Here is a 115343-nt window from a genome sequence, read left to right on the forward strand (position 1 = left end):
GGCCGCCGGGCCACCTTGTCGGCGGTCTCTTCGGCGGTCGTGTCAGTGGTGCGTGCGTCGACGGTCCGTCAGCGGTCGGTCAGCGGTCGGTCCAGGCCTCCGGGAAGCCCGGCAGGTCCTCGCCGCCGTACTTCGCGTAGTGCAGGGAGGGCATGTCGGCGTTCGCGTCGAGGTAGGCCTCGAGCTCGTCGGCCTCGATCGGGGCCTGCGGCAGGACCCACTCGGACGGGACCTCCTCACCCTCCCAGATCATCTGCGCGGCGAGGATCGGGGTGCGCCACTGGAAGTTGGAGTAGACCGGCGCGATCGCCGTCATCCCCGTCTCCTGCCACTTGCGCAGGAAGCTCATCTCGTCCTCCCCGACCATCACGGGGTACGGCTTGCCCATGTCCTCGAACGCCTCGACGGCGGCGACGGATCCGTCACCGGCGTCCATCCAGATGCCGTCGACCTCGCCGCGCTGCAGGTACTGCGTCACGATGTCCTTGATCTGTGCGGCGTCGCCGCCGGTGAACTCCGCACCGACCACCTCGATGTCGGACTCCGCGAAGACCTTGTCGGCCGCGGCCCAGCGGTTCTCGAGCACGTCGACGCCCGGCAGGATCCGCAGCGCGAGCACCTTCGATCCGGGGTCCAGGTTGTCGGCCAGGAACTCCGCGCCGTCGGCCCCGTAGGCGTAGCCGCCGATCGGGTGGATGAAGGTCACCATGCAGTCGGTGTTCACGCCGCGGTCGAACACGATGACGGGCACGCCGCTCTCGCAGGCCGCCTCGACCGCCGGGGTGAGCGTCGCCGTCGTCGACGGCGAGACGATGATCGCGTCGCAGTCACCGGACTCGACGAACGCCTGGATGTCGGAGATCTGCTTGTTGTCGTCGTCGGCCGCGTCGGACACCCGGAACTCGCCGATCACGCCCTCCGACGTGAGCACCTCCACCTGCTGCTGCATCGTGATCCATCCCGTCACCCGCCACGGGTTGGAGACGGACGCGTTCGAGAAGCACAGGGTCTTGTCCCCGCCCTCGGCGGCGAGGTCCGCCGTGTCGGCGTACTCCGGGTCGATCGCCTGGAGCCACGGCTCGTCCGGGTTCCCTTCGGGGTCGATGTCGCGCTGCGCGAGTTCGGTCTCGTAGTCCGCCTCGACGAACCACTCGCTGTTCGCGCCCGACTCGTCGCCGCCCTCGGTCTCCGCGGGCGCGGAGGTCTCGGCGCCCGCGGTCGCCGGGTCGTCGGCGGGCAGGTCGGTCGTACAGGCGGCTGTCAGGAGGAGTGCTGCCGTGGCAGCGCCCGCCAGTAGGACTCTGGTGTGTCGCATGTCGTTCTCTTCTCCTCGGAACATCGTCGTTCGGGCCCGCTCCCAGCGGGCGACAGGATCGATCATTCGGATGGTTGTGGCGTGAGTTGTGCTGGTCAGTGGTTCGCCGGGTCCAGTTCCTTCGGTGCGTCGGACGCGCCCGCCGTGGGCGGGGAACCCCGGCGCCGCCGGAGGCGCGGAAGGCTGGCATAGGCGACGGCGGCGATGATGATCAGGCCCTGGACCGCCGGACGGATGCTCGAGGGCAGGCTCAGCTGGTTGAACAGCGTGAACAACGCCTCCAGGGTGAGGGCGCCGGCCATCGCGGCGATCACGGTGCCGCGGCCGCCACCGAGCATCACGCCGCCGAGCACCACGGCGGTGATCGCCATGAACTCCAGCCCCTCACCCACCTGGGCGGTCACGCCGGCGTACCCGCCGATGAGGACGGCCGCGACCGTGGCACAGAAGCCCGAGAGCAGGAAGGCGCGCGTGCGCACCCACCACACGGCCGAGCCGGCGTAGCCGGCGGCGACGTCGTTGTCCCCCGTGGCCACGAGCGTGCGGCCGAACGGCCGGCGCATCAGCACCGCGGCGACGACGCCGAGCACGACGGCGATCATGACCGCGTACGGCACCTGGAACTGGCCGGGTGTGTCGGGCACCCCGCCACGGCCCCACTGCCGGAAGCCCTCGGTCAGGGCGCCCGTCGGCGCTCCCCCGGTCCACAGGCGGATGGCCCCGTACAGGACGAGCATCATGCCGAGGGTGGTGATGAACGACGGCACCTTGAGCAGGGTCGTGATCAGCCCGTTGACGAGCCCGACCGCCAGGCCGAAGGCGAGCATGAGGGTCATGACGGGCCAGGTCATCGCGGCGTCGCCGTCCATGAGCCGGGCGGCGATCACGACCTGGGCGCCGACCAGCGAGCCGACCGACAGGTCGAACTCTCCCGAGACGATGACGAAGTACTGTCCGATCGCCAGGATGACCAGGGGCGCCGCCTTCTTGGCGAAGGCCATGAGCGACGTCGGCTCGCCGAAGGACGGGTTGAGTGCGAGGATCGCGGCGAACACCAGCACGAGGACGGCGAAGACCGTCCAGCTGCCGCCCGCGGTGAACCGGTCGGCCCAGGTCCTGGCGGAGTCGCGTGCGGGCAGCGTCGTGCGCGGGGCGTCGGCGGTCATGCGGACGCACCTCCCGTCCTCGTCGAGGTTCCGCCCTGCCCGAACCGCGCGCGGCTGCTGGCAGGGTCGATCTGGCGCCGGGCGTACAGCGCCACGGCGGCGATGATGATGACGCCGCGCAGGACGTCCTTGAAGAACGGGTCGACGTCGAGCACGTTGAACACGGTGTCCAGGACCGCGAGGATCAGGACCCCGCCCACCGTCCCGATGACGGATCCGCGGCCGCCGAGCAGCAGGGTCCCGCCCAGGACGACGGCCGCGATCGAGTCGAGGTCGAGCCCGTAGGAGTACACGAGCGCGTTGCCGGTGCCGAATCGCGCCGCGATGAGCAGCCCGCCCACACCGGCGCAGAGCGAGCACAGGATGTGCGCGACGACGATCGTGCGGTCCGTGCGGATGCCGGACAGCCTGGCCACGTCGATGTTCCCGCCCACGGCGAACATGTGATGGCCCTGGCGCGTCCGGGCCAGCAGTACGACGCCCACGGCCGCGACGGCGAGCATCACGAGCGTGGAGATCGGAACGGGTCCGATGCGGGTGTACCCGAACGCCTGGAACATCGGGGGGACCTCACCCGCCGGCCCCTTGAACTGGGTGTCGAGGAAGCCCTTGACGATCAGTCCGACACCGAGTGTCGCGATGAAGGCGTTGACCCGCAGCCGTGCGATGACGAGGCCGTTCACGAGACCGACGAGTGCGGCCACGCCGAGCGCGGCGAGCACGCCGAGCCACGCCCGGGAAGGATCGCCGCCCATCGTCGTGGCGCCGATGATGGAGCACAGCGCCACGACGTACCCGACCGACAGATCCAGGGAGCGGCACAGGATCACGAAGGTCTGCCCGATCGCGACGAAGCCGAGCAGGCTGGTCTGCGTGAGCATGTAGGCCGTGTTCGACGTGCTGAAGAGGTTGCCGCCGCGGACCGCGACGAGCACTCCGGCGACGACGACGATGGCGACCAGCGCGATGTAGACGATCTCCGTCGAACCCAGCCGGCGGCGACGGCTCGCCGTCGGGGTCGCGGGCGGCGCGCCGACCCTGACCGCGGTACTCATCGTTCCTCCTGAGAGTCTGTGGGGTCGGTCCGCTTGGCGGCGCGATCGACGTGGACGTGCTCGCCGGGGTTCCCCCCGGCGTCGGTGGCCAGCGCCATCACGGTTTCCTCGTCGCTGCCGCCGGGCAGCTCGCCCGCGAGGCGGCCGTCGCGCATGACGAGGATCCGGTCGGCCATGGCGACGACCTCGGGCAGTTCCGAGGAGATGAGCAGCACGGCGACGCCCCGGGCGGTGAGCTCGCGCACGAGGTCGTACACGGCCCGCTTGGCACCGACGTCGATCCCGCGGGTCGGTTCGTCAAGGACGATGGTCCGAGGCTCGGTGACGAGCCACTTCGCCAGGACGACCTTCTGCTGGTTGCCCCCGGACAGGAACTGCGCCTCGGTCTCCAGCGACGCGGCGACCAGTTCCAGGGAGGACAGGATCCCGGGCAGCCGGCGCGCGCGGCGGTTCGACGATCCCGGTGCCACGGCGTCCAGCACCAGCCGTGCGTTGGCCATGATCGACCGGCCCAGCGCGAGCCCCTCGGTCTTGCGGTCCTCCGTGACGAGGGCGAGTCCGGCGCGGACCGCCTGCCGAGGCGAGCGGATGTCGACCGTACGCCCGCCCACCTGCACCCGGCCGCGCGTGAACGGCGCGATGCCGAAGATGCCGTGAGCGATCTCGGTACGGCCCGATCCTTGCAGGCCGGCGAGCGCGACGACCTCGCCCGCGCGAACCTGCAGCGTGACGTCGTCGACCTGTGTGTTGCCGACGCCGTCGAGTGCGAGCCGTACCTCGCCCGGCGTGATCGAGGCGTCCTTGTCGGGAAAGTACCCGGCGAAATCGCGGCCCACCATGGTGCGCACGAGCCGGTCCGCGTCGATCTGGGCCGCGGGCGTCGTCAGGACGTGACCGCCGTCCTTGAGCACCGTGATGGTGTCGCAGAGGTCGAAGATCTCCTTGAGGCGGTGCGAGACGTACAGGATCGCGACACCCCGCGCCTTGAGCCGGCGGACGAGGTCGTAGAGCAGCTCGACCTCCTGATCGGCGAGCGCGGCCGTCGGCTCGTCCATCGAGATGATGCGCGCGTCGTAGGACATCGCCTTGACGATCTCGACGATCTGCTGCTGGGCGACGGAGAGCGACCCGACCCGCATCCAGGAAGCGAGACCGGACAGGCCGAGTCCGGCCAGGAGGCGCGTCGTGTCCTCCTGCATACGCCGCCGGTCCACGACACCGCGCCGCCGCGGCTCGCGGCCGAGGTAGACGTTCTCGGCGACGGAGCGCTCGGGCAGGAGGTTGAACTCCTGGAAGACCGTGGACACGCCGGCGTGCTGTGCCGCGAGCGGCGTGGCGAAGGCCACCTGCTCGCCGTCGAGCTCCATGGTGCCGCCGTCGGGACGGTGAACACCCGCGATGATCTTCATCAGCGTCGACTTCCCGGCACCGTTCTCCCCGACGAGCGCGTGCACCTCGCCTGCCCGCACCTCCAGGTCGATGTCCCGGAGCACGGAGTTGCCGAAGAACTCCTTGCCGATGCCGCGCAACCGCAAGATCGGCACGGACCTCGGCGACCCGGCGCCCACCACGGGGGCGCGCAGGTCCTGCTTGGCGTCATCGACTCGCATACCGGACAACTTAGCGACCACTTATGTCGATCGTCAAGCAAAAGTCGCCACGAGATTGGCATAATGCTGGTCGGCGCCGCCGGAGCGAGCGGAGAAGCCGGGGTCCGGGCGGTCCGCCGAGGTCAGGGGCGCGTGGCGCGGTTGAGCAGGGCCCATGCGGCCTCGGCCGTCACGCGGCGGTCCGGGGCCGGCATCTTGGCGACGAGGGTGGCGACCATGCCGACGGCGAGCATGATCTCGTCGACGGTGATCGCCTCCCGGGCCGTTCCGGCTCGCTGCGCTCGCCGGAGCGCGGTCGCGATCGGCACCCGGACGCGTTCGGAGAGCGCCTCCAGCCGCGGGTCGGTCGGCGCCGCGGCGATGATGTCGACGTAGGCGACCGAGTCGATGATCTGTCGTGTGACGACTTCCAGCAGGTCGTCGAGGGTGCGGGCCGGATCGGCCGCAACGGCCTCCAACTCGGCGACATTGTCCTCGACCGCCGCCAGGACCAGGCTGATCCGGTCCGGGAAGTGCCGGTACAGACTTCCCTGCCCGACCCCGGCCCGTTTCGCGACCGCGCTGAGCGGCGCGTCGATGCCGCTCTCGGCGAACACCTCCAGCGCCGCCGCGATGAGCGCTCGCCGATTGGCCCGGGCGGCACGTGGTCCACGGTTGGCTTTGCGTTGGGCGTTCACGAGGCTACAGTAACCGGACACGGCTGTCCGGTTGTGCGGAGGTCGCTGCGGGCGCCAGTACCACTGGACCGCGAGCAGAAGGAGAAGCACATGCGTACAGCAGCGAAGGTCTTCGTCGTGACCGGCGGTGGCAACGGCATCGGGCGAGAAGTCGTCCTCGGACTCATCAAGCGGGGCGCGCGCGTGGCCGCGGTCGACCGCAGCGACGACGGCCTGGCCGAGACCGCGCGCCTGGCCGCCGCCGGCGAGGGGCGACTGTCCACGCACGCGGTCGACATCACCGACCGTGCGGCGATCGAGCAGTTGCCGGGCGAGGTGCAGAAGGTGCACAGCCAGGTCGACGGCGTGATCAACGTCGCGGGGATCGTCCATCGATTCGCGTCGATCCATGAACTCGGCTTCGACGAGATCGAGAAGGTCATGGGAGTCAACTTCTGGGGCACCGTCAACATGGTCAAGGCCTTTACTCCGGTGCTGCTCGAACGTCCCGAGGCGAGCCTGGTGAACGTCTCCAGCATGGGCGCGCTGGTCCCGATTCCGGGGCAGAGCGCGTACGGGGCCAGCAAGGCGGCGGTACGCCTGCTGACCGAGGGCCTGTACGCCGAACTGCGCGGCACCTCGGTGGCGGTCACGGTCGTCTTCCCCGGCGCGGTCGGGACCGACATCCTCAAGAACTCCGGATCAGGGATACCCGGCCGGAAAGCGGCCACCGACGACAACCTGCCGAAGATGACCAGCGCGGCCGACGCCGGCGAGCAGATCATCGCAGCGGTCGAGAAGGGCCGCTACCGGGTCCGCATCGGCGGCGACGCCCGCATGCTCGATCGGCTTTCGCGCCTCATGCCCCAGCGGGCGACCGGACTCATCGCGGACAAGATGAAGTCCCTGCTCGACAACTGATCCGAAAAGCCATGAGCCCCCCCAGCTGCTCCAGCTCCGCTCGGTGCCGCGCCGACGACCGGGCCCCCGTCTGTCGGCCTCCTGGCGCGGGGACGGCCCCACCGCACCGCGAACCCATGGAGGCGCCATGGAAACCGAACGCATCCACCCCGAGCTTCGCAAGGCATATCGGCGAACCCCGGTGGCACCCGTCCAGCGCCGCTGGCAGCTGAAGCTCCTGCGGGCGATCGGTCGCCTGATCCCCGCGAGCACCATCGAGGGCGCTCACGTCAGCGACCGGCACGACGACGCGGTGCGCGTGCGGATCTACCGGCCGACCGAGGCGGCGTCCGGCGCGGGACTGCTGTGGATACACGGCGGCGGCCTGGTCATCGGCTCACCGCGCCAGGACGACCGGATCTGCGCTGCCTTCGCGCGCGGACTCGGACTCGTCTGCGTCTCCGTCGATTACCGCCTGGCTCCCGAGCACCCGTTCCCGGCCGCCGCGGACGACTGTCTCGCCGCCTGGCACTGGTTCCAGCGCAATGCGAGTGACCTCGGGGTCGACCCGGCCCGCATCGCCGTGGCCGGAGCGAGCGCCGGCGGCGGCCTGGCCACAGGTCTGGCGCAGCGACTGCACGATGCCGGCGGCGAGCAGCCGGTCGCGCAACTGCTCTGCGCGCCGATGCTCGACGACCGCACCGCCGCGAGGGCCGAACTGGACGCACTGCGGCATCCGGCCTGGGACAACCGGGCGAACCGCAGCGGCTGGACGGCTTATCTGGGGGGCCCACCCGGGTCCGACGTCCCCGAGTACGCAGTTCCGGCCAGGCGGGTCGACCTCGCCGGGCTGCCTCCGGCATGGATCGGCATCGGCGGCATCGACCTGTTCCTGGACGAGAACCTCGCCTACGCCGAACGGCTGCGGGAGGCGGACGTCGACTGCGAACTCGCGCTCGTCCCCGGTGCTCCGCACGGCTTCGAGGCCATCGCCTTCGACGCCCCCGTGACGCAGTCGCACCTCGGCCGCGGTCTCACGTGGCTTCAGGGACGGCTGGAGACATGAGCGCCGTTGAGCGTACGTACCCGCAACGAGCGGAGAAACCGAGTCCGGCCTGGGCACACGTCACTCACTCCGCGGGACTCACCTCGTCCCACAGTCCGCAGCGGTGCTGCGCGTCGATGACGGCGTGGGATACCGCCTCGCCCGACGGGGCGGCGAACTGCATCTCTCGCCCGCCGGGCTCGTACCGGGGCCAGTCCGGCGCGCCGGCGACGCCGGGCGCGCCGGTGGCCGCGAACGCGTACCAGTAGGCCGACATCTGGTCGCCCAGCTGCACCTGCTCACGGCTGAACGGCAGGGCCGTCCCCAGGTAGTCCCACAGGTAGCCCAGGTCGTTCACGTGGGTGGCGCCGAACGGGTAGTCGACCCCGAGTCGCCAGATGGAGGTGAACGGCGGGCCGTCCTGCTCGGCGAACTCGTACACGTACGTCGTGTTGCCCGCGCCCATGCGGTCGCGTGTGGTCTGGTCGCGGCAGGCGCGCTCGTCGCTGGTGATGTCACCCCACGCGACGGTGGGAGACCAGTAGTCGTCCACCGGGTACACCTCGCGCACGCGATCGGCGTGTCCGGGGTACGACTCCTCGACCAGCGCGTCGACGCCGCCGGCCGTGAGGGGTGCGCCCCGGTGGTCGTACTGGCTGAACACCGCTTGCTGGCGCTCGTCGGAGGTGCCGCCCAGGAGCACGGGGACGTCGGCCAGTTCGCCGGCCTCGAGGAGCTCCAGCGGGTCCTGCGGGAGCATCCCGGTGCCCGAGACGGCGCCGCTGATCCGCACCTCCTGCTGCGCCGCCAGGATCTCGGCGGGCTCCTTGCCACGCAGGCATTCCACCTGCGTGGCCGCGGCGGCACAGCCGAGCACGGCGGCGAACTCCTCGCCCGTACTGCGGGCCTCGTCGAGGCCGCGCGCGGAGCAGCCGCCGCTCATCATGATCACCTTGTCGAAAAGCCCTTCGGAGCCGGGCGCCGACAGGTGCACGCACGAGTTGCCCGCGCCGGCGGACTGGCCGGCGATGGTCACGTTGCCCGGGTCGCCGCCGAACCCGTCGATGTTCCGCTGCACCCAGCGCAACGCCGCCTGCTGGTCGAGGATGCCGTAGTTGCCGGTGCTCCCGTCGCCGTTCTCGGTCTCCAGGGCCGGCGTCGCCAGGTAGCCGAGTGCGCCGAGCCGGTAGTTGACGGTGACGTAGACGGCGTCGTGCCGGGCCACGAACTTGGCCGGGTCGGTGTCCCGGCCCGCACCGCCGGTGTTGCCGCCGCCGTGGATCCAGACGATCACGGGCAGGCCGTCCCGGTCACGACCCGCCCGGTCGCGGTCGGCCTTCTGGGTGCCGTGACGTCCGCCGTCGCGACCGCCGGTTCCTGCCGACCGGTAGACGTTCAGGTACAGGCAGTCCTCGGTCAGTGTGGGCTCCTCGTACCCCGGGTCCCAGCCGGTGCCCTGCACGCAGGAACCGCCGAACTCCGCGGCGTCCCGTACGCCGTTCCACGCCTCCGGTGGCTGGGTCGCCCCGAACCGCAGGTCGCCCACGGGCGGAGCCGCGTACGGGATGCCGAGCCAGCGGGTGTACTCGGCGGTGGCCTCGCCGCGGACCCGGCCCTGCGCGGTCCGGACGACGGTTCCGCCGCCCGCTCCACCGCTCCGGGTGTCCCCCACCGTCGTCCCGTCCTGCACCGCGCCGGCCGGTGCCGGCGGGTGCGCCGGCGGCACCTGCGTCAGTCCGAGCACGAGCCCGGCCGTCACCACCGAGGTCGCTGCGATCTCTTTCAGTCGATTCTGCCTGAGCCTCATGGATCGGTTCCTTCCGTCGGTCGCTGTCGTCGGTTGGAGCGTCGTCGGGCCCCGGGCCGTCAGTCCGGGAGCGTCTCGAAGAAGGCGCAGTTGTGCAGCTCACGCAGCCCGGTGGTCACGTGGATCTCGGGGGCGAGCACGATCACCTCGTCCGTCCGCGTCGTGTGCCGGGGCCACCCGACCTCGCCTCGCGCGGCTGGCGCGCCGTGCCGGGCGAACGCGGCCCAGTAGTCCTGCATCGAGTGCGCGAGCCGGGTCTGCTCCCTGGTCAGGGGCCGGTCACCGAGCGTGAAGTCGAACAGGTAGGCAAGCTCGCCGCTGTGCGCGCTGGACATGTCGATGCCCTCGGGCTGGAAGCCGAAGAGGGTCGGGCTGGTCGGGTCGTCGAAGTGGTACCGGTAGACCGGCACGCCCTGGCCGAGGAACAGCCTGGCGTTGGCGTCCACGCTGCACCCCGCGCCACCGTCCGTGAGTGCCGCCGCCAGCGCGTAGAAGGGGAGCTCGTAGTCACCGGCCGGATACTCCTCGAGGACCAGGGGCGCGGCGGCCTCGCCGAACTCCTCCACGAGCAGGTCCTCGTACTCCGCCTCGGTGATCCCGGCATGCTGCTGGTTCTGCAGCTTCTCCTCCCAGCGGGTGTTGCCCACCATCACCGGGACCCTGGGCCATCGGCCGGCGGCGATCGCGTCGCCAGGAGCCTGAGGGAGGGTGGGCGTACCGACGTAGCCCGAGGTGCGGCCGATCTCTCCCTGTGCCTGGACCAGGTCTGCCGGCCAGGCGTGGCGCAGGCACTCGAGCTGGTCGGGCCCGTCCGGGCAGCCGGCGAGCCCGGCGAACTCCTGGCCCGTGGCGTGCGCCGAGGCCCGGCTCGTGCCGCCACCGGTGCACGGGGAGCTCTGCATGACGGCACGGTCGATCATGCCCTCGGTCAGGGGCGAGGCGAGCAGGTTGCACACGGCCCGCGCGCCGGCGGACTGCCCGAAGATCGTGACGTTGTCCGGATCACCCCCGAACGCCGTGATCGACTCCTCGACCCACTTGAGCGCCTGCACCTGGTCCAGCAGGGCGAAGTTGCCGCCGGCGTCGGGGTTCTCCGCGTCCAGCGCCGGTAGCGCGAGGTTGCCCGAGGCCCCGAGACGGTAGTTGGCGCTGACGAGGATGACGTCGTTCCTGCCGGCGATCGTCTGCCCGCCGTAGAGAACCCCGGAGCCCTGTGTGGCTCCTCCGCCGTGGTAGAAGACCATCACGGGAAGCTTCTCGCCGCGCGGCACGCGGGCCGGCCGGTACACGTCGAGGTAGAGACAGTCCAAGCTGGTCGCCTGGTCGTTCTTTACCCCGGTCGGCTGGAACTGCAGGCACGCGGGTTCCTGTTCGGCGGCGTCGCGCACGCCGGCCCAGGGCTCAGGGTCGACGGGCGCCTCCCACATGAGGTCGTAGACCGGCGGCTGCGCGAACGGCAGGCCCAGGAACGCCTGGGCGTCGCCGACCGCCTTGCCCCGCACGGTCCCGTCAGGGGTGCGGACCCGCAGGCTCTGCTCGCTCCCGCCACGGTCGGACGGCCGGTCGACGGGAACGGCAGTCGCCGCCGGTACGACGGCGACAGCCGCGACGAGCGCGAGTCCGGCCGCCGCCGCGCCGGCGCTCCGGGACGCCCTGCGCGGCTTCGGGTTGGAATGGGGGTCTCGGCGCCATGGCTGGTGGATCGTGAACACGTCAGCTCCTTCGTCGCAGCTGTGCATCCGGGCAATTCATCAGCACGATGAAAAGGCTCATGACCGGGAACATCTCACCCCGGCACCAGCATTCAGAATGCTACATATCCTGCCAGGTCACGGGAATACTTGTTCGCATTCGAGACTCTTATCGGCCGATAAGACCGGGATATTCGCAGGGCATTTCCGGTCCACGGAGCAACCGTTTTCAAGGCGCGACCACATGGCCGTCGTCACGGGCCGAGATGCCGTCGGGCGAACCGTGGCAGGACGGCCGCCGCGAGCAAAGCGGCGCACGCCAGGACGAGAGAAGCGGGACCGAGGCCGAGCATGCCTGAGGCCACTACCACCACGACCGGTGCGGCCGCGCCGCCCGCGTCCGTGATCAGGCGCCACGAGCTGAGGAACGTCGCGGGCGAGTTCGGGTCCGCCAGGTCGGAGCCGATCGTCGGCACGAGACCGCCGCTCACTCCGTTCGCCACCGCCATCAGAGCGACCGACCCGACATACAGGACGTCGCCGGCGGGCGACACGATCGCCAGAGGAAGGACGAGGTGAGCGATGCCGAAGAGCACGAGTGTTCCCACAGCGACAGACGTGCGCCCGACCCGATCGACGAGCGCGCCACCGAGGTAGCAGACAGCAAGGTCCACGGCGCCGGTGACACCGATGAGCAGCGCGATGGAAGCGTCCTGCCATCCGAGGCCGACGCCGATGAGCGGCACCAGCAACCGGCGGCCGGTACGCATCGAGCCGATGACGGAGACAGTGAGCCCGAGCTGCAGCAGAACGCCACGCCGGTCCCACATCGTGCCGAGCACGCCACGGCGCTCATCCGGGCCACCGGAGATCCTCGAGCTCGGGAACTTCGCGGTGATCACGATCGGCAGGAGCACGACCGCGGTTCCCGCCACCACGAGAAACGCCGATCCGGCGTGACCGGACAGGTGGAACGCGGCGGCGGCGAGGAAGGGACCGAGCAAGGTGCCCAGCCGGGTGACGCCCGCGACCGCGGAGAGCGTCCTGCCTCGCGCCGGGGCCGGAACGACGACCGTGATCCAGGCGTGCCGCGCCATGGCGAAGACGGACACGCCGGCCCCGATCAGGGTCGCGCCGGCCCCCAGGAGGACGATCGATCCTCCGAGGAAGGCCAGCAGAGCACCGGTCCCGGTGACCACGCTCGCGGCGATCATCGCGGATCGCTCGCCGACGCGATCGACGAGCCAGCCGGCCGGGAGCGTCGAGCAGAACTGGCCCACCGTGAGCAGTGCCGCCACGGCCGCGGCCACGGTGTACGAGTTCGTGACCGCCGCGGCCGCGAGCGGTGCCGCGGTCGTCGCGACTCCCTGCCCGAGGGAGTTGAGCAGGTTCGGGACCAGGACCGTGAGACCGATCCGGCGCCAGGGGACCCCCGGACCGTCGGGCGGCTCGCCGCCGGCCGCGTCGTTCATCGCATGAGGTCGCCGCGAGAGGCCATGGCCGTATCCCTGGGGCCATCGGCATCCCTGGGACAGTCGGCCGAGAACATCCTGCTCAGGTCTCGCATGGCGTCCTCTCGCTGCGTGAACGGCGACTCGCGATCACCACGGCCGAGTCCTGTCCACGGACGTTAGGGAGGCTCCCGGGCGCGGTCAACGACTTCGGAGCCAACGATTCCTGACCGGGCGATAAGCCCGGCCGGCACCTGCCGGCGATCTTCTTGCGCGGGTGCCACGGACACGCGATCACGGAGTGATAAGCGGCGTTGATCGGTCGAGCATGAAGTGTGCACTTTTGGGCGCGATCCGGGCCACCTAGCGTGGCGGACACCTGATCGCCACGGTCGTTCGCACACCGAACCCGTTCCGTGCGGCGACCCCCACGAAAGGAAGTGCTCCGAGCATGTCAGAACCCTTTGACTGGTCCATCGCCATCGCCGGTGAGTGCATGGTGACACGGCCGTTCTCGATGCATTCCGAGGATGAGTTCGTCGGGGTGCGCGATCTCTTCGCCGGCTCGGACGTCACCTACGCCCACCTCGAGATGAACTTCGGCGATCACCGCGAGCTGCACCCCGGCCGCGGTGACTGGTTCGGCAGCTACATGCTGGCCGGGCCGGATCTGCCCGCCGAGCTCCGCTGGCTGGGTGTCGACGTGATGTCGACGGCGAACAATCACAGCCTCGACTTCGGCGAGAAGGGCCTCGCCTCGACGATCGACTCGTGCCGCGCGGCAGGCCTCGCCACGGCCGGGACCGGCCAGGACCTGGACGACGCCCGCGCCCCGGCCTACGTCGAGACCCCGGCCGGCCGGCTGGCGCTGATCTCGGTCAGCTCCGGCAACCGTCCGCACGAGTGGGCAGGCCGGCCCAAGGAGACGATGGTGGGGCGCCCGGGGATCAACCCGCTGCGCACCGAGTGGACCTACCACGTGCCCGCGGAGGCCGCGACCAGGCTGCGCGACTCGGCAGGGCAGCTCGGTATCCTCCGCACCAGCGCGCAGTGCGGTCCGGGCAAGACAGGCCGGATGCTCGCCGACGACGAGTTCCAGTACGTGCTTCCCGGTGGCCAGTCCGCTGCCGGCGAGCTGGTCTTCAAGGAGTCCGACGACTACCGCATCGAGACCCGTTGCCAGGCGGCCGATCTCGAGGGGAACCTTCGCTCGATCCGGTCGGCGTCGGCCATGGCCGACGTCGTCATGGTCGCGCATCACTTCAACATCTCCGAGGGTGCACGCGGCGACAAGCCGCCTGCCTTCGTCCGCGAGTTCGCGCACCGCGCGATCGAGGAGGGCGCCGACATCTTCGTCGGACACGGCTGGCACAGGACTCTCGGCATCGAGATCTACCAGGGCAAGCCGATCTTCTACGGCCTCGGAAACTTCTTCGCCCAGTCGGAGTTCCTGGAGCACGTGCCGTCCGACAGCTACGAGACCTGGGGCCACGACGTGGACCGGCTCACTACCCTGACTCCCGACATGTGGCCCCTCCACCCCGGCCTGGACGGCCCGTCGGAGACCTGGTGGAGCTCGGCGATCATCAAGGTGCATCTTTCCGAGGGCCAGGTGTCCGAGGTGACCCTGCATCCCGTCGAGATGGGACGTGAGGTGACCAGGGAAGCCAAGGTCACCCGCTCCACGGGCGGGTCGGCCGAGCACCCCCTGACCGAAGGGCGACCGATCCTGGCCGACCAGCTCAACAGCGAGCGCGTCATCGAACGCTTCCAGGCTCTCTCGGCCAGGTACGGGACGACGGTCACGCTCGAGAACGGCGTCGGCCGCGTGCAGGTCGAGAGCTGACTTGGTTCGGCAGGAACGACAGGACGAAGATGCGACGACGCACAGTCCGGAGGGCAGGGTCGGCAGCCGGCCGGCCCTGCCGGCACCACGGGTACAGCTCGTTGCCGAGCCGGCAACGGTTCAAGGAGGAGATGCGACATGGCCGTCGTGACACCGGATCGTGACGACACCGCTGCGCCCGGCGCGCCGCCCAGAGCTTCGAGCGGCCGGAGCCAGGCCGTGACGCGACGCATCACGATCAGTGTCCTCGTCGTGGTCCTGACGGTCCTCGTGTTCCTGCCGACGGCCTTCGTCTTCATCGCGGCGCTGTCGGAGAACGCACGGGACCCCATCTCGACCTTCACGCTGGACGCCATCCGCGACAGCTACGGGTCGCTGGAGATCTGGCGAGTCCTCGGCGAGACGATGGCGATGTCGGTGCTCTGCGGGATCATCGCCACCGCGATCGGCGGTGCCCTGGCCTGGGTCATCGCGCGTACTGACGTGCCGTTCAAGCGCCTCTTCGAGATCGTCGTCATCGCTCCGCTGTTCCTGTCCCCGTTCATCGGGGCGCTGGCGTTCCTCGAGCTCGGCGCGCCCAGCACCGGCCTGCTCAACCAGCTGGCCCGCGCGGCGAACCTCCCGTCGTGGGTGGCGATCGACGTGATGACCTTCCACTGGCTGGTCATCATCCTGGCGTTGCACTACGTGCCCTACGGCTACCTACTCGTCTCGGGCAGCCTCCAGAACATGGACGCCGGCCTCGAGGAGGCCTCACTGATCAACGGGCGCGGCACCGTGCAGACGGCGCTGCGTGTCACGTTGCCGGCCGTCAAGCACGCCATGATGTCGGCGGTCATCTTCGTCACGATCAGTGCGACCGGCATGTTCTCCGTTCCCGCTCTCCTCGGCGCCAAGATGGATTTCCGGCCGCTGGCTGTCACGGTCTACCGGGCGACCAGCGGTTACCCGGCGAACTACGCCCTCGCGGCGGCCCTGGGCACGATGCTCGTCCTGCTCAGCATCGTCGGCCTCTGGCTGTACCAGCGCGGGATACGGCAGTCGTCGAAGTTCGTCACCGTCACCGGCAGGTCCCGCAACCACAAGCGCATCGGTCTGGGACCGATGAAGTACGTGATCGTGCTGCTCCTGGTCCTGTACGCACTGATCACGACGATCCTGCCCTACGCGGCGCTGTGCCTGCGGGCGCTCAGCACCTCGACCAACCTCGAGGACATCCACCTCACCACAGCGGTGGTGCGGGACGTGTTCGCCAAGCCGGAGCTCGAGGCCGCGCTCGCCAACACGATCATCGTCTCGGCCGCGACCGCGATCCTGGCGGTCACCGTGGGGGCGTTCACCTCCTACTTCACGGAGCGCGTGCGGTTCCGCGGATCAGGCATGCTGAACTCGGTGGCGATGTCCCCGCTCGCGGTTCCCGGCATCGTCTTCGCCACCGGCGTCTTCGCGATGTATCTCGGGACCCCGCTCTACGGCACCCTGGCGATCATGATCATCGCCTACGTCGCGTCGTACCTGCCGCACGCCACCAGGGTGACCGGCAACGGTTTCGCGCAGATCGACGCCTCGCTCGAGGAGGCGTCCCGCATGTGCGGCGCGACCCGGATGCAGACGATGCGCAGGATCCTGCTGCCCCTGATGAAGCCGTCCATCTCGGCCGCGCTGATCATGGTGTTCCTCTTCACGGTCCGCGAGATCAACACCGCGATCCTGCTCTACACGCCGGACACGATGCTGCTGTCGATCCTCTCCTTCAACTACGCCTCCCAGGCATCGCTGCCTGCCGCGGCCGTCGTCGGGCTCATCGAGACGGCCCTGATGATCGTGTGGATCGGACTGGCGATGCTCGTCCTGCGGCCGGGAAACCTGTACAAGCGAGTCTGAGTTCCCGAAATCCGAGTTCCTATGACAACGAGGTCACACCGATGAAGATGACGAACAGAAGCGTGAACGGGCAACCGGCCACGGCGACCGATGCCGCCCTCCAGATCAAAGGGCTCGTCGCGGCCTACGGCGCGTCGGTGGCCGTGCCCGATCTCGACCTCGAGATCGGGGGCTCGGAGTTCGTGACGCTGCTCGGGCCCAGCGGCTGCGGCAAGACGACGACCCTGCGGTGCGTGGCGGGACTGCACACGCCGGCCGGCGGCGAGATCCTTCTCGCCGGGCAGCGGGTCTACGGCGGCGCGGTCAACGTGCCGCCCAACAAGCGGGACATCAACATGGTCTTCCAGTCGTACGCCGTCTGGCCGCACATGACGACCCTCGAGAACGTGGTCTACGGGCTGAAGGCGCAAGGGATGAACGGCGCCACCGCGCGCAAGAAGGCGCGCGGAATGCTCGAGCTCGTCGGGCTCGGCGAGTACGAGGGCCGGTACGCCACCGACCTGAGCGGCGGACAGCAGCAGCGGGTGGCGCTGGCCCGTGCGCTCGCCACCGGGCCCGCCCTCGTCCTGATGGACGAGCCGCTGAGCAACCTGGACGCCCTGCTCCGCGCACGGATGCGAGACGAGATCCGGCAGTTGCAGCGGAGTACGGAGACGAGCGTGCTCTACGTGACCCACGATCAGTCGGAGGCGCTGTCGATGTCCGACCGCGTCGTCGTCATGCACGAGGGAAGGATCCAGCAGGTCGGCGATCCGTGGACGCTCTACCACCGTCCCGCCAACGCCTTCGTCGCCACGTTCGTCGGGGACGCGAACATCGTGCGCGGAACCGTGACGGAGGTCGGATCCCACGCGTTCACCGTCGCGCTGCCGTCGCTGGGCGAGGGCACCGTCTTCGACGTCGCACTCGACCCTTCGGGCACGGGTCCGACGGTCGGCCGCGACGTCTCGGTGGTGTTCCGGCCCGAGTGGGTGACCGTCGCCGATGCCGGCGAACACGAGCCGGAGCCGGTCGGCCGCAACGCCCTGAGGGCCACCGTCCTCTCGAGCGAGTTCCTCGGGTCCCACTTCGAACGGAGCTACCAGGCCGGCACCCACACCCTCCGGGTCCAGGCGGCGACCGGTCTGACGTCGCGGCCCGTTTCCGTCGGGGCCCGGCAGATGCTCGGGATCACCCCGGAGAACCTCGCGTGGTTCGATCCGGAGCAGGGCTCCCGCGGCCACGAGCAGGCCGAGACCCAGGCCTCCGCCGAGGACGTGCTGGTCACCACCCCCACCACCCGGGATGGGTGAGCGACGGGCCGGTGCGCCATCCAGGTGGCGTCAGAGCGCAGGCACCCGGGCGAACCGAGGAAGGAGCTTTGGATGACTGAGATGATAGAAACCACGGGGACGGCGGAGCCTTCGGCGGGTGTCAGCCTCAAGGGCCGTGTCGCACTTGTCTCGGGAGCGGGACGCAACACCGGACGGGCGATCGCACTGGCCTTCGCGAACGCCGGCGCGGACGTCGTCGTGAACGTCGCCTCCAACACCGCGGAGATGCAGGCGGTGGTCGAGGAGGTCGAGGGGTACGGCGTACGAGCGATCGGCGTCCAGGCCGACGTCTCCCAGGAGGACGACGTCGAGCACATGTTCGCCGAGGCCCTGGACCGCCTCGGACCCGTCACCGTCCTGGTCAACAACGTGGCTCTCCGCCCGCGTACGGGCATCAGGGACATGACGGCCGACGAATGGGACCGGGTCCATGCCGTCGGCCTGCGGGGCCCGTTTCTCGCCTGCCGGGCGGCCGTGCGCCACATGGACACCGTCGGGTGGGGCCGCATCATCAACACCTCGGGGCAGGACGCCTTCACGGGACGAGCCAATCGTGCGCATGGTGTCGCGGCGAAGGCCGGCATCCACGGCCTGACGAAGGCGCTCGCCGTGGAGCTCGCGCCGAGCGGTATCACGGTCAACACGATCGTCCCCGGGACCTTCCGCACGTCGAGGCCGGCGAAGTGGTATCCGAACCTCGACTACGACAAGACCGCCGAACGGGTGCCCGTCCAGCGCATCGGCGAACCGTACGAGCTCGCACGCGCGTGCCTGTTCCTGGCCACCGACCCGGGATACATCACCGGCAGTGCGCTGCACGTGAACGGCGGGAGCACGATCGTCTGACCACCAGGACCGCCCGCCTACGGGCCGTCCGTCAGGTCGGCACGGTCGGGCTTCGCCCGGGCAACCGGGCTGAGGGTGGCGTCGACCTTGGCCGGCAGCACGTCGACGAACACCTTCGCGTGGTGCGGGATGTCCCGGTCGGACCGGGTGAGGATCACCGCGCCCCGTACGAGCGGCAGCCCGGTGACGGGCACCGTCGCGAGACGCCCGTCCCGCTCGTCCTGGACGGCGCAGAAGTCCGGGAGGACGGCCAGCGCCAGGCCACGGGTGACGTACGTCCGCATCGCCTCGAGGCCACGGGACTCGAGCACGATGCGCAGGGAGACGCCGACCTTCTTGGCCCACCGCTCGATCAGCTCCCGGCTGCGCATCCCGGTCGCGAACGTCGCGAAGCCCACGCCCGCGAGGTGCTCGAGCCGGTCGTCCTCGTCGAGCGCCAGGATCGGGTCGTTGGGCCGTGCGTAGAGGTACATCCGCTCCTCGATCGTGCCGGCGACGCCGAAGCCGTCCGGCGCGGGCGCACGGCAGATGCCGAGATCGGCGTCCCCGGTCTCCAGCTCTCGCATGCAGCTCTCCCTGGACGGCGCGTGCCGGATCACCACGTTGACGCCGGGAGCGATGCGCTTCATCGTCACGACCGCCTCGACGAGCAGGTGCTTGATGTGGTCGGTGTCGCTGACGACGACGAGCGTCGAGCTCTCGCTCAGGTCCTTCATCCGTTCGAGGCGCTCGTGGAAGAAGTCCGTGCGGACGAGCATCTCGTCGGCGAACTCCATGAGCGCCCGGCCGGCTGCGGTGAGCTCGGACCGGGCGCCCTGGCGGCGGTCGAGCAGGGCGCACCCGAGCAGCCGTTCGAGGTGCCGGATGCGCTGGGAGACGGCGGGCTGGGTCAACGCCAGCTCCGCCGCCGCGGCACGGAACGACCCTGCCCGCCCGAGCGTCTGGAACGTGAAGAGCTGGTCGAGGCTGAGCCCGGCGATGAGGTTCTGCCGGCTCGTGGGCTTCGAGACGCGCCTGGTGGTGCTCACCGCTGGAGCGTAGCCGGGGACTCGCCGAGACGCTGCTCCCCGTTCGTGCCAAGGGCTCTGGTGCCTTCGACCTCGGGATCGATGCGGACGTCGATGAGGTGGAGCCCGTCGCCGCGGAACTTGAGCGCGGACAGTTCGTCGAGGGTCTCGACTACCGTCCCGACCCCGTCGAACGCCTCGCCCAGGCGCACGAGGTCCGGCGGCACCTGCTGGGCGATCGTGTCCGGTAGCCCGTACTGACGCAGGTGCTTGACCTCGGCGCCGTACTGCAGGTCGTTCATCACCACGATCGTGAGCCGCAGGCCGGCGAGCCGGACCGCGTCGAGCTCCTGGGCCGACATCATCAGGCCGCCGTCCCCGCAGACGAGGACGACGTAGGCGTCAGGCCTGCCCGCGGCCGCGCCGATCGCGGTGCCCAGCCCGAGGCCTATCGAGCCGTACCCGCGGCCGACGAGGAAGTCTCTGGCGGTCCGCGTCCCGACGAGCGTAGGGAGCGTGGGCAGCGTCCGGCCGGAGTCGGTGACGACCAGCCGTTCGGGGGGTAGCACCTCGTCGAGTACCTGGTAGACCTCGCGCGGGTCGAGGCCGTGGCTGCGGTCGAGCGGCACGGCATGGACGGACTCGCGGATCGCCGCTTTCGGCAACGGCGCCGGCGGTGGACGCCTGTCCAGGCCGCGCACGCTCCAGGCCGCGAGCAGCGACTCGGCGGTGGCGCGGGCGTCGCCGACCAGCGCCAGGTCGACCGGGACGACCTGGCCGACGGCGTCCGGGTTCACGTCGCACTGGATCACCACCGGTGCGTCGTAGAGCTTTCCGTGCCCGTGGGTGAACTGGTTGAAGGAGGCGCCGAAGACCAGCACGAGGTCCGACTCGCGCAGGGCGCGACGGGCGGCGACCGGCGCCCAGCCTCCGCTGATCCCGAGGTCCTGTGGGTGCCCGGCGAAGAACTGGGTCGCCAGGATGCTCGTCGCCAGCCGGGCGCCGGTCGCCTCGGCGAGGGCGACGAGCTCGGGGCGGCTGTCGGCGTGCACCGCCCCCTGACCGGCGAGGATCAGGGGACGGTCGGACCGGGCGAGCAGGTCGACCGCCTTCTCGACCGACGACGCGTCCGGCGCGCCGCGCTCCCTGCCGGGGCCCGGCTGGGGCACCGTCGCCAGCCGCTCCCGCAGCATCCCGTCCGCCATGCTGAGAACTTGCGGCTGCCCGTCCCATCGGGCGGCGCCGACAGCTGCATCGAGTGCTTCGGCGAACTCCCCGAGCGTTCTCGCGTGATGGAATCCGGCGCCGATCAGCTCGGTGAAGGCACGCTGTTCGACGTTCTGCGCGGTCATGGAGTCCGGTGACGGCGATTCGGCGACCACCATCACGAGCGGACTGTGGTTGCGGACCGCCGCGATCAGCGCGTTGACGGCGTTCGCGAACCCGGGGCCCCGGGAGACACTGCACAGCCCGACCCTGCCCGTCGACCGTGCGTAACCGACGGCGGCGGAGACGCAGGTCGCCTCGTGCCGGGTGGGGACCAGGCGGAGCCGGCCGTTCTCCACCCCGGCTCCGATCCATGGCACGTTCGTCCCGCCCAGCATGCTGAACACGGTGTCGAAACCTCGCGAGGCGAGCATCTCGGCAACGGCCTCGTGGCCCGGGATGAGGCCGCGTGCATCTTCGACCACGCTCACGTCAGCCTTCCAGAGTGTCGTTGACCCGAGTGACGAACTCGCCGAGGCCGTCTCCCTGGAGCTCGGGCTGCTCCGCGAACCCGTACCAGGGGTTCGGCGCCTCGTACCAGGGCTCCTCGGCAACCTTCCGGTGGTCGACCCACCCGTTGCGCGTGCCAGTTCCGGTACCGAGTTCCGCCATCAGGTCGTGCCCTTCGGGAGAGGACGCCCACTCCATGAAGAGGCGCGCGGCATAGGGGTGCGGTGTGTTGCTGGGCAGCCCGAACATCCACAACGCCGACGCGGCGGGGTCAGGGTAGGCGTACTGGACCGGTGCGCCCTCGTCGATGTACTTGTTGTACAGCGTGTCGGTGGCGAAGGTCACGGCGTACTCGCCCTTGACCACCTGCTCGGCGATCGGGATCTGGCTCTCGAAGAGCGCAGGATCGTTCGCCGCGACGCTCTCGAGCCATTCCCACCCGTACGTGTCGGTCATGTTGTAGATCTCGTTCGCGTAGTTCCCCGCGGTCGTCGCACCGCCGGTGTCGCCGAGCGCGATCTGCCCCTCGAACGACGGGTCGGCCAGCGCCGCGACCGGGTCACTCTCCAGCATCTCCTGCTGTTCGGGCGTCACCACGTCGGTGTTCCATGCCACCGCACCGATGCTCTGGTGCAGCGGATACACCTTGCCGACGAGGTCCGACGAGCCCGGGAACACCGTGTCGAAGTCGAACTCGCCGATGTTCTCGGTCTCGTAGTCCGTGATCCAGCCCTGGTCCGCCGCGTCCCCCCAGAGCTGGAAGACGTTCTGGATGACGATGTCCGCGTTGTTCACACCGCCCTGCGTCTCCTGGGCCCACTTCTGGAACAGCGTGGTGCTGCCGTCGCGGTACAGCTTGACCTCGATGCCGTATTCGGCCGTGAACTCCTTGGCCCAGGCGGTCGTCGACGCCTCCGTCGTTCCGGCGTACAGGCTGAGCTCGCCCTCGGCCTGCGCCTTCTTCACCAGCTCGTCCATCCCACCGGCGGCTGCCACGTCCTGGGGAAGGTCGTCCGCGGCGGCGCCGTCGGGGGAACCGCATCCGGCCAGGGTGAGCGTGGCCGCCGTCGCGGCCGCGATGATCCACGTTGTTCGCTTCATTGCGTTCACTCTCCAGTGTTGGCAGCTGAGTGGTTGCCGAGATGGATACTGCCTGCTCCGTCGTCGATCGTCAGGTGTGTACCGAGGCCCCGCGACAGGCGCTGGAGCCGTTCCAGCACCCGGGTCGCGTTGTCGCCGACGGCCGGCCGTGGCCGGCCCTCGGCCAGGGGGTGGTCCTCGGACCGCCCGGTCCTCCGGGTGAGGGGCGCCTCCGGTGAGACGTCCCGCCCGAGTTCGACCGGGCGCAGCGTGATGGACCGGACCTGGCCGTCCTCGATCCGCACGAACAGCAGGGCCGAGCTCCACCAGGTCTGCCGGTGCGGGTCGAGCCCCGGGTGCAGCGGCCACATGTCGGGCGTGTACGCCGGGAGACCGTCGGGGTCATGACCCCAGGTCTCGTAGGCGTCCGCCGGCACGTGCTCGAGGAAGGCCGACTGCGCGAACAGGTTGCCCAGTCCGTAGCAGATCGGCTTGCCGCGGTAGATCTCGATCCCGAGGGTCTTGTGCCACCCGTGCCCCAGAAAGACGTCCGCGCCATCGTCGATGGCGCGACGGGCGAACTCCCTGACGAAGGCGGGCGGCTGATCACCGCGCGGCCCTTCGGACAGGTTGAAGTGGTGGGCGACCAGCACGACGTCGGCCATCGCCCGCGCGGAGCGGATGGACCGGAGGTTCGCCTCGAGGTCACCCGGATGGCAACGGGTCTCGATCCGGTGGCCGGACGTCTCCCGGAACACGAACTCGCCCGCCGCCGACTGCCCGCCTGGAAGGGTGAGCTGGAACTGGTCGTCGTCGAGCACCTGCCCCGTCCTGCCCGGTCCGGTGTGGGCGGCGGTCCGGAGGATGCCCAGCGAGCCCGCGACCTGACGCAGCAGGTCGGCGGCCGACCCGTCGACCTCATGGCACATGCTGACCCGCAGCGGATTGACACCAGGGCGGCCCGCCATGGACTCCTTGGGCCGTCCTGCCCATTCCTGCGCCTTGTTGCCGGACGCCGTCGACACGAGAGCGACCCGGCCCGCCGGCGTGTCACGGTAGGCGGGCATGCGGGCTTCGTCGAGGTCGCGACCGGTCCCGGCGCACGCGATCCCCGCCGCGCGAGCGGCGTCCAGCGTGGAGAGCAGGCCGCGCTCACCGAAGTCGAGGCTGTGGTTGTTCGCCATGGACAGCACGTCCACGCCGAGCCATCTCAGGTCGGAGGCCACCACGGGATCGGCGAGCATGTAGCTCCCGTAGGTGTCGCCACGGCCGGCGTGCACCGCGTGCGCCCTCCCGAAGTTCATCTCGAGGTGTGCGTACGTCACGTCGGCGGCGTGCAGCAGATCACGGATGCCGAGCAGGCCGGGGTCCGTCACCTGGGAGAAGGGGCGCGTGGCGAGGTACTCGCCCGCGATTCCGACGGTCATCGGTCTGCTCATCACCCGTCCTGTCCTCTGCGCTGAGGCTGCTCCGGCATCTCGGTAGCGATGCCGGGTCACTGCCTCATGAACATAGGTGGGACGGCGCGGCTCCGAAACCACAGAGTCATGAGTGGGCTGATAAGCCCGGCCTTATCGGTTGCCCTGCGTCGCGCTGGTCAGCGGGCGGGAGGTGCGACCGTCGCCCGGACGCCGCTGCGCCCCAGCGCGGCGGCGCCGATGACGATTCCTTATCCCTCGATCAAGAATCCTTGCTCGACAGCCGGGCTCCGGCGCGCAGACAGTTACATGCCCGCCAAGGGCGGCGGGCATGTCGTCGTCGGCAGGTCGACCGACCCACGCCGATCCCTGACCTCACCATCGGAGGACCGCATGTTCTCGCTCCTCGAACCATCCCGGAAATCCCTGTCCGCCCGCCGGCGCCTGGCGCTCGCCGCCGCGGTGTCCCTGCTGGTCTGCACCGGAATCGCGGCGGCTCCCGCTGCGGAGTCCGCACCGCCGCCGACCGGATCTCACGGCAAGCCGGACACCGGCACGGTCCTCCGGGTCAAGGTCCACTCGAAGGCCCTGACCGGGAACCTGGAGGGGGACTCGCCGAACCGCGACGTGTCGATCTACCTCCCCCCGGGCTACCGCCCGAACGGCGCGACCCGCTACCCGGTGCTCTACATGCTGCACGGTTTCACCCAGACCGACCTCAGCTACTTCGCGCCGGACGCGAGCACGAACATCCCGGCCTCCGCGGACCGCACCCTGGCCGACGGGACGTCCGAGAAGATGATCATCGTGACGCCCAACGCGATGACCGTCCACGGCGGCAGCAACTACTCCAGCGGCGTCACGACGGGCGACTGGGAGACCTTCATCTCCGACGAGCTCGTGGCGTACGTCGACTCGCACTACCGCACCATTCGTGACCGCAAGGCACGGGGCATCGCCGGACACTCCATGGGCGGGTACGGAGCGCTGCGCATCGGCATGAGGCATCCCGACGTCTTCTCCTCGCTCTACGTCCTCAGCTCATGCTGCATCGACCAGAACAGCAACATCCCGGACACGCCCGAGGAGATCGCGGCGATCCAGGACTACACGGCCCATCCCGAGAACTACCCGGACGGCCCGCCGTCGAACATCCGCACCGCCGTCGCCGCCGCCGCGGCATGGGCCCCGAACCCTGCCAAGCCGCCTCTGTACTTCGACTCACCGTTCGTCGACGACGAGCTCGATCCCCAGGTCTTCGCGCGGATGACGGCCAACCGTCCGCTGGCGATGGTCGACCAGTACATCGGCACGCTCCGGAAGCAGAACATCGCCTTCGACGTCGGGAACGCCGACCGGAACATCGCCGCCAACCTCACCCGCCTGGACGCCACCCTGACCGCCTACGGCGTCGAGCACACCTTCGAGGTCTACGAGGGGAACCACGGCAACCGGATACCGGAGCGGTTCGAGACGGAGGTCCTGCCCTACTTCTCGGACGTGCTGCAGCGGGCCGACCGCCACCGCCGCGGCTGAAAGCAGGAGCGCGGTGGACGGGTGTCCACCGCGCTCCTGCCGACCCGCTGGTGTCAGCCGGCGCTCTGCTCGAAGAGCCAGTCGCGCAGCGCGGTGATCTCGTAGGCGGGCTGGAACGAAGCCATGTGCTCCCCGCCCATGCCGCCGTCGTCCGTCCCGGAGGCCTCGAGCACGGTGCCCTCGGCGAAGGTGAGGAAGTTGGCGCTGTCACCGGCGGCGAACAGTTCCGCCGCGGCGTCCGCCGACTCCTGTGCCGACCAGGTGGCGTCGAAGGTCGCGGTGCTGTAGGCGACACCGTCGGCGTCGAACAACTCCTCGACCTCGACCTGACCGGCCGAGGCCTTCTCGTCCCCGGCCGCGGCCGTGTACACGAAGGTCTCGTCCTCCAGCCCGGAGAGCGTGGTCACGTCCCACTGCCCGGACACGATCATCTCCGCCGCGTACAGGTCGGGGTCCTGCGCCGCGAGGTACATGGTCGTCATCGCGCCCATCGACTGCCCGGTGCCGTACACCCGGTCGGCGTCCACGGCGTACTCGGTCTTGAGGGACTCGACCAGCCGGGCCGTCATGTCCACGTAGTCCGTCATCGTGAACCCGTCGTGGTCGTCCAGGATCACCTCCGGGTAGGCCGGGACGACGACGATGCTCTCGTGCTTGGCCTGCTCACTCGCGCTGGCCCAGATGAGCGCGCCGTACTGCGACAGCGCCGCGGTGGTGTCGTCGCCGACCAGGCTGGAGTCGGGGATGTACACCACCATCGGGTACGACTGCTCCTCGTCGTAGTTCTCCGGCAGGTAGATGTTGTACGTGAGGGTCTCGCCGGTCTCGGAATCGGTCCACTCGACCTGGTCGAACTCGCCGGCCACCTCTTCCACGAGCGACTCGAGCGTAGGGCTCTCCTCGCTCCCGCTCGCCGAGCTGGTACTCGTCGAGCTGTCGGCACTCGCTGTGGAGGTCGTCTCGGACGATGTGTCCGACCCGTCCGCCGCGGAGTCGGCCGCCGCACCGCACGCCGCGGTGCCCAGCAGGGCCAGACCTGCCACACCGGCAACCAGGGAACGTCGGACGTAGAACTTGCTGTTCAGGATTCTCATGATCACAGATCATATTCGCGGATCTGGTACTTGCCACCAGAGAAGCTGTGTCCTACCTGAGAGTTCCTGCGACGCAGGTGCCGGTACGAAGAAGGGCCCGCGCATCGCGGGCCCTCGGGCGCCCTCAACAGGTCCGACGAGGCGTGGGGGCCGCGACCCTGATGCCACGGTGAGATGTCATGACAGGTCGCGACTCCCCCATACCTCGAACGTCGTGCGGGCGGGTCGACAGGGCGATGTCAGCGCGGAGAGCCCTGTCGACGGTGCCGGCCCTGCCCGCCCTAGCCGCGGCGCCCGTCCTCGGCGTCGTCCGCCTCGGCGACGGCGCCGGTGATCCATCGCATCGCCTCGGGCACGTCGTAGTTGCCGCCGTGGCCGGTGTCCCAGGCCAGTCGGTAGCTCACGTCCTCGACGTCGCGGTCCGCGTCGAGCGCCCGGGCGAGGTTGATCGAGACCGTGAACGCGGTGTCGCGGTCCTTGGCACCGTTGCGGACGTACCAGTAGGGGGCCGTGTCCGCACGGGTGCCGATGTACTGGAGCGGATCGATCAGCTCGAGTTGCTCGTCGACCACGGTGCCGCGCCGGCGCACGAACTTCCTCCAGGTCAGCCCGGTGTCGTCCAGCCCGATACCGTCCCCGCCGATCGCGTTGTTGTCCCAGCTGTACGCCGTGAAGTTCGAGTACTCCTGCACGTCGGTGCCGAACAGGTTCGACTCACCGGCCCCCGGGCCGCCACCGGCTCCGGGCGCATCCGTCCCGGTCTGGTCGAAGGACGGGGCGGGCTTGAGCTGGCGCTCCTCGGCCACGTACCGGAGATAGCCCTCCACGTCGACGGAGTCGACCGTGCCGCCGGCGGCGTCGACCTCGATCCAGTCGAGGCCCTCGATGACGTTCGCCTGGTCGGACGCCAGGTAGAACTCGGCGGCCGCGGCGACCTCCCGGGCGATCTCGTCGAGCATCTCCCGGGCCGTCAGCCGCGAGCCGTCGGACGAGCGCAGGCGCAGGCCGCGCTGATACGCCGGGAACCTCGCCGCCAGCTCGGCGGTCACGTCCGGGAAGGGGTCCTCCCCCACCACCTCGCGGGTGCCGTACACCGAGTAGAGCCACTCGTAGGCGATGTCGGCGTTCCCGAGGTCGGTGATCGGGCAGTACGCGTTGACGGCGAAGATGTCGTCGCGGATCGTGCTGCGCCCCCTGGCGTCGATTCCGGCCGCGCCGACCTCCGCGAGGTAGGGCAGGTAGTCCCTGCTGTTGCCGGAGGCGCCGAGAGCGACGACGGCGGCCCCGCCGCCGCTGGTGCCGTTGGCGACGATCCGCTCGGCGCTGCCGGGCATGACGTCGTCGTTCAGCCGCAGGTAGCGCACCGCCGCCTTCTGGTCGACGACGACGGCGGGAGCCTTGCCGGCGTAGGTTCCGTCGGCGGCGACCAGCTCGCGGCTCCGGGTGCCGATGTCGGTGATGATCATGCCGGCCTTGACCGCGGCCGCCACGTTGTCCTCGGAGCTGTCCAGCGCGTCGCCGTCGTCGAACGGGGTCGAGACGTGGCTCGCGAACCATCCGCCGTTGTGCACGCTCAGGTAGATCGCCGCGTCGTCGCTCGAGGCCACCGCCTCGGGGACGTAGACGTTCATGCTCTGGTACCCGCACTCCGGGTTGCTGATCGGGCGCCCGCGCTGCTCCGGCGCCACGAGCACCGGGTCGGCCACGTAGCAGACCTCCTCGTACCAGCGCACGGCGACAGGTTCACCGTCGACCGTGACGGTCAGGCTGGTGTAGTCCTGCTCGTCGAAGACCAGCGCGGCGTCCTCGGCGTCGGACGCCGGCCCCGTGCGCCCGGTCTCGAGGGCGAAGCCGGCCGTGGGCAGTCCTCCGACCAGCAGTGCCGCAACCGTGCCGAGTGCCGCTGCGCGACGGCGCGTGCGCCGCCCGGAGCCGATGTCGTGAGCTCTGCGCGCATCCTTGCGTGGCATCACAGTGGTTCCCTCCGTCAGGTCCGCTCGCCGTCGAGCGGGCTCGTCGGGCCCAGTAGAGCAGATTGTCAACAATCTTGCCAGCATTCTGCGTAACGAAAATGGCAACATCACTCCTCCGGCGATATTGTCGACAAGATTGTTGTTTCCGACGACGGCAGGTCAGGGAGTTCCAGTGGTCACTGATGTCAGGGTGCAGGACGAGCTGCGAGCGGCGATCCTGCGAGGCGAGTTCGCACCGCGCCAGCGACTGGTGGAGGTCGAGCTGTGCGAACAGTTCGACGCCAGCCGGTTCGCCGTGCGGGCCGCGCTCCTCGCCCTGGAGTCCGAGGGGCTCGTCGAGCGCCAGCCCAACCGCGGCGCGCGGATCCGGGAGATCGGTCTGGCCGAGGCGATAGAGATCAGCGAGATCCGGCAGGTCGTGGAGGGCCTGGTCGCCGCGCGCGCCGCCGAGCTCGTCGACGAGCGCCAGGCGGATCAGCTCAGGTCCATCGGGCAGCAGATGCACGAGGCGCTCGCGGCCGGCGAGCCCGCGCTCTACAGCGATCTCAACGCCGAGCTCCACCAGACGCTGCGCGACATCGCCCGGCACGAGACGGCGAACCGGATCATCGCGCAGCTGCACGGCCAGATGGTCCGGCACCAGTTCGCCCTGGCCCGGGTTCCGGGTCGCACCGCGGTCTCGATCAAGCAGCATCAGCGCATCATCGACACCGTGTGCTCGCGGAACCCGGAGGCCGCGGAGGCGGCGATGCGCGAGCACATCTCCTCGGTCATCGAGGCGTTGCGCACGCTGGCCTGAGGCGACCGGCGAGCGCCTCCTCCCCCGATGTCCCGCAACTTCGTCTACACGATTGTTGACAATCCTGCTAACGTCTCCCCCTGAGCGTCCCCAGCGACGAGGACGCCGCGCTCGAGGAGGAGACCCATGCACCGATCAGCACCCAGCCGCCGGGCGGCGTTCCGGCGCCGCATCGCCGGCGCCGCCGGCACCCTGGGCATACTCGCCGCCCTGACGGCCTGCGGTGAGCCCGCCGGGGACGCGGACGCCACGGAAGAGACCGGCGGGACGACCTCGGTCACCGTCGGCGTCATCCCCATCGTCGACGTGGCCCCGATCTACCTCGGCATCGAGCAGGGCTTCTTCGACGACGAGGGACTCGATGTCACCCTCGAGACCGCACAGGGCGGCGCGGCCATCGTCCCCGCCGTGGTCTCCGGGCAGTACCAGTTCGGCTTCAGCAACTCGACCTCGCTCGTCCTGGCGACGGCCAACGGTCTCGCGCTGCAGGCGGTCACCGCCGGCGTCGCGACCACGGGAGCGGACGGCGCCGACTTCGGTGGCGTCGTCGTCCCTGCCGACAGCGACATCCGGTCCGCCGCGGATCTCGAAGGCGCGACCATCGCGGTCAACACCCTGAACAACATCAACACCGCCACGATCGGCAAGGTGGTGCGCGACGCCGGCGCCGACCCGTCGACCATCACCTTCACCGAGCTCGGGTTCCCGGACATCGTGCCCGCGATCGAGCAGGGCGACGTCGACGCCGGCCAGGTCGTCGAGCCCTTCCTCGCCACGGCCGAGAGCCGCGGGATGCGCCAGGTGGTCTCGAACTACGCGGCGGCGGACCCCGACCTGACGATCGCCATGTACTTCACCTCCGACGAGTTCGCCGCGGAGAGCGCCGGGACCGTCGAACGGTTCACGGCCGCGATGAACGAGTCCCTCGCATACGCCGACTCCCACCCGGAGGAGGTCCGCGACGTCCTGGGCACCTACACGGACATGGACGCCGAGACGCTGGCGGCCCTCACCCTGCCGAAGTGGCCCACCGAGATCGACGCCGACTCGGTGAGCCTCCTGGCCGATCTCGCCGTCACGGACGGTGCCATCGACGCCGCGCCCGATCTGGGCGCCCTGCTGCCGTAGCACACCGCCCGGGACCGCGGCGGGAGCCGCGGTCCCGGGCCCTCCTTCGCACCGGTGCGAGGGACGGACCTCCTCAGCTCACACCGGTCCCGCACCGGACGACATCTCTCGGGGGAACCCACATGACCAGCACAGTTCCGGCACCGGGGGCGACGGCGCCCTCCCCGGTGCCGCGCAGCGCCGGCGGGCGCCGGAACGCCACCCCCCGCCGGCTCCGCGACGGCGCACTCGGCATCGCCGGGGTCGTCGCCGTCGTGGCCGTCGAGGAGGCCCTGACTCGTACCGGCATCATCGACCCCACCTACCTGCCGCCCGTCACGGTCATGTTCGGCGCGCTGGCCGAGCAGCTGGGCCAGGCCCCGTTCTGGAGTGCGCTCGCCGGAACCCTGAGCGGCTGGGCGATCGGCCTGGCGCTCGCGATGGTGCTCGGCACCGTGTGCGGCATCGTCATCGGCAGCCTGGCCGTCGTGCGGGAGCTCACCGCGTCCACCATCGAGTTCCTGCGGCCCATCCCGTCCGTGGCGCTCATCCCGCTCGTGGTGCTGCTGTTCGGCACGCAGCCCGAGTCGTCGATCTCGCTGGTGGTGTACGCCGCGTTCTGGCAGGTACTCGTCCAGGTGCTGTACGGCGTCACCGACGTCGACCCCGTGGCGCGCGACACGGCCCGGTCCTACCGGTTCTCCCGGATGCGCGTCGCCCGGTCCGTCATCTGGCCCACCGCCCTGCCGTACGTGGTCACGGGCTTCCGCCTGGCGGCGTCGGTGGCACTGATCCTCGAGATCACCGCCGAGCTCGTCATCGGCGTCCCCGGCCTCGGCCGCGAGATCGGCGTGGCCCAGAGCTCGGGCGCCGTCCCCAAGACCTATGCCCTCGTCATCGTCGTCGGCCTGATCGGAGTCGCCGTGAACCTGTTCGCCCGCGCCGTCGAGGCGCGTGTCCTCGCGTGGCACCCGTCCGTGAGGACGGCCGCATGAGACCGGACCGGCTTCCGCGCCGTATCCTCGCAGCCGTGGCGCTGCCCGCCGCGCTGCTCACCGTCTGGTGGGTCGCGAGCGCCGGGAGCTCCAGCGTGTACTGGCCGTCCTTGCGGACCATCCTGGAGGCGTTCGGCCCGACCTGGACCCCCGACCGGATCGCCGGCGACGTGCTGCCGAGCCTCGGGCGGCTCGCCGCCGGGTACCTGATCGCCGTCGCCGCGGGGATCGTCGCGGGGGTCGCCATCGGGCTGAACCGTCCGCTGCGCGCCGCCGCCGAACCCACGCTGGAGTTCTTCCGCGCGATCCCGCCGCCCGTCCTGGTCCCCGTGATCGCACTGTTCGCCGGGTACACCGGCTCCGCCTCGAAGATCGTCACCATCGCGCTGGGCTGCCTGTGGCCGATCCTGCTCAACACCGTCGAGGGTGTGCGCGGTCTTGAACCGGTGCTGCTGGACACCGCACGCAGCTACCGGCTCGGCGCACGACGCCGCCTGCGGCACGTCATCCTGCCCGGCGCGGCGCCGCGGATCGTCACCGGCGCCCGCCAGGCTCTCTCGATCGGCGTGATCCTCATGGTCATCAGCGAGCTGTTCGGCGCCAGCCGCGGGCTCGGCGCCACGATCGTGCAGTTCCAGCGGAGTTTCGCCGTCCCCCAGATGTGGACGGGGATCATCCTGCTCGGCCTCATCGGTGTGCTGCTGTCCCTGACCTTCCGCGTCGTCGAGAACCGTCTGCTGGCCTGGTACCTGGGCCAGCGCACCGTAGAGCGAGGAGCATGACCATGCCGACCCGAACCGCGCGCGCCGCCGTCGAGAGCGGCCCTCCCGTCACGTCCGGCACCGTCGCCGCCCTGGACGTCCGCGGTGCGCAGAAGACCTACGACGGCAACGGGCGGACGGTCGAGGCCATCCGGGACCTCACCTTCTCCGTGGGTCCCGGCGAGCTCGTCTGCGTCGTCGGACCGTCCGGGGCGGGGAAGACGACCCTGTTGCGGTGCGTCGCGGGCCTGCTGGACCTCTCGGGCGGCGAGGTGCTGCTCGGCGGGAGCCCCGTCTCCGGACCGCCGGCGGACATGGCGGTGGTCTTCCAGGAGTACGGGCGCAGTCTCTTCCCGTGGATGACGGTCGCGCAGAACGTCGAGCTCCCGCTGAAGGAGAAGCGCCTGTCCCGGCAGGACCGCCGGGCGAAGACGCTGGCGGCGCTCGCCGCGGTCGGGCTCGCCGACAGTGCGGACGCGCACCCCTGGCAGCTCTCGGGCGGGATGCAGCAGCGGGTCGCCATCGCCCGCGCGATCGCCTACGAGCCGACCGTCCTGCTCATGGACGAGCCGTTCGCCGCCGTCGACGCCCAGACCCGGGCCGACCTGGAGGATCTCGTGCGCTCGCTGTGGGACCGCCTCGGCGTCACGATCGTGTTCGTCACGCACGACATCGACGAGGCGGTGTATCTCGGCGGGCGCGTGCTCGTGCTGTCCAACCGGCCGACCGTGCTCATGGAGGATGTCCGCGTCGACCTGCCCCGCGAGCGTGACCAGCTCGCGACGAGGTCGGATCACCGGTTCGCCGAGTTGCGCGGGCGTGTCTACTCGCTGATCCAGCAGGCCAAGCACGGCGTGCGGCCCGGTGGCGCGAGCGACATCGCGGCGACGGGTGGTCCGGCATGAGCGCCGCCTCCGTCCGCGCCCTCGAGCGCGGCGTCGTGCTGACGGCCCCGCCCCGGGCGGACCGCGCGTACGTCGACGAGCTGGGTGGCCACGGTGTCGCCACCGTCCACGAGGCGATGGGCCGCACCGGCAGCCTCGGTCCCGGCCTGCGGCCGATACAGCAGGACGTCCGGGTGGCCGGGACCGCGGTGACCGTGCTGTGCTGGCCGGGCGACAACCTCATGATCCACGCCGCGGTCGAGCAGTGCCGGCGCGGTGACCTGCTGGTGGTGGCCGCGGCGGCGCCGTCGACCCACGGCATGTTCGGGGATCTGCTCGCCACGTCCCTGCGGCAGCGGGGAGTCGTCGGTCTCGTGATCGACGCCGGCGTGCGGGACACCGCCGAGCTGCGGACGATGGGCTTCCCGGTCTGGTCCCGCCACGTCTCGGCCGAGGGCACCGTGAAGTCCACCGCCGGGGCGGTCAACGTGCCGGTCGTGATCGCCGGTCAGGTGATCGACGCCGGCGACGTGGTGGTCGCGGACGACGACGGCGTGGTCGTCGTGGCGCGTGAGGACGCGGCGCGGGCCGTCGAGGCGGCGCGGGCGCGGATCGCCAAGGAGGAGGCGGCCCGTACGGCGTTCGAGGCGGGCGAGCTGGGCCTGGACCGGTACGGCCTGCGCCCGCTGCTCGCCGACCTGGGAGTCGTCTACCGGCCCTGGTCCGCGCAGGAGGGGGACCGCTCGTGACCGGGGTACGACTCGCCCTGATGCGCGGCGGCACCTCCAAAGGGGCCGTGCTGCTGGCGGACGACGTGCCCGCAGATCCCGGCGAGCGGGACGACCTGCTCCGCCGGCTGATGGGTAGTCCCGATCCCCGGCAGATCGACGGGATCGGCGGCGCGCACCCGCTGACGAGCAAGGTGGCGATCGTCTCGCCGTCACCGGACGACGGCGCCGACGTCGACTACCTGTTCTGCCAGGTGGCCGTGGACGAGCCGGTGGTCTCCACGTCGCAGACCTGCGGCAACATGCTCGCCGCCGTGGGTCCGTTCGCGGTGCTGCGAGGGCTGGTCCGGGCCGGTGAGGGAACGACGACGCTGCGCGTGCGGCTGGTCAACACAGGTGCCGTGGCGGCGCTGACCGTCCGGACCCCTGGCCGGCGCGTGACGTTCGACGGCGACACCTCGATCTCCGGGGTACCGGGCACCGCGGCACCCGTCGAGGTCTCGCTCGCGCCGTCGTCGGCCCCCCTGCTGCCGACCGGACATCCCCTCGATGTCGTTGCCGGGACAGCGGCGACCCTGGTGGACGCGGGAATGCCCTCCGTGCTGGTCCGCGCCGCCGATCTCGGTCCGACCGGCGGCGAGGAACCTGCAGCGCTGGAGTCCGACGCCCGGCTGACCCGGAGGGTCGCGGAGATCCGGGCGGCCGCCTTCGACCGGATGCGCCTGGCCGGCACCCCGGAATCCACCACGACGCCGAAGATCGTGCTCGTGTCGCCTCCGGCGCGGGGAGGTTCCCTGCGCACCCGCAGCTTCATCCCGCACCGCGTGCACGAGGCGATCGGCGTTCTCGGGGCCGCGAGCGTGGCCGCCGCCACCCGCATCCCGGGCAGCGTGGCGGCCGAGGCCGCCCGCGTGCCCGATGCCGCCGCGCCCGTCCGGGTCGAGCACCCCACGGGCTACCTCGACCTGTACGTCTCCGCCGACGACGCCGATCCGCCGGGCATCGCCTCGATCCGCGTCGTCCGCACCGCACGGCTGCTGGCCGAGACGACCGCGTTCCCCCGCCCCGGGGGTCCCTCATCGACACCAAGGACGACACCGTGACAACGACGCCGGCAACGAGACCGACGACAGCGCCGGGACAGGTGGCCCACCTCGGGTACGCCGAGCTCCTGACGCCCGATCTGGACGCCACGGTCTGGTTCTGTCAGGAGATTCTCGGCATGACCGAAACGGCCCGCGATGGCGGCTCCGCCATGCTCCGCACCTGGGACGACTACGAGCAGACCAGCATCGTCGTACGCTCCGCGGCGACGGCCGGCGTCGGGCGTGTCGGCCTGCGGACGGCAAGCGCCGGAGCCCTCGATTCCCTCGTGGCCGGCCTCCGCGCGGCCGGGCACGAGGGCCATTGGGAGGGCGGGGCCGCCGGGACGGGGCGCACCTTCGTCACCCGCGACCCGGACGGCCACGAGATCGGGCTCTACTTCGAGACCACCTGGTACGAGGCCCCCGCACACCTGCGTCCCGGGCTGAAGAACCAGCCGCAGGCGAAACCGGGCCGCGGCGTGGCCGTGCGGCGGTTCGACCATGTCAACTACCTCGCGGCGGACGTCCTGGCGAACGCCGAGTTCCACGCGGACCTCCTGGGCGCGCGCGCCACGGAGCAGATCCGCATGGACGACGGGCACGTCGCGGCCCGGTGGCTGACGTTCACCAACAAGTCCTACGACGTCGTCTACACCGAGGACTGGACCGGCGCGTCCGGCCGGCTGCACCACCTGGCCTTCGCCACGGACACGCGTGAGGACATCCTCCGTGCCGCGGATCTGTGCCTCGACCTGGGCGTCCCGATCGAGACGGGCCCGCACAAGCATGCGATCCAGCAGACGTTCTTCCTGTACGTGTTCGAGCCGGGGGGCAACAGGATCGAGCTGTGCAACCCGGTCACCCGGCTCGTGCTGGCCCCGGACTGGCCGCTGGTCACCTGGACGGAGGCGGAACGGGCGAAGGGCCAGGCCTGGGGACTGAGGACCATCGACTCGTTCCACACCCACGGCACACCGGCGGCCGAAGGCACGGACGACCGGCGCTACCGGCCGGTGGCACTGGAACACACGGAGGACGCATGATCATCGACTGCCACGGCCACTACACGACGGCTCCCGCGGCCCACACCGCCTGGCGCGGCCGGCAGCTCGACGCCTGGCACGCGGGCGGCGGCGCGCCGTCGTACCCCTCGATCTCGGACGACGAGATCCGCTCGACCATCGAGGCGAACCAGCTCCGGCTGGTCCGGGAGCGCGGCACGGACGTGACGCTCTTCTCGCCCCGCGCCTCGGCGATGGGTCATCATCTCGGCGACCTGGGCACCAGCATCGCCTGGGCACGGGCGTGCAACGATCTCGTCGGGAGGGTGGCCGCCCTGTTTCCGGGGGTGTTCGTCCCGGTGTGCCAGCTCCCGCAGAGCGCCGGCGCCGGGCTGGACGCCGCCGTGGCCGAGCTGGAACGGTGCGTGGCGGCGGGGTTCGTCGGCTGCAACCTCAACCCCGACCCGAGTGGCGGGCACTGGACGTCGCCGCCTCTGACCGACCGCTACTGGTACCCGCTGTACGAGAAGCTGGCCGAGCTCGACGTGCCCGCGATGATCCACGTCTCGGCCAGCGACAACGCCGCGTTCCACGCCACCGGGGCGCACTACCTCGCGGCGGACACGACGGCGTTCATGCAGTTCGTCCAAGGCGACCTGTTCGCCGACTTCCCCACGCTGCGGCTGGTGATCCCGCACGGCGGTGGTGCCGTGCCCTATCACTGGGGCCGCTACCGCGGACTGGCGGACATGCTCGGTCGACCAGACCTGTCGTCGCACGTCATGAGCAATGTCTTCTTCGACACCTGCGTCTACCACCAGGAGGGCATCGACCTCCTGCTCTCGGTGATCGACCACCGTAGCCTGCTCTTCGGGTCCGAGATGATCGGCGCCGTGCGCGGAGACGATCCGACGACGGGCCACCCATTCGACGACACCCGGCGCTACGTCGAAGCCGCCACCCTGACGGCGGACCAGGTCACGGCCGTCCTCGGCGACAACGCGTTGCGGGTGTATCCGCGGCTGGAGCAGGCCGTGCGACGGCACCCCGAGCCGGACGGCGCGCCGGCCGGGTCGTGAGCGGGACCACCACGGCACGGGGCGCGACGGCGGTGTTCTGCCGACGCGCCCCGTGATCCGTGCTCCGCGTTCCGCCTATCCGGCGGGTACCACGCCTACGGAGTCCACGACGAGGGTGCCGCTGAGGACCTTGACCTGCACCGTGTGACTGTTGTCGCTCAGGCCCCGCAGGGTGAAGGCCTGGTAGAGCCGATCGGAGTCAAGAGTCGCTGCGGAGGCATCGACGACCTGCCCGTCCACGGTGACCTCGAGGACAGCGGAGCCGTCGTTTGGCCCCAGGATGTCGAGGCCCGTCCCGTCGAAGGTGTAGGTCAGCGTCGAACCGCTGCCCTCGCTCGTGGAGAGGCTTCGCTGGTAGTCGTACATGCTCTTGCCGTTCGCGTGATCCCACGCTCCGCCGTAGACGAGCTTCGTGGCGGGCGTGGGGGCGAGGTCCTGCATCTCCAGACCGTCCAGGAGCTCGGTGTAGTACGGCGCGAACCCGTCGACCGTCTCGACCCGAAGGTTGTCGAACTGTGTGTGGTAGTAGCCACTGACCAGTTCGACGCGGCCCGACAGCTTCGGCGTGGGGTCCGTGTAGGTGGTGAGGGCAACGTCGTCGACGTACGCCGTGACGGTGTCGCCGGCGGCCTTGACCGCGATGTTGTGCCACGCGTCGAAGGAGTCGTCGAATCCTGGAATGGTGACGCCCCCGGCACCGGTGACGACGTTCCCGTTCGCCACCGAGCTGCCGTTGACGTGCATCGACCAGCCGCCGTCGTACCAGAACTTCAGCTTGTAGGGCGAGCTGGTGTCGCCGTGCTGCTGGCGAACACCGATCGCGGCGTAGTTGCTACCGCCCTGGGTGCTGTCGCTCTCGAACGTCACGTCGACGCCGGCCGTGTAGTTCAGCCACCGGTTGTCCCCGATCCGGGTCACCGGATCACCACCGTTCCAGGCGCCGCCGAGTCCCATGATGTCCTGGTCGAGCTGCTGACGCAGGACGTAGTTCGTGGATCCGGTGGGGAGGAATGCCTCGAAGGCGCCGTTGCGGTCGCCGGTGTAGCGCGGAATCACGCTCTGGGAGCCGCCGCGGGACTCGATGTAGTCCTCGCTTCCGACGATCTCGCCGTCGGCCCCGATCACCGGGACGGTCTTGCCGGAGTAGTCGAAATCGTCGGCATAGAGGACGCTGTCACCGGTGTCGTGGCCGGCGCCGGTGGAGTCGGTGTCGAGCACGGTGCGCTGCCCCTCGACCGGCAACGGCACACCGAACTCCGGGTTCAGGTGGTTCTCCAGCGTCGTGACGGTGACCACCGAGTACGGCTGAACGGTGACCGTGTACACGCCGGCCGAGTCGGCCGAGACGTCTCCGAGGTACTTCATGTAGTTGGCGTTGAACGCCTGCCCCGTGTCGGCCGCACGCGTTTCCCAGACCTCCAGGTCCGGAGTACCCGAGTACGCCATGTTGACGGCGCTGATCGTGTAGGTCTGCTCGTACTCGCTGTCGTTCGTCAAGACCGTCGAGAAGTCGGTCTTGTCGGGAGCCGCGAGCGTCATGTAGCTGGGAGTGCCGTTGCGCCCGTTCACCGGGTTCGTGCCGGTGGCGCCGGTGAAGCTGGCCTGAGGGACGGCCCGCCAGATCCCGGCCGTGTTGTCCGCGTTCTCCCACCCCGTCTTCGCGAACCAGCTGAAGTGCCGCAGGATGTCGACACCCACGTCGTAGTGCAGCCAGCCCGACCAGGGGTCGCGCGCACCGACGACCTCCTTGAAGGAGTACTGCCCGCCCGCGTAGAAGGAACCCACGAGCGGCTGGTAGATGAAGTGGGTACGGCGGGACTTGACGAAGCCCTTGATGATCGTGTTGCCCATCTCCAGGGCGCTCCCGGTTCCGCCGATGCCGGTCCCGGCGACGGTCGGGTCCTGCGTGTTGTTGTGGGGCCGGAACGCGGAGTTGCTGAACGTGGCCTGCGCCTCGCTGTTCCAGATCTCCTTGTCGAACTGCTCGGCGAGGGCCGTGAAGTTTCCGGCACTGTCGTCGTCGGTGTAGTAGTGATACCCAGCCACCTCGACGGCATCGCGCAGCGTGGCGTCGGCGACCATCTCGTCGCCGAACGTCCCGAGGGAAGCCTCGTCGGAGATGACGACGCCGATGTCGTTGTAGAGGGCCCGCTCCGTCGAGTTCGCGAATCCGGTGCTGTCGTTCTTCACGAGATCGGCGTACTGCTTGGTCCAGGTGAAGTCAGCGGTGTGCTCGTTGAACCCAGGGTTGACGTAGTCGACCATGTAGCCGTACGTGCGGTACGCCTCCAGGATCGTGCTCTTGTACCACGAGTAGACCTTGGTGTTGGTGTCGGCCCACGCGGGCGCGTTCCACCGCAGGACGCTCACCCTCAGGTCAGGGTTGATCTTCCAGGCGTCGGCCGCGAGCTGGAAACCAGGCACACGTTCGACGTTCGGCGCCTCGGCCTCCCATCGCATGGAGGCCGGGTCCGGCCCGGTGGACTGGTTCCGGTCGTTGCCCATCTCGATCTTGAAGTGGTTGACGACAGGGTTGTCGCCGCCGAACAGGATCCTCATCAGTTCGGCGTACTTCTCGGGGTTCTCGGACTTGTAGTCCAGGAGCAGCGCACTCGTGCTGTTGGCACTCAGCATCCCGAAACCCTTGAACGTGAGCCCGTTGACGTTGTCGGCCCTGACGTCGTTGCCGTCGAGCGCGATCCGGCGCTGATCGACGATCGACCACTGCTGGTTGTGGCTGCTGCTGGCGCCGTACATCTTCAGGTCGGCCCCGTTCTCCTCCCACCCGGCGCCGTCGAGGTACAGGCCCGTGGCGCGGTTCCGGAACTTCACGAAGGCGCCACTGGACTCCTGCGTCCACTGCTGGTTGTTGCTCCCGGAGTCGCTCCACTGGCCGCAGATCGACCCACCCGTCGAACGGCCCATGCCGTCCAGGTAGAGCCCGGTCGCCCGATTCTTGATCCGGACGTACTCCCCCACCGTCTCGATGCTCCACTGCTGGTTGGAGCTGGCGCTGCCGGACCACTGCCCGGCGTTGGCACCGTCCCCCGACCGGCCCATGCCGTCGATGAACATCCCCGTCCCGCGGTTCTCCAGCTGGACGTACGAGACGGCGGCCTCCGCGGCCTGCGCAACGGGCGCGGTGCCGACCTTGCCGAGAACGGGGGCGGCCAGGAGTGACAGCAGCATCACGGTGACGGTCGCGAGAGCGGTACGCGCGCGCGCCACCGCTCGGCGGGCGCCAGGCGGCCTTGAGGTGAGTACGGGGTGGTCGGTATCCATGAGTGCTCCTGTCATCGTTGACACTGCGTACTTCCGTCATGAGTCGCGCGGGGCCCGAACTCGGAACAGGCTCGGTCCGAAGAGGTGCGCCGCACGAGCGGGAAGGCCCGCGAACAACCGCGCCCCTTGCAGGGCCGTGGTTTACCCGACTCCGATCTCGCACCGAGAGTCAATGATCACTATCGATCATCGGCGATCTCTTGCGTGCACATCGATCCCGGCCCGGCCGCGCAGATGTCAGTGTCTGCGCAAACACCCGCCGATGTCAAGCACATTCCCGATCATACTCAATCATAAACATTCAGGGTCGGGCGCGTATCTCCCAGCACGTGCGACCTCGGGATCATTGACACCCTCGCGCCCGACGAGGGCCTCGCCGTCGACCGTCAGCACCGACCCGGCCGGTACGCACCGAGGGCCGACCGCGCAGGAGGAACCGCCGGGACCGCGGGCCGACGACCCCGACGCCCCGGCGGAAGCGGGCCCTAGGAGAGGGACGCCACGGCGTCCCAGGGGACGGACTCGACAATCAGCCCGCGACGCAGGCGGGTCCGCTTGGGCATGTTCCACCCGAGCACACCGCACACCCGGCCGTCTCGCCCGTAGAGTGCGACGAACCGCCCGTCCTTCGGATCGCCGTCCACCACAACCGTCTCGGCGTCGGCACCCACCGAGCCGAACACCTGGATCTTGACGTCGAACTGGTCGGTCCACAGGTACGGCACCGGCGTGTAGGGCTCGCCCTCTCCGAGAATGCCGGCCGCCACGGCGATCGCCTGTTCCGTGGCATTGGTCCGGTTCTCCAGCCGCATCAGCGTGCCGTCTCGATGGTGGAGCCAGCGGGCCACATCGCCGACCGCGTAGATGCCCTCCGCCGCCCGGCAGTACGCGTCGCACACCACCCCGTTGTCCAGCCTGAGCCCGCTGCCCTCGAGCCACTCCGTCACCGGCGCCGCTCCGACGGCCACGACCACCGTGTCGGCCTGGACCAGAGAGCCGTCCGACAGTCGCACACCAGTGACCCTTCCCTGGTCACCGACCAGCGCATCGACGCCCGTGCCGAGGTGCAGTCGCACGCCCCGCCCGGTGTGCAGATCGGCCAGGAGGCCCGCGACGAGAGGCCCGAACTGGGCGGCCAGCGGCGCGGGCTGCGGACCGATCATGGTCACGTCCACGCCCAGGCCGCATGCGGTCGCGGCGATCTCCGCCCCGAGCACCCCGTCGCCGACCACGGCCACCCGCGTCGCGGAGAGCAGATCCTCGCGCAGGGCGAGCGAGTCGTCGAGACCACGCAGCACGTGCACGCCCGACAGTCCTTCCTGGCCGGGCAGGGTACGCGGCCGCAACCCGGTGGCCACGACGACGGCGTCCGGGGCCAGCACTCGCCCCGAGGCGGTCGTGACCTTGCGCGTCGCCGCGTCCAGTCCGGTCGCCGGGTCGCCGAGGACGAACTCGGCGTCCAGCGCGTTCAGGGCCTCGTCGGACCGGAGCCGGGCACGATCCGGGGCCCACTCTCCCGACAGGACCTGCTTCGAGAGCGGAGGCCGGTCATAGGGCCGGTGCCGTTCGGCGTCCAGCAGGGTGAGCCCTCCGTGGTACCCCTTGCGGCGCAGGGCCTCCGCTGTGGCCAGTCCCGCGGCGGAGGCCCCGACGACCAGCACGTTCCCGGGCGTGCTCACGCGTCCTCCTCGAGGACGATCGCGGCCGCCGGGCACACGGCCGCGGACTCGCGGACGGCGTCGCGCAGCGCCTCGGCCGGGGACTCGTCGAGGAGGATCACGATCCCGTCGTCCTCCCGCTGATCGAACACCTCGGGCGCGACCAGCACGCACTGCCCGGCCCCGCAGCACCTGTCTTCCTCTACCAGGATCTTCATATCTGCTCGCTCTCTCTTCGTGCTCTTCGTGAAGGGGGTTGCGCCGGTCGATCCGGGCTCCCTACCAGGTGACCGGGAACTCGTTGATGCCGTAGACGAGCGTGTCCTTCTTGAAGGGCAGGTCCTCGACGGGCACGGCGGGCCGGATGTCCGGGACGCGACGCAGCAACGTGTCGATGACGATCTGCAGCTCCAGGCGGGCCAGGTTCTGGCCCAGGCACTGGTGCGGGCCGTAGCCGAACGTCAGATGGTTGCGGGCACCGCGACCGGCGTCGAAGGTGTCGGCGTCGTCGAACACTCGCGGGTCGCGGTTGCCCGCGTGCGAGAGGGGCATGACCCCGTCACCGGCCTTGATGATCCGCCCTCCGATCTCGACGTCCTCGGTCGCCACCCGCGCCAGCGCCTGCTCGGCGATGGTGAAGTAGCGCAGCATCTCCTCGATGGCGGGCAGGGTCTTGCTGGGGTCCCGCCGGATCGCCTCGCGCACCTCCGCGTCCCGGGTCAGCTGGAGCGTGGTCAGCGAGATCATGTTCGCCGTGGTCTCGTGACCTGCGGTGAGCAGGAGGAAGGACAGGCCGATCAGGTCCACCCGGTCGACGGAACCGTTCGCGTCACGCCGCTGGACGATCTGACGGCCCAGCAGGTCGTCGGTGGGGTTCTCCTCCTTCTCCCGCAGCAGTCCGTCCAGATAGGCCCCGAGCTCCATCAGGGCCGTCTGGGTCTCCTCGGGGCCGGCATCCTGCTTCGCGATGACCGCGGACCGGGTCTGGAAGAACTTGTGGTCGGCGTAGGGCACCCCGAGCAGTTCGGAGATCACCAAGGAGGGCACCGGCAGGGACAGTGCCTCGACCAGGTCGACCGGGCGCGGCCCGGCCAGCATCGCGTCGATGTGCTCGTCCACGATCTCCTGGATGCGCGGCCCGAGCTGGGCGATCCGCTTGACCGTGAACTCGCCGAGCACCGCGCGGCGGGCGGGCCCGTGGTCCGGCGGATCCATGCTGATCAGCATCGGAGGGATCGGACTCTGGCCCTCGCCGGCCCGGTCACCCATCAGGGGGAACCCGGGACGTGTGCGGTCGGAGCTGAACCGGGTGTCCGCGAGCAGCGCGCGGATCTCCTCGTGGCGGGTGAGCACCCAGGCGTTCTCGCCTGTCTGCAGCGTGACCTTGGCGACGGGCTCGCGCTCCCGGAGCTGGACGTGCTCCTCGCGCGGGGCGTAGGGGCAGGTGCGGATCGTGGAGATGGCGGGCAGCGGTTCTGCGGTCATGGTGCGGCTCCCTGAGGTCGGCCCATCCGGAGGCTTTCCCTCCGCTTAGCGGTTGACAGTAGCAAAGCGGATGATGTTCGTCCACTTACGGCGAGGGCTGTCGCCACGATGGGATAGTGGCCTCGGCGGCCGCGCTCATGATCGCCACCACGTCGCGGGCGGCGTCGACCAGCCGCGCGACGTCCAGGTCCCGACGAGAGGGTGAGTGACACATGGCAGAGCCGCTGACGCTTCGGGCTGACGCACGGCGTAACCGGGAGCAGATCATCGCCGCGGCGAAAGCGGTGTTCGCGGAGCGTGGCCCGGACGTCCCGATGGAGGAGATCGCCCGTCGCGCGGGAGTCGGCGTGGGCACCCTCTACCGGCGGTTCGCCGACCGAGACACGCTGATCCGGGAGGTAGCCCGGGACAGCTTCGCCGTCCTACGGGCCCACGCACAACATGCGCGGGCCGACGGGGGGCAGGGATGGGAGTCCTTCCTCAAGATCCTGCAGAACCTGCCCGACCTGTGGTTCACGCTGCGACTGACGGTCCTGTCCGCGGACTACGTGTCCGTCATCCGGAACGACCAGGAGGGACTGGCCACCGCGGAGGAGTTCATGTCCGCGTTCCACGACCTCGTGCGCATCGCGCAGGACGAGGGCACGATCCGGCCCGACGTCGGCACCGGTGATGTGATGATGCTGATCACGTTGGTGATCACCGGCTTGCGGACGTCCTCCAGCACGCTGCCGGACGACGTGTACCAGCGGATGCTGGCGTTGAGCCTGGACAGCCTGCGGCCGGGGGCGCGTGCCCCGCTGCCCGGCCACCCCCTCGGACCCGAGCACCTCGAACCGCGCGCCTGATCGGTTCGCCGCGGCATCGCTCCAGCCCGGCATCGCTCCAGCCCGGCAACGGGCCGGCTCTCGGACCGAGTACGTTCCGAGAGCGCGTGGGCCTCCCTATCGGCCTGGCGGCCGACCCGTGCTCGCCCGGATGACGAGCTCCACCGGGACGAGGGGCGGGAAGTGGCGCTCGCCCCGCTCGATCTCGTCGACCAGCACGGACACGCAGGTTGCCCCGATCCGATCGAACGACTGGTGCACGGTGGTCAGCGGAGGCTGATAGTTCGCGGATTCCGGCACGTCGTCGAACCCCACGACGCTGACGTCCTCGGGCACACGGCGCCCTGAATCCCGCAACGCACGGAGCACGCCCAGAGCCATCTGGTCGTTGGCGACGAAGATCGCGGTGACATCAGGGTCGGCGGCGAGGTCGAGGCCGGCGGTATAGCCCGCCTCAGGACTCCAGTCTCCGCGGACGGCCTCGGCGATGGTCGCGCCGGCCGCTTCGAGCGTCTCGCGCCACGCGGCCTCGCGAATTGCCGCGGCACGTGAGTCCAACGGCCCGGCGAGATGCCGGACGGTCCGATGGCCCAGATCGAGCAGGTGCCGCGTCGCGAGCCTCGCGCCCATCGCCTGGTCGTTGTCGATGACCGGATACGGCGAGTCGACCCCGGAGTCCAGCACGACGGCGGGAAGGCCCGGGGGCAGGTTGACCCCGGCTCGCTCCAGACCGTCCTCCTCCACGAGGAGGACGGCGCCGTCGACAGCATGTTCGGCAAGGACGTCGAACGCACGGGCCACGGCGGCCGGCTCGGCCGACTCCAGCGCGACGAGCGTCACCGAGTACCCGGCGCGCGCGGCCTCGAGGGTGACGGAGCTGATCCACTGCGCCGTGCCGTAGGACGAGCTGAAGTAGGCCATGACCGCGATGTTGCGGAAGCGGCCGGACTTCAACGCCCGAGCGGCGCGGTTGGGCCGGTAGCCGAGTTCGCGCATTGCCGCCCGCACACGTTCCCGCGTGTCCGGCAGCACGTTGGTGCGCCCCCTCGAGACGCGGGAAACGGTCTGCTCCGAGACACCGGCAAGCCGGGCAACGTCCAGCATGGAGGGACCGCGGCTGCCCCCGGAAGCAGCCGGCGCGTTCGCCACGTCACGATCAGTCATGCGACAAACTCTACATGTTTGCGTTGACATGGCGATCGATCGGTGCCATGTTAGCGCCAACACGCAAAGACCGACCAACGAAAGCCTGGGCCGATGGCGACCAGAACAGCCCCCGTGGCGGGCACCAGACCTCTCCCCCCGACCGCGGGAGCACGAACCGACGCACCGACCCACCGACGCAGCGCCCGCGACTGGCGCGGGTGGATCTTCGTCGGCCCGTTCATGGCGGTGTTCGCGCTGACCTTTCTCGCGCCGGTGCTGTACTCGCTCATCCTGAGCCTCTTTCGCACACGGCTTGTCGGGGGCACCGAGTTTGTCGGTCTCGGCAACTACGTCCTGGCCTTCACGGACCCGAAGTTCCTGGAGGGCGCAGCGCGCGTCACGCTGTTCCTGGCGGTGCAGGTCCCCGTGATGCTCGGCCTCGCCCTGGTCGCCGCGCTGGCGATCGACTCCCGGCGCCTCGCCGGCGCGTCCTTCTTCCGTATCGGGATGTTCCTGCCCTACGCGGTGCCCGGCGTCGTCGCCGTGCTCATGTGGGGCTTCATGTACTCGCCACGGATGGGTCTGACCGGGAACGTCAACGACCTGCTGGGCGCCGACGTGCTCATGCCCTTCTCCCCGTCCGCGATCCTCTTCGCGATCGGCAACATCGTCACGTGGGAGTTCGTCGGCTACAACATGCTGATCTTCTACGCCGCGCTCCGGACCATCCCCGAGGAGCTCTACGAGGCGGCAGCGCTCGACGGTGCGGGACAGTTCCGCATCGTGAGGAGCATCAAGCTCCCGGCACTGCGCGGCGCCATCACGATCGCCACGATCTTCTCGATCATCGGCAGCTTCCAGCTCTTCAACGAACCCAACATCCTGCGTTCGCTGGCCCCGAGCCTCATCTCCACCTACTACACACCGAACATGTACGCGTACAACCTCAGCTTCCTGGGGCAACAGGTGAACTACGCGGCGACGGTCGCGATCGTCATGGGCATCGCGACCGCCGTGATCGCCTACGTCGTACAGCTGCGCGGCATGCGACAGGAGCAGCGATGACCACTCCCGCCCTCGACCGCCGGTCCGAACGTTCCAGCGGCTGGCTCACGCCACGCAACTCGAAACTCCTCACGGTGGCCATGTCGCTGTTCGTGATCTACTCGCTGCTCCCGCTGGTCTGGCTCCTGATCAGCTCGACCAAGACACTCGACTCCCTGCTCGGCTCATTCGGGCTCTGGTTCGACGGCCCGTTCGCCCTCTTCCAGAACATCCACGACACGCTCGTCTACCAGGACGGCATCTTCCTGCGCTGGTTCGGCAACACGCTGCTGTACGTCGTCCTCGGCGCCGGCGGGGCGACCGCCCTCGCCACCCTCGCGGGATACGGCCTGGCGAAGTTCACCTTCCCCGGCAAGCGTGCCGTCTTCGCCGTCGTCCTCGGGGCGATCGCGGTCCCGGGCACGGCACTCGCGGTGCCGACCTTCCTGATGTTCAGCCAGATGGGCCTCACCAACACCGTCTGGTCGATCGTCATCCCCTCGCTGATCTCCCCGTTCGGCCTGTACCTGATCTGGGTCTACGCCGTCGACTCCGTGCCCACAGAATTGCTGGAGGCCGCACGCGTCGACGGCGCCGGCGAGGTGCGGACCTTCTTCACGATCTCCCTGCGACTGCTCGCCCCGGGCATCGTCACGGTCGCCCTGTTCTCGATCGTCGCGACGTGGAACAACTACTTCCTGCCGCTGATCATGCTCAGCGACCCGGACCTGTTCCCGCTGACCATCGGCCTGAACCAGTGGAACCAGCAGGCCTCCGGGATCGGGTCGGAACCCGTGTTCAACCTGGTGATCACCGGTTCGCTGCTGACCATCGTGCCGATCGTCATCGTCTTCCTCTACCTCCAGCGCTACTGGCAGTCCGGCCTGGCCGCCGGGAGCGTCAAGCAGTAGCTCGCGGGTCGAGCCCGCTCCGGCTCGCCCACCCAGAACCGCAGTTGATTCATCTCCAACGATGTGGAAGGACCAAGGATCATGACTACACGCGCCCTCACCCGGGTGGCCGCCGCGGCGGCCGCGGCCGGACTTCTCAGCGCAAGCCTCGCGGCCTGCTCCGGCGGCAGCACCGCGGGAGACAGCACCGACGGCGCCGGCGGAGGAGCCGCAGCCATCGACGCGGCCCTCGAGGAAGGCGGCTCGATCACCTACTGGACCTGGACGCCCTCCGCCGAGGCCCAGGTCGCCGCGTTCGAGGAGGCGTACCCGAACGTGGACGTCAACCTCGTCGACACCGGCGGCGCGAACGACAACAACCTCAAGCTCCAGAACGCCATCTCGGCGGGCTCCGGCGCACCCGACGTGGTCCAGCTCGAGTACCAGGCGCTCCCCCAGTTCGTCATCGCCGACAGCCTCGTCGACCTCACGGCCTACGACTTCGCCGACCACGAGTCGCTGTACACCGCCTCGACCTGGGCGTCCGTCTCACAGGGCGGGATCTGGGGACTGCCCCAGGACTCCGGCCCGATGGCACTCTTCTACAACAAGAAGGTGTTCGACGAGTTCGGGCTCGAGGTCCCGACCACCTGGGACGAGTACGTCGAGGCAGGCCGCGAGCTGCACGCCGCGGACCCGGAGTACTACATCACCAACGACTCGGGCACCGACGCCGGATTCGGAACCGCCATGATCTGGCAGGCCGGCGGGCGGCCGTTCGAGGTCGACGGCGAGACCGTCACCGTCGACCTCCAGGACGAGGGCAGCCAACGGTGGGCCGACACCTGGACCACGCTCGTGCAGGAGGACCTGGTCAGCCAGATCGCCGGATGGAGCGACGAATGGTTCGCCGGCCTGTCCAGCGGAAAGATCGCGACACTGCCGATCGGGGCCTGGGCCCCCGGCGTCTTCGAGACCGGGGCGCAGGACGGCGCCGGCGACTGGCAGGTCGCGCCGATGCCGACCTACGACGGCGGAGACCCCGTGACGGCGGAGAACGGCGGCTCCACCCAGGTCGTCACGAAGCAGTCGGAGAACCCGGCGCTCGCGGCGGGCTTCCTCCAGTGGCTGAACGCCTCCGACGAGTCGATCCAGGTGTTCCTCGAGAAGGGCGGGTTCCCCGCCACCGTGAAGGAGCTCAACTCCGAGGAGTTCCTCGGCTACCAGTCCGAGTACTTCGGCGGCCAGGAGATCAACCGGGTCCTGGTCGACGCCGCGAACTCGGTGGGAACCGGCTGGCAGTACCTGCCGTGGCAGGCCTACTCCAACAGCATCTACGGCGACGCCGTCGGACCGGTGTACCTGGGCAAGGGCGACATCAACGACGGCCTGACCGTCTGGCAGGAGCAGAACGTGAGCTACGGCACGCAGCAGGGCTTCACCGTTGCCGAATGACACCACGAGACCGGTGAAGAGGAGAAGAATGGATATCGGGCGTATCGACGTCGACCCCGGCGAGGCCGGAGCAACGATCTCACGGCGGCTGTTCGGCACTTTCGTCGAGCACATGGGGCGGAGCATCTACGACGGCATCTACGAGCCGGGGCATCCGGCTGCCGGCCCGGACGGGTTCCGGGAGGACGTGCTCGAACTCGTCCGTGACCTCGGAGGGACGCTGTGCCGGTATCCCGGCGGGAACTTCGTGTCGGGCTACCGCTGGGAGGACGGCGTCGGCCCGGTCGACGAGAGGCCGGTCCGGCGGGAGCCCGCGTGGCACAGCATCGAGACGAATCGCGTCGGCCTGCACGAGTTCGCGAGCTGGGCGGAGCGTGCCGGCCTGGAGATCGTCGAGGCCGTCAACCTGGGTACTCGTGGCATCGAGGAGGCGGCCGACCTGCTCGAGTACGCCAACCACCCCGGCGGGACCGAGCTGTCCGAGCGCCGCCGCCGCAACGGCCGCGACGAACCGTTCGGGATCCGCGTGTGGTGTCTCGGCAACGAGATGGACGGACCGTGGCAGATCGGCCACAAGACCGCCGACGAGTACGGCCGCCTCGCCGCCGAGACCGGACGGCTCATGAAACTGTGCGACCCCCGGCTCGAGCTCGTCGTCGCCGGGAGCTCCAACCGCGCGATGCCGACCTACGGGGAGTGGGAACGAACCGTCCTGCGGCACACTGCCGGCATCGCCGACCACATCTCCCTGCACCTGTACGTCGAGGAGATCGGAGACGACACGACCGGGTTCCTGGCCTCCGGCATCGAACTGGACGCGTTCGTCGAGGACATCGGTGCGATCGTCGACGAGGTCGCGGACGAGACCGGCACGACGCCGCCCGGGCTGAGCATCGACGAGTGGAACGTCTGGTACAACAGCCGGTGGAACGCCCAGGCCGACGAGGTCGCCGCCGGTGAGTGGCTGCACGCGCCGCGGCTCATCGAGGACGAGTACTCGGTCACCGACGGAATCGTCGTCGGAGCCCTGCTCGTCGCCATGGTCCGCAACGCGGACCGCATCTCGATGGCGAACCTCGCGCAGCTCGTCAACGTCATCGCACCGATCCGCACCGAACCCGGCGGCCCGGCGTGGCGGCAGACCACCTACTTCCCGTTCCAGCTCACCTCACGGTTCGCGCGCGGGCGCGTCGTACCGCCCACGGTCACGGCCCCTGGCGTCGCGACCGCGAGGTACGGCGACGTGCCGGCCCTGGACTCCGTCGCCTCGGTCGACGACGACGGCACGGTGTCGGTGTTCGTCGTGCACCGGGGCATCGAGGAGGCACTGCCCGTCGAGCTGACCGTCGCGGGCGACCTGGACGTGGCGTCCGCCCTCGTCCTGGCCGCCCCCGACGAGGGCGACAGGCATGCGACGAACACCGCCGAGGCGCAGCCCGTCGAGACCGTCGAGCTCCCGACGACGAGCGCGACGGCGGGCGGGTCGACGTCGGTTGCCTTCAGCCTGCCGGCCCCCGCCTGGGCCGTGCTCACCCTCCGGCCGCGAGGCTGACCCGCGGCCGAACAACGGCCGCCCGAACCGCACTGACATCCGAGAGAGGAGGCCGATTCGGCACGACCGGCGCGCGGACACCGCTCCGCGGGCGCGCGCCAAGCAGGGCCGTCGAGGCCGACGGCCCCGCCCGACAAGAAGGAGAAGGACATGACAAAGAGGTTAGGTCTCCGGTGGTCGGCGATCGTGGCGGTCGGGGCGTTGCTCGCCCCGGCTGCCGTGGTGGCCGCCACTGCGGTTCCGGCGTCCGCCGAGGCGGACGCACCCGTGCACGCGTACCGGGCGACGCCCGGGGACGTGGCGTCCGAGCGGTTCGCGCTCGAGGCGAACGACACCGACGTGTTCGTGACGAAGTACGCCAACCGGAGCAACAACCGCATGGCGGTTGCCCGGTTCGCGTCCGACGACGAGACACCCACGCTCACCGTGACGAACAGCGAACCCATCACGAGCTGGACGATCTATCCCGAGCGCTACTACCCCGACGGCGCCGTGACCGTCGACGGGAACACGCTCACCTTCGAGATGAGCGACGCCCTGCGGTACGCCGTCCTCGAGGTCAACGGTGCGCAGCCGGGGCTCGCGATCGTCAACGACCCGACGGAGGACCCGGCCGGCGTGCCGGACCCGGACGCGGCGAACGTCGTCGACGCCTCGGACTTCGTCACCGATCTCACGGGGGCGACGGATCAGTCGGAGAACGTCGCGGCCGCGATCGACGCGCTGTACTCCGACGACACCAAGGACACGCTGTACTTCCCGGACGGCTGGTACACGTACGCGGGCCTGGAGCTGCGCGAACGGACCAAGCCCGTGCGCATCTACGTCGACGAGGGTGCCCTGCTGAAGAACCGCATCCAGCCGACCATGGAGTCCCTCGAACCGGGGATCGGCATCTGGGACTCGGCCAACATCACCATCGAGGGACGCGGCGTCTTCGACGGCAACGGCTTCGCCAACTACGACACGGCCAACGGAGGCTGGCGCCACGACGCGGCGACGTCCTACCACCAGGGCGGCGTGATGCTCGTCCGGTCGGAGAACATCGTGTTCAACGACACGCTGATGCGTGACGCGAAGCAGTGGAACTGGGAGACGCACACCGCGAAGAACGTCACCTTCAACAACATCAAGGGCCTCACCCCGTACGCCCAGCCGTGGATCGACGGGATCGACCTGGCCAGCGGCCAGCACATCACCGTCAACGGGGCGCTGACGCTCGGCAACGACGACACGTTCGCCACGGGGCACTACAACCCGAGCGACCAGTTCGAGGAGGATCCCGACCGCCTGACCTGGGACACCGAGGACACGTTCGACATTGCCGTCAACGATCACCTGGGCTGGAGCGCCGGGGCCGGCAACGGTATGCGCATCGGGCACCGGTTCGGGTACCAGCTGCGTGACTACACCTTCACCAACGTCAACTACGTCGGTTTCGGCGCCGGCGGGCACGGCATCACGATCGCGAACGTCGATCCGGCGATGTACCCGCGGTACGAGAACATCGTCGTGCGCGACAGCTCGTTCGACACGTCGAAGGTCGGTACGAACTTCGCGATCTCCGGCAAGGCGAGCTCGGACCCGGCCGACAGGATCGGCCAGGTCACCCTGGACAACGTGTGGTTCTCGGAGAACAAGCCGTCGAACATCCGGAACGTCACCGACCTGACGATCAGGAACCTGACGCTCGACGGGACGCCGGTGACCCGCCTGAGCCAGACGGACCTGACCCTCGACAACGTCGTCAACAAGGATCTCGACTTCCCCGAGGACGTCGCCCCGGTCATCGACGAGATCGCGGACCAGGAGGCCGTCGTGGGCGAGGAGCTCCGGTTCGAGGTCACGGCGAGCGACGGCGACGGCGACGAGATCACGCTGTCGGTCGCCGACGGCGACCTGCCCGGCGGCGCGAGCTTCGACGCGACGAGCGGCGTCTTCACCTGGACACCCACGCGGGATCAGGCCGGTGACCACCAGGTGCGGTTCGTCGCGACGGACACCCGCGACGCGTCGTCCACGCGCTCCGTGGCGATCACCGTCACCGACCCGTCGGCGACGACGTTCAGGATCCCGGTGCTGGCCGACACGAACGTGCAGACCTGGAATGCCGAGGAGAACCTGAACTACGGCGACAACGAGCACCTGCGAGTCATGGGCTGGGGCAACGACTCCTACGGCCCGCTCGGCTCGACGTATCCGGGCGGCGAGTCCAACCGGGACGCCAAGCTCACCTACCTCGCGTTCGACCTGTCGGAGGTCGACGACATGCTCACCGGTGCCGACCTGCTGCGGGCCGACCTCGTCATGACCTACATGGGACCGACGAAGACAGGGCTCAGCGGAACGGACACCCTGCGCGTGGCACAGGTGCCCGGGACCTGGCTCGAGGGTGACGGCAAGACGACGCCCCCCTCGCGCACGAACACTGTCAACGATGCCATGACCTGGGTGAACAAGCCCTCGGTCGACAGCGGTGAGGTCCTGGAGTCCGAGCCGTTCGACGTCACGGCTCCCGCGAAGGTCGGCAACGACGTGACGTACCGCGACGACCAGGTCCCCGTCGGCTCGGTCGCCCGCACCGACGTGACCGCGTGGGTGTCCTCCCTGGACACCGGCGACGACGTGCTCCGCCTCGCCGTCAACGAGACCGGGAGGAAGGACATCATCTTCGTCAGCCGGGAGGGCGCGGAGCGCAACCCCAACGCGGCGGGCATGGCACCGGCACTGGAACTCACGGTCCTCGAGCGCGTGGACACCGCCTCGCTGGAGCAGGCGATCACGGACGCCGAGTCGCTCGACGACTCGCGGTACGGCGCCGACTCCTGGTCCGCGCTGGACGAGGCGCTCGGGGCCGCGAGGTCGGTGCGCGACGCCGCCACGCCGACGCAGCAGCAGGTCGACGAGGCCGCGAATGCCCTCACATCGGCGGTGGACGCCCTCGTGCCGGCCGTCACGGCGATCGACGTGGCGGCCGTGCGGAACGTCTACCCGACGGACGTGACACCCGAGACGGTCGACCTCGTCGTGACGGCCACCCGTTCCGACGAGTCGACGGCGGAACTCCCCGCCGAGGGCTACGACGTCGAGCCCTTCGACTCAGCGGCCTCGACGTCGACACCGGTGTCCGTCGCCGTCGACGACGGGCTGACGGCTCCCGGGGCGGCCTCCGTGACCGCGACCGTCGAGATCATGATCGCCGACCCCTGGGACGCGGCCACGGTCTACCAGCCGGAGGACCTCGTCGAGCACGACGGCTCGGCGTGGCTCGCCACATGGCGGACGAGGAACCGGACGCCCGGCGCGAGTCCCTGGGGGCCGTGGCAGGAGATCGCGACGAACGCCGACGGCATGGCCGTGTGGACGCCGTCGCGGATCTTCACGGACGGTGACGTCGTCGTCCACGACGGCGTCGTCTACGAGGCCCAGCGGCGGACCCGCAACCAGGAGCCCGGCGGGGCCTGGGGCCCGTGGGCCGCTTCCGCCTGACGCCAGGGACGGGTGCGGGCCGGCGCTTTCTCGAGGTGCGTCGGCCCGCGCCGCCTCCGGCGGGACCACATCATGCGGCCGACGGCGGCACGGTGTGCCCGGTCGACTCGCGCCAGGCGATCCGGTGGAGCGCGGATCCGCGTGGGGGTACCGGTTCCCCCCGCATCGTCGCGATCAGGAGCTGCATGGCGTGGCGTCCGGCCGTCTGGAAGTCCACGTCCACGGTGGTGAGCGACGGCATGGTGTGCGCGCCGAACGCCGCGTTGTCCCATCCGGTGACGACGACGTCACCCGGCACGGACCATCCCCGCTCCGCGGCACCCCGCAGGACGCCCACCGCCAGCAGATCGTTGGCGGCGACGACGGCGACCGGTGGCGCGTCCACGGGCAACGCGAGCACGGCTTGCCTGCCCGACTCCGCGAGCCAGTCCCCACCGAGCACGCCGAGGGACTCCACGCCATGGCGCTCCACACAGGCGAGGTAGGTGTCGCGGCGCGCTCGAGCCGACGCGAACTCCGGCGATCCGGCGACGTGCACGAACCGGCGGTGCCCGGCCGCGACGAGCGTCTCGACGAAGGTCTCCAGCAGACTGGCATCGGCCAGCTCGCCCGCGCTGTGCATCTGATCGTCGAATGCCGTCGCGGCCAGGACCGGGGCCGAGTTCTCGCCGTCCGGTCGTCCTTGCGGAAGCACGGGCACCAAAGTCAGGATGCCCTCGTACTGCGCGCTGCCCGCCAGCTCGAGCACCCTCTCGGTCCGCTCCTCCACGGGACCGTCCACGATGCTGGTCTCCATCACGTAGCCCGCGTCGTGCGCCGCCTGGCTCGCGCCGGTGAGCATGCACATCTGGTTGTCGACGGCGACACCGGTGATCACGGCGAGGCGGCCCGAGCGACGCGTGCGCATCGATCTGGCGGCGAGGTTCGGCCGGTACCCGACCGACTCCGCGACGTTCAGGACGTGCGCGCGTGTGGCGGGGGAAATTGCGCCCTTACCAGTCAGGGCGTAGGACACCGTCGTCTGTGAGACCCCGGCGGCACGCGCGACGTCACGGATCGTCGGTGGGCTCGACGCATTCACGGCTTTCTCCATCCTCTTGACAGCGGGCTGAGCGACCACAACCATAGTGACACGTGTCACCGGTGACACGTTTCACCATCTGCCCGGGTTCCGGGTCGCGACCCTCGAGGAGGAGGTGTCCATGCCTGTCGTCGAGCTCCGACGGCCGGCCGACGGCGGACGGCGCCGGGCGGGCCGAGGCGGCCTCATGACGACGTCCAGCGGCGCGTCCTACGCGCCCGAGCCGATCCCGGCGCCCGTGGCAGAGCCCGCCGAGCTCAGCATGCCGGCCCGGCAGGGAGCCCGACTCCTCACACCGTGACGGCTTGTGGTGGGCGCGATCGTTGCGACCACGTGCCGGCGTCGGTCGCAACGATCGCGACCACCACAAGCCGTCCGCACCAGAGGCCGGGCCGGGGGCCGGCCGGGACCACTCGAAACACCTTCACGGAAGGAACCACGCATGTTGAGACAACGGACGTCTCTCGCCATCGCGGCAACTGCTGCCCTGCTCGTGTCCGGATCCGCCGGTGCGCTCAGCGCGTCGGCGGCGGACCCCATCGGCATCACGATCGACTACGCCACCGACATCGGCCCGGCCACGCACGTCGCCAGCGGGTTCCTGCACGGCATCGACGCCCAGGACCCCTCGCAGTACCTGATCGACGGCGTGGACGTGCACGCGATCCGCGGCGCCGACTACCACTCCAACCTGCCCAGCCTGTACGACCAGGACACCTACGACCGGGTCGCCGCCACCGGCGCGGCGCTCCAGATGGGCCTGTACTACTACGTCGCCGACCCGGACGACCCGCGCCAGGGATACCGTCCCGGCGACGGCGGCGACTACGACACCTGGCGTGAGATCGTCACCGAGGTCTACCAGGAAGCTCAGGACCGCGACCTGGAGTTCGAGTCCTGGATCACCTGGAACGAGCCCGACCTCCAGTGGCGGAACAACTTCGAGGGCTACCTGGCGGCCCACGACGTCGCCTACGACCGCATGCGAGCGCTCGACCCGGACGCCAAGGTGCAGGCCCCGGAGATCGCCCGGTACGACTTCAGCTTCCTGACCCAGTTCCTCACCCACTGCCGGGACAACGACTGCCTCCCCGACGTCCTGTCCTGGCACGAACTGACCGACCCGCCCGCCGACGTCCCCGGTCATGCCGCCCAGATCCGGCAGTGGATGCTCGACAACGACATCGAGCCGATGCCGATGGCCGTCACCGAGTACCAGGGCACCGGATACGCCAACGCGAATGCCTGGCACACCGGCAAGAACGTGCGCTGGCTGGCCCAGTTCGAGCGGGCGATCCCGTTCGGCATGGACTCTGCGCTGTACTCGGCCTGGGAGTGGGTCGGTGACGACGACCGCTTCCGTGCCAGCCTCGGCAATGCGGCCGACCGCGCCACCGTGTCGCTGCCGCGCGGCGTGTGGTGGAACTACCACGCCTACAAGGACATGACCGGCCGCATGGTCGGGACGACCTCGACCGCACCGACCACGGTCGACGCGTTCGCGGCGGTCGACACCGGACTGCACCGCTCGGTCGCCCTCGCCGGCAACCAGACGTCCGAGGCCCAGACCGTGACGCTGCAGCTCCAGAACCTCCCGTCCGCACTCGTGCGCGACGGACAGGTGCACGTGCGGGCCGAGTCCATGGCGAACGCGGAGACCCTGACGAACCCGCTCACCGAGTTCGAGCAGAACGTGACGGTCTCCGGCGGCAGCGCGACCGTCGAGCTTCCCGTGCCGGCGGGCGCGGCACTCCGCGTCGACGTGCTCCCCGCGCTCACCGCGGCGGCGACCACCCGATGGGAGGCCGAGGACCTGCCGGCGACGGCCACCAGCGGCGTCACGCACCGCACGTTCGCGGAGGAGGAGCTCAGCGGCGGTGAGGCGACCGTCCTGGAGGCCACCGCGAACGGGCAGGCGGTGACGTACACCGTCGACGTGCCCGAAAGCGGGGTCTATCACGTGCGCGCGGGCCTGAAGAACCTGGCCTCCCGCGGCATGGCGCAGATCTCCGTCGACGGGCAGCCGGTCGGCGGGCCGCTCGACGAGTACGGCAGCCTCCAGTACTACGACCAGCACGCCGGGGTCGTCGAGCTCGCGGCCGGGTCCCACGAGATCGAGTTCCGCGTCGTCGGGGCGCACCCTTCGGCCACCTCCAGGTGGTATGCGATCGACTACGTCGAACTCGTCGGGCTGGGCACGGCAGGCAGCCAGGCGGCGTCCATCACCAGCCGGAACTCCGGCAAGTGCCTGGACGTCAGCAGCGCGTCGGTCTCCGACGGGGCCGGGATCATCCAGTGGACCTGCCACGGCAACGCCAACCAGCGGTGGAGCCTGGAAGACGTCGGCGCCGGCTATGTCCAGATCGTCGCCGAGCACTCCGGCAAGTGTCTCGCCATCGACGGCGCTTCGACCGCCAACGGGGCCGCCGCCGTCCAGTCGACCTGCGACGGCGGCACGGACCAGCAATGGGACGTGCGCAACGCCGGCGACGGCTTCGTCGAGCTCGTCGCGCGGCACTCGGGCAAGTGCCTCGACGTCGCCGGCCTCTCCACGGAAGACGGCGCCACGGTGCAGCAGTACGACTGCTGGAGCGGCACCAACCAGCAGTGGAGCCTCTGAGAATCCCGACGACGGCCTCGGTCCCGGCGCTGCCGCCGGGACCGAGGCCGTTCGCTTCCCGCTCGGGTCTCAGCAGGCTCATAGGCAGGCCCAAGCATCGCTCCAAGCTCGGCTCCTTGACTGTCCCCATCACCACAACCGGGAGACAGCCATGAATACCTCGTTCCGACGCCGCATCCTCATCGCCCTCACACCGCTCGCCGTCGCCGGCATCCTCGCCAGCTGCAGTACGGCCACCGGCGCCGAGAGCGCGTCCCAGGGCACCGTCGCCACCGATTCGGCCGCCTCGGCCGGCAGCGCGTCCGGCACCTCCGAGACGGACGAGACCACCTCCGGCCAGAGCACCACGGACGCCACGAGCACCTACGCCGACGGCACGTACACCGCCGAGGGCAGCTACGTGTCCCCCGGCGGCACCGAGGCGATCGAGGTCGAGCTGACGATCGCCGACGGCGTGGTGACCACCGTGACCGTCACCCCCGAGGCCGACAACCCGACCTCCGCGCAGTACCAGGAGCAGTTCGCGTCGGGGATCTCCGCCGAGGTGGTGGGCGTCGCGCTCGACGAGCTGGATGTGGACAAGGTCGCCGGCTCCTCGCTCACCTCGGACGGCTTCGCCGACGCCGTCGCGCAGATCGCGGAGCAGGCCGATGCGTGACACGACCACCACCACGACGGGACGCCTCACCTTCGAGGCGATCGGCACCCGGTGGATCATCGACACACCCGCTCCCTTGTCCGCAGCCGCGGAGGACGCGGTGCGCGGCGAGATCGCCGCGTTCGACGCGACCTGGTCACGCTTCCGCACGGATTCGTTCGTGCGCGACCTCGCCCGGCGGCCACGCCGGCATCTCGTCGACGCCGACGGCGCCGCGATGCTGGAGGTCTACGACGTGCTCGCGGCGGCAACCGACGACGCGGTGAACCCGCTGGTCGGTCACGCCCTGGAGGATTTGGGGTACGACGCGAGCTACACGCTGCGCCAGTCCCTTCATCGCCGACGTCCCGTCCCCGCGTGGCGGACGCTGGGCTGGGACGTCACGACCGCGACGGTCGATCCGGCGGACGCCGCGCTGCTCGACGTCGGCGCGATCGGGAAGGGACGCCTGGTCGACCTTGTCGCCGACGCGCTCGTGGCGGCCGGCGTCGAGCCGTTCACGGTCGACGCGGGCGGTGACATCCGCCAGGTGGGCGGCCGGGGCCTGAGGGTCGCGCTCGAGCATCCTCGCGATCCGCGCCGGGCGGTCGGCCTCGTGCGGCTGGGCGCGGGAGGCGGCGCCGTGTGCGCGTCGGCGACCAACAGGCGCGCGTGGGGAGACGGGCTGCACCACGTGATCGACGCCCGTACCGGCCTGCCCACGACGGACGTCGTCGCGACGTGGGCGGTGGCGCCGACGGCCATGCTGGCTGACGCGGCGGCGACCGCCGCGTTCTTCCTCGAACCGGGTGCCGTCCGCGAGCTGCTGCCCGTGACGGGTGTCGTCCGGATGCCTCGGCGCGGCCCGCTCGAGGCCGTCGGCATCGACGGGGAGGTGTTCTCATGACCACGGCAGTCGTCGCCCCGCCTGACCGGGCCGCGATGCCCCGCCCGGGTCTCGTGCGGTGGTTCGACGCGGCTCTCGGGCGCGTGTCGATGTACGTGCTGGTGCTCGTCGTCCTCGGTGTCGTGGCCACGACGGCCGTCGTGCTGGCGGCCGCGGGCATCCTGTCCGTGGACCCGTTCGCGATGGTCGCCAGCGCCGCCGTCGCCCTGACCGCGACCTGGGCGGGAACCGCCGCGGGCGCCCGCCTGACCGGCGCCCGCCCGCATCCTGGCTCATGGGCGATCACGGGCCTGATCCTGTTCTTGCTGCTGTGGCCCGACCTGACCGCGACAGGCCTGGGGACGGTCGCGGTCGCCGGGCTCGCCGCGGGCCTGAGCAAGTTCGTCCTGGCCTGGCGGGGGCGTCATGTGCTCAACCCGGCCGCCGCCGGCGTCGTCGTCGCCGGGCTGGCGGGCCTCGTCCTGCCCGGCCTCGGGACGGCCCTGTGGTGGGTCGGCAGCGCGGCGCTCCTGCCGGTGGTCGCGCTCGGCGCCGTCCTGGTGCTCTGGCGTACCCGGCGGCTGGGCTACGCGATCGTCTACGCGGTGCCCGCTTGGGCGCTGACGACGGCGGGCTACCTGATGCAGGGCGTTCCGGTGGCCGATGCCGCCTGGTGGGCTCTCAGCGCGAGCCCGATCGTGTTCCTGGCCGGGTTCATGCTCTCCGAGCCGCTCACGACCCCGGCCCGCCGTGGCCAGCGGGCCGCCGTCGCGGCGCTCGTCGCCGTCGGCTCCACGCTGCCGCTCTTCGTGCCGGTGTCCCTGACGCCGGAGCTCGCCCTGCTGGCAGGCAACGCCGTGGCGTTCCTGCTCGGGCAACGGGGAGCCGTCGTCCTGCGCCTGCGGTCCGCCGAGCGCCGCGGCACCCTGCTCGACCTCCGGTTCGAGGCCGCGCGACCGCTTCGAGCCCGCGCCGGCCAGTACCTCGAGGTGGACGTCCCGTCCGCCGCGCGGGACGCGAAGGGCCGGCGCCGCGCGCTGTCGATCGCGTCCGACCCGGTGTCCGGCACGGTGCGGCTGATCACGCGCGTCGGCGAGCGTCCGTCCGCGTTCAAGTCGGCGCTCGCCGGGCTGGCGCCGGGCGACGAGATCCGTGCGACGGGCGTCGGCGGGGACTTCTTCCTGCCGGGCGACACGGCACCAGATGGCACGACACGAGATGGCACGGCTCGCGGGCGCGCGGCAGGCGGCGACACGGCGCCACGACGGGGACGCGATCTCGCGCTGGTGGCGTCCGGCGTCGGCGTCACGCCGTTCCTCGCGCATCTCGCCGCACCGATCGACGGACGTGACGCGGTGCTCGTGCACGCGGTGCGCGACGCCGCCGAGTTGCCGCTGCCCGCGGAGATCCCCGGGGCGTCCTCCGTGATCGCCGTCGTGCCGTCGGGCTCTCCGGGCTGCGGCCCGGACGGCCCCGTGCTCCGCGACGGCAGTCGCCCGCCCGCCGGCTGGGTGTGGTGCGACGGGACGCTGGAGACGGACGACCTGCTCTCCGGAGTGATCCTCGGGCTGGCGGACCGCGAGATCATGGTGTCCGGTTCGCCGGGAGCCGTCGCGACCGTGCGGCACCACGCCCGCGCGGCGGGCGTGCCGCGCGTGCGCACCGACACGTTCCTGGGCTACTGAGACGGTCGCGCCGGAGGACTCACGTGGACGACAGCGCCGCCCGGTCATTGCGAGCCACCTCGCCGGGCCGTAGGAGGCGGCCGGCGATCAGCGCCATGACCGCCCAGGCCCAGAGGGCCACGGCGATCCACGGTGACGCGGCGCCGAGCGTGTCGGCGGCCACCCCGAGGGGGTTCGGCACGCCGACACGGTCGAGCAGCCAGCCGGTCGCGGCGACGGCCGTGAGGGTGGCCGCGACGACCCGGAGCGTGGTGTAGGCGCGGGCGCGTGCGAGGACCACCAGCGGCGGCAGCACGACCAGCACGACCAGCAGCTGCATCACCTCGATGCCGAGGTTGAACCCGAGCAGGCTCAGGGCCAGCTCGGTACCGGAGAGCTCCAGCGCGGACAACGTCATGGAGAACGCCATGCCGTGCACCAGTCCGAACCCGCCCGCGACGAGGACCTCCCGGCCGGGAAAGAGCGGACGGACGGCATGGACGGCGGCGATCAGGATGCTGACGGCGATCAAGGCCTCGACAGGTTGTCGCGGCACGGGGAGCCCGAGCGTGCCGAGCGCGAGCGTGACGGAGTGCCCGATCGTGAACGCGACGGTGATACCGGTGATACGCCAGGCAGCCCTTCCCGTCGGAGCGACCGCTCCCCAACGGCGTCCCGCCGCGAGCAGGGGTGCCGGAAGCAGGAGCGTCAGCAGGAACAACTGGTGATCGGTCCCCTCGGCGATGTGTGACATGCCGTGGCGGAGCATTCCGACGAATCCGTGGGCGCCGCCATCGCCGGCGTCGAGGTCGACGTCCAGCGGGGCGACCGTGCCGGTGCGCGTGTCGAGCGTGATCGTGCCGAGGTTGCGGGCCGACGCCGCCCCCGCGGGCTGACCGGCCTCCGCGGCGGTCGTCGTCGAACCGGCGCCGGACGCCTCCGCCGTCGCCCAGCCCGATGCCGAGCCGTCGTCCAGGACGTCGCCGTGCAGGATCACGAAGATGTCGGCGGTGACGACCTGATGGATGATCGCGTCGTAGGCGAGGGAGAACGCGCGGGGACTCACGCCCGGCGGCGGTGTGAGCGTGGCCGTGGTGGTGACGGCCGGGAACTCGCCGGTGCCCCATTGCTCGGTCCACGCCGTGGCGGCGTCGTGGACCTCGACCTGCCACGCCTCGCCCGCGGTGGTCACGGCGAAGTGGTCCTCGACGTACGTCTCGATCGCCGTGGCCGTCGCACCCTCCAGGGCTCCCTCGGGAACGGCGATCCCGCTCGCCGTGGCGAGATCGGTGGCAGGCAGCGTGAGCTGCGCGGTGACGTTGTCGTCGTGGACGTCCAGTTCGATCGTCGTGGACGGCACGACGTGCGCCGACGCGGGGGCCGGGGCCAGGAGGACGGCCGCGCCCGCCGCGAGGACGGCGAGCGCGGCGCGGGTGATCTTCTGCGACATGGTCAGGACGTGAGCCCGCCGTAGTCGTTGTTCTTGTCCCGCCACACGGCGTGCGGGTGGGCGCCGTCCAGGACGATGCCGCCCTGCATCGAGAACTCGATCCAGACCGACGGACCGTCGATGCGGACGTAGGCACCGGTCGACTCCATGGTGACGTCGCCGGCGTAGGCCACGTACGTGTCGTCGAGCTCGTCCTCGTACCGGGCAAGGATCCGCTCCGCGTTGCCGGCGTCGATGTCGCCGACGTACCTGTCGATCGCGGCGAGCAGCAGGTCCTTCTGCTCGCCGGAGAGCTCGGAGGCCGCGATACCTGCCTGCTCCTGAGGGAACGCCCAGTCGGTGCCCGGCCCGAGCAGGATGTCGCCGTACGACTCCGAGAGCTCGGCGGCGGCCAGCTGGTCGTCGTCGAACGAGCCGAGCAGGTCGGCGAACGCCGCCCGCTCCTGCTGCTCCGGCATCACCGTGTCCCCGTCGACCTCGACCGTGTCCATCGGCTCGATGCCCCGGAACGACGGCGTCGCGCCGACGAGCTCCCCGTCGGTGTAGGTGTTCGCCAGCGCCAGGTGGTGACCGCCGAACTGCAGCTCCCACGTGCCGTCGTCGGCGGGCTCGCCGAGGAACGCGATGTAGAAGTTGCCGCGGCCGTAACCGTCGCCGCCGCCGTTGTCCGCCAGGTAGTCGTCGGCCTCGAGGTGCTGCACGATCTCGTCGAAGCCCTCGTTCTCCTCCGCGCCCGTCACGCCGGCGAGCAGATCCTCCAGCGCCGTCCACTGCTCGTCCGACAGGGTGCCGGTCTCCAGGCCGACCCGGGGCGTCCCGCCGCCCGGGCCGCCGCCCAGCAGCAGCGCCTGCGGAAAGTTCGACCAGGCGGCGGCGTTGTCGAACGTGTAGTCCTGGTTCAGCTCGGCGATCTGGTCGTCGTCGAGCGTCGCGGCGAAAGCCTCGGCCAGCGCGACGACGTCGCTCGAATCGCCGGACGAGGCCGAGTCACCGGACGAGGCCGTACTCGTGGCCGGCGAGCTGGTATCCGTCTCGGAGGAACCCGCGTCCTCGGTGCCGGAACACCCCGTCAGTACGAGCGCGAGGGCCGCCGTCCCGGCAAGGAGCGGAAGCATTGCGCTCCGGCCACTGCCATCTACCACGGTGCGTTTGTTCATATACGAGAACATACAACTCTATTCTGTGAATCGCGACATGAATTGCTTTCCTGATGACGTCGCAAGAATGTCCTGTCAAACCCCTTTGCCACCGCTATGAGTGCGCCAGGAATACCCGCCGATTCCCGCGACCGCGCCGATTCCCGCGACCGCGGAGCGTCAGCTCACCGCCGTCACCGTGAGGGTGGCGCGATAGTCACCCGCCGGGACGTCCGAGGGGATCCACAGCTCGAGCGCCGCTCCGAGCTCCGCGCTCGCGGGCGCCGTGGACGCGCCGAGGAGCCGGGGAGCCGCGAGTCCTTCGGCCGCGTCTCCCGCGACGACCTCCGGGCTGTCGGACACCACCGACGGCGTCCACGCGAGACCGTTCGCGGAGAAGGACGCCGCCTCGGAGACGAAGTCGCCGACGCTCGCCGACACCGCCCACCCCGGCCCCGACGTGCGGGTGTCGGTGACGACGACGGTGCTGAGCGCGCCGGACGCGGCGAAGCCATCCGCGACCTGCGTCGCCGTGCCGAGCTGTGCGCCCCGGCCCGGGCCCCACGCCCAGGAGAAGCGGCCGGGCGGGGTGTCTCCCGACGGGAGCGTCACGCGGATCTCCATCGCTCCCGCCGCGGACTCGACCGTCAGCACGGCCGGGTCCGAGTACACCTCCCCCGCGACGTTCGCGAGCCGCGCCCGGAAGGCCGTACCGTCCGCCCCTCCCGTCACGGCGAGCGTCCCGCCGTCGACCGCGTAGACGTCCGAGGGGACGACGTCGGACCAGGTGTCCCCCACGCGCGCCTGCCACGTGACGGTCGGCGCGGGCACGCCGAGTCCTTCGACCCGGAAGACCGCCGTTCCGCCGGGCGCCGTGGCCCGCGCCTCGGGCTGCCGCGTCACCCGCGGCACGCCGACGACCTCGATCGCGAGACTCGCCTCGTCGGACACGACGTCACCCGCGGCGCTCCGCGCGACGAGGCGGTACACCGCTCCCGCGGAAGCCTCCGACGCCCGCACCGTGAGCGTGTCGGTGGTGGCACCCTGGTGGCTGTCGTCGTCGGAGACGTCCTGCCATCCGGACGCCGAGGAGGTCTGCCATCGCAGCGAGTCCGCACGCTCGACCCGCGCGGTGAAGGTGACGTCGGCCGGGGCCGCGCCCGCCGGCGAACCGTCCTCGAGGTAGTCGGTCGCCGTGAGGGTCGCCGTCCGTGACACCGGCTGCGTGGTGAACGACGGCGCCCGCCGCCAGTCGAAGACGTACGCGGTGCGATAGGTCTTCTGGGCGAGGTACTCGTCGACAGTCATGAGGTTGCCGTTCGTGATGGCCGCCGGATAGGACGGTCCGGCGGGCGACGGCACGGTCACGAACACGCGGTCCCCGACCGCGGTCACCGAGGTGGGCACCCCGACGCCGGCGCCGACCGTCAGCTCGGCGAGGAGCGGCAGCACACCCCCGTCCGTCGCGCGCCCGTCGTACGCCTGCACGAGCTTCGAGGCGGAGTTCACGGTGTAGAGGCGGCCGGCCGCGTCGATCGACAGGGCGGTGACGTACGAGGGCAGCGGCGTCCGGGCGACGACCTCGCCGGCCACGACCGTCGCGATCCAGCTGCCACCTGGTGTGAGCGTCTCGTTGACGATCGCATGGATCCGGCCGTCTCCACCGTCGCGGACGACGGCGCCCGCCCGGTCGCCACCAGCGGCCGTCGTCGTCAGCGCGACGGCCTGGTCGCGCCGCACGACGGGTCCACCGGCCCGGAACCCCGTGACGGGAAAGAGGCTGCGGGCGCTCGCGACGGAACCGGCGTCGTAGATCCACGCGTCACCGGTCGCCTGGTCGACGGTGAGGTAGCGGGCGCCGATGCCCGTGAGCTCGGCGACCAGGTGCTCCTGGGTCCAGGCGCCATCGACTCTTGTGTAGGTGAACAGGCCCCTCGCCCCGTCGAGGAAGAACAGCCGCTCGCCGTCCTGGTCGAGGTCGACCGAGAAGTACATCGTCGCCGGCGACATACCTGTCAGCAGCTGGACGTCACCGCCTCCCGCGGGCGGGACGACGACCAGCCCGTAGTTGCTGACGTACGCGAACACCTCACCCGTGCGCTCGTCGAGCGCGGCCGTGTAGAGCATGTACGCCGGGTTCGGCCCGACGGACGTGGTGCGGCCTGCCGTGAGATCGAACCGGTCGAGGACCTCGCCCGTCGCCGCCTCCACGATGGTGGCCGTGACCTCGCCCTGATCGGGATGCGGGATGCGGGTGTTCGCGGCGACGCACTCCGCGTAGGCACCCACGTTGTGCTCGCGGCACTGTGTGTAGACGGACGGGCTGTAGCCGGTCGCGATGATGGTGACCGTACCGCGGGCCTCGTCGGCGACGACGTGGACCGGCTTGACGCCGCCCTCGACCTCGCCCGCCGCCGAGAGCGATGCCGCACCCGGTTCGCTCCAGTTCTCGTCGGAGCCGCCGGCCTCCCAGTCGCCCGCCAGGCTCATACCGACGGGGTCGAGCACGGTGCCGGCACCGTAGAACCCGCCGAAGGCTTCGGCGCCGGTCGCCGTGAGCGTGGCGGGGATGCCGGTCCAGTCGAGCGTGCCGGCCCCGACCGTACGGTCCCCGCGCGTCGCGTCGAGCGTCGCGAGGTCGACGCGACCGTAGTCCACGGTCTCACCGGTGGTCCGATTGCTGGTGACGGCGGCGATCAGCGTCGCCGTGCCGTCGGCGGTGACTCGCGCCTCAAGGTCTGCGATGCGCAGGTCGAGCACACCGTCATGCCCGGTGAAGTGCACGGCACCGGTTGTGGTGACCACGGTCTCACCGGTCGCGGCGTCGAACGAGGAGGCCGATGACGGCCACCGGTAGGTCCCGTCGGTGTTCTGCGTGACGCCGCCCTCGAGGGAGACGGAGCCGTGGGCCGTGCCGGTGATGTAGGCGCGGAAACTCGCCTTCACCCCCCAGTCGACGAAGGCGGTGTTCTGCGCGGAGGCGAGAGTCGAGGCGCCGACGACGGCGCCGAGCAGAAGCAAGGGAACGAGCAGCGCCGTGATCAGGCGGCGCGACCGGAGACGGACGGGCATGGGATGGGTGCTCTCAGGATCGGGGAAACGGGGGCGAGGTGCGGCGGGAGGGCGCGCAAGACGCGCCCTCCCGCCGGGTCGGTCAGCCGAAGTAGACCGGGATCTTGTTGTCGTTACCGCGGTCCCACGAGCCGTGGGCGCTCAGCGTGTAGACGAAGCAGTCCACGCTTCCCGCCGTCGTGTCCTGCGGACCCGTCGTGCAGGTGAAGGAGTTGCCGTCGCCGTCCGTGAACGTCGACCGGACGACGAGCGACAGGCCGTCGAAGTCGCCCGCCGTCGAGAGCTCCCACTCGTTGCCGGCCGTCGCGTCCGCGCCGTTGTGCACCCAGAACTGGCCGCCCGTGTGCGAGGCGAAGGCCTCGGCGCTCAGGTACACGTCCTCGATCTCGACGTCCGGCCCGAACGCGACGTACATCCCGGCGTCCGAGAACCAGCTCCCCACCCAGGCCGGGTCGTAGATGAAGTCCTCTCCCGAGACGTCGACCGTGTGCGTGCCCGTACCGCCCGTGTAGACGGCGGCGGGCGACGAGCCGGTGCCGTTCACGATGTGGAGCGGCACCGTCGCGGCCGAGGCGCTGAGCGGCGCCGCGGCGAGCAGCCCGACGGTGGCGCCGGCCGCTGCGACGCCCTGGAGTGCGCGCTTCGCGCGCGTGGTGATGACGGTCATGTCCTGATCCCTTTCGGTATCGTCAGGAGAACGCCGGACGGCGCTCTCTTCCTGCGCGGCGCCGCACTGCGGCGCCGTCTCGAGGCCGCCGGCGCGCCGGGGCGAGTCCCTTTCCACTGAGCTCGCCCCGGCACCCCTCCCGGGGCGCGGCCGACGTCGTCGAGCGACGGAGGGCCCCGCACGAGGCGGAGCCGGAAAGTCCTACATCTGCGACTCCCCCCGGCGTGCCCGGGCACGCCGCAGGAGCACGAAGGTCACCGCGACTCCCGCGGCGATCGTCGGCAGCGCGATGAGCGGCCACGAGAAGGCGGGCGCCGTGAACTCGACCGTGACGGCGTCGAGCGGTTGCGCGCCGAGGCCGACGGCCTCCGGTGCCAGCGTGACGGTTCCCGTCAGCCATCCCAGTACCGGCACGTCCTCGAGCACGCGCTCGACGACGATCCCCGACCCCGGAACGACCTCCGGGGTCGTCCGGGCACCAAGGCCCACGGCGCCCGCACCCAGCGGACCGGTGAGCGCGACGGTATCGGTCGCGATCACGCGCGTGTTGCCCGTGTTCTCGAGCCGATAGGTCACCGTCGCCGTGCCGCCCGCGAACGGGTTCCACGAGGGCGTCAACGCGGCACGGGCGTCGAGGACCGACGCCGAGGGCTCGAACTCACCCGAGACCCGCAGGTTGATCCGGATCCCGAGCCGGCGGTCGACGGCGAGCGAGGCGTCGCCGGTATCCGTGACGAGCGAGGTCACAACACCTGCGGGATGGTCGCCGGGGGTCGCGTCGGCCGGCACCGTGATCTCGAACGGCACCTCGACGGCGGCACCCGGCTCGACGGCGATCCCGGCGGTTCCGACAGAGACCCAGGAGCCGCCGTCCCTGGGCGCCTCGGCCTCGAGGCGCAGGTCCAGCACGCCCTCCGTGGTCGTGTAGGCGTCGGCGGCATAGACATCGAGCGTGAGCGGCTCGGTGCCCGTGTTACGCACGATCATCGAGTCGGCGACGACGGCCCCCGGGTCGACCTGGTAGTCGAAGTTGGCGCGCGCCTCGTCCCCGCCCGGCTCGACCCCCCAGGCGACACCGCCCGCGACGGCGGAACGAGCGCTGGACGACGGCACGGCTCCGGACCCCGCGACGGCGGGGGGCACCGGAAGCGCCGAGGCGAACAGGGTGGCGGCGACGACGGCGAGCGCCGCGGTCGCGAAGCGGGTTCGAGTCATGACTCCAGATCGAAAGGGAGGTCGGTCCCTCCCCGCTCGGCGCGTGCCGGTCAGGTCAGGCGAAAGTCAGGCAAACCTAACTTAGGCTCGGCTCACCTTACAAGCCCATCTCACGACTTCGTTGCCCTGGGTCCCGTTGCGGGCATGTTTCGGCCCTGGAGCCGGCGTGCGCTCCAGGACGCCCGACAAGGCGCTCGTCCTGCACCTGCACGGCAAAGCCGGACAACGGGCGGACGTCGTCAGGATCACGGACAAGCCGTAGCCCCGGACGAGGCCGAGGTTCCGGCGCCGCTCCGTGGTGCCGGAACCCCTGCCTCGGCCTTCCCATCGGTAGCCTGAGGAGGTGGATGTGCCCGACACGCTGGTCATCGACGCACCCGACGCGGTTCGGTCGATGACCAACCCGGTGCGTCTCCTGGCCGTCACCGAGCTGTATACGACGCAGAAGCCGCGAACCGCTACCGATCTGGCGACGCTGTGTGGAGTCTCGCCGAGCGCGATGAGCTATCACCTGCGCGAGCTCGAGGGGTTCGGCATCGTCCAGCGGGCGCCGCGCCAGAGCGACGGGCGCCAGCGGCCGTGGGCGGCCGCAGCGCGCGCCTACGTCCTGGACGCGGGCGTCGCGCTCGGCCCCGACGATCGGACCAAGCTTCTCGACAGCTATCTCGAGCCGATCCGCGCACGCATGAGAGGTGTCCTGACCCGCAGGTCGCGCGTGCCCGAGACCGAACGCGACACCCTCTTCAACGTCCTGACCACCGGCGAGCTGATCCTCACCGAGGACGAGACCCGCACGCTCAAGCGCGAGCTCGAGGAACTCTTCCTCCGCTACGAGCAGCTGAGCTGGCGTGAGGGAGCAGAAGCGGGTGCCACACCGCCGGGCGGCGAGGACGACGGCTACGTACGATCCCGCTACCTGTGGTCCGTCGTCCCGGACAACCCCGCGCTGTACAACCTGACACGTGAGGAGCGCGACGAGCGGGACACGGCATGAGGCGGCACGGTGCGAGCCAGGGTGTTCGAGCGCCCACGTTCACTGGAAGGCGATCAGCCTGACGCCGTGAGCGGGGATATCGAGCTCGAGGTCTCCGTCGACGGTCTTGACCTTTTCACCCGTCCAGACGTCACGGGCGGTCGAGACGTCGCTCAGCCCGAGCTCTGCCGTGAACAGCCGGAGCGGCTGGACCGGCTCGTCCCCCAGCCAGAAGATCGCGCGATACTCCGTCCCCGTGTCCGCTCGGCGGGCTTCCCAGACCACGATGTCGTTGTCGCGGATGAGCTCGCGGTTGCCCGACGACAGCTGCAGGACGTCGATGAGCTCTCGGTTCTGGAACAGCCTCACCGAGTCCGGAGGCGACTCGGGGAGGTGGCCGCCGATCATGAGCGGTGAGCGCGCGACGCACCAGAGGGTCATCATGGTGCGCTGCTCGTCGAGGGTGAGCCGCGAGTCACGAGCCGTCCCGACGTGGGCCCTGATACCGATCCGGCCGATCGGCAGCATGTCGGCGTCTCCCCAGGCTCCCGCGCGCTGGTGCGGCGCCCAGCGCGCCACGCGCTGGAACATCTCGCGCAGAGCGGACCAGTCGTCCCACAGGTCGTCGGAGATCCGCCACATCTCGGCATTCTCGGCGAAGAAGCCGGCGTAGGCGAGTGACAGCCGGCGCCCGGGCGAGAGACTGAGCACGATATCGCGGCCGGCTTTCTCGATCGCGGCGTGATACCCGGCGATCTCCGCCGTCTGCACCGGCCACAGCACGTCGTCGAGTTTGATGAAGTCGACGCCCCACTCGGCGAGCTGTGCGACCTGGGAGTCATAGTACTCCTGGGCGCCGGGCCTGCTCATGTCCAGCCCGTAGTTGTCGTTGTTCCACTCGCAGAGATTGCCCTTGTCCGCGATCCGGGCCGCGGTGGTGCCGGCGCCCAGGATCGGCAGGTCGAGGTCGGCGGCCTTGCGCGGAATGCCACGCATGACGTGGACGCCGAACTTCAGCCCCAGGGCGTGGATCCGATCGGCCAGCGGTGCGAACCCCTTGCCGTCGGCCGCGGAGGGAAACCGGGTGGCGACGGGCATCTGGCGGCCCCAGGTGTCCAGCACCGGATCCGACGTCTCCGGGTAGTCGCTGATCCTCGCGTTCCTCTCGTACCACTGGTGGTCGACGACGACGGTGTCCCAGCCGTACTCGAGGAGGTGCTCCGCCATGAACCGTGCATTGGCGATCACCTCGTCCTCGGTGACGGAGACGCCGAAGCAGTCCCAGCTGTTCCAGCCCATGGGCGGGGTGCCGGCGAGTGTCGATCCGGTCATGCGTTGTCTCCTTGAGCAGAGGCGGACGGACGGAATTCGGCGGGTGAGCGAGCCGCCTCGAGGAACTCGTTCGGAACGGTGCGCATGTAGCCGACGATCCCGGCGCGGGCGTGCACGCCCGCCAGCGTACCGCGCACCCGAGCACCACCCGCGGCGCCGCGGCGCCCACCTGCCGACGACTCATGCGCCGCGTCCTGCCACGGCGGACGGCAGGCCCGGCGTCGAACGAGCCCTGCGCCGGCTGACCATCACCGGCCCGAGCACGGCACCTCCCGTCACGACCACGACGAGCCCCAGCAGCGCCCACGGCACGGCCCACCCGGCCACCGCCCCCTGGGCCGACGCGGCACCGCCGCCGATACCCGCGACCGCACCGTTCACCTCGACCGTCGCCTCCGCCCGGACCGCGGGCCGCACGCCGTGCACCTCGACGGTGCGTTCGGTCGAGGATCCCGGCAGGATCTCATCGAGGTCGCCGGACCAGGTCACCGGGAACACCCCCGCCGGCCCCGTCACGCTCACCGTCTCGGACGGGACGAGCCGGGCGTTTCCGGTGTTGGTCAGCGTGTACGTCACCGTCGAGGTCACCATGCCCACCGGGTTGAGGGAGGACGCGGTGGAGACCCGCACGTCGGAAACCTCCAGGCCGGGCGCCAGCTCACCGGCGACCCGCGCGTGCACGCGCAGCGCCAGCCGCCGGTCGACGGTCAGGGACGTGTCGCCCACGGCCTGGGTCAGGGATGTCACCACGCCTCCGGAGTGATCGCCGGGCCCCGCGTCGCCGGGCACCCGGAGCATGAACGGGATCTCCGCCGACTCCCCCGGGCCCAGGGTCGCGGACGAGTCGCCGAAACTCAGCCACGTCCCGAGCCCGATTGCCGGTTCGCCCGCCGGGAGCAGGTCCAGGTGTCCGTCCGGCGTCGTGAACGCGTCGGTGCCGTACACGGCCAGCTCCAGCGGCACGGCCGACCGGTTGGTCACCACGACGGCGTCCCGGATCACGTCTCCGGGCTCGACCTCGTAGGCGTAGTTGGCACGATCCGTGCCCTGGCGGTTGTCGGCGGGTGCGAGTGACCAGGTCAGGTCATCGTCGGCGGCCAGGACCGCGGCAACCGCCGTGGTCGGGGCGGTCCCTGCGAGGAGCGCCAGGACCGGCAGTACGGCCGCGGCCAGGAGGAGCACCGCTGCGGCGCGCCCGAAGGTATGCCGCAGCGGTGTGGTTCGCACGCTCACGTCAGCCGATGGCGGTGAGCGTCAGCACGCCGGTGTAGTCACCGGCAGGCGTGTCCAGCGGGATGCGCAGGTCGAGCGCGGCGTCGGCGGTCACGGAGCCGAGCTCGTGGCCCGTCGGGGCCGACGCGAGGGTGGCCCCTGCCGTCAGACCCGTGGCGGTGCCGGCGGGTACGGCGGCTCCGGCCACGGCTCCGCCGGTGTTCGCGCTGACCGAAGGGGTCCAGCCGAGCGCCGACCCGTCGAACGTGTCGGTCCCGGCGACGAAGTCCGTCACCGTGCCGACGACGCTCCAGGCGGGAGCCCCGTCCCGCGTGTCGGTCACGGTGACCTGCTTGAGGTTGCCCGACGCCGTGAACGCGTCGGCGCCGGCCTCCGCCGTGCCCAGGCTGACCGCGCCGGGGCCGCCCGCGATCGACCAGGTGAACTCGCCGGGCTCGCCGCCGTGCTCGGGGACGGTGACCTCGATCGGCACGTCGCCGTCGCCGGGCTCGCCCTCGCCCGGATCGCCGCTCCCGCTCGCCGTGACGGCGGCGGTGACGGTGAAGTCGTCGAGCGCGGCGCCCGGTTCGAGGAAGTCCTGCAGGGCCGTCGCGCCGGCCTCGGTCAGGGTGACCCCGGTGCCGCTGACGGTGACGGTGTCCGCGGTCTCGGTCACGGTGGTGGTGGCCACGTCGCCGAGGACGACGTCGTCGCCGCCGTAGGTGCCCGCCTCGTAGCCGAGGTTGTTCTCCGGGATCTCCACCGTCAGGTCGCCCACCACAGATCCTGTGCCGCCTGCGACGACGACGTCGACGTTCTCCACGGTGACCGTGAAGGCGTGCGACGGGAAGTGGTAGACGGCGCCGCCGGCGGTGTCGATACGCAGGTCGTCGGCGCTGGTGAAGCTGCCTCCGGCGACCGCGAACAGGTACGGGAGGGTCTCGTTCGGCGGGTCGGTGTCCAGGTCCGCGGCCGGTGTGCCGGACTCGTCGAACTCGGCCGGGTCGATCAGGGTGATGCGCTCGCCCACCGGGACGGCCCCGACCGGCGGGAGAGCCGCGATCTGCCGTCCCACGTAGTTGCGGAAGCTCTGGCGGAAGCCCCAGGACAGGTCGCCGCTGTCAGCGGCGACCTCCCCGGGCTCCGCGGCCTGCGCCGGGAGCGCGGTCAGAACGGTCCCGAGGCCGAGTACGACGACGCCGAGCCCGGCGCCGAGCCGCGCCCTCCGGGCGCGAGGGGATACTGACATGAGAGGTGCCTTTCGTCTGGGGTGAGCGGGTGCTCGTCGGACGTGCTGGGGCTGGGGTTCAGGGGCCGGCCGAAGCCGGCGAGGTCAGGGTTCCGGTCGCTCTCGTCGACGGAACGGCAGCTTCAGCCATCCCTGGCGGAAGCCCACGACCGCCACCGAGGCGGTCAGCAGCAGGATCGTCGTGAGGATCGCGAGGCGCTGCCCCTCGTCGCCGCGAGGCACCAGGGCTTCGGGGAGCAGGGCGTCGCGCAGGCCGCCGAGTGTCGCCGCCGCGAGGGGCACCACCCCACGGTCCGCGCCGTCGGCGGGATCCGCCGCGGGGCTGGCCGCCGGGTCCGCGGCGCCACCGCTCGGGCCCGACAGGGGCGTCGTGCCCGGCGGCGCGAACATGCCACCCGGGACGGGACCGCCCGTCGCGGCCCCGTCACCGGCGACGCCGGGTGCGGGACCCGCGCTCTCCACCGGCCGAGTGGCGTCGAAGCTCACGGTCACGTTCGCGGGTGGCTTGATCTCGTCACGCGTCCCGGTGGAGTACCAGAAGGCGGCATCGCCCACCTGCCGGTGGAAGCTCAGGAATCCGGCGGGGAACGCGCCCCAGCAGCTTCCCGGCGGGTCTTCCCGGAGCTGGTCCGGGGAGCCTGCCACGACGCCGCAGTAGTCGGGCACGAGGGAGCCGCCGCGCGAGGAGGGGTCGAGCTCCCTCCCCGTGAACGTGACGAGCTGCGTGCGGGTCTCCTCCAGACGAACCCACTGCGTGGCGTCCTCCCGGTCCGTGCCGTAACCGCCGAGCGTGGCGACCAGCGACCCGCTGCCGTCCGCGTCGAGCCGCAGTTCGGGGTCGGTGACCCACCAGTGCACCAGGCCCCCGTAGAAAACCACGGTGAACGTGCCCTCCCAGCGGATCCGCACCGCGCCGTCGGCCTCCCGGCGGCCAGTCCCGCCGGACAGCACCACCTCCGCCTGGGACGTGCGCCCTGACGCGTAGGAGACGCTTTGCCCGTCCGGTGCGGTGCACCGCGTGTCGAACGTGGCCCGGACCTCCTCCCGGGACGCACCCGTCCCGACGGGGCGCATCACCCGCACGTCGCCGACCACCGACCGGTACAGCCCGCGGTCGGCGTCGGTCCACACCCGGCTCCCGCCCGTGTCACCGTCGCCGCCGGGCCTGCCCGCGACGAGGAAGGCGCACTGGCCGGGCAGGTGGCTCTCCGACCCGGCCTGCGTGCTCACCCCCCACCGCAGCTGCGCGTTCGTGAGCTCGCCCGGGTCGGTCTGGCCGTCGCCGCCGGGCGTGCCGGCGTCCGGCACGGTCACGGTCAGCTGCAAGGGGTCCTGGTCGTCGGCCACCGCCGGTGCGGGCGTCGGCGCCAGTGTGACGAGCAGCGCCAGGGCCAGTGCGGTGCGCAGGCGGTTCATGCTCCCGCCTCCCGTTCCGGCGTCGGCTCGGCGTGGCCGGACGACACGGCGTCGGCGGGCCGCGCCCCGTCGGCGGTCGGCGAGGTGCCGGGCTCCGGGTCGGCGTCCGGTTCCCCCGGGCCGTCTCCCGGGACGGAGTCCCGGGACCGCGCGGCGCGGCGCCGGGCGACGCGCTGCGCGATCGAGCTCGCCGCCGAGGCGACAACCACCACCAGCAGGAGCAGCGCGGCCACCCCCACCGCGATCTCGGCGGGCGTCCAGGACCCCTCCTCGGCCCCGGCCGCCTCGGCGGCGTCCTCCCCGGCCGTGGCCTCGGCCGGGTCACGCGTGATGGTTACCTCGGTCTCGATCTCCGTGTCCGACGACGGCGCGACCAGCCGCAGCACGTGCGTTCCCGTGCGCAGGCCGGCGGGCAGCTCCATGAGCCCCGCGACCTCGCCCGCGTTCCCGGCGGCCAGCGGCCCGACGGCGACCACGCCGTCGTCGAGGCTGACGGTCACCTGCTCACCCGGTTCGAGCCCTTGCGCACCGAAGCTCAGGACGCGTCCGACCACGGCCGTGGCCTGGTCCACGCCGAGGGTGACCACTGCATCCCCACCGCGATCGACCTGCGCCCCGCTCTCGCCGGACTCCCCCGCCGGATCGCCCTCCGCCGGATCGTCCGCTGCCGTTCCGCCGTTCGGCGCGACAGCGCCCTCCGCGTCATCCGTGTCACCGTCCTCGCTCCCGGACGCGGATCCGCCGAAGCTGACCGGGGTGAAGGTCTCGTTGTTCGCGTTCCGCACGCCGTGCGCGCCGATCGTGATGACGCCGCACTGCACGCGCGTGCAGTCCACGTCGGAGCCGTCCGCCGCCGTGAACCGGGCACCCGGGATCACGAGGCTCGTCGACCACGACCCGTCGGCCGCGAGGGTGCCCCCGTTGGCCTCCGCCTCGGTGCTCGATCCCGGGAAGGCGACGAATTTCTGGTAGCCGGCGTTCTCGGCTTCCTGCGCGTCGGGCACGTAGCGGTAGCCCGAGCCGGACACGCCGCCCTGGCTCGGGCGCCAGGATCCGCCGCCAGGGTCCGATATCCAGCCGAAGAACACGTAGATGCCGCCGAAACCCTTCGGCACCGACTGAAAGCCCGAGCCCGTGAGCCCGACCGTCGTCGCACCGTCGGCGTTCGCCCGTGCGCCGCCCCCGACACCGGCGACGGTCACCCGGGCCGCCGCGTGCGCCGACGGCGCCGGCCCGAGGGCGGCCGCGAGCGGGACGGCGGCCAACGTGGCTGCCAGGGCCAGCGCGATCACGCGAAGGCGCTTCGCCGTCACGGGTCGAACCGTCATGAGAGTTCCTTGGTCAGAAGGGCGCGTTCCCCCGGCGCGGCGGGCGGGCAGGTGTCGGTCCGTCATCGGCGTTCCTCGGTCAGTTCCAGGTCGGTCTCCGTCAGCCCCGGTTCCGCCGGCTCGGGTTCTCCCGGGTCGCGGCGGGCGGCGTAGCGCGGCAACACCAGCAGGCCGCCGGTGACCGGATGGGGCAGCACGTCGACCGGGTGCTGGTACACCCGGGACAGCAGGCTGCTCGTGAGGACGGCGGCGGGCGGTCCGACCCCGGCGACGCGCCCGCCGTCGAGCACGACCACCCGGTCGGCCCAGGCCGCGGCGAGCGCCAGGTCGTGCAGGACGACGACCACCGCGCCGCCCGCGTCCGCGACCCGTCGCGCCTGGCGGAGCACCTGCTCGGCGTGGCGCACGTCGAGGGCGGCGGTGGGCTCGTCGAGCAGGAGCAGTGCGGTGTCCTGGGCGAGGACTCGCGCGAAGGAGGTGCGGGACTTCTCGCCTCCGGACAGGGTCGGATAGCGTCGCTCGGCCAGGTGCCCGACCTCGGCCGCGGCGAGTGCCCGTGCGACGACGTCGTCGTCGGCCGACGGCGGGCCGGACGTCCAGGGCGCGCGCCCCATGCGAACCACGTCGACGACGCGGAACGGGAAGCTGACGTGGTTCTCCTGGAGCAGGACGGCACGCAGCCGCGCGAGCTCTGCGGTCCGGACCGCGCCCAGCGGTGTCCCGCCCCAGCGGATCTCGCCGGTGTCGGGCTCACGGTCACCGGCGAGGACGGAGACGAGTGTGGACTTGCCCGCGCCGTTGGGCCCGACGAGGACCAGCACCTCGCCGGCGCGGACGGTCAGGTCGACGGCGTCGAGCAGGAGGGTGTTGCCGGCGTGGACGCTCACGCCGGTCAGGGTCGTCAGGGCGGCAGCGCTCATGCCCAGCCTCCGGCGGTGCGGCGGGTGCGGCGGATCAGCCAGAAGAAGAACGGCCCGCCCACCAGAGAGGTGAGCATGCCGATCGGCAGGTCGGCGTACGGGACGGCGGTCCGCGCCGCGAGGTCCGCGCCGAGCAGGAGGACCGCGCCGCCCAGGGCGCTCAACGGCACGAGCGTGCGGTGGGCCGGGCCGACGGCCATGCGGATCAGGTGGGGCACCACGAGGCCGACGAACGCGATGATGCCGCAGAAGGCCACCCCGGCGGCCGTCAGGAGGGCGACCAACACGATGCCGTGCACGCGCAGCCGTTCGACGTCGACGCCGAGATGCCGGGCGGACCGTTCCCCCAGGGACAGCAGATCGAGGCGGCGGGCGACGAGCAGCGCGCCCGCGAGGCCGAGCAGGACGAGCGGAGCCGCGACGACAACCTCCGACCAGCGGGTCGCGTTGAACGAGCCGAGCTGCCAGAAGACGATCTGCTCCCGCTCGGCGGTTCCGCCGAGGAACATGGCCAGGGCGAGCCCTGCCCCGCACACGGCATTCACGGCGACGCCGGTGAGCACCAGGGTGACCACCTCGGTCCGGCCGCCGGAGCGAGCCATCATGTAGACGAGGAAGGTCGCGCCGAGGCCGCCGGCGAACGCGGCGGCCGCCGTCGTCCACGGCCCGAGGGCGGGCAGGCCGAGCACGATGGTGACCGACGCCGCCACGGCCGCGCCGGCCGAGACGCCGACCACACCGGGTTCCGCCAGGGGGTTGCCGAAGATGCCCTGCATCAGCGCGCCCGCCGTGGCAAGCGCCGCGCCCACCACAGCGGCCATCACGACCCGCGGGAACCGGATGCTCCAGAGCGCAGCGTCACCGTTCGGGTGGGACGGGAGCGGTCCCAGGTCCAGGCCGGCCCGGTGCAGCACCGAGCCCAGCACCTCGGCGGGCGGGACGTGGAGCTGCCCGGCCCCCGCGGCCACGACGACCAGGACACCGAGCGCCACGGCCAGTCCCGTCGCCAGCGCGGCCGCGCGGGCGGGCCGGGCCGGAGGGAGCGTGCGCAGGCCGTTCACGACAGGCTCTCCGGAGCGTAGAAAGCGCGGGCGAGCGCGTCGACGACGTCGGCCGACCGGGGGCCGAACGACAGGATCTCGGTGTCGTCCATCGCGACGATGCGCCGGTTCTCCCCGGCCGGGGTCTGCGCGAGAGCGGGGACCTGCTCCAGCAGGCCGTCGACGCCGTTCACCGACTCCAGACCGCCGGTCATCATGAGAACGAGGTCGGGCTGCATCGAGATGAGTCCTTCGTCGGTGAGCGGGCGCATGCCCTTCCAGCCGACCTCACTCGCGACGTCGACGGCGCCCAGCCCCTCGATCAGGGAGTCTGCCCCGGACTCGTCGCCGAACAGGTAGTACACCCCCGACTGACCACGGACGTAGAGAAAGACGGTGCGCAGGCGCGCCTCCGGGTCCTGGGGCAGGAGAGTCGCCACTTCGGCGAGGGTCGAGTCCAGGGCGGCCCGGGTACGCTCGGCCAGTTCCTCACCCTCGTCGGGCACGCCGAGCGCCTCGCCCACGGAGACTGCGAGGTCGTCGGCGGTCTCCAGGCTGCGGCGGCTGTCCAGGACGACGACGGGGACACCGGCGTCGCGCACCTGCAGCACCACATCCCAGGGGCCGAGAGTGGTGTCGGTCAGGATCACCGTCGGCGCGAGGTCGAGGATCGCCTCGGCCGTGAGCTCGTGGCCGTTCGACGTGACGATCGGGCGGTCGGCGATCTCCGGGAAGCCGGAGGAGATGTCGCGGCCCACGACGCTGTCGCCCAGCCCGAGGTCGAACACGATGCGCGACAGCGACCCGTAGATGTCCAGGGCGAGGATCCGGCTCGTGTCGGTGACCTGGACGTCGGTGCCCTGCGCATCGGTCACGGTGACGGGCAGGTCCGGCACCGGAGCCTCGGCAACCGGGTCCACCGGCCGGTCCGCGGTGCCGACTGTCAGCTCACCGGTCCAGTCGCGCGGGTCGGCCAGCGGCTCGAGTTCACTCAATGGGGTGGTGCCGACCACGGCCCCCTGCTCGGTCTCGTGCGCAGCGGGCAGGGCGGGTCCGCAGCCCGTGAGGACGACCGCCGTGGCCGCCGCGATGAGTGCGGCCAGCGGCGACCTGCCGGGAGTGTGGGGCATCAGGGGCATTCCTCACGATGTCAGACAAGAATGAAGGTGTGCCTAACTTAGGTTAGCCACACCTTGTCATGTCAAGCCCGTGCCTCCATCACGAGGCGCTTCACCCTGTGACGAACAGGACACTCGAAGCCGGACCGCCTACGGACCGTGCGCGAGCGCGAGCGCCGCGAACAGGCCGTCGCGGCGCTCCATGAACCAACGTCGCGCCGGGGCGAGCACGCAGAGCGCTCAGGTCCGCGTGGCCCAGAACGCCACCGCCGACGCCGCCGCGACGTTGAGCGAGTCCACCCCGCCCATCATCGGAATCGTCACCCGCGCATCCAGCAACCGATCCGTCTCCGGCCGCATGCCATGCCCCTCGGTCCCGAACACCAACGCCAGCTTCCGATGGTCCTGCGCCACCAGCTCGTCCAGCGTGATCGCGCCCGCACCGAGCGTCATCCCCGCCACATGGAACCCAGCACCCCTCAGCACCTCGATATCGCCAGGCCACGACTCCAGCCGCGTCCACGGCACCTGGAACACCGTCCCCATCGACACCCGCACCGAACGCCGATACAAAGGATCCGCACACCGCGGCGTCACCAGCACGGCATCGACGCCAAGAGCTGCAACTGATCTATAGATGGCACCCACGTTCGTGTGGTCCACCAGATCCTCCAGCACGGCCACGCGCCGCGCCCCTTCTCCCCCACGCGCGGCGGCCAGCACCTCGGCCGCCGGGGCGAGCGGAGGGCGGTGCATCGACGCGAGCGCGCCGCGATGCAGGTGGAAGCCCGTGATCTCCCGGAGCACGGGCTCCTCGGCCACGTAGACCGGGACGCCCGGACAGACGGCCAGCGCGTCCGCCATGGTCCCGAGCCATTTCGGTGCCATGAGGAAGGACCGCGGCCGGTGGCCGGCCTCCAGCGCCCGGTGGATGACCTGGGTGCTCTCGGCGATGTAGAGACCCTTGGCCGGTTCGTGCTTGCTGCGCAGGGCCACGTCGGTGAGGCGGGTGTAGTCCGCGAGCCGTTCGTCGGCCGGGTCGTCGAGGTGGACAACGTCGGGGGTGATCACGGTCCATGATTCTGCCGCACGGGCTGTTATCCCCCCGTTATCACTGACAGCGAAATCCTGGTACTTCCCATGAACCCCAATGGTTCGCTAATGTCCCCACCAAGGCAACTTCGTACACGACGAAGGAGATCAGTGATGAGAACCGCCAGAGCTTCCCGACCCCGCCGCTCCCGGAGTTCCGGCGCGCATCCCGCGCTCCCGCTCTCCTACCAGGAGATCATCGAGCGCACACCGTCGCTCGACCCTGCAGAAGAAGCGGTGCTCCTCGAACGGGCCGCCCTCGGAACGGCCGCCGCGCGCACCCTCGCGAAGACCGCGGTCTCGCCGTCGCTGCGCGTCGACCTCGAAGCCAGGGTCAAGGCCGGGCAATACGCGAAGGAGAGGCTCGTTCTGGCCTATCTGCGCATCGTGCCCGACGTCGTCGGTGCCTACGCCGGCCGCCTGCCGTTCATGGACCTCGTGCAGGAGGGCAACGTCGGCCTCGTGCGCGCCGCCGAGAACTACGACCCGGCCCACGGGACGTTCGCCGCGTTCGCCACCCGCTGGGTGCGCCGCTCCGTGGTCCGCGCGATCGCCGCCGGGAGGCGGGCCGAGACCCCGGACGGCGGTTCCTTCGACGGCGGAACCCCCTCCGCCGAGCAGTCGATCCTGCGCCGCCGCGTGCGCCAGGCCCTCGCCCACCTGGACGCGGTCGAGACCAGGGTGCTCGAGCTGCGTTTCGGGCTCGTGGACGGCACCACCCGGACGCTCGAGGAGATCAGCCGCCGTCTCGGGGTGACCCGGGAGCGCGTGCAGCAGATCCTCAACGAGGCGCTGCTCCGCCTCCGCGACGTCGTGGCCCCCCTGCCGGCCGTCGCCTGAGCGGCCGCCCGGCGGCTCCGCTGGACCCAGAGACTCCCCCGAGGGCGCACACCTCGTGTGCGCAGGCCTCGCGGGCCGGTGATGCGACAACGGCGTCACCTCACCGGCCCGCGAGGATCACGTGCGGTCCAGTCGCGACACGACCTCGTCGAGCGCCTCCTGGTAGGCGGTCGTACGCGGATATCCCCCGTGCAGGCCGATCTCGAACAGGTACGCCGCCCGGTCGACCTCCTCGGCCCCGCGGTCGATCTCGTTCGACTCGTACCCGATCACGGGGAACCCCATGAAGTCCGTGCGCCGCCACAGGTTGATCCACGCCGGCGCGCCGTCGTACTCCCCCGTTCCCGTCGCGCCTGTCGCGGGCGTGAGCAGGCCGCGCAGGCTCCGCTCGCACGCGGGTTCCTCCGGCAGGCCGGCGTCGTCCGCCTTCCACGGGTCGCCCGACCACGCGGGCGGGCCGACCGGCGGGACGCCCAGCGCGCCCGGTCCGAGCAGCTCGGGGAAGAACCGCCCGAAGTAGGGCCGCAGCTGCACGCCGTGGGTGAGCAGGCCGATCCGGCCGTCGGCCTGGGCCTGCCGGTACACCGGGTTCCCCGACCTGATGAGCACCACCGCCGCGGCGATGACGCCGCCGATGGAGTGCGCCGACAGCACGACCCGGCGACGGCGGGCGACGGCCTCGCGGTAGGCGTCGTCGTCGACGTCGACGGCCGTGAGCCACGAGTCCACGCGGCCGCGCACCTCGGGGACGGCCCGCTCGGCGTAGCTCGGCGGACCGAACGGGTGGGCGCTGCGGGGCAGGAAGCACAGGACGTCCCACAGCAGGCCCCACGGCCGGGTGGCGTTGTCCACGGCCCCGGCCAGGGCGCTGGCGACCAGTGCGGCCGCGAGCGTGCCGAGCATCGGCACCGCCAGGGCGCTGAGCCAGGCCGGCACGGCGAACAGGCCGGACGGGTCGCCGAGGAAGCCCGGGAGCGCCAGTGTGGCGGGACCGCCGAGGTCGCCGGGCGCCACCGCGAGCGGGATGGTGGCGACCAGCGCGATCCAGGACGCGACGGCCAGCGCGGACACCGCGAGCTCGGAGCGGTGGGTCATCGCGGCGAGCTGGCGGGCGCGCAGCGCGCGCTGGGCGGCCGGGGTGAGCATGCCGGGTTCGATCAGGTCCCCGGCGCGCGCTCCGGGGAGTCCGCGGCCGGCGGCCCGCGCGGCGCGCGCCCCGGGGCCGCGCTTCGGCCCCGACGTGTCGACCGCCGGCGGGATCCACAGGGTGCCGTGCCGCACGGCGTCGACGACCGCCGGCGCCACGAGCGCCATCAGGAGGATCAGGGACACCGCCACGATGACGGCGACGCTGGCACCGAACTCCGTGTAGACGGGCGGGACGGGCACGATCTCGCGGGGGTCGGCGTCGACCATCACGTCGACGAACAGCCCGCCGCCGGAGCCGGAGACGACGGCGCTGGTCGGGGCGGAGCGCAGGTACCACTGGACGCCCACGACGACGAGGCTCGAGAAGACCGCCGCGGCGGCCGTCGACAGCAGCAGGAAGACCCCCGGCCCGGCACTGCCCCAGCCCTCGGCGCGCGAGCCGTTGGCGCGGCGTCGCGCGACCGCCCACGTCGCGGGGATCGCGAGCACGGCCACCGCCACCGCCAGCAGCACGGCCCGGACGGAGACCGGGAGCGGCTGCCCGCCGGGCGCGGCGAGCGTGGCCACGGCGGTGCAGGCCGTCGCGACGAGCGGCGGGAGGAGCCAGACCAGGATGAGTGCCGGCCGGGCGCGGCGGGCACGGCGCCACACGAGCGCCGCCGACGCGATCCCCGTGAGCGCGACGACGAGCAGGCCCGGCGCGGCCTCGATGCCGATCAGCCGGGGCGCCTCCACCGGCGAACCGGCGTCGGCCAGCGTGACCCACGCCCCGATCCAGACGGCCAGCCCGCCGACAAGCAGGGCGAACGCGGCCCGGGGCTTCCAGCGCGGCGCCGCGACCTGGACGCCGTCGTCGTCGGTGCGCAGGGCGACGATCCAGGTCGCGACCAGGGCGACGGCGAAGCCCGGCGCGGCCGCCCAGGCCGTGCGCTCCGAGGTCCACAGCATGAGCGCCGAGAGCAGGCCGAGCGACGCCGCCAGGTGGCTGTACAGCGCTCCGGTGCCGGTGCGGCGCGTCCAGAAGCCGGGGCGCCGCAGGGCGGGGCCCTCGGTGGACGCCGCCGTCTCGCCGGCCATCAGCGCGGAGACGCGGGACTCGAACTTCACGCTGCCGCTGTGCGCGATGAGCACCAGGACGGCCACGGCGACCACGGGCACGAGCGACAGCCAGCCGAGCCGTTCGCCGTGGTCCAGGCGGGCCAGCCAGTACAGCCCGTCCGGGATGCGGGCGCACACCGGGACGGTCTCGCCCGTCACGAGGCCCATGCACCGCGTGCCGATCGTGGACAGGGCGACGGTGGCCGTCGTCGTCGTGAACAGGAGCGTGAGGAACAGGGCGAAGATCCTGGTCAGGGCGGCCGAAGGGTCGGGCAGGATGCGTCCGGCCGTCGGTTCGGGGAGCGCCTCCGGGACGCGCCGGGCCCAGTAGCCGGCGTTCGCCAGCCCGAACGGCACGATCGCGACCCACATCACCCGCGTGGCCACCGTGCCGACGACGCCGAGCACGCCGCCGAAGGGCAGGCGGGCCAGGCGTGACATCGCGCCCCAGGAGTAGGCCTCCCGGCGGACGTCGTTCCGGATCTCGTGGGGGTCCCCGGCGGGGACCGTGCGGTCCCGCATGTCGCCCGGCGCGGGCTCGCGGTCGCGGGCGTCGGCCTCCGGGGTCGGCACCCAGAAGCTGCCCAGGCCGTCGCCGTCGGTCTGGACGACCTCGTCGGCGGGCAGGTCGAGGATGTGGTGCGGCGGCGTGTTCGCCATCCCGTGGATGCGCAGTTCGAGGATGTCCTGGCCCGGGGCGACCGGCACGTGCCGGTTCGCGGGCTCCTCGCGGCGGGCCGCCTGCGGCTCGGCACGCGTGGCGGGGCCGGCCGGTTCGGCCGGCCCCGGTTCCTCACGTTCGACGGCGTGCTGCGGGGAGTCTGGCTCGACCACGTGGCTCATCGGTGCCTTCCGTGACGGGGTCAGGACAACAGAACGTCCCCAAACTAGGACGCACACCGCATCTGCGCCAGGGCTCAGGCGGGAGCGGGAGCCTCCGCGCCCTCCGGCGCCGGCTCCTCGTCGACCACCGGGGCCGCGAACTGGCTCGCGTAGAGGCGCGCGTACGCGCCGCCCGCCGCGATCAGTTCGTCGTGGGAGCCCTGCTCCACGATGTCGCCGTGCTCCATCACGAGGATCAGGTCGGCGTCGCGGATGGTGGACAGCCGGTGGGCGATGACGAACGCCGTGCGGCCCTGGCGCAGCCGGTGCATCGCCTCCTGGACCAGCACCTCGGTGCGGGTGTCGACGGAGCTCGTCGCCTCGTCCAGCACGAGGATCTCCGGGTCGGCGAGGAACGCACGGGCGATGGTCAGGAGCTGCTTCTCCCCCGCCGAGAGGCTCGTTCCCTCGTCATCGATCTGCGTCTCGTAGCCGCCCGGGAGCGTCCGGACGAAGGGGTCCACGTGCGTGGCCCGGGTCGCCTCCAGGAACTCGGCGTCGGTGATCTCGTCGCGCACGCCGTAGCGCAGGTTCTCCTCGATGGAGCCCTTGAACAGCCACGTGTCCTGGAGCACCATCCCAATGCTGCCGCGCAGCGTGTCGCGCGTCATCTCGCGGGTGTCGACGCCGTCGAGCGTGATGCGGCCGCCGTTCACCTCGTAGAACCGCATCAGGAGGTTGACCAGCGTCGTCTTGCCCGCACCCGTCGGCCCGACGATCGCGACCGTCTGTCCCGGCTCCGCCGTCAGGTCCAGCCCCGTGATCAGCGGCTCGTCCGGGTCGTACGAGAACTCGACGTCCTCGAACACCACCCGGCCCCGCACCGGACCGCCGTCGCCCGGCACCACCGGACGGGCCGGGTCCGGCTCCTGCTCCGGGGCGTCGAGCAGGTCGAAGACCCGCTCGATCGACGCCACGCCCGACTGCAGCAGGTTCATCATCGACGCCACCTGCGTCAGCGGCTGCGTGAACTGGCGCGAGTACTGGATGAATGCCTGCACGTCACCGATGCTGAGCTGCCCCGACGCCACCCGCAGGCCGCCCACCACGGCGATCACCACGTAGTTGAGGTTCCCGATGAAACCCATCGACGGCTGCATCGTGCCGGAGATGAACTGCGCGTTGCGGGTCGCGGCGTGCAGGCGCTCGTTCTCCTCCGCGAACGTCTCCGCCGCCGCCCGCTGCTGCCCGTACACGCGCACGATCGCGTGCCCGGTGAACATCTCCTCGATGTGCGCGTTGAGCTTGCCGGTGCTGGACCACTGCCTGATGAACTGCGGCTGGCTGCGCTTCGCGATCTGCATCGTGATCACCACCGACAGCGGTACGGTCACGAGCGCCACCAGCGCCAGGATCCACGAGATCCAGAACATCATGGCCAGCACGCCCACCACCGTCAGCAGGGACGTGACCAGCTGCGCGAGGGTCTGGGTGGCCGTCTGGGCAGCGTTGTCGATGTCGTTGGTGACGCGCGACAGGATCTCCCCGCGCCGCTGCTTGTCCACGTAGGACAGCGGGATGCGATGCAGCTTGGCCTCGACGTCCTCCCGCAGCCGGCGCATCGTGTTCTGCACGGCGACCGCCGTGATGCGCGCCTGCAGCCAGCCGAACAGGAACGCCGCCACGTAGACGCCGACCGCCCAGGCCAGGACGGTGACGAGCTGCCCGGTGTCGACCCCCTGCCCGACCACCACGCCGTCCATGCCCGCGAGCATGTCCGCCATCTGGTCCTCGCCCCGGGCCCGCAGGCCCTCGGTGACCTCCTCGACCGGAGTGCCTGCCGGGACCTGTCCGGCGAGCATCGTGCCGACCACGCCGCGGAAGATGACGTCCGTCGCCTCACCCAGGATCTTCGGGCCCGCGACGGTGAGCGCGACCGAGATCACGCCGAACAGCGTCAGGAGCACCACCCGCGCCCGCTCCGGTCGCATGACCGCGGCGAATCGCCGCAGCGAGCCCCTGAAGTCGAGCGGCTTCTCGGCCGGCATGCCCATGCCGCCCATCGGCCCGGCACCCGGGCCGCGCCGGGCGCCGCTGCGCGACGCCTCACGCGCCGTCTCCGCGTCGCTCGCCTCGGTGGAGGCGCTGCCCGACCGCGTTCCGTTGTGCGTGCTCATCAGGCCGCCTCCTCCAGCGTCATCTGGCTCGTCACGATCTCCTCGTAGGTCTCGCTGTAGTCCGGGTGGTCCCGGTCGAGCAGCTCGTGGTGGCGTCCGCGGCCGACGATCTGGCCGTGCTCCAGCACGAGGATCTGGTCGGCGTCCCGGATGGTCGCGACGCGCTGGGCCACGACGATCACCGTGGCGTCCCGCGTACGCGGCGCGAGGGCGGCCCGCAGCCGGGCGTCGGTGGCGTAGTCCAGCGCGGAGAACGAGTCGTCGAAAAGGTAGACCTTCGGCTCGCGCACCACCGCGCGCGCCATCGCCAGGCGCTGGCGCTGGCCGCCGGAGAAGGTGCTGCCGCCCTGGCCGACCGGCGCGTCGAGCCCCTCGGGCAGCGCCTCCACGAAGTCCCGCGCCTGGGTGATCTCGAGCGCCTGCCACATCTCGTCCTCGCTCGCGTCCGGCTTGCCGTACCGGAGGTTGCTCGCGATCGTGCCGCTGAACAGGAACGCCTTCTGCGGCACCATGCCCAGCAGCGAGCCGAGGTCGTCGGTGCTCAGGCTCCGCACGTCGACGCCGTCGACCAGGACGCGGCCGCCCGTCACGTCGAACAGCCGCGGCACCAGGTTCAGCAGCGTGGTCTTGCCGGCGCCCGTGGAGCCGATGATCGCCGTGGTCTCGCCCGGGCGGGCCGTGAAGCTCAGCCCGTGCAGCACCGGCGCCTCGGCTCCCGGGTACCCGAACGTGACGTCCTCGAACGTGACCAGGCCGCGCGGGCCGGCGCCGTCGGACAGGCCGCTCAGCGGGGACGGGTCGGCCGGTTCGACGACCGACGTCCTCGTGGCGAGCACCTCCGAGATGCGGCCCGCCGCGACGGCGGCGCGCGGCACCATCATGACCATCATCGTGGACATCATCACGGCCATGAGGATGAACATCAGGTACGCGATGAACGCCGTCAGCGCCCCGATCTGCATCTCGCCCGAGTCGATCCGCCCGGCGCCGAACCAGAGCACGGCCACGCTGGACAGGTTCATGACGAGCATCACCAGCGGGAAGGCCATCGCCATGAGCTTGCCCGCCCCCAGCGACGTGTCGTAGAGCGCCTCGTTGGCGACGTCGAACCGCTCGACCTCGCGCCGCTCCCGGACGAAGGCGCGCACCACGCGCAGGCCGGTGATCTGCTCGCGCAGCACGCTGTTGATCGTGTCGATCCTGGCCTGCATGGCCCTGAAGTACGGCACCATGCGCCACATCAGCAGCCCTACGCACACCAGCAGCACGGGGACGACGACGAGCAGCAGCATGGACAGCTCCACGTCCTCCTGCAGCGCCATGAACACGCCGCCCACCAGCATGATCGGCGCCATCACCATGATCGTGAACATCATGATCAGCACCTGCTGCACCTGCTGGACGTCGTTGGTGGTGCGGGTGATGAGGGTCGGCGCCCCGAACTGCCCCACCTCGCGGGCGCTGAACGTCTGCACCGTCGAGAACAGGTCACGCCGGACGTCCCGGCCGAACGCGGTGGCGGCCTTCGCACCGAGGTACACGGCACCGACCGCCGTCGCGGCCTGCAGCAGGCTCACGCCGAGCATCCACCCACCGGTGCGCCAGATGTAGGCGATGTCGCCCTGCACGACGCCGTTGTCGATGATGTCGGCGTTCAGCGAGGGCAGGTAGAGGTTGGCCAGCGTCTGCAGGAGCTGGAGCACCAGCAGCAGCACGACGGCGGCACCGTACGGGCGCAGGTACCTGCGCGAGAGCTGGACGAGCATTCAGTGTTCCTCGCTGTGATGGGAGGCCGCCTCGTTGCCGGCGGACGCGGCGGGGGGCGAGTAATGGCTATCAGGAACCTTCAGGTCCGGCGAACGCTTTTCGCCGACGATCCCGTGGACCAGGGCGTCGGCCAGGACATCGGCCGGGAGGGGCGGACCCATCCGCTCGAGCCCGGGACGGTGGTGGGCGGTGGCGGCCTCGATCAGCGAGACGGCGACCTCGATCGGCACCCGCAGCCGGTCGAGCTCCTGCGCGAGCAGCCGTCCCAGGGTCTCCTCGACGACCGTGCGGCGGATCTCCTGCTGGTCCATGAGCCGCGCCCGCATCTCCCGGGCGCGCTCCTGGTGGGCGCGGTCCCGCTCGTCCACGCCCTCCCGTGTGTGCAGGAAGCGCAGCACCATGACCCACGCGACGGCCTCCTCCGAGCGCCGCTGGCCACGCTCGATGACCTGCCGTACCCGGTCGACGAGCGGCAGCCGCGGATCGATCGACTCGAGATCGGCGCGGGTCACCGCCGGGTCCGACGCGCGCAGCAGGCCGGTCAGCGCTACCTCGCCGATCAGGCACGTCTTGTCGCCGAAGGCGCGGAACAGGGTGCCCTCGGCGACGCCCGCGGCCTCGGCCAGCTCGCGCGAGGTCGTCTCCACACCGCGCTCCGCGACGAGCGGCATCACCGCCTCGACGATCGCCGCGCGGCGCTCCTCCGGGGCCATCGGCGCCGCGCGGCGGCGGCCGTCGCCGTTGGCCGCGGCGGAGGTCTCTCGGGTCGGGGACACGACGCCACCATAACTGAGTGAGCACTCACTCCGCAACCGAAGGCGGCACCATGTGGTCGGCCCCATGTCGAGTGGTCGGCCCGAAGTCGAGAAGTCGGCCCCCCGGGCGACCGACCGCACGGACAACGGACCGACCACATCACGCGCCCGCGCAAAAGCCGCCCCGCCCACGAAAGTCGCGGGCGGGGCGGCCGAGGCTACGCCGGAACTACTGCTGCGGCGGGGGCGGCGGCGGGACCTCGCCCTCGTCGCCGTTCACCGGGCGCGGGCGCGGCGTCGACGGCGTCTGGCGTGCCTGCGTCGAGCCGCCGGGGCGCTGACCGCGCTCGGCCGACGGGTCGAACGGCGCGCCCGAGCGGGTACCGGACTCGGTGGCGTCCGCCGTGGCGGCCTCCGCCTGGCGCTGGGCCTCGGCCAGGGCGTCGCCGGCGCTCGGCAGGATGCCGCCCCCGGTGAGGAAGTCGGTGGTCGGCGTGACCGGCGGCGGCGTCGGGCCGGTGTCGCCCGCGGCGGCGCCACCGCCGAAGCCCTTGGCGATGCTCGACATCGCGGCGGTGAACTCGGTGGGGATCACCCAGTTGGTGTTCGACGTGCCGTTCGCGAGCTGCGGCAGCATCTGGATGTACTGGTAGCTCAGCAGCTTCGGGTCCGCGTTGCCGCGGTGGATGGCCTCGAAGACCTGGAGGATCGCGCGCGCCTCACCCTCGGCCTCGAGGATCTGGGACTGCGCCGAACCCTCGGCCCGCAGGATCGCCGACTGCTTCTCACCCTCGGCGGTGAGGATCGCGGACTGCTTGACACCCTCGGCGGTGAGGATCGCGGCGCGGCGGTCGCGCTCGGCGCGCATCTGCTGCTCCATCGCGCCCTGCACCGACTGCGGCGGGTCGATCGACTTCAGCTCGACGCGGTTGACGCGGATGCCCCAGCGGCCGGTCGCCTCGTCCAGCACGCCGCGGAGCTGGCCGTTGATCTGGTCGCGGCTCGTGAGCGTCTGCTCCAGGTCCATCGAACCGATGACGTTACGCAGCGTGGTGACCGTCAGCTGCTCGATCGCCGTGATGTAGTTCGCGATCTCGTAGACGGCCGACCGGGCGTCGGTCACCTGGAAGTAGATGACCGTGTCGATCTCCACCACCAGGTTGTCGCTCGTGATCACGGGCTGCGGCGGGAACGACACGACCTGCTCGCGCATGTCGACGCCGGCGCGCACCTTGTCGATGAACGGCACCAGCAGGTGGAAACCCGGCGTCAGCGTCGTGTGGAACTTACCGAGGCGCTCGATGACCAGCGCCACGGCCTGTGGCACGATCCGCACCGCCCGCGACAGCGCCACCACCACGACGATGACGAGTATAAGGAGGACTATCCACAGCATGATGTTTTCCACAAGCGTCTCCTACCACGCGGGCGCACCCGCTCGAACGATATGTGTACGTAGAAACCGGGTGCCGGCGGTCAGGCCGACTGGTCTGCCGACTTCGGTGCGACCACCGCGGTCGCGCCGTCGATGCGCACCACCTGCACCGTAGACCCCTCCGCCAGCGGAGGCGAGCCTTCCGCCGCGCGTGCCGTCCAGACCTCGCCCATGAGCTTGACCATGCCGCCCACGTCCGTGACCTCCTCGACCACGGACGCCGTCCGGCCCACGTGCGCCTCGGCGTTCGTGAGGGTCTCGGGGCCACCCCTGGACAGGTACCGCTTCAGCGGCGGACGCAGGGTCACCAGCAGTACCGTCGAGACGACGGTGAACACGATGACCTGGACCCACAGCGGCTGGCCCGCCCCGGCGGCCCCGGCGGCCGCGAGCGCACCGCCCGCGAACATGATGAATACGAAGTCGAGAGTCGTGATCTCGATCAGACCGAGCAGTAGGGCCGCACCGACCCACCACAACCACTCCATCGGAATCCCCTCCCCGAAGCTGGGCGCTCACCTGGCGCCTTTGCCCGAAGATTACCAATCCCTCACACGTCGGGCCAGTAAAATCGGGCGTAGTTCCGACGGCGGTTCGGTAACGCCCTCGTCAGCGTGCGGCTCGCGCCAGCCAGCGTCCCCCGCCGTGCGCGACGACGAGCGGCAGGCCGAAGGCGGCCGAGAGGTTGTCCGCGGTGAGCACCTCGTCGATCGGGCCGGCGGCGTGGATGCGGCTGCGCCCCATGAGCAGCACGTGCGTGAAGCCCTCGGGGATCTCCTCCACGTGGTGGGTGACCAGTACCAGCACCGGCGACGCCGGTTCGGCGGCGAGTTCGGTCAGCGCTCCCAGGAGTTCCTCGCGCCCGCCGAGGTCGAGCCCGGCGGCGGGTTCGTCGAGCAGCAGCAGTTCCGGGTCGGTCATGAGGGCCCGCGCGATCTGCACGCGCTTGCGCTCGCCCTCGGAGAGGGTGCCGTAGTGCCGGTCTGCGAGCTTCGCGACGTCGAACGCCGCCAGCAGGTCGGTGGCCCGCTGCTCGTCGACGTCGTCGTACGTCTCCTGCCAGCGGCCCGTGACGCCGTACGCGGCGGTCAGGACGACGTCGCGTACCGTCTCGCCGCCGGGGATCCGGTCGGCGAGGGATGCCGACGACAGCCCGACGCGCGGGCGCAGCTCGAACACGTCGGTGCGGCCGAGCGTGGCGCCCAGCACCTCGGCCCGGCCGGCCGTGGGGTGCATGCGTGTCGCGATGATCTGCAGGAGTGTCGTCTTGCCGGCGCCGTTGGGCCCCAGGACGATCCACCGTTCTCCCTCGTTCACCCGCCAGTCCACAGAGTCGAGGATGGTCGTGGTGCCGCGTCGGACTGTGACGCCCGAAAGGTCGAGAACCGTGCTCATGGTCCACAACAGTAACCGACATGTCTCATACTGTGAGGGCGATGAACACAGCGCCGGACCTGCCCCGCAGCGTCGTCCTCGCCCTCTGGCTGCAGGGCGTCGGCGACACCTCGGACGCCGCGGGCGCCATCCAGGGCGACGACGAGCCGCATCGGGTCCACGGCCTGCCCGGGGTGTGGGACGGCACGGATCTCGGCACGCTGCTCACCACGTGGACGCACGGGCCGCGGACCGTGGCCGCGCTGCTGCCGGTGGCCGGCGATCCCGCCGGTGTCCCGGCCGTGGTGACCGACGACGCCACGGAGTCCGGCGAGTGCGTGGTGATCACGACGACGGACGGCAGCTGGGCCGCCGTTCCGGAGATCACGCCGTTCGGCAGTCACCTCGAGCCGGGTCATCTGGTCGAGTGGCGGGTCCGGCCGGTGCCGGACTGGAGCACAGGGCTGTTCGGCACGATCGGGTCCGTGTCCGACGCCGAGCGCGAGCTGCGCACCAGCCTGATGACCGCCACCGACGCCCTGGACTCGCTCGACGTCGCCCGCTGGCGGGACGACGCGGCCGACGCCATCGAGCGCCTCCGGGCCGCGAGCACCGCCGACTGGCCGGTGCCGCACCTGGACGGCCGCCGCGCGCGGGTCCTGCAGCTCGCCGCGCGCCTGCGCGCGATCGTCGCGCTGGGGGCGGTGGACGACGGCGGCGCGGTGAACCTCTGGCAGGTGGACCAGCGCAGCACGGCGCTGCGGGAGGTCGACCGGACGGCCCGCCACGCGATGAGCGCGGCGACGTACGGCGAGCTCCGCTAGCGTCCCGCGCCCGGGTGGGAGTTTGTCACCCGCTACTTTCCTGGCGCCCGGCATCCAGGTCGGTAAGAATGCAGGTCAGACCGTGACTGCTCGGCAACGCCCCACCCTCAGGGAGGACCATGCTCCAGACACGAACGACGCACCGATCACCATCGAACGAGGCCCGGTTCCCGTGGTCTCACTTCCGGTTCCGATCGGGGTCGTGATGGAGGACGCGATGTCACGGGCGCAGGCCCTGGAGCGGCTTGTCAGCGGTCTTCCGCGTGCGGATCAGCGTCGATGGGCGCGGATCTATGTCGATCGGCTGGCCCGGCTGGAGGGTGAGCTGGGGAGCCGGACGCTGGTGAGCTGGATCGCCCAGAACGGAGGGGGCGCCGACCACTCCCTGCAGCGGTTCCTCAACCGCAGCCACTGGGACCCCGACCACATCCGCCGGGCGATCGCGGACGTCACGGTCGAGCAGTTCGGCGTCGAGGCGTGGGTGGTCAGGGACGTCGTCTTCGCCAAGCACGGGACGCAGTCGCCGGGGGTCGAGCGGCAGTACGTCTACGAGCACAAGAAGGTGGTCAACTGCCAGAAGTCTCTCGCGTTGTGCCTCGTGACGGACCGGTCGGCCGTCCCGGTGAACTGGCATCTGCGCATCCCGCAGTCGTGGCACGCCTCGTCCCGGCGCGACAAGGCGGGGATACCGGGCGACGAGATCCCCGCGAGCAGGGACGCCCTCGTCGTCCGGCTGCTGGACGAGACGTCCGCGTGGGAGACCGTGCCGTCGCGTCCGGTCGTGTGCCGGGGCGAGAACCCGGCCGAGTGCACCGCGCTCACCGCCCGGCTCGCGGCGCACGCCTACCAGTTCGTGGTCGCGGTCGAGGCGGACACGCCGAGCCTTCCCGACTCGGCCGACGTGCTGCAGCGCGATGCGGCCGCGCAGCAGCGTCCTGCCCGCGGACTGGCCGACATCGTCCGGCAGGCCGCCCCGGCCAAGGTCACGGTCACCTGGCAGTTGCGCCACGGGGCCGTCGCTCGTGGCCAGTTCGCGCTGGTTCCGGTCCGCCTGCCGGTCAAGAACGCGCCGGCGCTGCGGCTACGGGCGCTGGTGGAGTGGCCGCCCGGCAAGGCCGTGCCGGTGGCGCTCTGGCTGACCAACATCGAGGACGCGCCGATCCAGCGGCTGGTCGCCATCGCGCGGCTGGCCCGGGTGGGAGACCAGATGGTGGAACAGCTCCAGTCGCGGTTCGCCCTGGAGGCGTTCGAGGGCCGCACCTTCCACGGGTGGCATCATCACGTGGCGCTCGTCTCGGCGGCGTACACGCTGTGGCTCGGATGGTGCGTCGGCACCGGCGAGAGCACGGCGGACGGCGTCGTCCGCGATCCGGGCACGGCCAGCCACTGGAGCACCGTGGCGAGCATCGCGTCCGGATTCGGTATCGGGGGGAGGACGGCCCGATGAGCACGGAGTCGTTCGCCGACGCGCTCGCGCGGAGCGCGCTGTTCGCGGAGGTGTCCCGGGCGGACATCGAGTGGACCGCTGAGCTGGCCCGGGATGTCGACGCTCCCGCCGGGCTGGTCCTGTTCCGCGAGGGCGACGACCCTGACCGGTTCGTCGTCCTCCTGCACGGGGAGCTGCTGATCAGTACCAGGGTGGACGATCGCGACGAGGAGCTGACCCGGCACAGCACGGAGGACTCCGGCCAGACGGACAAGCCCGGCGAGGCGCACGGCTTCACGGGCGAGATGCCGCTCCTCGCGAACGTGTCATACGTCGCGACGGCGACCGTGTCCCGCGACTCACGGGTCGCGATCTTCGACCGGGCCGCGTTCAACGCCCTGCTGGAGCGGGTCCCGCAGGTGTGCCGGGTCCTGCTGCCGGTGCTTGCGTGGCGCCTCCATTCCTCGTCGATCCAGGCGGGACAGCGCGCCACGATCATGGCGCTGGGGACGCTCGCCGCCGGCCTGGCGCACGAGCTCAACAACCCCGCCGCCGCCGTCGGCCGGAGCGCGCGGGCACTCCAGCGGCAGATCCCGGCGCTGGTGGATGCGGCGACCGCCTGGGGTGCGACGGCGACCGCCGCCGAGGCGCGGCACGTGGCCGACGTGATCGCCGCGGTACCGGCGGCCCCGGAGCCCCTGTCGGGGATCGCCCGGTCCGCACGGGAGGACGAACTGGTCGCGTGGCTGGAGGATCACACCCGGATCGGGAACGACGACGTCGACGACCTGGCCGAGGCCCTCGTCGAGTCCGGGATGGGCACCGACCAGCTCGATCAGGTGGCGGCAGGCGTCCGTGCCGAGGTGCTCGACGCCGCGCTGGGCCATGTCGCCGCACGGCAGGCCGGCGTCGTCGAGGCGACCGCCATCTCCGAGGCCGCGACCCGGATCTCGTCGATCGTCGCCGCGACCAAGGAGTACACGAACCTCGACCGGGCGCCCGAGCAGGAGTTCGACGTCGCCGCGGGCATCGACTCGACGCTGCGCATGATGACGCGCAGGCTGAACGGCATCGACATCAGGCGCCGCTATCCGGACGAGCCGCTGGTGGCCTCCGGGTACCCGACCGAGCTCAACCAGGTGTGGACCAACCTGATCGAGAACGCGGCCGACGCCATGTCCGGCACCGGTTCGCTCGACATCGAGGTACGACCGGAAGGCACGTGCGTCACGGTCGCGATCACCGACACCGGCCCGGGCATTCCCGAGGACGTCCGGGCGCGCCTGTTCGAGCCGTTCTTCACCACCAAGGACATCGGCAAGGGCACGGGCCTGGGGTTGCACCTCTCCCACCGGATCATCACCCAGCGGCATCGCGGCTCCGTCTCGGTGACGTCCAAGCCGGGCCGTACCACGTTCACGGTACGCATCCCGAGAAGAGCAGGTTAAAGCTGTGCCGTCGACACGAGAGCACGTTGGAGGATGAACGGTGACTGACGAAGACTTCCTCAGGCGGCATCTGTCCCTGATCGAGCGAGCCGACTGGGAGACCCTTGCCACCCGGTACCACGAGGACGCCGTGCTGATCCGTCCGGACCGGACGTTCACGGGCCGCCGCGCCATCCAGCGGATGTTCGCGGAGTCGTACTCCGACTCGCCCCGTCTGCTCGACCTGTACGTCCACATCGAGGACGCCGACGTCGTGCTGTACCACGCCGAGCAGGCGATCGGGCCCCGGCAGTTCACCGCGGTGGGAACGATGGTGCTGCGCGACGGGCTGGTGTGGCGTCAGACGGCCGTCGTCCTGCCCACCGCCGGCAGCGGCGAGAAGGAGCTGTGATGCCGAGGAACACCCTGCTCACCCGGATCAGCCGGGTGCACCCGACCGACGACCAGCACCGCGTCACGACCCTCGAGCTGTTCTTCGATCTCGTGTTCGTGTTCGCGGTCACCCAGGTGGGGAACTACGTCGTCCACCACTTCGGCCCGCCGAGCATCGCCCGGGGCCTCCTCGTGCTGGCCCTCCTCTGGTTCACGTGGAGCAGCTTCACCTGGCTGGGCAATCAGGGCCGCGCCGACCGTGGCGCCATCCGGGTGGCGGTCATGGGCGCGATGGTGCTCATGCTGCTGGTCGGAGTCGCCATCCCCGCGGTGTGGGACTCGCACGGCGACCTTCCCGGGGGCGTCGCGCCCGCGCTCGTCTTCGCGGTCTGCCTGGGTGCGGTGCGCATCCTGCATCTCGCGGTGTACGGCCTGGCCGCGGGCCAGGACCGGGCGCTGCGCCGCCAGGTGCTGCGGGCGTCCGTGCCGGTCGGGGTGGCCGTCACCCTGCTGATCGCCGGCTCGCTCCTGCCCGGGACCGGTCAGGCCGTGCTCTGGACGATCGCGCTGATCGTCGACTACGGAGGGGTGTACCTCTCGGGTGCCGACTGGCGGCTGACCGCCCCGGGGCACTTCGCCGAACGGCACGGCCTCGTCGTGATCATCGCCATCGGGGAGACGGTCGTGGCCGTCGGAACGGTGGCCGTCGGCGGCGTGTTCGACGCCGAACTGATCCTGGGCCTCCTGCTGTCCGGCGTCGTCTGCGTCTGCATGTGGTGGACCTACTTCGACGCCGTGGCACCCCAGGCCGAGCACGCGCTCCTGCGGCGGGAGGGCACGGAGCGCGTCAAGGTGGCCCGGGACGGGTTCAGCTACATGCACTTCCCCCTTGTCGCCGGCATCATCTTCACCGCCCTGGGGATCAAGCAGCTCATCGCCTCCGTCGTCGACCCGCACGGCCACGACTTCTCCACCGCGGCCCGGCTGACGCTGTTCCTCAGCGTCGCCTGCTACCTGCTGTCCGACCTCGTCTTCCGCCTGCGGAGCCGATCACCTCTGAACAAGCCACGCCTCGTGAGCGCGGCCGTCCTCGTCGTGTGCGCGTTCGTGACGGGCGGCCTCGGTGCGGTGGCCTGCCTCGCGGTCCTCGTCGCGGTACTGCTGATCACCCTCGTTCTGGAGGACGTCTTTCCTGCCGACGACCTCTCCACCGCAACAACCTGACGGGAGAAACCCATGTCGTGCCAACACTTCGCCGAGATAGCAGACGTGACGCCGAGCGCGGCCGGCTGCGAGGACTGCCTGCGCACCGGCGGCCAATGGGTACATCTGCGGATGTGCCGAGCCTGCGGTCATGTCGGATGCTGCGACTCCTCACCCAACCGGCACGCCACCAAGCACTACGTCGGGCAGCGCCATCCCGTCGTGCAGTCGGTCGAACCGGGTGAGAGCTGGCTGTGGTGCTACGTCGACGAGGAAGTCCAGGAGCCCGCGTGAACGACGATGCCCGGCCCCGGCCCGTTCCGCAGGCCGGGGTACGTCCGGACCGCCCGGTGATCGTCGTGGTCGACGACGACCCCCAGGTGCTCCGCGCGGTCCGGCGGGATCTGAGAGGGCGGTACGGTCGCACGTATCGCATCGTCGCGGCGTCGTCGGGAGCGGAGGCGTGCGCCGTCGTCGCCGAGTACACCGACTCCGACGAGGACATCGCGATGCTGCTGTCCGACCAGAGGATGCCCGACATGCCTGGTGTCGAGTTCCTCCAGCGCACCCGGCGGCAGGCACCCGACGCCAAACGCGTCCTCCTGACCGCGTACGCCGACACCGACGCCGCGATCAAGGCGATCAACGACGTCCGGCTCGACTACTACATCGTCAAGCCGTGGGACCCCCCGGAAGAGAAGCTGTTCCCGGTCCTGGACGACCTGCTCGACGACTGGGCGACCCGGAACCGCGCCTCGGTCGACGGCATCGAGGTGATCGGTACCGCGGTCTCGCCGGCGACCCACCGCATCAAGGACTTCCTGATGCGCAACGAGCGTCCGTTCCACTTCTTCGACGTCGAACGCGACGCGCACGCCCGGCGGGTGCTCGCCGCGCACGCGGGCGCGGAACTGCCCCTGGTCGTGCTGGCCAGCGGCGCGATCCTGCAGTCACCGGGGAACGCCGAGCTCGCCGAGGGCACCGGCCTGACGACGACGGCGACCCGCCCCCACTACGACACGGTGATCATCGGCGCCGGCCCGGCCGGCCTGGGCGCGGCGGTCTACGCCGCCTCCGAGGGCCTGTCGGCGCTGCTGATCGACCGGGACAGCCCCGGCGGCCAGGCCGGCACGTCGAGCCGGATCGAGAACTACCTCGGGTTCCCGTCCGGCGTGTCGGGCGCGGATCTCACCCGGCGGGCCCTGGCCCAGGCGCGCCGCTTCGGCGCCGAGGTGCTGAACCCCGTGGCCGCGACCGGGCTGCGGACGACCGGGACGACGCGGATCGTGACGCTGGACAACGGCGCGGAGATCAGCGCCGAGTCCGTCCTGCTGACCACGGGTGTCCAGTACAACCGCCTCGACGTCCCCGGCTCGGAGAGGTTCGAAGGAGCGGGCCTCTTCTACGGTGCGGCGACCACCGAGAGCATGAACTGCCGGGACACCGACGTCTTCGTCGTCGGGGGCGCCAACTCCGCGGGCCAGGCCGCCATGCACTTCGCGCACTTCGCGAGGCGGGTGACCATCCTGATCCGGTCCGACGACATCGAGAAGGGCATGTCCCAGTACCTGGTGGACGAGATCGCCGCCACCCCGTCGATCGAGGTGCGCACCGGCACCGTGATCACCGCGATGCACGGCGACGACCTGCTGGAGGCCATCACCGTCCGTGATCGCGACGGGACGGAGACGACGCTTCCGACCCAGTTCGTGTTCACGTTCATCGGGGCGCGGCCCCGCACCGACTGGCTCGACGGCGTCGTGCAGCGGGACGCCCGCGGATTCGTCCTCACGGGAGCCGACGTCGCCTGGTCGTCGCACCGCCAGCCGATGCCGCTGGAGACCAGCGTCCCGGGGGTCTTCGCCGCCGGCGACATCCGCGCCCAGTCGGTCAAGCGGGTCGCCTCCGGCGTCGGGGAGGGAGCGCTCGCCGTCGCCATGGTGCACCGCTATCGAGCGCTCAACTGACCGACCACGGGCACGGAGGATCCCGGTCACGCCACGGCGTGACCGGGATCTTCCATGTCTGCGGACAAAGGATTCCCTCCGATCCGGACGATCGACCAAGTCCGGGTCATGACATCGCCGTCCCGGGCCTCGAAGTCCGGTAGGAACGTCACGGAAGTCGGAGCACATTGGCGCCGGGGTCCGCGCATATCGGCGCAGAAGAATCACCTCGGGAAACGTCCCCGAAACGAACGGGCCACGCATCCGCCGGCGCCTGCTCCCCCGCAATTCCGTGAGTCGCAGAAGTCTGCGCGCCGATCGTCACGAGATCCGTCTCCCGGGCGCCGGAGAACGACCTCGGCGCCGGACCCGACGCCGACCGCCCCGCCCCGCGGTCGGGAGCGAAAGTCCTGGTCGCGGCCATCGACGGCGTGAATAGTGAGCCCCGTGCCGCACACACGGCGCCGCCGGACTCCGGCGAACACGACGGGGAGCGACCATGACGAAGCGGATTCTGATCGTGATCTCGGAATGGGGTTACTGGGGTGAAGAACTCCTCGGCCCACTGGATCATTTCGACACCGCCGGATACACCACGGTATTCGCGACGCCCACGGGAAAGCGCCCGCAGGCGCTGCCTCCGAGCATGGACGCCGGATACGTCGACCCGCCGCTCGGCCGTCCGGTGACCACCGCCGACGTCGCCCGGAGGGTGCGGGACCTCGACACGTCGGACCGGCTCGAGGCCCCGCGTCCCCTCACGGGCTGGGTCCCGGAGCGCCCGTACACCTCCGACGCCGACTACCTGCGCAAGCTGGAGGAGTACCACCGGGAGCGCGAGCGCCTGGACGCCGAGATCGCCGAGCAGTTCGACGCCCTGCTGATCGTCGGCGGCAGCGGCCCCATCGTCGACCTGGCGAACAACGAGCGGGTCCACGCACTGGTCCTGGGCTTCCTCCGCACGGGCCGGCTGATCGGCGCCGAGTGCTACGGGGTCACCGCGCTGGCATTCGCCCGCGAGTGGGACGACCGAAAGAGCATCCTGTGGGGAAAGCACGTCACGGGACACTGCAAGGAATACGACTACAAGGCCGGCACCGGCTTTCTCGGCACCGATTTCGTGATCGGCCCGCCGCCCTATCCTCTGGAATACATTCTCCGTGACGCCACCGGGCCCGACGGCGCCTATCACGGCAACTTCGGCCGGGAGGGCTCGGTCGTCGTCGACTGGCCGTTCGTCACCGGTCGTTCCAACAACGACTCCTTCCTCACCGGCGAGAAGATGGTCGCCGCGCTGGAGGACGGGCTGACGAGGTACGGCTGGTGAGCGCGCAGCCCGCCGCGCCGGCCCGGAGCGGTCGTGACGCGGTCCTGGACCAGTTCGCCGCCGATGGCATCCGGTACATGTTCGGCAATCCGGGGACCGTCGAGCAGGGGCTGCTCGACACCCTCGAGGACCACCCCGACCTGGAGTACGTCCTCACCCTGCAGGAGGCCGTCGCCGTGGGCGCGGCGGACGCGTACGCCAGGGCCACCCGCCGGCCGGGACTCGTGCAGCTGCACAGCGGCGTCGGGCTCGGCAACGGGATCGGGATGCTCTACCAGGCCAAACGTGGTCACGCTCCGCTGGTGGTGATCGCCGGCGAGGCCGGCGTCGAGTACGGCGGCATGGACGCGCAGATGGCGTGCGACCTGGTGGAGATGGCCAAGCCGGTGACCAAGCTGGCCCTGAGGGCCGACCATCCGGCGAACCTGCTGCGCACGATCCGCCGTGCGATCAAGGTCGCCCTCACGCCGCCGATGGGACCGGTGTTCGTCGCGCTGCCGATGGACGTTCTCGACGCGGAGAACACCGAGCCCGTCCATCCGACGTCGGTCCCGGACACCCGGGTGCTTCCGCCCGAGTCCAAGATCAGCGAGGCCGCGCAGCTGCTCACCTCGGGCGACCGGCCCGTCGTCCTGTGCGGTGACGGCGTCGCGTTCTCCGGCGCCCAGGCCGAGCTCGTGCGCACCGCGGAGGCGCTCGGCGCGCCGGTGTGGCAGGTGGACTCGTCGGAACCGAACATGCCGGCCGGCCATCCGCTGTCCGCCGGATCGCTCGGTCACATGTTCGGGGCCGCGAGCACGGCGGCCCTGCGGGGGTACGACCGGGTCCTGGTGGTCGGCACCTACCTCTTCCCCGAGGTCTTCCCGTCGCTGACCAGCCCCTTCGACGACGACTGCCGGATCGTCCACATCGACCTCGACGCCTACGAGATCGGGAAGAACCACCGTGTCGATCTCGGGCTGGTGGCCGACCCGAAGCTGACGCTCGACGCGCTGGCCAAGGAGATCGGCGACCGTGTGACGGCGGTGCGCACCGAGCCGGTCGCGGGCGTCGTACCACGATCCGCGCCCGGGCCGGCACGGCCGGCGACCGTCATGGACGAGTTCCTCACCGAGCTCGCCGGGGCCGCGGGGGACGAGGAACTGATCGTCTTCGACGAGGCACTGACCGCGTCACCGCTGGTGCAGCGCCACCTGCCGGCCCGCGAGCCCGGGACGCGGTTCCTGACGCGCGGCGGCTCGCTCGGGGTGGGCATCCCGGGCGCGATCGGGCTCAAGCTCGCCCATCCGGACCGCAAGGTCGTCGCGTTCACCGGCGACGGTGGCTCGATGTACACCTTCCAGGCGATCTGGACCGCGCGCCGGCTCGGCCTCGACCTGGTGATCGTGATCTGCAACAACCACCGCTACGAGCTCCTGAACCAGAACATCGACCAGTACTGGCACGAGCGCGGGGACGTGACCGGCCGCGAGCACCCGTCGAGCTTCGACCTGGGTTCACCGGCGATCGACTTCGCCCGCCTGGCCGAGGCGCTCGGCGGCTTCGGCATCCGGGTCGGCTCGCACGACGAGGCCCGCGCCGCGGCCGCGGCCGCGTTCGCCGGATCGGGCCCGCTCGTCATCGACCTCGCCACCGACGACCTGCTCCGATGAGCCGCGGTCCGGGCTCCTCCGGCACGCATCCATCCACCGACCCACCTCCGAGGAGAGGAACATGACCGAAGAGACCATGGCCCCCGGTTCCGCCGATGTCTGGGACGACGAGGCACTCACACAGTTCGCCCGCGACTGGTACACGGCGCTCGACCGCCACGACCCCATCGATCAGGTGCTGCCGTACCTGATCGACGACGGCCTGGAGATGGTCTTCCCGGAGACCACCAAGTACGGGTACGCCGGCTTCCGGGAGTGGTACGACGCCGTCACCCATCGCTTCTTCGACGAGGAGCACACCGTCACGTCCGTCGTACGCCAGGGCGACGACCCGCGGCAGGTCACGCTCAAGGTCGTCGTCAACTGGCAGGCCCGCATCTGGGACGCGCCCGAGCCGGTCAGCAAGTGGCTCGGGTTCGACGCCTACCAGACCTGGCGGGTCGTGCGGGACGAGAGCGGCCGCCTCCAGGTGGCGACCTACATCGTCGACGAGCTCCGCGCCATGCCCGGCTCGGCGCCCCTGTGATCCACCCGCTCCCGCGGGTCAGCACACCCATCCCATCAGGAAGGAAACGCACATGTCCAACACCGATGTGATCCTCAAGATGTACGAGTACTTCAACGACGGCGACCTGGACCGGGTCCGCAAGGAGCTCTTCGCGGACGACATCGCCTGGCGGATGCCCGGCCACCACCCGCTGTCGGGCGAGCACAGCGGCTCCGACCAGGTGATCGCGTTCTTCGGGAACCTCTCCCAGGCCGGCATCACGGTGGACAACGTCCACTTCGGCGAGCTCGAGAACGGCACCGTGATCGAGAAGCACCTCGGCCACGCCAGCATCGGCGACGACGAGTTCCTGTTCCCGACCGCGACCTCGTACGAGATCGAGGACGGCAAGATCAAGCGGGTGCAGGTCCACACCGCGGACCAGCACAACGTCGACCGGTACATGTGGTCCCGCTTCGCGCTGAAGCCCGTGAGCGAACGGATCGCCGGCTGATGGCGGTCACGGCCCAGGAGGTCGAGCAGGCCTACCAGGCGCTCGAGTCGGGCGACCCCGAGCAGATCAACCGCTGGTGGGCCGAGGACATGCGCTGGCTCGTCCCCGGCAACCACCAGCTCGCCGGCTGGTGGGAGGGCCGCGCGGGCTTCCTCGACTTCATGACCCAGGTCGGGAAGCTGTCGGGCGGCTCGTTCAGCATGGTCCGCCAGGCGATCCTCGTCGGCGGCGACCAGTCCGCCGACATCTCCCACAACGAGGGCGGCCTGACCGGCGCGGCGGACGGCAGCCGCGACGTGTACGAGTACCTCAACATCGACGTCGTCCACGTGCTGACCTGGAGAGACGGCCAGGTGGTCGAGGGGAAGGGCGCCATCTTCGGGGACGGGACCACCCGGTTCAACCAGTTCTGGTCGCAGGTGCGCGTCGACGGCACGCGTTCCTAGACCCGGCATCCGAAGTCCACCGCAGGAATCGAAGAGCACGTAGGAAGGAGGCGTAGCGATGTCGGCACGCGAGGTGATCGATCGCTACTACGCGCTGGCCAACGCCGGCGACTGGGATCGATGGTGTGACCTGTTCACCGAGGACGTCCGTATCGACGAACAGCTGGCAGGCCGGGTCGACGGCCGGGCGACCCTCCGGGAGATGATGGCCGGTTTCCCGGCGATGTACGCCACGTTCACGAACACCCCCCGCGAGGTGGTGATCGAGGGGCTCCGGGCCTGCGTCGTCTCCCGGCTCGAGGCGACCACGCCCGGTGGTGACAAGATCGCGGCCGACGTCGCGAACCTCTTCCTGCTCGACGGGACCGACCGGATCGCCTACATGGCCAACTTCCACGACACGGCGCCCTTCGCGCCGGTGACCGGGGGGTGAGCGCCGTGGAGGAGTACGACTACATCGTCGTCGGATCGGGCACGGCGGGCAGCGTGCTCGCCGACCGGCTGAGCGAGGGCTCGGACGCGTCGGTGCTCGTCCTGGAAGCCGGCCACAGCAGGGTGCCGTCCGCGGTCGACCGTGCGAACCAGTGGTTCACGCTGCTCGGTTCGCCGGTCGACTGGGGATACACGAGCGTTCCCCAGCCCGGGCTGGGGGGACGCTCGACGTACGAGCCCCGCGGCTTCATGCCCGGTGGCAGCAGCAACCTCTACATCATGATGCACGTGCGCGGGCACGCCGCCGACTTCGACGGCTGGGCCGCGCAGGGGGCCAAGGGCTGGTCCTCCGCGGATCTGCTCCCGTACCTCGCCCGCCTCGAGGCCGTCGAGGACGGCACCGGCAGCACCGTGGCAGGCCGTACCGGCCCGCAGCGGGTGACCGACGCGGGCCGTCACGAGCCGAACCCGCTCTCCGAGGTGTTCCTGGACGCGTGCTCCGAGCTGGGCTACCCGCGTCTGGGCGACATCAACAGCGGCGACATGAACGGTGCGGCATGGCACCAGCTCGATGTCGTCGACGGGCGCCGCACCGGGGCGCTGGTGTCGTACCTGGAGCCGGCGAGCCGGCGTCCTGGCGTCACCGTCCGCACCGGCGCCCGGGCGCGCCGGCTGCTGTTCGACGGGTCCACGTGCACGGGGGTGGAGTACCTGCAGTCCGCTCCCCCGGCCGAGCTCCCCGACGGCCGGGACGTCGGGGGCCCGGGTCCGGCCCAGGGCGTGGTGTCCGTCCGTGCCAGGCAGGAGGTGATCGTCGCCGCCGGCGCGATCGAGTCGCCGAAGCTGCTGATGCTCAGCGGCATCGGGCCCCAGGACCATCTCGGTCGGGTGGGCGTCCCGGTACGGCACCACCTGCCCGGCGTCGGCGAGAACTTCCACAACCACGTGCTGGTCGGGCTCATCGCGGAAACCACCCGGCCGGTCGAGCCGGGCCGGCAGAACCTGTCGGAATCGGTGTTGTTCACCACGTCCGCGGCCGGCATGGAGGCGCCGGATCTCCAGATCGCCTTCGTGCACGTCCCGTTCGACATCATCGTCGGCCAGGAACACCCGAACGCGGTCAGCATCCTGCCCGGCGTGGTGCGCCCCGAGTCGCGGGGATGGATCCGCCTCGCCGACGCGGACCCCGGCACCCCGCCGCTGGTCAACCCCAACTACCTCGCCGAGCGGACCGACGTCGACCGGCTGGTCCAAGCCGTCGAGCTCGGGCGGGACCTGTTCGCCACCGAGGCGTTCCGCCCGCACCTGGCGGCGGAGCTCATGCCCGGGCCCGACGTCCGGTCGGCCGAGGACCTGACCGAGTTCGTGCGCAACCGTGCCGACAGCTATCACCACCAGGCGGGATCCTGCCGGATGGGTGAGGACGAGCTGGCCGTCGTCGACCCCGAGCTGCGCGTGCGGGGGATCGAGCGGCTCCGGGTGGTGGACGCGAGCGTGATGCCGTCGGTCCCGTCGGGGAACTGCCATGCCGCGATCGTCGCGATCGCGGAGAAGGCCTCCGATCTGATCAGGGCACGATCATGACCGGCTACCAGGTGAACCGGAACGGGCCGCTGGCGGGCACCCGCGTGGCCGTCCTGATCGAGAGCGACTACTACGAGCCCGAGATCTACCACTACCTCATGCGGTTCGCCGCGGAGGGCATCGAGGTCGACCTGCTGACCCGGCTCTGGGGCCAGACGGAGATCACCTTCACCGGCCACGAGTGGCGTGCGCCGCTCACGGTGCAGGGCGACCTCGAGGAGGTCGACGGCGCCGCGCTCACACGGTACGACGCCGTGATCGTGCCCTCGGGCATGGTTTCCGACCGGCTCCGGTACTCGGAGACGCCGGGCGATCCGTCGCCGGCCGCGCAGTTCATGCGGCGGGCCTTCGCGGACGACCGCGTGCTCAAGGGCGTGATCTGCCACGGCATGTGGCTGATGGCGTCGATCCGGGAGGTCGTCGAGGGCAGGCCGGTCACGTGTCACAACAACCTCGTCGCCGACGTGCGGAACATGGGCGCGCACTACGTCGACCAGGACGTGGTCGTCGACGGGGATCTCGTGACCGGCCGGTCCGGCGCGCACGCGCATCTCTTCGCCGACGTGTTGATCGAGCAGATCGCGGCGCGGAGGGCCGCGGCCGCCGACACCCCGAGGTGGTCGCACGCCGCGTTGAACTGCGCGGACCTCGACCGCACCGAGGACTTCTACACCAGCCTGTTCGGCTTCCGCCGAGCCAGGCTCGTGGAGGCCGGCGGGTCGCGGATCGTGTTCCTCCGCCGTGGCGACACCTACCTCGAGCTGTTCGAGACAGGCGGCGAGGCCGCGGACGCCACGGGCGACGGGCCGGCCGCCCCGGGAACGATCCGGCACATCGCGTTCCAGGTCGACCGACTGGACGACTTCGTCGGCAAGGTCCGGGCCGGTGACATTCCCGTCACGCTCGGGCCGCTCGGCTTCGACGAGTTCATCGACGGCTGGCGCACGGTCTGGATCAGCGATCCGGACGGCGTCGTCGTCGAAGTCAGCCAGGGCTACCAGGACGAATCCGACTCACCGAGCACAGCATCGAACCAGGAGGCGACATGACCACCACCGAGGAATCCGTGTCGGCCGGCACGCGGCAATCGTCCGCGCCGGCCGGCGGGCAGATCTCGCCATGGTCGGACACCATCGCGGGGTACGTCGAGGAGTACGACCGTTCCACCCGCCACCTGCGGCTCACGTCGCTGGCGGGGACGCCCGTCGAGATGGACGTCGACCCCGGGGCCGGCGCCGAGCTGATCCGCAACCTCGGCCACCCGTACCAGGACTCCGGTGAGCTGGAGGACCTGCTCGAGCCCGGCCGTCTGCTCCTCGCCTACGGCATCTCCTACCCGGGGGACCCCGGGCCGACGTTCGTCGCGATGCACCTGTACTTCCTCGGCCGGCGGGCGGACGGCTACGCCTTCGAGGACCAGCGGTGGTGGATCGACCAGGTGGGCCAGCTCGCCGGCTTCTACCAGCGCGCCGAGTTCGGCGCCGAGCCGGCCGACTTCCGCGACTACCGGACGATCCTCCGCCTCGGCGGGGACAAGACCGAGAACCACACCCAGGAGACGGACACCATCTCCCGGCTGGTCTACGGGATGGCCTCGGCCTACATGCTGACCGGCAACGAGACCTACCTCGACACGGCGGAGCGGGGCACCGAGTACCTGCGGCGGCACATGCGATTCGTCGACAACGACGAAGAGGTGACGTACTGGTACCACGGCGTGCGGTTCGAGGACGGCTACGAGAAGAAGCTGTTCACCTCGGAGTTCGGCGACGACTACGACGCGATCCCCATGTACGAGCAGATCTACGCGCTCGCCGGTCCGATCCAGACGTTCCGGGTCACCGGGGATCCCCGGATCCACGCCGACGCCGAGGGCACCCTGAGGCTGTTCGAGAAGTTCTTCCGCGACCGGGAGCAGGGCGGGTACTTCTCGCACATCGACCCGATCCAGCTGTCGCCGTTCACCGATTCCCTCGGGCCGAACCGTGCGCGCAAGAACTGGAACTCCGTCGGGGACCACGCCCCCGCGTACCTCATCAATCTCTTCCTGGCGACCGGCGACCGCCGGCACATCACCATGCTCGAGCGGACCTTCGACACGATCGCCGAGCACTTCCCGGACTACGAGTACTCACCGTTCGTCAACGAGCGATTCCACCAGGACTGGTCCCACGACCTGAGCTACTCCTGGCAGCAGGACCGCGCCGTCGTCGGCCACAACCTCAAGATCGCCTGGAACCTGATGCGGATGCACTCGCTGCAGCCCAAGGAGCGCTACGAGGAGCTCGCGCGGCACATCGGAGACCTGATGCCGCAGGTGGGCTGCGATCTCCAGCGCGGCGGCTGGTACGACGTCGTGCACCGGGTCCCGGACGAGGCGGGCTGGCACCGGATGGCGTGGCACGACCGCAAGGCCTGGTGGCAGCAGGAACAGGCGATCCTGGCCTACCTGATCCTGGCCGGCCTCACCGGGGAGGACCGGTACCGGAAGCTCGCGCGCGAGAGCGAGGCCTTCTACAACACCTTCTTCCTCGACCACGACGAGGGCGCGGTCTACTTCAACGTGCTGGCGTCCGGGCTCCCCTACCTGCAGGGCACCGAGCGGTTCAAGGGCAGCCACTCGATGAGCATGTACCACTCGGCCGAACTGTGCTTCCTCGCCGCCGTCTACAACAACCTGTTGCTGCGGGGGCGTCCGCTCGACCTGTGGTTCAAGCCGTACGCCGAGGCCGACCGGACGCTGCGGGTCACCCCCGACGCCTTGCCGCCGGGCTCGGTCAGGATCTCGGCGGTGACCATCGACGGCGTCCAATACGACGGGTTCGACGCCGCCGCGCTCACCGTCACCCTCCCCGAGTCCCCGGACCGGCTGACGGTGAAGGTGACGCTCGTTCCCACGGGAGGCGACGATGACTGACCTGAGGATCCGGCGCCGCACCACCGAGTCCGCCGTCGTCGTGGCCGTCACCGGTGAGCTCGACAGCAGCACCGCACCCGAGGCCCAGGAGCGGATCGCGACCGCCATGATGACGGATCACGCGCTCGTGCTCGACCTGTCGGGAGTCCCGTACATGTCGAGCGCCGGGCTCCGGATGATGCTGCTCGTCTACCGCCAGGCACAGACCCTGAGCATCCCGGTCGCGCTCGTCGGGGTGCAGGACAGCCTGCTGGCCGTCATGGAGGCCACCGGGTTCCTGGAGTTCTTCACCCTCGCCGACAGCGTCACGGACGCGCTCCGCGACCTCGGCAGCATCAGCGGGGCGGTGACCTCATGACGGCGACGACGGTGGCCGCGGCGACGCCGCGGCGGCGGGTGGACTCCTTCCCGACCGATCAGATCAGCGGATTCGGGGTGCGCTGCGGCCGGTCGCTGCCGTTCGGCGCGACCCTCGTGCCCGGAGGCGTGAACTTCTCCATCTTCTCGATCACCGCCACGAGCATGGTCCTGGTGCTCTTCCGCAAGGGCGACAACGAGCCCTTCGCCGAGATCCCGTTCCCCGAGGAGTACCGGATCGGCGGCTGCTGGTCCATGACGGTGTACGACCTGCCGGTCGAGGACCTGGAGTACGGCTACCGGGCGGACGGACCCGACGCGCCGGGCAACCGGTTCACGCCGTCGACCGTCCTGTGCGACCCCTACGCCCGCGCCTACTCCGGCCGGGAGACCTGGGGCGCCACCCGGTACGACGGCTCCCGCCCGCCCTATCGCAGCCGGCTCGTCTTCGACGACTTCGACTGGGACGGGGACACCCCGCTGCGGACGCCGATGCGCGACCTGGTGATCTACGAGGCGCACGTGCGCGGGCTCACCGCGCACCCGTCGTCCGGGGTGCGCCATCCGGGAACGTTCGCCGGCCTCATCGAGAAGATCCCCCACCTCGAGGCCCTGGGCGTCAACTGCATCGAGCTTCTCCCGGTGTTCGAGTTCGACGAGTTCGAGAACTCCCGCGAGAACTCCGACGGTCAGCGTCTGCTCAACTACTGGGGATACTCCACCGTGGGGTTCTTCGCGCCCAAGGCGGGCTTCGCGGCGACCGGATCGCACGGCATGCAGGTGGACGAGTTCAAGAACCTGGTCCGATCGCTCCACCGGCGCGGCATCGAGGTGATCCTCGACGTCGTCTTCAACCACACCGCCGAGGGGAACGAGAACGGCCCGTCCATGTCCTTCCGCGGCCTGGACAACGCCGAGTACTACATCCTCGGGGAGGGCGGGGAGTACTACAACTACAGCGGCACCGGGAACACGTTCAACTGCAACAACCCGGTCGTCCGCGAGTTCATCCTCGACAGCCTGCGGTACTGGGCGAGCGAGTGCCATGTCGACGGCTTCCGGTTCGACCTGGCATCGATCCTCGGGCGGGGCCCCGACGGCGCGCCGCTGGACAACCCGCCCCTGCTCGAGACGCTCGCCGGCGACCCGATCCTGCGTGACTGCAAGCTCATCGCCGAGGCGTGGGACGCCGGTGGCCTCTACCAGGTCGGTTCGTTCCCCGCCTACGGGAGGTGGGCGGAGTGGAACGGACGGTTCCGGGACACCGTCCGCCGCTTCGTCAAGGGCGACGCCGGCCAGGCCGGCAACCTCGCGAGCGCGCTGATCGGCTCTCCCGAGATGTACCGGCAACGCGGGACCGAGGCCTCGATCAACTTCGTCACGTGCCACGACGGGTTCACCCTGGCCGACATGGTCTCGTACAACGACAAGCACAACGAGGCCAACGGCGAGGACAACCGCGACGGGGCCGATGACAACAACAGCTGGAACTGCGGCGCCGAGGGCATCACCTCCGACTCGGAGGTCCTCGACCTGCGGTCCCGGCAGGTGCGCAACGCGCTGACGCTCCTGCTGACCAGCCTCGGGGTGCCCATGCTCCTGGCGGGCGACGAGTTCGGCCGGACCCAGGGCGGGAACAACAACGCGTACTGCCACGACGACCCGGTCTCCTGGGTCGACTGGGACCTCGGGGAGGACCACCGCACGCTGCAGCGGTTCACCGCGGGCCTGGTCGCGCTGCGGCGGGCACACCCCTGCCTGACCGCCGAGCACCCCACGGGCACCGACACCGCGGGGTTCGGCTACCCGGACATCAGCTGGCACGGCGCCGGCGCGTGGCAGCCGGACTGGACCGAGGAGAGCCGGCTCGTCGCCCTGATGCACAGCTCGCGCACCCAGGACGGCAGGCCCGACTTCGTGTACATCGCCGCCAACTCCTACTGGGAGGACATCGACCTCGAGCTGCCCCGGCTGCCGGACGGCCTGATGTGGCGGCGCGCGGTCGACACGTCGCGGCCCTCACCCGAGGACGTCTGCCTCGACAGCCCGGGAATCCGCCTGACGACCCCCGACACGTACCACCTGCCGGCCCGAACCACCCTCGTCCTCGTCAGCGACGAGCAGACACCTGCCTTGTGAGGAGAGATCACGATGCCGTTCACCGCCACCCTGACCCAGACCGAACCCGACGCCGTCATCACGCTCGTCGGCGAGCTCGACTCGTCGACCGCCGCGACGTTCCGCTCCACGATCGAGGACGCCGTCGCGACGGAGCCGCAACGGCTCCTGCTCGAGATGAGCGGTCTCACCTACCTGTCCTCGGCAGGACTGCGCTGCCTGGTGTTCGCCCGGCAGAAGATGGGCAGCGACGTCGACATCGTGCTCATCGCCACCAGACCGGCCGTCCGGGAGACCATCGACATGACGGGCTTCCAGTACAGCGTCCAGTTCACGGACCAGGCAGAGGTCTGACATCGATGGCTATGGCGGTCCTGCCCGCGAAGCCGGACGCCATCGGTGAGATCACCGCGGTCGTGCTGGAGACCTGCTCCAAGGCGGGGCTGTCGCCCGCCGCCACGTCCCGGCTGCGGCTCGCCGTCGAGGAACTCGCGGTCAACATCATCACTCACGGCGTGGGGGAGGCGACCGAGCCGGTCGCCGACCCGCGGTTCGTGATCCAGACCTGGATCTCCGACGACACGGTGTGGGTGCAGCTGACCGATTCCGCGCGGCCGTTCGACCCGACCGGCGCGCCCGAACCCGATGTGACGGCCGACCTCGCCCGGCGCGAGGTCGGCGGCCTCGGCATCCACCTCGTCCGCTCCCTGGTGGACGACTTCACCTACCGCCGCCTCGGCGGCCGCAACGTGGTGCGGGTGGGACTGCGTCTACAGGAGGGATTCCCATGAGAACGACCCTGGTCGGACACACGAGCGCGGCTGCCGATCAACTGCGCGACGGCCTGGTGAGAGCCGGCCTGGCCGCGGACATCGTCACTCTCGACGCCGCGCGCTTCCAGTTCTGCGCCAGCGGCGCGGAGGTGCCCGAGGTTCTCCTCATCAGTTCCGCCCTCGACGCCGACGACGTCCGGGCACTGCGCGACAGACTGCTCGCCTCGGGCGCCACGATGCCCGCCTTCATCGCCTATCCCGATTGCGAGAACCTGGCCGATCACGGCTCCTGGGTCGGCGGCCTCGCCGCACACCTGTCCGAGGGAGTCGACTACATCGTCCCGCCGTTCGAACCGGAACTGCTCCGGCGCCGGTTCCTCGCCCCCACGCCGCCCCCTGCCCCGGGCGAGGACGACTTCCACCTGCTCGCCCATCTCGCGCGGTACGAACGCGAGCTCCAGATCGCCCAGGAGATCCAGTCCGGCTTCCTGCCGGAGGTCCTTCCCGTCTGCGACGGCTGGACGCTGCAGGTGCGGTTCCGGCCCGCCCGGGACGTCGCCGGTGACTTCTACGACGCCTACGACCTGGTCAACGGACGCCGGCTGGCGTTCGTCGTCGCCGACGTCTGCGACAAGGGCGTGGGGGCGGCGCTCTTCATGGCACTGGTACGCAGCCTGCTGCGGCACACCGCCACCCACCTGGGCACCCAGAGCCTGATGGGCCTGGACGCGCGGTGGGAGGACCCCGTCGGCGACGAGGACCTGGACCACGTGCTGCTCACCTCGGCCGGAGTCGGCCCGCTGGTCAACGCCGTCGTCGGCACGAACGAGTACATGGTGCGCAACCACCTGAGCCAGGGATACTTCGCCACCTTGTTCTTCGGTGTGCTCGATCCGGTGGACGGCACGGTCGTGTTCATCAACTGCGGGCACAACCCGCCCGTGGTGCGCCGCCGGGACGGCAGGCTCGAGACGCTCGGCCTCACGGGGCCCGCGCTGGGGATGATGCCGAACTCGGTCTTCCGGCTGGGCCGCGCCCGGCTGGACCCGGGCGACCTGCTCTTCCTCTACACGGACGGGGTCACCGAGGCGCGCGACGCCTCGGGAGCCTTCTACACCGAGGACCGGCTCCACGCCCTGATCGCGGAACGCGACTACGCCGAGGCGCAGGAACTCGTCGACGCCGTCACGGCCGATCTGTCCGACCACGTCGGAGAGGCCGACCAGTTCGACGACATCACGATGATGGCGCTGCGCCGATCCGAGGATCCCTCCGACCCTCATGCCCCCAGGTCGTGCCACCCCGACCTGCCCGGCGACCACGAACACACCGGCCCGGAACCACTGGACGAGACGCCGGCTCGCCCGGAGAGCTCACCATGACGAAGATCATCACGATCCACTCCTACCGCGGCGGGACCGGCAAGTCCCGTCTCACCGCCGGCCTCGCCGCGGCCCTGGCCGCCAAGGGACGACGCGTCCTGGTCGTCGACACGAACATCCAGGCGCCGGCTCTGCACATCTTCCTCGGGTTCCCGACCAGCGGCATCGAGCTCGGGCTGACCGACTACCTGATCGGTTCCTGCGAGATCGAGCAGATCGTCCAGGACGTCCCCCGCGACCGGCTCCCCGCGGGCATCACGGGCTCGGTCCAGCTCGCGCCCAGCCGGTTGTCGGCGAAGTCGATCGTCACGGCGGTCGGCCGCGGCTACGACCCGGGGGTCCTCGACGAAGGGATCCGGCGCCTGGCCCGCCGGATCGACGTCGACGTCATGCTGCTGGACACCAGCGCGGGCATGACGAACGAGACCATGGTGTCGCTCGCGCTCGCGGATGCCCTGGTCCTGGTGTCCCGGCCCGAGAAGCAGGACCTGGAGGGCGCCGGGGTGACGATGTCGGTCGTGCGGCGTTTGAGCTGTCCGCAGATCCTGCTTGTGGGTAACCTGATCACCGGGCGTCGGGGCACCTCCGCGATCAGCGCCATCGAGAAGGCGTACGGCATGCCCGTCAGCGCGATGTTCGACGTCGTGGACGGCACGGACGAGCTTTCCGACGCCGATCTCGACGAGCCGGCCACGATGCCCGACTGGTACCGCCGGCGACTCGACGAGCTCGCCGAGACCCTGATGAGCACGCCCGGGCCCCGGCTGACGGGCGGCCCGCCGACCACGATGGGAACCACCGTATGAGGTATACGCTGCTCGGCCAGTCAGGACTTCGCGTGTCGGAGGTCGGGCTCGGCACCATGACGTTCGGCACCGACTGGGGATTCGGCGGCGACGCGAAAGAGGCGCGGAGGATGGTGGACACCTTCGCCGCGGCCGGCGGGAACTTCATCGACACGGCCAACAACTACACCAACGGCACGTCGGAGTCCCTGGTCGGGGAGGCCGTCTCCGACGACCGCGACCGCTGGGTGGTCGGCACCAAGTACACCCTCGCGTCCCGCGACGACGACCTGAACGCCGCTGGCAACTCGCTGAAGAATCTCCGCCGCACCGTCGAGACGTCCCTCCGCCGGCTGCGTACCGACTACATCGACGTCCTGTGGCTGCACGCCTGGGACGACCTGACCCCGGTCGAGGAGGTCATGCGGGGCCTCGACACCCTGACCCGCGCCGGGAAGGTGCTCTACGTGGGCATCAGCGACTCGCCCGTCTGGGCGGCCTCCTACGGCCAGGCGCTGGCCCACCTGCGAGGCTGGTCGCCGTTCGTCGGACTGCAGGTGCCCTGGTCGCTCGCGGACCGTGACGTCGAGCGCGAGTTCGTCCCGATGGCCCAGGCCCTGGGCATGGGTGTCTGCGCCTGGGGGCCGTTGTCCGGCGGCCTGCTCTCCGGGAAGTACGCCGAGGGACAGCCCGCCGCGGGAACGACCCGGCGGCCCCGGCAGAACGCGGACCGGCTGAAGATCGCCGCGCGCGTCCACGAGCTCGCGCGTGAGCGCGGTATCGGCAGCGCCGAGATGGCTCTCGCCTGGCTGCGGTCGCGCGGCGCGATCCCGTTGATCGGTGCGCGTACCGCCGATCAGCTCGAGTCCAACCTGGCGTGCGTCGACATCGACCTGGAGCCCGGCGAGGTCGAGTCCCTCGAGGCCGCGTCGCCCGTGGACCTGGGCTTCTCGCGGGGATTCCTCGACTCGATGACGAACGTCATCCACGGCCCCGGGCTGCGCTCCAGGATCGACGTCCCCCCGTCGTACCGGCGGTGACGCCCGCGTCACCCCAGCAGTTCCAGGACGTCGTCGAGCCTGCCGTTCACCACGTGGGCAGCCTGCTCACGGACCGCCGGCTTGGCGCGGAAGGCGACGCCCACGCCCGCCGCGCGGATCATGTCGAGGTCGTTGGCGCCGTCACCGACCGCGACCGTGGCGGTCATCGGGACGCCCTCGGCGGCGGCCCACTCCCGGAGGGTCGCCTCCTTCGCGGCACGGTCGATCACCGGCCCGAGCGTGCGGCCGGTCAGGACGCCGTCCGCGACCTCCAGGCGGTTCGCGCGGATCAGCCGGACCCCCAGCCCTTCCGCGATCGGCCGGACGATCTCCTCGAAGCCGCCCGAGACCAGGCCGAACGCCCAGCCCCGCGCCTGGCACCCCGCCACGAGCTCGGCCGCGCCGGGCATGAGCTCCACCGCGTCCCGGACCTTGTCCAGCGCCGCGACGGGCACGCCCCGCAACGTCGTCACCCGGTCACGCAGCGATCCCGCGAAGTCCAGCTCGCCGCGCATCGCGCGCTCGGTCACGGCGGCGACCTCGTCGCGGGTCCCGGCATGGTCCGCGATGAGCTCGATGACCTCCTGCTGGAAGAAGGTGGAGTCGACGTCGGTCACGATCAGGCGCTTCACGCGCAACAGTGTGCCTGACGGCCGCCGCCGGACGCGCGGGCGTCCGCCGGCGTCACTCGACGACGGTCCCCTTCGGCACCACCGTCAGTCCCGACTCCGTCACCGTGAACCCGCGCCAGATGTCCTCCTCGTGGTCGACGCCGATCCGCGCGCGCTCCGACACGATCACGTTCTTGTCCAGGATCGCCCGGTGCACCTGCGCGTAACGGTGCACCTGCACGCCGTCCATGATGACCGAGTTGCCCACCGACGACCACGAGTGCAGGTGCGTGCCCGGTGACAGCACCGAGCCGACGGCCTGCGCCCCGGAGATCAGGACGCCCGGCGACACGATCGACTCCACGGCGTGCCCCATGCGGCCCGCGCCGGCGTGCACGAACTTCGCCGGAGGGAGACCCGTGTACCCCGTGTACAGCGGCCACTCGTCGTTGTACAGGTTGAACACCGGCTGCACCGCGATGAGGTCCATGTTCGCCT

At 70.8% G+C, this 115343-nt stretch carries 94 protein-coding genes and 1 pseudogene (1 of these 95 only partly in view); 52 read left to right on the forward strand and 43 right to left on the reverse strand.

The features are described 5' to 3' along the window. Nucleotides 1-79 precede the first annotated feature (79 nt). From ACYVK5_RS06645 to ACYVK5_RS06665, 5 genes are all read right to left on the reverse strand, one after another. Nucleotides 80-1315 (reverse strand): substrate-binding domain-containing protein, encoded by a 1236-nt coding sequence (locus ACYVK5_RS06645; RefSeq protein WP_460703085.1) that lies wholly within the window; start codon nucleotides 1313-1315, stop codon nucleotides 80-82. Nucleotides 1316-1410: 95 nt separating this feature from the next. Continuing rightward, nucleotides 1411-2481 (reverse strand): ABC transporter permease, encoded by a 1071-nt coding sequence (locus ACYVK5_RS06650; RefSeq protein ID WP_460703087.1) that lies wholly within the window; start codon nucleotides 2479-2481, stop codon nucleotides 1411-1413. Next, nucleotides 2478-3536 (reverse strand): ABC transporter permease, encoded by a 1059-nt coding sequence (locus tag ACYVK5_RS06655; RefSeq protein WP_460703089.1) that lies wholly within the window; start codon nucleotides 3534-3536, stop codon nucleotides 2478-2480. The genes ACYVK5_RS06650 and ACYVK5_RS06655 overlap by 4 nt, the downstream gene beginning before the upstream one ends. Then, nucleotides 3533-5146, reverse strand: a complete 1614-nt coding sequence (locus tag ACYVK5_RS06660; protein WP_460703091.1) for a sugar ABC transporter ATP-binding protein — start codon at nucleotides 5144-5146, stop codon at nucleotides 3533-3535. The genes ACYVK5_RS06655 and ACYVK5_RS06660 overlap by 4 nt, the downstream gene beginning before the upstream one ends. Before the next feature lie 122 nt (nucleotides 5147-5268). Further along, the gene (locus ACYVK5_RS06665; RefSeq protein WP_460703093.1) at nucleotides 5269-5823 is read right to left on the reverse strand and encodes a TetR/AcrR family transcriptional regulator; all 555 of its coding nucleotides are present in this window, start codon (nucleotides 5821-5823) and stop codon (nucleotides 5269-5271) included. Nucleotides 5824-5913: 90 nt separating this feature from the next. Here ACYVK5_RS06665 and ACYVK5_RS06670 point away from each other — a divergent pair, with 90 nt between their 5' ends. Together ACYVK5_RS06670 and ACYVK5_RS06675 are read left to right on the forward strand one after the other, a co-directional pair. Then, entirely contained in the window at nucleotides 5914-6723 is an 810-nt protein-coding gene (locus ACYVK5_RS06670; protein ID WP_460703095.1) for an SDR family NAD(P)-dependent oxidoreductase, read from the forward strand. A gap of 127 nt (nucleotides 6724-6850) precedes the next feature. Beyond that, nucleotides 6851-7768: an alpha/beta hydrolase gene (locus tag ACYVK5_RS06675; RefSeq protein ID WP_460703097.1), complete on the forward strand. Its 918-nt coding sequence runs from the start codon at nucleotides 6851-6853 to the stop codon at nucleotides 7766-7768. A 64-nt stretch (nucleotides 7769-7832) separates the two neighbouring features. On the opposite strand, the gene ACYVK5_RS06680 is transcribed toward ACYVK5_RS06675, so the two are convergent. The 3 genes from ACYVK5_RS06680 to ACYVK5_RS06690 all read right to left on the reverse strand — a co-directional run bounded on the left by ACYVK5_RS06680 (nucleotide 7833) and on the right by ACYVK5_RS06690 (nucleotide 12717). Continuing rightward, nucleotides 7833-9554: a carboxylesterase/lipase family protein gene (locus ACYVK5_RS06680; RefSeq protein ID WP_460703099.1), complete on the reverse strand. Its 1722-nt coding sequence runs from the start codon at nucleotides 9552-9554 to the stop codon at nucleotides 7833-7835. Nucleotides 9555-9613: 59 nt separating this feature from the next. Next, nucleotides 9614-11266, reverse strand: coding sequence for a carboxylesterase/lipase family protein (locus ACYVK5_RS06685; protein ID WP_460703101.1), 1653 nt, complete (start codon nucleotides 11264-11266; stop codon nucleotides 9614-9616). A gap of 233 nt (nucleotides 11267-11499) precedes the next feature. Next, nucleotides 11500-12717 (reverse strand): MFS transporter, encoded by a 1218-nt coding sequence (locus ACYVK5_RS06690; protein WP_460703103.1) that lies wholly within the window; start codon nucleotides 12715-12717, stop codon nucleotides 11500-11502. 430 nt (nucleotides 12718-13147) lie between these two features. Between ACYVK5_RS06690 and ACYVK5_RS06695 the strand changes: the two genes are divergently transcribed. From ACYVK5_RS06695 to ACYVK5_RS06710, 4 genes are all read left to right on the forward strand, one after another. Continuing rightward, complete coding sequence (locus ACYVK5_RS06695; protein WP_460703105.1) at nucleotides 13148-14542, forward strand: CapA family protein; 1395 nt, start codon at nucleotides 13148-13150, stop codon at nucleotides 14540-14542. Nucleotides 14543-14680: 138 nt separating this feature from the next. After that, a complete protein-coding gene (locus tag ACYVK5_RS06700) occupies nucleotides 14681-16426 on the forward strand; it encodes an ABC transporter permease (RefSeq protein WP_460703106.1) in 1746 nt (581 codons plus the stop codon). 47 nt (nucleotides 16427-16473) lie between these two features. After that, nucleotides 16474-17718: an ABC transporter ATP-binding protein gene (locus tag ACYVK5_RS06705; RefSeq protein ID WP_460703108.1), complete on the forward strand. Its 1245-nt coding sequence runs from the start codon at nucleotides 16474-16476 to the stop codon at nucleotides 17716-17718. 72 nt (nucleotides 17719-17790) lie between these two features. Further along, a complete protein-coding gene (locus ACYVK5_RS06710) occupies nucleotides 17791-18585 on the forward strand; it encodes an SDR family NAD(P)-dependent oxidoreductase (RefSeq protein ID WP_460703110.1) in 795 nt (264 codons plus the stop codon). 17 nt (nucleotides 18586-18602) lie between these two features. Here ACYVK5_RS06710 and ACYVK5_RS06715 read toward each other — a convergent pair whose 3' ends face one another. From ACYVK5_RS06715 to ACYVK5_RS06730, 4 genes are read right to left on the reverse strand one after another with little or no spacing between them, the layout of a single operon-like run. Then, nucleotides 18603-19613 (reverse strand): LysR family transcriptional regulator, encoded by a 1011-nt coding sequence (locus ACYVK5_RS06715; RefSeq protein WP_460703112.1) that lies wholly within the window; start codon nucleotides 19611-19613, stop codon nucleotides 18603-18605. Next, nucleotides 19610-21289, reverse strand: a complete 1680-nt coding sequence (locus tag ACYVK5_RS06720; RefSeq protein ID WP_460703114.1) for a thiamine pyrophosphate-binding protein — start codon at nucleotides 21287-21289, stop codon at nucleotides 19610-19612. Before ACYVK5_RS06720 ends, ACYVK5_RS06715 begins: the two co-directional genes overlap by 4 nt. A gap of 1 nt (nucleotide 21290) precedes the next feature. Then, nucleotides 21291-22409 (reverse strand): ABC transporter substrate-binding protein, encoded by a 1119-nt coding sequence (locus ACYVK5_RS06725; RefSeq protein WP_460703117.1) that lies wholly within the window; start codon nucleotides 22407-22409, stop codon nucleotides 21291-21293. A gap of 5 nt (nucleotides 22410-22414) precedes the next feature. After that, nucleotides 22415-23815 carry a CapA family protein gene (locus ACYVK5_RS06730; protein WP_460703118.1) on the reverse strand — a complete coding sequence of 467 codons (1401 nt, stop codon included), beginning with the start codon at nucleotides 23813-23815 and terminating at the stop codon, nucleotides 22415-22417. Nucleotides 23816-24199: 384 nt separating this feature from the next. On the opposite strand from ACYVK5_RS06730, the gene ACYVK5_RS06735 reads away from it, so the two are divergent. Continuing rightward, nucleotides 24200-25342, forward strand: coding sequence for an alpha/beta hydrolase (locus ACYVK5_RS06735; protein WP_460703120.1), 1143 nt, complete (start codon nucleotides 24200-24202; stop codon nucleotides 25340-25342). A 53-nt stretch (nucleotides 25343-25395) separates the two neighbouring features. Here the strand turns inward: ACYVK5_RS06735 and ACYVK5_RS06740 are convergent, their stop codons facing one another. Beyond that, on the reverse strand, nucleotides 25396-26436 hold the full coding sequence (locus ACYVK5_RS06740; RefSeq protein ID WP_460703122.1) for a carboxylesterase family protein: 1041 nt from the start codon (nucleotides 26434-26436) through the stop codon (nucleotides 25396-25398). A gap of 281 nt (nucleotides 26437-26717) precedes the next feature. After that, nucleotides 26718-28406: a subtype B tannase gene (locus ACYVK5_RS06745; protein ID WP_460703124.1), complete on the reverse strand. Its 1689-nt coding sequence runs from the start codon at nucleotides 28404-28406 to the stop codon at nucleotides 26718-26720. Between the two features lie 175 nt (nucleotides 28407-28581). Here ACYVK5_RS06745 and ACYVK5_RS06750 point away from each other — a divergent pair, with 175 nt between their 5' ends. From ACYVK5_RS06750 to ACYVK5_RS06790, 9 genes are all read left to right on the forward strand, one after another. Next, a complete protein-coding gene (locus ACYVK5_RS06750) occupies nucleotides 28582-29208 on the forward strand; it encodes a GntR family transcriptional regulator (protein WP_460703126.1) in 627 nt (208 codons plus the stop codon). Between the two features lie 126 nt (nucleotides 29209-29334). After that, nucleotides 29335-30336: an ABC transporter substrate-binding protein gene (locus ACYVK5_RS06755; protein ID WP_460703128.1), complete on the forward strand. Its 1002-nt coding sequence runs from the start codon at nucleotides 29335-29337 to the stop codon at nucleotides 30334-30336. 122 nt (nucleotides 30337-30458) lie between these two features. Further along, nucleotides 30459-31310, forward strand: a complete 852-nt coding sequence (locus tag ACYVK5_RS06760) for an ABC transporter permease (RefSeq protein WP_460703130.1) — start codon at nucleotides 30459-30461, stop codon at nucleotides 31308-31310. Beyond that, entirely contained in the window at nucleotides 31307-32092 is a 786-nt protein-coding gene (locus ACYVK5_RS06765; protein WP_460703132.1) for an ABC transporter permease, read from the forward strand. Before ACYVK5_RS06760 ends, ACYVK5_RS06765 begins: the two co-directional genes overlap by 4 nt. A 2-nt stretch (nucleotides 32093-32094) precedes the next feature. Then, nucleotides 32095-32976 (forward strand): ABC transporter ATP-binding protein, encoded by an 882-nt coding sequence (locus ACYVK5_RS06770; protein ID WP_460703135.1) that lies wholly within the window; start codon nucleotides 32095-32097, stop codon nucleotides 32974-32976. Then, a complete protein-coding gene (locus tag ACYVK5_RS06775; protein ID WP_460703137.1) occupies nucleotides 32973-33704 on the forward strand; it encodes a 4-carboxy-4-hydroxy-2-oxoadipate aldolase/oxaloacetate decarboxylase in 732 nt (243 codons plus the stop codon). Before ACYVK5_RS06770 ends, ACYVK5_RS06775 begins: the two co-directional genes overlap by 4 nt. Further along, a complete protein-coding gene (locus ACYVK5_RS06780; RefSeq protein ID WP_460703139.1) occupies nucleotides 33701-34786 on the forward strand; it encodes a PrpF domain-containing protein in 1086 nt (361 codons plus the stop codon). The genes ACYVK5_RS06775 and ACYVK5_RS06780 overlap by 4 nt, the downstream gene beginning before the upstream one ends. Further along, a complete protein-coding gene (locus ACYVK5_RS06785) occupies nucleotides 34783-35811 on the forward strand; it encodes a VOC family protein (protein ID WP_460703141.1) in 1029 nt (342 codons plus the stop codon). The genes ACYVK5_RS06780 and ACYVK5_RS06785 overlap by 4 nt, the downstream gene beginning before the upstream one ends. Then, a complete protein-coding gene (locus ACYVK5_RS06790; protein WP_460703143.1) occupies nucleotides 35808-36848 on the forward strand; it encodes an amidohydrolase family protein in 1041 nt (346 codons plus the stop codon). Before ACYVK5_RS06785 ends, ACYVK5_RS06790 begins: the two co-directional genes overlap by 4 nt. Nucleotides 36849-36923: 75 nt before the next feature. Here ACYVK5_RS06790 and ACYVK5_RS06795 read toward each other — a convergent pair whose 3' ends face one another. From ACYVK5_RS06795 to ACYVK5_RS06810, 4 genes are all read right to left on the reverse strand, one after another. Next, complete coding sequence (locus ACYVK5_RS06795; protein WP_460703145.1) at nucleotides 36924-40130, reverse strand: RICIN domain-containing protein; 3207 nt, start codon at nucleotides 40128-40130, stop codon at nucleotides 36924-36926. Between the two features lie 485 nt (nucleotides 40131-40615). Then, nucleotides 40616-41809, reverse strand: coding sequence for an NAD(P)/FAD-dependent oxidoreductase (locus tag ACYVK5_RS06800; RefSeq protein WP_460703147.1), 1194 nt, complete (start codon nucleotides 41807-41809; stop codon nucleotides 40616-40618). Next, nucleotides 41806-42006, reverse strand: a complete 201-nt coding sequence (locus tag ACYVK5_RS06805; RefSeq protein ID WP_460703149.1) for a ferredoxin — start codon at nucleotides 42004-42006, stop codon at nucleotides 41806-41808. The genes ACYVK5_RS06800 and ACYVK5_RS06805 overlap by 4 nt, the downstream gene beginning before the upstream one ends. A gap of 61 nt (nucleotides 42007-42067) precedes the next feature. Beyond that, nucleotides 42068-43273: a cytochrome P450 gene (locus tag ACYVK5_RS06810; protein WP_460703151.1), complete on the reverse strand. Its 1206-nt coding sequence runs from the start codon at nucleotides 43271-43273 to the stop codon at nucleotides 42068-42070. A gap of 212 nt (nucleotides 43274-43485) precedes the next feature. Between ACYVK5_RS06810 and ACYVK5_RS06815 the strand changes: the two genes are divergently transcribed. After that, nucleotides 43486-44121 (forward strand): TetR/AcrR family transcriptional regulator, encoded by a 636-nt coding sequence (locus tag ACYVK5_RS06815; RefSeq protein WP_460703153.1) that lies wholly within the window; start codon nucleotides 43486-43488, stop codon nucleotides 44119-44121. Nucleotides 44122-44217: 96 nt separating this feature from the next. Here the strand turns inward: ACYVK5_RS06815 and ACYVK5_RS06820 are convergent, their stop codons facing one another. Then, nucleotides 44218-45264 (reverse strand): LacI family DNA-binding transcriptional regulator, encoded by a 1047-nt coding sequence (locus ACYVK5_RS06820; protein ID WP_460703155.1) that lies wholly within the window; start codon nucleotides 45262-45264, stop codon nucleotides 44218-44220. Between the two features lie 93 nt (nucleotides 45265-45357). On the opposite strand from ACYVK5_RS06820, the gene ACYVK5_RS06825 reads away from it, so the two are divergent. The 5 genes from ACYVK5_RS06825 to ACYVK5_RS06845 all read left to right on the forward strand — a co-directional run bounded on the left by ACYVK5_RS06825 (nucleotide 45358) and on the right by ACYVK5_RS06845 (nucleotide 53676). Beyond that, nucleotides 45358-46311: a carbohydrate ABC transporter permease gene (locus tag ACYVK5_RS06825; protein WP_460703157.1), complete on the forward strand. Its 954-nt coding sequence runs from the start codon at nucleotides 45358-45360 to the stop codon at nucleotides 46309-46311. Then, a complete protein-coding gene (locus tag ACYVK5_RS06830; RefSeq protein WP_460703159.1) occupies nucleotides 46308-47201 on the forward strand; it encodes a carbohydrate ABC transporter permease in 894 nt (297 codons plus the stop codon). The genes ACYVK5_RS06825 and ACYVK5_RS06830 overlap by 4 nt, the downstream gene beginning before the upstream one ends. A gap of 81 nt (nucleotides 47202-47282) precedes the next feature. Then, a complete protein-coding gene (locus ACYVK5_RS06835; RefSeq protein ID WP_460703161.1) occupies nucleotides 47283-48635 on the forward strand; it encodes an ABC transporter substrate-binding protein in 1353 nt (450 codons plus the stop codon). Nucleotides 48636-48663: 28 nt separating this feature from the next. Then, a complete protein-coding gene (locus tag ACYVK5_RS06840) occupies nucleotides 48664-50187 on the forward strand; it encodes an alpha-N-arabinofuranosidase (protein WP_460703163.1) in 1524 nt (507 codons plus the stop codon). Nucleotides 50188-50337: 150 nt separating this feature from the next. After that, a complete protein-coding gene (locus ACYVK5_RS06845; RefSeq protein ID WP_460703165.1) occupies nucleotides 50338-53676 on the forward strand; it encodes a putative Ig domain-containing protein in 3339 nt (1112 codons plus the stop codon). Between the two features lie 70 nt (nucleotides 53677-53746). Here the strand turns inward: ACYVK5_RS06845 and ACYVK5_RS06850 are convergent, their stop codons facing one another. Further along, nucleotides 53747-54757 carry a LacI family DNA-binding transcriptional regulator gene (locus tag ACYVK5_RS06850; RefSeq protein WP_460703167.1) on the reverse strand — a complete coding sequence of 337 codons (1011 nt, stop codon included), beginning with the start codon at nucleotides 54755-54757 and terminating at the stop codon, nucleotides 53747-53749. A gap of 121 nt (nucleotides 54758-54878) precedes the next feature. Here ACYVK5_RS06850 and ACYVK5_RS06855 point away from each other — a divergent pair, with 121 nt between their 5' ends. The 5 genes from ACYVK5_RS06855 (at nucleotide 54879) to ACYVK5_RS06875 (ending at nucleotide 60585) form a co-directional block, all read left to right on the forward strand. Beyond that, on the forward strand, nucleotides 54879-55058 hold the full coding sequence (locus tag ACYVK5_RS06855; RefSeq protein WP_460703169.1) for a hypothetical protein: 180 nt from the start codon (nucleotides 54879-54881) through the stop codon (nucleotides 55056-55058). Between the two features lie 141 nt (nucleotides 55059-55199). Continuing rightward, a complete protein-coding gene (locus tag ACYVK5_RS06860) occupies nucleotides 55200-57377 on the forward strand; it encodes an RICIN domain-containing protein (RefSeq protein WP_460703171.1) in 2178 nt (725 codons plus the stop codon). 151 nt (nucleotides 57378-57528) lie between these two features. Beyond that, nucleotides 57529-58035, forward strand: coding sequence for an FMN-binding protein (locus ACYVK5_RS06865; RefSeq protein ID WP_460703173.1), 507 nt, complete (start codon nucleotides 57529-57531; stop codon nucleotides 58033-58035). Next, complete coding sequence (locus ACYVK5_RS06870) at nucleotides 58028-58921, forward strand: FAD:protein FMN transferase (protein WP_460703175.1); 894 nt, start codon at nucleotides 58028-58030, stop codon at nucleotides 58919-58921. Before ACYVK5_RS06865 ends, ACYVK5_RS06870 begins: the two co-directional genes overlap by 8 nt. Further along, nucleotides 58918-60585, forward strand: a complete 1668-nt coding sequence (locus tag ACYVK5_RS06875; RefSeq protein WP_460703177.1) for an oxidoreductase — start codon at nucleotides 58918-58920, stop codon at nucleotides 60583-60585. Before ACYVK5_RS06870 ends, ACYVK5_RS06875 begins: the two co-directional genes overlap by 4 nt. Before the next feature lie 19 nt (nucleotides 60586-60604). Here the strand turns inward: ACYVK5_RS06875 and ACYVK5_RS06880 are convergent, their stop codons facing one another. From ACYVK5_RS06880 to ACYVK5_RS06900, 5 genes are all read right to left on the reverse strand, one after another. Further along, entirely contained in the window at nucleotides 60605-62014 is a 1410-nt protein-coding gene (locus tag ACYVK5_RS06880) for a HupE/UreJ family protein (protein ID WP_460703179.1), read from the reverse strand. A gap of 2 nt (nucleotides 62015-62016) precedes the next feature. Next, complete coding sequence (locus ACYVK5_RS06885; protein ID WP_460703180.1) at nucleotides 62017-63171, reverse strand: DUF3500 domain-containing protein; 1155 nt, start codon at nucleotides 63169-63171, stop codon at nucleotides 62017-62019. Nucleotides 63172-63330: 159 nt separating this feature from the next. Then, nucleotides 63331-66222, reverse strand: coding sequence for an HtaA domain-containing protein (locus ACYVK5_RS06890; protein ID WP_460703182.1), 2892 nt, complete (start codon nucleotides 66220-66222; stop codon nucleotides 63331-63333). Between the two features lie 82 nt (nucleotides 66223-66304). Next, a complete protein-coding gene (locus ACYVK5_RS06895) occupies nucleotides 66305-66889 on the reverse strand; it encodes a hypothetical protein (RefSeq protein ID WP_460703184.1) in 585 nt (194 codons plus the stop codon). A gap of 201 nt (nucleotides 66890-67090) precedes the next feature. Further along, entirely contained in the window at nucleotides 67091-68104 is a 1014-nt protein-coding gene (locus ACYVK5_RS06900; RefSeq protein ID WP_460703186.1) for a WxL protein peptidoglycan domain-containing protein, read from the reverse strand. Between the two features lie 349 nt (nucleotides 68105-68453). On the opposite strand from ACYVK5_RS06900, the gene ACYVK5_RS06905 reads away from it, so the two are divergent. Continuing rightward, nucleotides 68454-69098, forward strand: a complete 645-nt coding sequence (locus ACYVK5_RS06905) for an ArsR/SmtB family transcription factor (RefSeq protein WP_460703188.1) — start codon at nucleotides 68454-68456, stop codon at nucleotides 69096-69098. Between the two features lie 39 nt (nucleotides 69099-69137). On the opposite strand, the gene ACYVK5_RS06910 is transcribed toward ACYVK5_RS06905, so the two are convergent. The 9 genes and pseudogenes from ACYVK5_RS06910 to ACYVK5_RS06950 form a co-directional block, all read right to left on the reverse strand. Continuing rightward, nucleotides 69138-70409, reverse strand: a complete 1272-nt coding sequence (locus ACYVK5_RS06910; protein ID WP_460703190.1) for an alpha-galactosidase — start codon at nucleotides 70407-70409, stop codon at nucleotides 69138-69140. A 180-nt stretch (nucleotides 70410-70589) separates the two neighbouring features. Then, a complete protein-coding gene (locus ACYVK5_RS06915) occupies nucleotides 70590-71642 on the reverse strand; it encodes a WxL protein peptidoglycan domain-containing protein (protein ID WP_460703192.1) in 1053 nt (350 codons plus the stop codon). Nucleotide 71643: 1 nt separating this feature from the next. Next, nucleotides 71644-72870, reverse strand: coding sequence for an HtaA domain-containing protein (locus ACYVK5_RS06920; protein ID WP_460703194.1), 1227 nt, complete (start codon nucleotides 72868-72870; stop codon nucleotides 71644-71646). Nucleotides 72871-72954: 84 nt separating this feature from the next. After that, the gene (locus tag ACYVK5_RS06925) at nucleotides 72955-74286 is read right to left on the reverse strand and encodes a hypothetical protein (RefSeq protein ID WP_460703196.1); all 1332 of its coding nucleotides are present in this window, start codon (nucleotides 74284-74286) and stop codon (nucleotides 72955-72957) included. Next, complete coding sequence (locus ACYVK5_RS06930) at nucleotides 74283-75614, reverse strand: hypothetical protein (RefSeq protein ID WP_460703198.1); 1332 nt, start codon at nucleotides 75612-75614, stop codon at nucleotides 74283-74285. The genes ACYVK5_RS06925 and ACYVK5_RS06930 overlap by 4 nt, the downstream gene beginning before the upstream one ends. Before the next feature lie 62 nt (nucleotides 75615-75676). Then, a pseudogene (locus tag ACYVK5_RS06935) lies at nucleotides 75677-76522 on the reverse strand (heme ABC transporter ATP-binding protein); the annotation flags it as partial. 8 nt (nucleotides 76523-76530) lie between these two features. Beyond that, complete coding sequence (locus ACYVK5_RS06940; protein ID WP_460703200.1) at nucleotides 76531-77595, reverse strand: FecCD family ABC transporter permease; 1065 nt, start codon at nucleotides 77593-77595, stop codon at nucleotides 76531-76533. Further along, complete coding sequence (locus ACYVK5_RS06945) at nucleotides 77592-78704, reverse strand: heme/hemin ABC transporter substrate-binding protein (protein WP_460703202.1); 1113 nt, start codon at nucleotides 78702-78704, stop codon at nucleotides 77592-77594. Before ACYVK5_RS06945 ends, ACYVK5_RS06940 begins: the two co-directional genes overlap by 4 nt. A 228-nt stretch (nucleotides 78705-78932) precedes the next feature. Beyond that, a complete protein-coding gene (locus ACYVK5_RS06950; RefSeq protein ID WP_460703204.1) occupies nucleotides 78933-79763 on the reverse strand; it encodes a TrmH family RNA methyltransferase in 831 nt (276 codons plus the stop codon). A gap of 135 nt (nucleotides 79764-79898) precedes the next feature. Here ACYVK5_RS06950 and ACYVK5_RS06955 point away from each other — a divergent pair, with 135 nt between their 5' ends. After that, nucleotides 79899-80624, forward strand: a complete 726-nt coding sequence (locus ACYVK5_RS06955; RefSeq protein WP_460703206.1) for a sigma-70 family RNA polymerase sigma factor — start codon at nucleotides 79899-79901, stop codon at nucleotides 80622-80624. A gap of 117 nt (nucleotides 80625-80741) precedes the next feature. On the opposite strand, the gene ACYVK5_RS06960 is transcribed toward ACYVK5_RS06955, so the two are convergent. The 7 genes from ACYVK5_RS06960 to ACYVK5_RS06990 all read right to left on the reverse strand — a co-directional run bounded on the left by ACYVK5_RS06960 (nucleotide 80742) and on the right by ACYVK5_RS06990 (nucleotide 91222). Further along, nucleotides 80742-83714, reverse strand: coding sequence for a hypothetical protein (locus ACYVK5_RS06960; protein ID WP_460703208.1), 2973 nt, complete (start codon nucleotides 83712-83714; stop codon nucleotides 80742-80744). A gap of 74 nt (nucleotides 83715-83788) precedes the next feature. After that, nucleotides 83789-85870, reverse strand: coding sequence for an ABC transporter ATP-binding protein (locus tag ACYVK5_RS06965; protein WP_460703210.1), 2082 nt, complete (start codon nucleotides 85868-85870; stop codon nucleotides 83789-83791). Then, on the reverse strand, nucleotides 85870-87636 hold the full coding sequence (locus ACYVK5_RS06970) for an ABC transporter ATP-binding protein (RefSeq protein ID WP_460703212.1): 1767 nt from the start codon (nucleotides 87634-87636) through the stop codon (nucleotides 85870-85872). The genes ACYVK5_RS06965 and ACYVK5_RS06970 overlap by 1 nt, the downstream gene beginning before the upstream one ends. Then, nucleotides 87637-88413, reverse strand: coding sequence for a TetR/AcrR family transcriptional regulator (locus tag ACYVK5_RS06975; protein ID WP_460703214.1), 777 nt, complete (start codon nucleotides 88411-88413; stop codon nucleotides 87637-87639). A 208-nt stretch (nucleotides 88414-88621) separates the two neighbouring features. Continuing rightward, nucleotides 88622-89788 (reverse strand): SPFH domain-containing protein, encoded by a 1167-nt coding sequence (locus ACYVK5_RS06980; protein WP_460703337.1) that lies wholly within the window; start codon nucleotides 89786-89788, stop codon nucleotides 88622-88624. 80 nt (nucleotides 89789-89868) lie between these two features. Continuing rightward, nucleotides 89869-90315, reverse strand: coding sequence for an NfeD family protein (locus tag ACYVK5_RS06985; protein WP_460703216.1), 447 nt, complete (start codon nucleotides 90313-90315; stop codon nucleotides 89869-89871). A 121-nt stretch (nucleotides 90316-90436) separates the two neighbouring features. Next, nucleotides 90437-91222, reverse strand: a complete 786-nt coding sequence (locus ACYVK5_RS06990; RefSeq protein ID WP_460703218.1) for an ABC transporter ATP-binding protein — start codon at nucleotides 91220-91222, stop codon at nucleotides 90437-90439. A 41-nt stretch (nucleotides 91223-91263) separates the two neighbouring features. On the opposite strand from ACYVK5_RS06990, the gene ACYVK5_RS06995 reads away from it, so the two are divergent. The 23 genes from ACYVK5_RS06995 to ACYVK5_RS07105 all read left to right on the forward strand — a co-directional run bounded on the left by ACYVK5_RS06995 (nucleotide 91264) and on the right by ACYVK5_RS07105 (nucleotide 114234). Then, nucleotides 91264-92025, forward strand: a complete 762-nt coding sequence (locus ACYVK5_RS06995; protein WP_460703220.1) for a hypothetical protein — start codon at nucleotides 91264-91266, stop codon at nucleotides 92023-92025. A 217-nt stretch (nucleotides 92026-92242) separates the two neighbouring features. After that, a complete protein-coding gene (locus tag ACYVK5_RS07000) occupies nucleotides 92243-93472 on the forward strand; it encodes an IS701 family transposase (protein ID WP_460703222.1) in 1230 nt (409 codons plus the stop codon). Further along, complete coding sequence (locus tag ACYVK5_RS07005; protein WP_460703224.1) at nucleotides 93469-94899, forward strand: sensor histidine kinase; 1431 nt, start codon at nucleotides 93469-93471, stop codon at nucleotides 94897-94899. The genes ACYVK5_RS07000 and ACYVK5_RS07005 overlap by 4 nt, the downstream gene beginning before the upstream one ends. Before the next feature lie 40 nt (nucleotides 94900-94939). Continuing rightward, nucleotides 94940-95290, forward strand: coding sequence for a nuclear transport factor 2 family protein (locus ACYVK5_RS07010; protein ID WP_460703226.1), 351 nt, complete (start codon nucleotides 94940-94942; stop codon nucleotides 95288-95290). Then, nucleotides 95290-96495 carry a low temperature requirement protein A gene (locus ACYVK5_RS07015; protein ID WP_460703227.1) on the forward strand — a complete coding sequence of 402 codons (1206 nt, stop codon included), beginning with the start codon at nucleotides 95290-95292 and terminating at the stop codon, nucleotides 96493-96495. Before ACYVK5_RS07010 ends, ACYVK5_RS07015 begins: the two co-directional genes overlap by 1 nt. Nucleotides 96496-96507: 12 nt before the next feature. Further along, nucleotides 96508-96768, forward strand: coding sequence for a UBP-type zinc finger domain-containing protein (locus tag ACYVK5_RS07020; RefSeq protein WP_460703229.1), 261 nt, complete (start codon nucleotides 96508-96510; stop codon nucleotides 96766-96768). Then, the gene (locus ACYVK5_RS07025) at nucleotides 96765-98441 is read left to right on the forward strand and encodes an NAD(P)/FAD-dependent oxidoreductase (protein WP_460703231.1); all 1677 of its coding nucleotides are present in this window, start codon (nucleotides 96765-96767) and stop codon (nucleotides 98439-98441) included. Before ACYVK5_RS07020 ends, ACYVK5_RS07025 begins: the two co-directional genes overlap by 4 nt. A 478-nt stretch (nucleotides 98442-98919) precedes the next feature. Further along, nucleotides 98920-99747 (forward strand): type 1 glutamine amidotransferase domain-containing protein, encoded by an 828-nt coding sequence (locus tag ACYVK5_RS07030; protein ID WP_460703233.1) that lies wholly within the window; start codon nucleotides 98920-98922, stop codon nucleotides 99745-99747. Further along, nucleotides 99744-101399 (forward strand): thiamine pyrophosphate-binding protein, encoded by a 1656-nt coding sequence (locus ACYVK5_RS07035; protein ID WP_460703235.1) that lies wholly within the window; start codon nucleotides 99744-99746, stop codon nucleotides 101397-101399. Before ACYVK5_RS07030 ends, ACYVK5_RS07035 begins: the two co-directional genes overlap by 4 nt. 61 nt (nucleotides 101400-101460) lie before the next feature. Beyond that, entirely contained in the window at nucleotides 101461-101925 is a 465-nt protein-coding gene (locus ACYVK5_RS07040; protein ID WP_460703237.1) for a hypothetical protein, read from the forward strand. 52 nt (nucleotides 101926-101977) lie between these two features. Next, on the forward strand, nucleotides 101978-102400 hold the full coding sequence (locus ACYVK5_RS07045) for a nuclear transport factor 2 family protein (protein WP_460703239.1): 423 nt from the start codon (nucleotides 101978-101980) through the stop codon (nucleotides 102398-102400). Next, nucleotides 102400-102846, forward strand: a complete 447-nt coding sequence (locus ACYVK5_RS07050; RefSeq protein ID WP_460703241.1) for a nuclear transport factor 2 family protein — start codon at nucleotides 102400-102402, stop codon at nucleotides 102844-102846. The genes ACYVK5_RS07045 and ACYVK5_RS07050 overlap by 1 nt, the downstream gene beginning before the upstream one ends. A gap of 58 nt (nucleotides 102847-102904) precedes the next feature. After that, a complete protein-coding gene (locus ACYVK5_RS07055) occupies nucleotides 102905-103279 on the forward strand; it encodes a nuclear transport factor 2 family protein (RefSeq protein ID WP_460703243.1) in 375 nt (124 codons plus the stop codon). Next, nucleotides 103276-104862, forward strand: coding sequence for a GMC family oxidoreductase (locus tag ACYVK5_RS07060; protein ID WP_460703245.1), 1587 nt, complete (start codon nucleotides 103276-103278; stop codon nucleotides 104860-104862). Before ACYVK5_RS07055 ends, ACYVK5_RS07060 begins: the two co-directional genes overlap by 4 nt. Next, nucleotides 104859-105911: a DJ-1/PfpI family protein gene (locus tag ACYVK5_RS07065; RefSeq protein WP_460703247.1), complete on the forward strand. Its 1053-nt coding sequence runs from the start codon at nucleotides 104859-104861 to the stop codon at nucleotides 105909-105911. The genes ACYVK5_RS07060 and ACYVK5_RS07065 overlap by 4 nt, the downstream gene beginning before the upstream one ends. Then, on the forward strand, nucleotides 105908-107779 hold the full coding sequence (locus tag ACYVK5_RS07070) for an AGE family epimerase/isomerase (protein ID WP_460703249.1): 1872 nt from the start codon (nucleotides 105908-105910) through the stop codon (nucleotides 107777-107779). The genes ACYVK5_RS07065 and ACYVK5_RS07070 overlap by 4 nt, the downstream gene beginning before the upstream one ends. Further along, nucleotides 107772-108137 (forward strand): STAS domain-containing protein, encoded by a 366-nt coding sequence (locus ACYVK5_RS07075; protein WP_460703251.1) that lies wholly within the window; start codon nucleotides 107772-107774, stop codon nucleotides 108135-108137. The genes ACYVK5_RS07070 and ACYVK5_RS07075 overlap by 8 nt, the downstream gene beginning before the upstream one ends. Next, nucleotides 108134-110275, forward strand: coding sequence for a glycogen debranching protein GlgX (gene glgX, locus ACYVK5_RS07080; protein ID WP_460703253.1), 2142 nt, complete (start codon nucleotides 108134-108136; stop codon nucleotides 110273-110275). Before ACYVK5_RS07075 ends, glgX begins: the two co-directional genes overlap by 4 nt. Before the next feature lie 12 nt (nucleotides 110276-110287). Continuing rightward, nucleotides 110288-110608, forward strand: coding sequence for an STAS domain-containing protein (locus ACYVK5_RS07085; RefSeq protein ID WP_460703255.1), 321 nt, complete (start codon nucleotides 110288-110290; stop codon nucleotides 110606-110608). A 5-nt stretch (nucleotides 110609-110613) separates the two neighbouring features. Next, entirely contained in the window at nucleotides 110614-111045 is a 432-nt protein-coding gene (locus ACYVK5_RS07090; protein ID WP_460703257.1) for an ATP-binding protein, read from the forward strand. Next, on the forward strand, nucleotides 111042-112409 hold the full coding sequence (locus ACYVK5_RS07095; protein ID WP_460703259.1) for a PP2C family protein-serine/threonine phosphatase: 1368 nt from the start codon (nucleotides 111042-111044) through the stop codon (nucleotides 112407-112409). The genes ACYVK5_RS07090 and ACYVK5_RS07095 overlap by 4 nt, the downstream gene beginning before the upstream one ends. Continuing rightward, nucleotides 112406-113215 carry a MinD/ParA family ATP-binding protein gene (locus ACYVK5_RS07100; RefSeq protein WP_460703262.1) on the forward strand — a complete coding sequence of 270 codons (810 nt, stop codon included), beginning with the start codon at nucleotides 112406-112408 and terminating at the stop codon, nucleotides 113213-113215. The genes ACYVK5_RS07095 and ACYVK5_RS07100 overlap by 4 nt, the downstream gene beginning before the upstream one ends. Next, nucleotides 113212-114234 (forward strand): aldo/keto reductase, encoded by a 1023-nt coding sequence (locus ACYVK5_RS07105; RefSeq protein WP_460703264.1) that lies wholly within the window; start codon nucleotides 113212-113214, stop codon nucleotides 114232-114234. The genes ACYVK5_RS07100 and ACYVK5_RS07105 overlap by 4 nt, the downstream gene beginning before the upstream one ends. 8 nt (nucleotides 114235-114242) lie before the next feature. Here ACYVK5_RS07105 and serB read toward each other — a convergent pair whose 3' ends face one another. Beyond that, nucleotides 114243-114872, reverse strand: a complete 630-nt coding sequence (gene serB / locus ACYVK5_RS07110; RefSeq protein WP_460703266.1) for a phosphoserine phosphatase SerB — start codon at nucleotides 114870-114872, stop codon at nucleotides 114243-114245. A 46-nt stretch (nucleotides 114873-114918) separates the two neighbouring features. Further along, a protein-coding gene (gene glgC / locus ACYVK5_RS07115; RefSeq protein ID WP_460703268.1) for a glucose-1-phosphate adenylyltransferase crosses the window boundary here: on the reverse strand, nucleotides 114919-115343 show its final stretch. The gene runs 814 nt beyond the window's last position; only the last 425 of its 1239 coding nucleotides appear in the window; the start codon falls outside the window, past its right edge; its stop codon occupies nucleotides 114919-114921.

It is taken from the genome of Myceligenerans halotolerans (assembly GCF_054782975.1).

Excerpts from the sequence above, each read along its gene's own strand:
- ACYVK5_RS06645 (WP_460703085.1), bottom strand. The coding sequence starts at position 1,315 with ATGCGACACACCAGAGTCCTACTGGCGGGCGCTGCCACGGCAGCACTC.
- ACYVK5_RS06650 (WP_460703087.1), bottom strand. The coding sequence starts at position 2,481 with ATGACCGCCGACGCCCCGCGCACGACGCTGCCCGCACGCGACTCCGCC.
- ACYVK5_RS06655 (WP_460703089.1), bottom strand. The coding sequence starts at position 3,536 with ATGAGTACCGCGGTCAGGGTCGGCGCGCCGCCCGCGACCCCGACGGCG.
- ACYVK5_RS06660 (WP_460703091.1), bottom strand. The coding sequence starts at position 5,146 with ATGCGAGTCGATGACGCCAAGCAGGACCTGCGCGCCCCCGTGGTGGGC.
- ACYVK5_RS06670 (WP_460703095.1), top strand. The coding sequence starts at position 5,914 with ATGCGTACAGCAGCGAAGGTCTTCGTCGTGACCGGCGGTGGCAACGGC.
- ACYVK5_RS06675 (WP_460703097.1), top strand. The coding sequence starts at position 6,851 with ATGGAAACCGAACGCATCCACCCCGAGCTTCGCAAGGCATATCGGCGA.
- ACYVK5_RS06680 (WP_460703099.1), bottom strand. The coding sequence starts at position 9,554 with ATGAGGCTCAGGCAGAATCGACTGAAAGAGATCGCAGCGACCTCGGTG.
- ACYVK5_RS06690 (WP_460703103.1), bottom strand. The coding sequence starts at position 12,717 with ATGAACGACGCGGCCGGCGGCGAGCCGCCCGACGGTCCGGGGGTCCCC.
- ACYVK5_RS06695 (WP_460703105.1), top strand. The coding sequence starts at position 13,148 with ATGTCAGAACCCTTTGACTGGTCCATCGCCATCGCCGGTGAGTGCATG.
- ACYVK5_RS06700 (WP_460703106.1), top strand. The coding sequence starts at position 14,681 with ATGGCCGTCGTGACACCGGATCGTGACGACACCGCTGCGCCCGGCGCG.
- ACYVK5_RS06705 (WP_460703108.1), top strand. The coding sequence starts at position 16,474 with ATGACGAACAGAAGCGTGAACGGGCAACCGGCCACGGCGACCGATGCC.
- ACYVK5_RS06710 (WP_460703110.1), top strand. The coding sequence starts at position 17,791 with ATGACTGAGATGATAGAAACCACGGGGACGGCGGAGCCTTCGGCGGGT.
- ACYVK5_RS06725 (WP_460703117.1), bottom strand. The coding sequence starts at position 22,409 with ATGAAGCGAACAACGTGGATCATCGCGGCCGCGACGGCGGCCACGCTC.
- ACYVK5_RS06730 (WP_460703118.1), bottom strand. The coding sequence starts at position 23,815 with ATGACCGTCGGAATCGCGGGCGAGTACCTCGCCACGCGCCCCTTCTCC.
- ACYVK5_RS06735 (WP_460703120.1), top strand. The coding sequence starts at position 24,200 with ATGTTCTCGCTCCTCGAACCATCCCGGAAATCCCTGTCCGCCCGCCGG.
- ACYVK5_RS06740 (WP_460703122.1), bottom strand. The coding sequence starts at position 26,436 with ATGAGAATCCTGAACAGCAAGTTCTACGTCCGACGTTCCCTGGTTGCC.
- ACYVK5_RS06745 (WP_460703124.1), bottom strand. The coding sequence starts at position 28,406 with ATGCCACGCAAGGATGCGCGCAGAGCTCACGACATCGGCTCCGGGCGG.
- ACYVK5_RS06755 (WP_460703128.1), top strand. The coding sequence starts at position 29,335 with ATGCACCGATCAGCACCCAGCCGCCGGGCGGCGTTCCGGCGCCGCATC.
- ACYVK5_RS06760 (WP_460703130.1), top strand. The coding sequence starts at position 30,459 with ATGACCAGCACAGTTCCGGCACCGGGGGCGACGGCGCCCTCCCCGGTG.
- ACYVK5_RS06765 (WP_460703132.1), top strand. The coding sequence starts at position 31,307 with ATGAGACCGGACCGGCTTCCGCGCCGTATCCTCGCAGCCGTGGCGCTG.
- ACYVK5_RS06770 (WP_460703135.1), top strand. The coding sequence starts at position 32,095 with ATGCCGACCCGAACCGCGCGCGCCGCCGTCGAGAGCGGCCCTCCCGTC.
- ACYVK5_RS06775 (WP_460703137.1), top strand. The coding sequence starts at position 32,973 with ATGAGCGCCGCCTCCGTCCGCGCCCTCGAGCGCGGCGTCGTGCTGACG.
- ACYVK5_RS06790 (WP_460703143.1), top strand. The coding sequence starts at position 35,808 with ATGATCATCGACTGCCACGGCCACTACACGACGGCTCCCGCGGCCCAC.
- ACYVK5_RS06795 (WP_460703145.1), bottom strand. The coding sequence starts at position 40,130 with ATGGATACCGACCACCCCGTACTCACCTCAAGGCCGCCTGGCGCCCGC.
- ACYVK5_RS06805 (WP_460703149.1), bottom strand. The coding sequence starts at position 42,006 with ATGAAGATCCTGGTAGAGGAAGACAGGTGCTGCGGGGCCGGGCAGTGC.
- ACYVK5_RS06810 (WP_460703151.1), bottom strand. The coding sequence starts at position 43,273 with ATGACCGCAGAACCGCTGCCCGCCATCTCCACGATCCGCACCTGCCCC.
- ACYVK5_RS06815 (WP_460703153.1), top strand. The coding sequence starts at position 43,486 with ATGGCAGAGCCGCTGACGCTTCGGGCTGACGCACGGCGTAACCGGGAG.
- ACYVK5_RS06820 (WP_460703155.1), bottom strand. The coding sequence starts at position 45,264 with ATGACTGATCGTGACGTGGCGAACGCGCCGGCTGCTTCCGGGGGCAGC.
- ACYVK5_RS06825 (WP_460703157.1), top strand. The coding sequence starts at position 45,358 with ATGGCGACCAGAACAGCCCCCGTGGCGGGCACCAGACCTCTCCCCCCG.
- ACYVK5_RS06830 (WP_460703159.1), top strand. The coding sequence starts at position 46,308 with ATGACCACTCCCGCCCTCGACCGCCGGTCCGAACGTTCCAGCGGCTGG.
- ACYVK5_RS06835 (WP_460703161.1), top strand. The coding sequence starts at position 47,283 with ATGACTACACGCGCCCTCACCCGGGTGGCCGCCGCGGCGGCCGCGGCC.
- ACYVK5_RS06840 (WP_460703163.1), top strand. The coding sequence starts at position 48,664 with ATGGATATCGGGCGTATCGACGTCGACCCCGGCGAGGCCGGAGCAACG.
- ACYVK5_RS06845 (WP_460703165.1), top strand. The coding sequence starts at position 50,338 with ATGACAAAGAGGTTAGGTCTCCGGTGGTCGGCGATCGTGGCGGTCGGG.
- ACYVK5_RS06855 (WP_460703169.1), top strand. The coding sequence starts at position 54,879 with ATGCCTGTCGTCGAGCTCCGACGGCCGGCCGACGGCGGACGGCGCCGG.
- ACYVK5_RS06860 (WP_460703171.1), top strand. The coding sequence starts at position 55,200 with ATGTTGAGACAACGGACGTCTCTCGCCATCGCGGCAACTGCTGCCCTG.
- ACYVK5_RS06865 (WP_460703173.1), top strand. The coding sequence starts at position 57,529 with ATGAATACCTCGTTCCGACGCCGCATCCTCATCGCCCTCACACCGCTC.
- ACYVK5_RS06870 (WP_460703175.1), top strand. The coding sequence starts at position 58,028 with ATGCGTGACACGACCACCACCACGACGGGACGCCTCACCTTCGAGGCG.
- ACYVK5_RS06875 (WP_460703177.1), top strand. The coding sequence starts at position 58,918 with ATGACCACGGCAGTCGTCGCCCCGCCTGACCGGGCCGCGATGCCCCGC.
- ACYVK5_RS06880 (WP_460703179.1), bottom strand. The coding sequence starts at position 62,014 with ATGTCGCAGAAGATCACCCGCGCCGCGCTCGCCGTCCTCGCGGCGGGC.
- ACYVK5_RS06885 (WP_460703180.1), bottom strand. The coding sequence starts at position 63,171 with ATGAACAAACGCACCGTGGTAGATGGCAGTGGCCGGAGCGCAATGCTT.
- ACYVK5_RS06890 (WP_460703182.1), bottom strand. The coding sequence starts at position 66,222 with ATGCCCGTCCGTCTCCGGTCGCGCCGCCTGATCACGGCGCTGCTCGTT.
- ACYVK5_RS06895 (WP_460703184.1), bottom strand. The coding sequence starts at position 66,889 with ATGACCGTCATCACCACGCGCGCGAAGCGCGCACTCCAGGGCGTCGCA.
- ACYVK5_RS06900 (WP_460703186.1), bottom strand. The coding sequence starts at position 68,104 with ATGACTCGAACCCGCTTCGCGACCGCGGCGCTCGCCGTCGTCGCCGCC.
- ACYVK5_RS06910 (WP_460703190.1), bottom strand. The coding sequence starts at position 70,409 with ATGACCGGATCGACACTCGCCGGCACCCCGCCCATGGGCTGGAACAGC.
- ACYVK5_RS06920 (WP_460703194.1), bottom strand. The coding sequence starts at position 72,870 with ATGTCAGTATCCCCTCGCGCCCGGAGGGCGCGGCTCGGCGCCGGGCTC.
- ACYVK5_RS06925 (WP_460703196.1), bottom strand. The coding sequence starts at position 74,286 with ATGAACCGCCTGCGCACCGCACTGGCCCTGGCGCTGCTCGTCACACTG.
- ACYVK5_RS06930 (WP_460703198.1), bottom strand. The coding sequence starts at position 75,614 with ATGACGGTTCGACCCGTGACGGCGAAGCGCCTTCGCGTGATCGCGCTG.
- ACYVK5_RS06945 (WP_460703202.1), bottom strand. The coding sequence starts at position 78,704 with ATGCCCCACACTCCCGGCAGGTCGCCGCTGGCCGCACTCATCGCGGCG.
- ACYVK5_RS06955 (WP_460703206.1), top strand. The coding sequence starts at position 79,899 with ATGAGAACCGCCAGAGCTTCCCGACCCCGCCGCTCCCGGAGTTCCGGC.
- ACYVK5_RS06960 (WP_460703208.1), bottom strand. The coding sequence starts at position 83,714 with ATGAGCCACGTGGTCGAGCCAGACTCCCCGCAGCACGCCGTCGAACGT.
- ACYVK5_RS06965 (WP_460703210.1), bottom strand. The coding sequence starts at position 85,870 with ATGAGCACGCACAACGGAACGCGGTCGGGCAGCGCCTCCACCGAGGCG.
- ACYVK5_RS06970 (WP_460703212.1), bottom strand. The coding sequence starts at position 87,636 with ATGCTCGTCCAGCTCTCGCGCAGGTACCTGCGCCCGTACGGTGCCGCC.
- ACYVK5_RS06980 (WP_460703337.1), bottom strand. The coding sequence starts at position 89,788 with ATGCTGTGGATAGTCCTCCTTATACTCGTCATCGTCGTGGTGGTGGCG.
- ACYVK5_RS06985 (WP_460703216.1), bottom strand. The coding sequence starts at position 90,315 with ATGGAGTGGTTGTGGTGGGTCGGTGCGGCCCTACTGCTCGGTCTGATC.
- ACYVK5_RS06990 (WP_460703218.1), bottom strand. The coding sequence starts at position 91,222 with ATGAGCACGGTTCTCGACCTTTCGGGCGTCACAGTCCGACGCGGCACC.
- ACYVK5_RS06995 (WP_460703220.1), top strand. The coding sequence starts at position 91,264 with ATGAACACAGCGCCGGACCTGCCCCGCAGCGTCGTCCTCGCCCTCTGG.
- ACYVK5_RS07000 (WP_460703222.1), top strand. The coding sequence starts at position 92,243 with ATGTCACGGGCGCAGGCCCTGGAGCGGCTTGTCAGCGGTCTTCCGCGT.
- ACYVK5_RS07005 (WP_460703224.1), top strand. The coding sequence starts at position 93,469 with ATGAGCACGGAGTCGTTCGCCGACGCGCTCGCGCGGAGCGCGCTGTTC.
- ACYVK5_RS07015 (WP_460703227.1), top strand. The coding sequence starts at position 95,290 with ATGCCGAGGAACACCCTGCTCACCCGGATCAGCCGGGTGCACCCGACC.
- ACYVK5_RS07020 (WP_460703229.1), top strand. The coding sequence starts at position 96,508 with ATGTCGTGCCAACACTTCGCCGAGATAGCAGACGTGACGCCGAGCGCG.
- ACYVK5_RS07030 (WP_460703233.1), top strand. The coding sequence starts at position 98,920 with ATGACGAAGCGGATTCTGATCGTGATCTCGGAATGGGGTTACTGGGGT.
- ACYVK5_RS07040 (WP_460703237.1), top strand. The coding sequence starts at position 101,461 with ATGACCGAAGAGACCATGGCCCCCGGTTCCGCCGATGTCTGGGACGAC.
- ACYVK5_RS07045 (WP_460703239.1), top strand. The coding sequence starts at position 101,978 with ATGTCCAACACCGATGTGATCCTCAAGATGTACGAGTACTTCAACGAC.
- ACYVK5_RS07050 (WP_460703241.1), top strand. The coding sequence starts at position 102,400 with ATGGCGGTCACGGCCCAGGAGGTCGAGCAGGCCTACCAGGCGCTCGAG.
- ACYVK5_RS07055 (WP_460703243.1), top strand. The coding sequence starts at position 102,905 with ATGTCGGCACGCGAGGTGATCGATCGCTACTACGCGCTGGCCAACGCC.
- ACYVK5_RS07065 (WP_460703247.1), top strand. The coding sequence starts at position 104,859 with ATGACCGGCTACCAGGTGAACCGGAACGGGCCGCTGGCGGGCACCCGC.
- ACYVK5_RS07070 (WP_460703249.1), top strand. The coding sequence starts at position 105,908 with ATGACCACCACCGAGGAATCCGTGTCGGCCGGCACGCGGCAATCGTCC.
- ACYVK5_RS07075 (WP_460703251.1), top strand. The coding sequence starts at position 107,772 with ATGACTGACCTGAGGATCCGGCGCCGCACCACCGAGTCCGCCGTCGTC.
- glgX (WP_460703253.1), top strand. The coding sequence starts at position 108,134 with ATGACGGCGACGACGGTGGCCGCGGCGACGCCGCGGCGGCGGGTGGAC.
- ACYVK5_RS07085 (WP_460703255.1), top strand. The coding sequence starts at position 110,288 with ATGCCGTTCACCGCCACCCTGACCCAGACCGAACCCGACGCCGTCATC.
- ACYVK5_RS07090 (WP_460703257.1), top strand. The coding sequence starts at position 110,614 with ATGGCTATGGCGGTCCTGCCCGCGAAGCCGGACGCCATCGGTGAGATC.
- ACYVK5_RS07095 (WP_460703259.1), top strand. The coding sequence starts at position 111,042 with ATGAGAACGACCCTGGTCGGACACACGAGCGCGGCTGCCGATCAACTG.
- ACYVK5_RS07100 (WP_460703262.1), top strand. The coding sequence starts at position 112,406 with ATGACGAAGATCATCACGATCCACTCCTACCGCGGCGGGACCGGCAAG.
- ACYVK5_RS07105 (WP_460703264.1), top strand. The coding sequence starts at position 113,212 with ATGAGGTATACGCTGCTCGGCCAGTCAGGACTTCGCGTGTCGGAGGTC.